Below are 112,941 nucleotides of genomic sequence, written 5' to 3' on the forward strand. Positions count from 1 at the left end.
AATGACGTTCTGCTGCTCAGCCTGCACCTGATCGATAATCTCACGGCCATGCCACTCTACGCGCTCGCGAATACGGGCCGGATCGCGCAGCACTAACTCGGTCATCATTGCCATCGCCTGCGGTGCCGTGGCGAACATCTCGTCAACCAGCGCGGCACGCTGGGTCTCACTCAGTTCCGGCAGGCAATAGTAGAGATTGATCAGGGCACGACGACGTGCGCCTTTCGCCAGCTTGCCGGCAAAGCGGCCTAAACGACCCAGCAGCGGATCGCGCACTTTGGGCGGTAACATCGCCATACCGGCCAGTCCAGCAATCGCCAGCCAGCTTCCCCAGTATTTAGGTTTGAGAAATGAACGTTCAAAAACAGGAATAAATTCAGCGTTATTTTTTTTTCGGGTTTCCATGCACTCGCCTCAAGCAATGACCGGCTAATGATAGTGACGACGGGCAAATTTGCAATCATCGTGCGCCAGATAGAAAAAAACCGACGGGATTGCCGTCGGTTTCTGCGCGATTTGGCGAAATTCGCTTATTTCAGCCCCAGCTGCGGCAGCCAGGATTTCACCTGCGCCATATACTGGCTGCGATCTTTGCCGGTCAGGCCTTCCATCCGCGGCAGCTTCGCCGTTAACGGGTTGACTGCCTGGTTGTTAATCCAGATTTCAAAGTGCAGATGCGGCCCGGTTGAGCGGCCGGTGTTGCCTGACAGCCCGATGCGATCGCCGCGCTTCACTTTTTGTCCCGGCTTCACCAGCACTTTCTTCATGTGCATGTAACGCGTCATATACTGACGACCGTGACGGATCGCCACGTAGTTACCGGCGGCCCCGCCGTTCTTCGCCACTACGATCTCCCCGTCGCCCACTGCCAGCACCGGCGTGCCGATCGGCAGCGCAAAGTCGACGCCTTTATGCGGCGCGATGCGTCCGGTCACCGGGTTGAGACGGCGCGGGTTGAAGTTAGAGGAGACGCGATACTGCTTCACGGTCGGGAAGCGCATGAAGCCGCGCGCCAGGCCGGAGCCGTTGCGATCGTAGAATTTGCCATCTTCAGCACGGAAGGCGTAGTAATCTTTACCTCCGCTGCGCAGGCGTACGCCCAGCAGCTGGCTCTGGGCGCTTTTGCCGTCGAGCATTTCACGTGACATTAACACGCTGAACTGATCGCCGGCCCGCAGCTTGCGGAAATCCATCTGCCATTGCATCGCTTTAATCACGCCGCTGGCTTCGGCACGGCTTAACCCGGCGCGCTGGGCACTGGCGGCAAAACTGCCGCGCACTTCGCCCTGCAGCACGCTGTTGCGCCACTCGCCCTTCTGCAATTCCGCGTCCATTTTAAAGCCACCTTTTGGGGTGCGCTCATAGGTACGGGTTTCGCGGCGGGAGATCTCCCAGCTCAGGGTTTTCAGGCTGCCATCGTCGGCCAGGGTCCAGCTCAGCTGCTGCCCGACCTGCAGGTTGCGTAAATCACGGTCGCTGACCACCAGCGAATTGATGTCGCCAATGTCGATGCCATACTGATTCAGCGCACTGCTCAGCGTATCGCCGGAGGAGACCGTGTATTCATGAACGCCTGGGGTGTCAGGCACGCCGGTATCGACGTCGTCTGCAGGCAGCTCTTCGTCCGGCTCCGGTGTGCTTTGATCAATCGGCTCACTGGCTTCCGGCAGCAGCGTACGAAGTTCGTTTTTATCCAGCTCGATGGTTTTGACGATAGGCGTCACATCATCGGTGGGGTGATAGACGTAAGGCCGCCAGACGGCGACGGCCAGTGTCACAACAGTTAAAGAACCCAGCATAACGCGGTGGGGGCGCGGCAAATTATTAAATGCGAGGGCGACAGAGCGGGCTATCTGCTGCACTTTTACCTATTCCTCATGCTCCATTCAGGCAGCTTGCATACTGGCTCGACAGCTGTGAGAGGAATTTCACGTAGCTATCTTTAGCTAAGCTGATGTCTGTTCCCAGCGGATCGAGCGTACCTTTACGCACCTGCGTTCCGCGGGCGACAGCATCGATGACTGCTGGCCTGAATTGTGGCTCAGCAAAGACGCAGACCGCCTTTTGCTCAACCAACTGTGTTCGTATCTGGTGTAAACGCTGAGCGCCCGGTTGAATCTCAGGATTGACGGTAAAATGCCCGGTGGGCGAGAGACCGTAGTGTTTTTCAAAGTACGTGTAAGCGTCGTGAAAAACGAAATATCCTTTATTTCTGACCGGCGCGAGTTGTGCGTTAACGCGTTTGTCCGTGTCCGCCAAAGTTACCTCAAACTGCTGGAGGTTGGCGTCAAGTTTGGCTTTATCTTGCGGCATAAGTTCCAATAATTTTTCATGGATTGCAACCGCGGTTTTCCGCGCTATCTCCGGCGACAACCAGAGGTGCATATTAAACTCGCCGTGATGATGGTGATGGGCATCGGCCTCTGCGGCTTCGGATTTTTCCGCTGTGTGTTCATCTTCATCTTCACCACCGCTAATCAATAGCGGTTTCACCCCACTGATATCGGCCATCGACAGATTTTTTTTAGCCGGCAGTTCAGCCACAGACTTCGCCATAAAGGCTTCCATTTCCGGCCCGACCCAAACAACTAAGTCCGCGTTTTTTAAGCGTTTTGCATCAGATGGGCGCAGGGCATAATCGTGCTCCGAGGCCCCGTCCGGCAGCAGAACATCGACCGGGGTCACGCCATCAGCAATGGCCGCCGCGATAAATCCGACCGGTTTCAGTGAAGCCACAACATTGGCGTGAGCAGGAAAGGTAAAAGAAGCTGTTGCGGAGAAAGCAGTTAAGGCGAAAAGTGCACCTTTTTTAATATGTAACATTATGCGTCATTCCATCGTGACCGGGTGATGGGATGTGATATTATAACATTCGAAATTCTGTGCAACCTGTAAATACTATGACCTCACTTGTTAGCCTCGAAAACGTTTCGATCAAATTTGACCAGCGCACGGTGTTGTCTGGCGTCAGCCTGGCGCTGCAGCCGGGCCGTATTCTGACGTTGCTGGGTCCCAACGGCGCGGGAAAGTCGACACTGGTGCGCGTGGTGCTGGGATTATTAGCCCCGACCAGCGGTACGCTCCGGCGTGATGCTGGGCTGCGCATCGGTTATGTGCCGCAAAAACTGCACATCGATCCAACGCTGCCGGTGACGGTAGAACGCTTTATGCGTTTATCGCGCGGCAGTAAAAGCGCGGAGATTCTACCGGCGCTTAAACGCGTCCAGGCGGGTCATCTGCTCAATGCGCCTTTGCAAAAACTCTCCGGCGGTGAAACCCAGCGGGTATTGCTGGCGCGCGCCCTGCTCAACCAGCCGCAGCTGCTGGTGCTGGATGAGCCGACCCAGGGCGTGGATGTTAACGGTCAGGTGGCGCTGTACGATCTGATCGATCAGCTACGCCATGAACTGAACTGCGGCGTGCTGATGGTTTCTCACGATCTGCATCTGGTGATGGCCAAAACCGATGAGGTGCTGTGCCTTAATCACCACATCTGCTGTTCCGGTACGCCGGAAGCGGTGTCGCAACATCCCGAATTTATCGCCATGTTTGGTCCTCGCGGCGCGCAGCAGCTGGCGATTTACCGTCACCACCATAATCACCGTCACGACCTTCAGGGACGCATTGTTTTACGCAAAGGACAGGGTTCATCATGATTGAGTTGTTACTACCGGGCTGGATAGGCGGCGTGATGTTAGCGCTGGCTGCAGGCCCGCTGGGGTCGTTTGTAGTCTGGCGCAAAATGTCCTACTTCGGCGATACGCTGGCCCATGCCTCACTGCTCGGCGTCGCCTTTGGCCTGCTGTTCAACGTTAACCCCTATTACGCCGTGATCCTGGTGACGGTCTGTCTGGCGCTGGGCCTGGTCTGGCTGGAGCGACGTCCGCATCTGGCGATCGATACGCTGCTCGGCATCATGGCGCACAGCGCGCTGTCGCTGGGTCTGGTGGTGGTCAGCCTGATGAAGAACGTGCGGGTTGACCTGATGGCCTATCTGTTTGGCGATTTGCTGGCGGTCACGCCGGACGATCTCTGGATGATGGGTGGCGGCGTGGTGGTGGTGTTACTGGTGATGGCGTGGCAGTGGCGTTCGCTGCTGTCGATGACCATCAGCCCGGAGCTGGCACAGGTGGATGGCGTCAATATTCAGCGAACCCGGTTGATTCTGATGCTGGTCACCGCGCTGACGATTGGGGTGGCGATGAAGTTCGTGGGTGCGCTGATCATTACGTCACTGCTGATCATCCCGGCCGCCACCGCACGTCGTTTTGTCCGTTCCCCCGAAGGGATGGCTGGCGTGGCGGTGGTTATCGGCGTGCTCGCCGTTACCGGCGGCCTGACCTTCTCGGCCTTTTATGACACGCCCGCCGGTCCGTCGGTGGTGTTGTGCGCCGCCATCCTGTTTATCTTCAGCATGGTGCGTAAACCGGCGGTCTGATCAGACTTCGCGGGTGATACCGAAATGACGATACGCATGCTGCGTGGCCATCCGGCCGCGCGGTGTGCGCTGAATGAACCCCTGCTGGATCAAAAACGGCTCGATCACATCTTCAATGGTTTCACGCTCTTCGCCAATGGCCGCCGCCAGGTTATCCAGCCCGACCGGTCCGCCCATGAACTTATCAATAATCGCCAGCAGCAGCTTGCGGTCCATGTAATCGAACCCTTCACTGTCGACGTTCAGCATATCAAGGGCGCTGGAGGAAACCTCACCGCTCAGCTCACCGTTAGCGCGCACTTCGGCGAAGTCACGTACCCGACGCAGCAGACGGTTGGCGATACGCGGCGTTCCGCGGGCGCGACGGGCAATCTCTAACGCCCCTTCTTCACTCAGCGCCAGCCCCAGACAGGCGGCACTGCGGCCGACGATATGCTGCAGATCTTTCACCTGATAGAACTCCAGCCGCTGCACAATGCCAAAGCGATCGCGTAACGGGGAGGTGAGCGAACCGGCGCGAGTGGTGGCACCAATCAGGGTAAAGGGTGGCAGATCGAGCTTAATCGAGCGGGCCGCCGGGCCTTCACCAATCATGATGTCCAGCTGATAATCTTCCATCGCCGGATAGAGCACTTCCTCTACCACCGGTGACAGACGATGGATCTCATCAATAAACAGCACGTCGTGCGGTTCAAGGTTAGTCAGCATCGCCGCCAGGTCGCCCGCTTTCTCCAGCACCGGACCGGAGGTGGTGCGCAGGTTCACGCCCATCTCATTGGCGACGATGTTCGCCAGGGTGGTTTTCCCGAGCCCCGGCGGACCAAAGATCAGCAGATGATCCAGCGCATCGCCGCGCAGCTGGGCTGCCTTGATGAAAATCTCCATCTGCTCACGCACCTGCGGCTGACCCACATACTCGGTCAGCATCTTCGGGCGAATGGCGCGATCGAGACTCTCTTCTTCGTTAACGCTTACAGCAGAGACCAGGCGGTCGGCTTCTATCATGACTTACCTCAAATGGCGGCGCGTAGCGCTTCGCGGATCAGGGTTTCGCAATCCGCATCCGGTCGACCGACTTTACTGATCATACGACTGGCTTCCTGCGGTTTATAACCCAGCGACACCAGCGCTGCAACCGCTTCGGCTTCCGCATCATTGGTTTCCGGTTCCGCGTTCGGCGTGGTCAGCGTAAAGGCAGAATCACCGCCAAACAGATCGCCATGCATCCCTTTAAAGCGGTCCTTCATCTCAACCACCAGACGCTCAGCGGTCTTCTTGCCCACGCCCGGCAGTTTCACCAGCGAGGCGATCTCCTCTTTCTCGACCGCGGTGACAAACTGCTGCGCCGACATGCCGGAGAGGATCGCTAACGCCAGTTTCGGGCCGACGCCATTCACCTTAATCAACTCACGAAACAGCGCTCGCTCCTGTTTGCTGTTGAAGCCAAACAGCAGCTGCGCATCTTCGCGCACCACGAAGTGGGTAAAAATCACCGCTTCATGATTCAGTTCAGGTAACTCATAGAAACAGGTCATGGGCATATGGACTTCATAGCCTACGCCGTGCGCCTCAAGCAGCACCAGCGGCGGCTGCTTCTCCAGAATATTGCCCCGTAAACGACCTATCACCTGAATACTTCCTTAACTAACGAATGTGGCGGATTTTATAACATAAAAAAGGCTGGATGAATATCCAGCCTGCGGGGGAGCGCTGCGACAGTGCGCTTAACCCGATCGTAAACGCCCGCGGGTCAGCACCAGCTTGCTGTCGCTCATCCGCGCGGCATTCTGCGACACATGGCAATGGGTAATCGCGATGGCCAGCGCATCGGCGGCATCCGCCTGCGGGTTGGCCGGCAGTTTCAGCAGGGTTCGCACCATGTGCTGCACCTGGCTTTTCTCGGCGCTGCCGATGCCGACCACCGTCTGTTTCACCTGACGCGCGGCGTACTCGAATACCGGCAGATCGTGGTTGACCGCCGCGACAATAGCCGCGCCGCGCGCCTGTCCCAGTTTCAGCGCGGAATCCGCATTCTTCGCCATAAACACCTGTTCGATGGCGAAGTAATCGGGCGAAAACTGGGTGATGATTTCACAGACGCCCGCATAAATCAGCTTCAGGCGGGCGGGCAGCTCTGTGGTGTTGGTGCGGATACAGCCGCTGCCCAGGTAGGTGAGCTGGCGGCCAGTCTGACGAATGACACCATAACCGGTGATGCGCGAACCGGGATCGATACCCAGAATAATCGACATTACGCCTCTCCGGTTAAGGGATTGCGGCTCAGCGCCATTACAGCGTTTCCGCCACCTCGTCGGAGATCTCACCGTTGTGATAGACCTCCTGCACATCGTCGCAATCTTCCAGCATGTCGATCAGACGCAGCAGTTTGGGAGCGGTTTCCGCATCCATTTCGGCTTTGGTGGTCGGGATCATCGCCACTTCTGCGGTATCCGCTTTCAGGCCGTGTGCTTCCAGTGCATCACGCACCGTGCCCATCTCTTCCCAGGCAGTGAAGACATCAATTGCGCCGTCGTCATAGGTGACCACGTCTTCTGCACCCGCTTCCAGTGCCGCTTCCATTACCGCATCTTCATCCTGACCTGGCGCATAGGAGATCACGCCTTTCTTGTTAAACAGGTAAGCCACGGAGCCGTCGGTGCCAAGATTGCCGCCGGTTTTGGTGAAGGCATGACGCACTTCGCCAACGGTACGGTTACGGTTGTCGCTCAGGCATTCGATCATGATGGCGGAGCCGCCTGGACCGTAACCTTCATAAATGATGGTTTCCATGTTGGCGTTGTCATCGCCACCCACACCGCGCGCAATGGCGCGATCCATGGTGTCGCGGGTCATGTTGTTCGCCAGCGCTTTATCCATTGCTGCACGCAGACGCGGGTTTGAACCCGGATCGCCGCCGCCCAGCTTGGCCGCTGTCACCAGTTCACGAATGATCTTGGTGAAGATTTTACCGCGCTTAGCATCCTGCGCCGCCTTACGGTGTTTGGTGTTTGCCCACTTACTGTGTCCTGCCATTTTAAATTTTCTCCGATCTTTTACAGGGTGCAGGCTATCCTGGCTACGAGCTTGTTCGCTGCCCTTCTCGCAACGCCGATACCAGAGTATGCGGGTCAGGTTGCGCTGGCGGTGAACAACCTTGCGGCGCCGATTACGCCTGACTGTTCAATAGGTTGGTGTAGTCCTGTTAAAACTCACCAGATTCATAAAATTTAATCGATTCGCCGCCGGAAAAATGCGCGGCAGCAGCAATTCAGGTAAATTCTTCAATCGCCTGGCGATTACTCCAGGACTTGGTGAGTGCCGCAGCCTCCGCCGGTCGCAGCCAGCGAAATGCCAGATGCTCGGTCAGCGTGATATCACGCTCTGCTGGCAATCGCAGCCGGAACCAGTGCTCGTGATTATGGGTGACGCCGGGTGCATAACGATGGCGATAGTGCGGAAAGATTTCAAAGTCGATCTGACGCTGACAATCTTCCATTTCCAGCCGCTCGGCCAGCACGTCGATGCCCAACTCTTCGCCCACTTCACGCACCGCGGCCGTCAGCGGCGACTCACCGGCTTCAAGGCTGCCGGTGACCGACTGCCAGAAGGCCGGATCGTCCTGCCGCTGCAGCATTAACACCCGGCCTGTGTCGCGCGCCATTATGACCACCAGCACCGAAACCGGGTGTTTATAGCCCATTATTTATTCTCAGGCTTTTCTTTTTTGACTACCTGAATGCCCAGCTCCAGCAGCGAGGCGGGATTCGCTTCGCTTGGGGCTTCGGTCATCAGGCAGGCTGCGGCGGTGGTTTTCGGGAACGCAATCACGTCACGAATATTATCGGTACCGGTCAGCAGCATGGTCAGGCGATCCAGACCAAACGCCAGGCCAGCGTGTGGCGGCGTACCGAACTTCAGCGCATCCAGCAGGAAGCCAAACTTCTCACGCTGCTCATGCTCTTCAATACCCAGAATGCTGAACACCGTCTGCTGCATTTTGCCGTTGTGGATACGTACGGAACCGCCACCCACTTCATAACCGTTGATCACCATGTCATAGGCATTCGCCACGGCACGGGTCGGATCGGCAGCCAGTTCCTCTGCGCTCATCTCTTTCGGCGCAGTGAACGGATGGTGCATCGCCGCCAGGCCGCCCTCTTCGTCCTCTTCGAACATCGGGAAGTCGATGACCCACAGCGGTGCCCAGGCTTTCTCATCGGTGATGCTGAGATCGCGGCCCACTTTCAGACGCAGCGCGCCCAGCGCGTCAGCCACCACTTTGGCGCGATCGGCACCAAAGAAGATGATGTCGCCATCCTGAGCGCCAGTGCGGCTCAGAATGCCTTCCACGATCTCCGCATTCAGGAACTTAGCTACCGGGCTCTGCACGCCTTCCAGACCGTCGGCGCGCACGTTAACTTTCATCCATGCCAGACCTTTGGCACCGTAAATTTCGACGAACTTGCCATATTCATCAATCTGCTTACGGCTCAGTTGCGCACCGGTCGGCACGCGCAAGGCGGCCACACGGCCTTTTGCATCGTTGGCCGGGCCAGAGAAGACCTGGAATTCGACGTTTTTCAGCAGATCGCCGACGTCCACCAGCTCCATCGGGTTGCGCAGATCTGGCTTATCGGAACCGTAGCGATGCATCGCTTCAGCGAAGGTCATCTGCGGGAACTCACCGAGATCCACACCCTGCACGTCCAGCCACAGATTGCGGATTAAACGCTCCATCACTTCACGCACCTGTGGCGCGGTCATGAAGGAGGTTTCGACGTCGATCTGAGTAAATTCTGGCTGACGGTCAGCACGCAAATCTTCGTCACGGAAACATTTAACGATCTGGTAGTAGCGATCGAAGCCCGACATCATCAGCAGCTGTTTGAACAGCTGTGGCGATTGCGGCAGCGCATAGAACTTGCCTTTATGCACCCGGCTCGGCACCAGATAGTCGCGTGCGCCTTCCGGCGTCGCTTTGGTCAGCATCGGGGTTTCAATATCGAGGAAACCTTCATCATCCATAAAACGACGCACGAAACTGGTGATTTTCGCGCGGGTTTTCAGACGGGTCACCATCTCCGGGCGACGCAGGTCCAGATAGCGGTATTTGAGGCGCGCTTCTTCACTGTTGGTCTGGTTTGCATCCAGCGGCAGCGGCTCAGAACGGTTGATGATGTTCAACGCATGGGCAAACACTTCGACTTCCCCGGTCGCCATCTCGCTGTTTTTATTCTTATCGTCACGGGCACGCACGGTACCGGTGATCTGGATACAAAATTCGTTACGCAGTTCAGAAGCCAGCTTAAACGCGTCCTGACGATCGGGATCAAAGAACACCTGCACGATGCCTTCACGGTCGCGCATATCGATAAAAATCAGGCTTCCCAGATCGCGACGGCGGTTTACCCAGCCGCAAAGAGTGACTTGCTGACCCACATGAGACAGATTGAGCTGTCCGCAATATTCTGTACGCATAACGCTATCCTTTTAACTTCGCCGCTGCAGCTGACAGCATCCGGCCGCGTAACCTGATGCGATGCTGTCGCAAAAATGGCGGTCATTATAATGGAAAAAGGCAACCAGGATAAGTAGAGCCGCGCCAAAGCGGCGATTTCATCGGCAGTTGACCTGTTTGCACCGGGGCGTGACCTTAGAGGATAATCGTAAATCTTCATTCTGAGCCAGGAGAGAGGGCGTGACGCTTCGTATTGGCCTGCCACAGTGGCAGCATTCACACTGGAAACGCTGGGGCATTGAGAATCTGGCTGACTACGCCCGCTATTTTCACTGTGTTGAAGGTAACACCACGCTGTATGCGCTGCCCGCGCCCGACACCGTACTGCGCTGGCGTGAGATGACGCATGATGCCTTTCGCTTCTGCTTTAAATTTCCCAGTACCATCAGCCATCAGGCGGCGCTGCAGCACAGCGATGACCTGCTGACCGATTTTCTGCGGCTGATGGAGCCGCTGGCCGATCGCATCGGTCAATACTGGCTGCAGCTACCCGCCACTTTTTCTCCGGCGCAGCTGAACGATCTCTGGCGCTTTCTCGACAGCCTGCCCGCGCGTTTCGAATACGGTGTCGAAGTGCGTCATGCGGCGTTTTTCGCCAAAGGTGAAGCCGAGCGGGCGCTGAATCGCGGCTTGCTGGCGCGCGGCGTTAACCGGGTGATGCTGGACAGCCGTCCGGTCCACGCCTCAGCATCGCAAAGCCCGGCGGCGCTGGCGGCACGCAACCAGAAGCCGCGCGTGCCGCCGCATGCCCTGCGCACCGGCGCGCAGCCGATGGTGCGCTTTATCGGCAGCGACAGCGTGGAGGAGAGCGTGCCGCTGTTTCAGATCTGGCGGGCAAAGTTAGCGGAATGGCAGCAACAGGGCGACGCGATGCTGTTTCTGCATACCCCGGATATGGGCCAGGTATTTCCACTGGTGCAGGCGCTGTGGCCCGAACTGCAACAGATTGACCCGCAGATTGGCAGCGGTCCCGACTGGCCACAACAGGAATCACTGTTTTAATCACTGGACAGGACAGCGCCCTCCGCGCTGGTTAGAATAGCCGCCTTACTGATGCTGATGGAGTCACAATGGTTAGCGCGTTATACGTGGTGTGGGGTGCGTTGCTGGTCATGAAGTTTACGCTGGACGTGGTGCGTTACCGCCGCTTCTATCGGGTGGCGTATGGCGACGGCGGCTACCATGACTTAAAGATGGCGATTCGCATTCACGGCAACGCTATCGAAACCATCCCGCTGGCGCTGCTGTTGCTGGTGATGATGGAGATGAACGGTGCCGACATCTGGATGGTGCACCTGACCGCCCTGCTGTTCTTTATCAGCCGCCTGCTGCACGCCTGGGGTCTGCGTCACAGCGCCATGCCGGGCCGGAAATATGGCATGCTGCTGACGCTGTTTTCGTTGTGCGGCATGGTGATTTTCAACCTGATCTATCTGCCCTGGGAGCTGGTGCTGACGCTACACTGAGTGTTGCCGGGTTAAGGGGTGCAGCCCGCCCCACTTTCTGCCAGAATAGCGCCCTTTCCGTCGTCTCTTCGGATTTTCGATATGTCTGACCGCGATCAACTCTTCTCAGCGCCCATTGCAAAACTGGGTGACTGGACTTTTGACGAGCGCGTTGCTGAAGTCTTTCCCGACATGATTCAGCGCTCGGTGCCAGGCTATTCCAACATCATCTCGATGATTGGCATGCTGGCAGAACGTTTTGTGACCCCCGACAGCCAGGTCTATGACCTCGGCTGCTCGCTCGGCGCGGCGACCCTGTCGGTACGCCGCAACATTCAGGTGCCCGGCTGCCAGATCATTGCGGTGGATAACTCCCCGGCGATGGTCGAGCGCTGCCGTCGCCACATCGATGCCTTTCGCGCTGACACGCCGGTGACGGTGCTGGAAGCGGATATCCGCGATATTGCGATTGAGAACGCCTCGCTGGTGGTGCTCAACTTCACGCTGCAGTTTCTTGAACCACCGGCGCGGCTGGCGCTGCTGGAGAAAATCTGGCACGGGCTGAAGCCTGGCGGTGCGCTGGTGCTGTCGGAAAAATTCAGCTTTGAAGACGCCGAAGTGGGTGAACTGCTGTTTAACATGCATCACGACTTCAAGCGTGCCAACGGCTACAGCGAACTGGAGATCAGCCAGAAGCGCAGCATGCTGGAAAATGTGATGCTGACCGACAGCGTGGAAGCGCACAAAGCCCGCCTGAAACAGGCCGGTTTCTCGCACGCCGAACTCTGGTTCCAGTGCTTTAACTTTGGATCACTGGTGGCATTGAAATGATCGATTTTGGCCGTTTTTATCAGCAAATCGCCGTGGGTCCGCTGGCGAAGTGGCTGGAAGTGTTGCCGGCGCAAATCAGCGAATGGCAGCGGGAAAACCTGCATGGACACTTCCGCGACTGGTATAAGTCGCTGGAGTATCTGCCGCTGCTGGAGCCGCAAAAACTTGACCTGCTGCACAGCGTCAGCGCTGACCGCGACGACATCAGCGATCGTCATCGTCAGGGCATTGAGAAACTGCTGCGTAACCTGATGCCGTGGCGCAAAGGGCCTTACTCGCTCTACGGCACCGACATCAACACCGAGTGGCGCTCCGACTGGAAATGGGATCGCGTTCTGCCGCATATCTCGTCGCTGGCGGGCCGGACGGTGCTGGATGTTGGCTGCGGCAGCGGCTATCACATGTGGCGGATGATCGGTGCGGGCGCGCATCTGGTGGTCGGTATCGATCCGATGCAGCTGTTCCTGGTGCAGTTCGAAGCGGTACGTAAGCTGCTGAATGACGATCGTCGCGCCCACCTGTTGCCGCTGGGGATTGAGCAACTGCCGGCGCTGCAGGCGTTCGATACCGTTTTTTCGATGGGCGTGCTCTATCACCGCCGTTCCCCGCTGGATCACCTGCTGCAGTTAAAGAATCAGCTGGTGAGCGGCGGCGAACTGGTGCTGGAAACCTTAGTGATTGAGGGTGACGTTAATCAGGTGCTGGTGCCGGGCGAACGCTACGCGCAGATGCGCAATGTGTTCTTTATTCCCTCTGCCGAGGCGCTGAAAAGCTGGCTGGAGAAGAGCGGTTTTGTCGATGTCCGCATCGTCGACTTCGCTCGCACCACCACTGAAGAGCAGCGTCGCACCGACTGGATGACCAGCGAATCGCTGGCCGAGTTCCTCGATCCTGACGACGCCAGCAAAACCGTTGAGGGTTATCCCGCGCCGCTGCGTGCGGTGCTGGTCGCCACCAAACCCTGAGTTTTAGCGGCGAGACAACGCCAGTTTCGCCGCAAAACCGATAAAGACACAGCCGGTCAGACGATCCATCACCTTCAGCACCCGTGGCTGACGCAGATGACCGGCGAAATAGTGGCTGCCGCCAATCAATACCGCATTCCACACCAGCCCCAGAACCATATGTGCCAGCGCCATCAGGCTACACCACAGCGCGACCGATGCCCCGGCCGGAATAAACTGCGGCAAAAAACTCACATAGAAGATGCCCACTTTGGGGTTCAGCAGATTGCCCAGCAGACCGCGGCTGAAGCAGGTTAGATAGCCCTGTTGCAGCGCCGGTTGTTGCGTGTCGATGGCTCCCTGGCGGGGCTTCAGCAACAACTTCAGCCCCAGCCAGAGTAACCAGCCGGCACCCAGCCACTTCAGCAGGTTATAGGCCATTTCGGAGGCCAGCAGCAGCGCGCCTAATCCGAATCCCACCGCGACACCCCAGACCAGACAACCGAGCGTGATCCCCAGTGCCGTCACGCTGGCGCGCTTTGCGCCCTGAGCGACTGCTGAGCGCAGCACCAGCGCGGTATCAAAACCTGGCGTCAGCGTCAGTATGGTGATGGCAAACAGAAATGAAAACAGCGTGGTGGTCATGGCATTCTCCCTGGAGGTAACAGCCGGTCAGCAGCGTCTGGGTGTCCTGCTAGCGTAACAGGCCCGTCGAATTATCTCACCCTGCTTACTCTCCCTGTTCGTCAGCGTGTGCCAGGCTAAGGGCGGTTTAACTTCATATTAAGGAGCTGTGATTATGAGTAAATTTATCTTCTCTTCACCCCGTAAATATGTACAGGGCGCGGGCGTGCTGGATGAGCTGGGACCTTATGTGGCCGAACTGGGTGATAACGCTTTCCTGGTCGCAGATGACGTCGTCTGGAAATTGATCGGCGAACGCGCGCAGCAGGCGCTGCAACAGGCGGGCGTGACCTTCAACTGGCAGCAGTTCAACGGCGAGGCGTCGAGCAATGAGATCACCCGCCTGAGCCAGCTGGCAAAAAGTCAGGGCTGCAATGTGGTGGTTGGGTTGGGCGGCGGCAAAACGCTGGATACCGTTAAAGCGGTGGCGGATGAGCTGAAGCAGCCGGTAGCGATCGTGCCGACCATCGCCTCAACCGATGCGCCCTGCAGCGCCCTCTCCGTGATCTACTCGGACAGCGGCGTGTTTGAAAGTTACCGTTTCTACAGCAAGAACCCCGATCTGGTGCTGGTGGATACCGCAGTCTGTGCCAGCGCGCCGGCGCGGCTGTTCGCCTCTGGCATCGCCGATGGCCTGGCGACCTGGGTCGAAGCGCAGGCGGTGGCGCGCTCGCACGCCAAATCAATGGTTAATGGCGATCCCACGCTCGCCGGGCTGGCCATCGCCCGTGCCTGTGAAGAGACGCTGCTGACCTGGGGCTACAGCGCTTACGTGGCGGTGAGTGAAAAACGGGTAACGCCAGCGGTCGAGGCGGTGGTCGAAGCGAATACGCTGCTCTCCGGGCTGGGCTTCGAAAATGGCGGTCTGGCCGCGGCTCACGCCATCCACAACGGCTTTACCGCAATTGATGGCGATATCCATCACCTGACGCACGGTGAAAAAGTTGCTTACGGCACGCTGACGCAGATGGTGCTGGAGCAGCGGCCGGATGAGGAGATTGCGCGTTATATCCGTTTCTATCGCGCAATTAAGATGCCGACCACCCTGAAAGAGCTGCATCTGGAGAATGAGAGCTGGGAAAATCTGGTCAAAATCGGTGCGCTGGCGAACAGCGAGGGCGACACGCTGAAGAATCTGAATCCTAACCTGTCGCCGGAAGATATTGCCAACGCCCTGCTGGCGCTGGATGCGTTCAGTAAAACGGTGGCGTAAACCGCTGCGGGCGATTGCCGAGTCGCCCGCTACTCTTCAGCGGCGGGCTGATCCCAGTACTCATATTTGTAGGCGGAGCTGAGATGGCGTTCGATGGTGCCGCGGGTAAACATCTCGGTTTCATGCAGATAGCTTAGAGTGCAGTTACCCGCCTGGTCCCACGACTGGCATTCATCGACGGTGCGGATGGTGCTCAGCGGCGTGGTGGCGGTGCCATTCAGACGCAGCTCGCGCCACTGGTTATCGTAGCTGTAGCTGTCGGTGCTGCGGGCTGAACTGGTACGGGTTACCAGACCCTGCTGATTCCAGCGATAGAGATATTCCCCGTTGGTCAGTTGATCGCTGCCGCGCGCCACGCTCTTTTGCAGCCGGAACTGGGGATCGTAACGATAGGTGGTGTCGGTAAATCCGCTGCTGCCCATGCTGGTAAATTTGTCCGACGCGCTGATGATGTTACCGTGCTGGCCCTTGTGCCAGTTAATCGTCCCCTGCCGGTTATCCACCACCACCTCTTTCCCCTCTTTCAGCACTTTCACCAGGTAAGCATATTCCGCCACCCAGCCGCCCTGCACTCTGGCGATGTGCTGCTCCATACTGAGGATCACGTTGCGCTCGTTCTTGTCATAGCTGACGTCAGCCACCAGCAAATCGCCACAGGCGTCAAACTGCCCCAGCACCCGCTTTTGAGAATTGACATCTTTGCCAAACTCACCGGCGATCACCTGCTTAACCGCGCCTTTTGCGCTTCCGCCCAGCAGGATCCAGTTATTACTGCTGGCAATAGCCCCGCTGTGCGGACCGCACTGGCTGGCCGCAAACAGCGGAGGACTCAACGCAGCCAGTAACAGGCTTGCGGCAACAATCGGTTCGCATTTCATAGGGTAAGTTCCAGACAACGTTGCGTTAAGTGTAAACGCTGCAGCGACGAATGGCGGTGTAGCGCAAAAATATCCGTTGTCAGATAGCGTCAATTATTTCATCGCCCGCAACCTAAAATCGCGCGCACTTTGTTCCGGTTTTATAACGTTTTTTAGCCTCTAAGCCAGACGGCACAAGGGTTAAGCGCGTTTCAGGCCGGGCGGAAAAATGAAATTCTGCCGATATACTTTTCACTCTGGCGTGAGTTAACCGGAGAAAAGATGAGTCATGAAGCAGGATGAAATCGCTTTGTCAGATATTGCGCGTCTGGTTTTTGGCCAGAATCCGCCAACGTTTCTGCTGGAGGTGATGGGACGGGCAGTGATCTGCTTTGTCCTGATAATTATCACATTACGTCTGCTGGGGCGTCGCGTGGCCTCACAATATACGTTGTTCGAACTCTCTGCGGTGGTGACACTGGCGGGTACGATGGGCGTTCCGTTGCTGGATGACAAACGCGGGCTGTTGCCGCCGCTGGTGATTATTGTCAGCCTGCTGGCGTTACAGCATCTGGCAGGCCATCTCAGCCTGGGTTCACGCCGCTTCGATCGGCTGCTGGCGGGTGGCGAACGGGTGCTACTGGATGAAGGTCGCCTGAAGCTGGAAACGCTGCGCGCCACCGTACTGTCACGCGAGAAACTGTTTTCGCTGCTGCGCGGTCGTGGCGTTCAGCATCTGGGCCAGCTCAGCCGCATCTACATCGAGCCTTCCGGTGCGTTGACGCTGATCTGGAGTGATACGCCGCGGCCCGGCCTGGCGATTGTGCCTCGCGGCGATCACGCCCTGATCGCCGCAATGGAGACCGGCGAGCATCAGGTCTGCGCCTCCTGCGGAAACCTGGCTGACCGCACCACGCCTGCTGACAGTGCCTGCCACGGTTGCCACGCGCACCAATGGCTGCCTGCGTCTGCGTCGCTGGAGGAGTGATCATGGGTGATCTTCTGCACCGCTGGCTGATAGGTGAAGCGCCCTGGTCCTTTGCGGCGGAAGTCCTGCTGCGCTTTCTGTGTATCTATCTGGTTTTACTGCTGGTGCTGCGGCTGATGGGCCGACGCTTCGCCGGTCAGTTAAGCATTATCGACCTGGCGATCATGATTATGCTGGGTGCTGCAATTGGTGCACCGTTACAGACGCCTGAAAAAGGGATACTGACCACTATCGTGTTGCTGATCACCCTGCTTGGCTGTTTTCGCCTGCTCTCCTGGTCCACGTTTTTTTCGCATCGGCTGGAAGTGCTGACCCAGGGTGACGCCACGATGCTGGTGATGGATGGGCGGCTGGCGCTGGAGCATCTGCACCATGCGGAGTTCTCCCGCGAACGTACCTTTTCCGAACTGCGCTCAATGGGGATTCAGCATCTGGGAGAGGTGCGGCGCGCCTGGCTGGAACCTTCCGGCCGGGTCAGCCTGTTGTGCTACCGGCAACCTCGTGCCGGATTATGGTTATTACCTGAACAGAACCAGCAGTTTAACCAGCATATTGCGGTTGATGACCGCTTCGCCTGCGGTCATTGCGGTTATGTAGTGCAGAGTAAAGCGCAGCCGGAACAGCGGTGTGATTATTGCGAACAGCAGGCATGGCGGCCGGCGGTGAAGCGACTGGGAACGGAAAAAATTTATGATCCGCATCAGAAAGAGCATCCGCGCGAGGCGGGCGAATAACAGAGCGCAGTTAAGTACGTGAGGGTTCAGTTAAGCTGGGTAAAGCATGACTTCTCACCCGGTTGAAGGGGAATAGCGCAACGTGAACCAATCGAAACGCTATGCGTTGAGCAACCCTGGAACCGCCCGAAAACAGGTTGCGCCTCGCGAGCGCTGAATCACGATCGGTTAAGATTAAAAAGTAAAAAAGGCTCTCTATGAGAGCCTTTCAACATCGTCTGTTACGCGGTGATTAGTTCAGGCGCTCAGCATCGTCCTGAGCTTCTTTCAGGTCAATTTTAGCGGATTCAAGCTTGAGTTTTTTCTCTTCAACTTTATGTGTTTTCTGAGAGATTCTGTCGAGCCGACCCTCTTCTTTCGCTTCCGCCAGTTCCTGCTGCGCCTGCTGCAGTTCAAGCTCTGCTTTTTTAACCTTTAACTCTTTCTTACTGACGTTATGGGTCGCCTGGCGTGCCTGACGGTCGTCTGAGCAGTAGGTTTGCACCTTATTACGTGCAATTTCCAGCCTGGAGACCTCCGCGCTATTTCCGCTATTTCTGGCCATTTCGCTTTTAGCGCTAATATCAGCAAGCTGTTCGCTGCATGACTGTGTAGCAGCAAGCGTTACCGCTGGCGACGAAAGTAATAGTATCGTTAAGAAAGTCTTTTTCATTAAATTTCACTCCTTGTTAAAAACCAGGTCTTACCTGGAAAACATCCACGGCGGTATATCAGCGAAAATCGACGTAATAAGAATCTACCTTTCCTTTCATTCAAGTCAAATAAAATAATAGCCAGGCCTGAGGAAATATTTTATTGCACTCTATGCATTCCATAATGACAATAATAAAGACGCGCGGTGATCTTTACTTTTTTATTTACGCCCAATGACAGATGGCGACACCCATGCAGATCTCTTTACAATGCCGGACTTTACGCTAATTGCTTTCTGTATTTCAGGCGTCACTTCTTTACTGACAGTTAGCGCAAAAAATAAAGCAGTGAGATGAAATTCCAGCGTTTCCCTGCAGGGGATTAAGAAAAGTCGGCGCAGCGTTCAACGTTTCGCAGTCGTTGCGGACTGGAAAGAAAGCATTGGAATAAGTTACGGAATAATACTACCAAAAATGATAACGTAACCGGCGTAGATTGTGGATCGCTGAATATAAAACCAGCGCACAACGATAAAAAACATTATATCGAAAAGTCAGCTTACCGGACGGAAAAATAATCAGAAAAATCGCGAGTGGTTATATTCAGTAGTCCGATGTTTAGCGTGAAGGTGCGACGGATTAAGCTATAAAGCCTTGCCGAAGACGACATGGATGATTTCAGCTCACAGATTACGTCCGACGCGCAGCGCCTTCTGTCCGCACGGCATCAGACCAGAATGCTGCACTATGCTGCACTATGCCGCAGCGCCGCGGCCGCGTGGTTCGGCTAAAGATTTTGTTGCGGGCAAAAAGAACCCCAGCAAGCATACTGGGGTTTGGTACTTGCAAACACCACGTCAATGATCGGCGTGCTGCGCGGCAAAATCGGTCATGATTCAGGCCACCCGAACGGTGCTCATCTGCATCACGCTTTTCATCGCTTCCACCACATCGCCATCCACACAATAGCGGCTGAACTCGTCGGTTTCGGCTTCAGAACACATGGACACACCCGCTTTACGGTAGCGCATCGGCGAAGCGACTAACCGGCTTGCCGAGCTGTGAACTTCACGTATACCCATGTCGAGGAACTTTTGCAGGTTACTGAGACGAACACCGGCACCTGCCATAATGATAGGACCTGTACTCGCCTCATTAAGTTCCTTGAGTAATGCAATTCCGTTCTCCGCGCTCTGCTGCTGGCCGGAAGTGAGAATGCGCGCCACGCCGAGATCGGTCAGCTCTTCCAGCGTCCGCTTCGGACTGTGGCACAGGTCGAAAGCGCGGTGAAAGGTCACCGCCAGTCCGTCGCACAGCGCCATAATCTGCCGCATCTGACCCCGATGGATATGCGCATCCTCATTCAGCATGCCGATGACCAGCCCGGGAAAACCGAGCTCACGGATCAATGCAACGTCAGATTTCATCGCCTCAAATTCGCGTGCGGTGTAGCAAAAATCTCCGCCGCGTGGCCGGACAATGGGATGAACCGGAATTGAAACCTCACGTCGGGCCGCATGAAGCATGCCTGCCGACGGGGTTAATCCCCCTTCTCGCGGTGCGGCACAGAGTTCAACCCGATCGGCGCCGGCCTGCTGCGCGGTCACTGCGCAATCCACGCCATAGCAGCAAATTTCCAGTGTGGTCATTCTCTTCTCCTTTACATGACTCTGGTTCAAGGCAGATTCATCAGTTAGTCTGGCTGCTGGAATGAGTTTACCGGGAAAGTTAACTATGGCATTCAATTTCGACCAACGGATAGACCGTCGTCACAGCGATAGCCTTAAATGGAACAAATATGCGGACCAGGACATTCTGCCGTTATGGGTGGCGGATACGGATTTTCGATCCCCTGAGGCTGTGATCGAAGCGATACAGGCCCGCGCCGAACATGGCATTTTTGGTTATGGCGATAAGCCTGTCGGTTTCATTGACAGCGCGATTGCGTGGCTGGCCTCGCGCTATCACTGGCACGTTAATCCCGAATGGATTGTGGTGCTGCCTGGCGTGGTGACCGGGTTAAATCTTGCGGTGCGTGCCTTTACTGCTCCGGATGAACGCAGCATTGCACCGACGCCCATCTATCCGCCGTTTCGCGGTGCAGCAAAACTGGCGGAGCGAGGTCAGCTGAACCTGCCGCTGATTCTGCAACAGGGACGCTGGCTGCTGGATCTGGCAGCGGCAGACGGGCAGATGACGGGCAAAGAGCGGTTGCTGATGTTGTGCAATCCCCAGAATCCGGGAGGCACGGTCTATCGGCGTGATGAACTGCAGGCGCAACTGGCGTTTGCTCAGCAGCATGATCTGATCGTCTGTTCCGACGAGATCCACTGTGATCTGGTGCTGGAACCCGGCGTGCAGCATATTCCGTTTGCCACCCTGAGCGAAGACGCGGCACTGCGCTCGATTACGCTGCTGTCACCGTCCAAAAGTTTCAATATTGCCGGACTGGGTGCGTCCATCGCCATCATCCCCAATCCTGAACTCCGCGCACGCTTTGATCGTGTCCGGCGTGGCATCGTGCCGGATGTTGATATTCTGGCGCTGACGGCCGCAGAAGCGGCGTGGCGCGAAGGCAGTGACTGGCTCAGCGCACAGAATGACTACCTGCGCAGCAACCGTGACTGGCTGGTGTCGCAGGTGAATAAGCTCAGCGGGCTGTCGCTTTCAGCGCCTGAGGCGAGTTATCTGGCCTGGATCGATGCGCGCGGTCTGGGTGTGGCCAGCCCGGCGCTCTACTTTGAAAAACATGGGCTGGGGCTGTCAGCCGGACGCGAGTTTGGTGACGACCAGTTTGTCCGTCTCAACTTTGGCTGTACCCGCGCCCTGCTCGATGAGGCGGTTGCTCGTCTGCAGCGCGCCGTTGCTGCCCGGCCTTAGCCTTGCTCGCTGGCGACGATCTCCTCCAGTCGCCACGGATGAAATTTAATGGTTGTCTGCCCATCTGTGACCGCCAGGGTCGGATTCGGCAGACGCTCATTTTCGCCCTGCGGCGAGCTGGTTTTGAACGAAATACCGGGCTGAGTCAGGGCGTCATCGGATAACAGCGCCATAGCCCGCACGCCCAGCGTCTGATGATCGCCGCGCAGCACCACTTCGATATGCTCCCATCCTTCATGACGGTAACGTTTCTCGCCGGGCCACGGCAACTCAACCACATCCACCGGCCAGCCTGCTACCTGCAGTGGCTGATGCAATTTAAACAGGCAGATTGGCCGGCCATTAATCATGGCCTGGGAAAACTGACTGCCGATCTGTTGCAGCCCTTGCTGCCAGCGTATTGCCGTCGCTTCCTGATGACAACGCACCGCAATGTGATCGATTTCAAGATCGTTAAGTTGTAAACCCAGCCTCTGTGCAAAACTTTGCAACGATTCTTCAAAACGTTGCAAATCTGTCTTTAAATCATCCAATTCAGCGGGAAAAGATCGGTTCAAAACGGGAAATCCTCTCGGTTTGTTTAAACTTTATTATCAATCGAACCCCTGGCCTGCGCGGCCTTGCGCATGACAAAATGGTAAGATTCATCCTATTTAACCCATTATTTCCTGCAAAAGCGTATAAGAACAGCTTTCAATTCGGATTAATCCCCTCTTTAGGTCCATGAGTTAATTGATGAAAGTGACTTAAATTCATGATTTATATCACCTTCTTTAATACAATAAGATAAGTCTTATTTGGCACTCAAACAATTGCAGCCACCTCCTCTTTCTTATAAATTTGACCCAACACAACCAAAAGGAATGGCTATATGTCTATGCTCATCGTTGTCGCAGTCCTGATCGCACTGATGGGATTTGCAATTTCCCGCCATTGGAAGGTGCGTGAAGATAAAAGCGTCAAGAACCCTCGCCGTCATCCACGACGTCGTTAAAGCCCCTGGGAAACATCTTCGGCTCTGTTTCCCCGCTTCATCCAAATACTGACGCCCACCGACATTTCACGTATACTTTTCCCCTCATTTTTTTCCATTTTGTCTGTTCCATCCGTTTCTGTCACTCCGTTGCGCGATGCTGCCAGGCAAGATGATGACGGCTCGACTCAACAGGTTCGGGCGTTGTTCAGCACATGAAGGTAACTCGGTGAATATTCAGGCTCTTCTTTCCGCAAAAGTCAGTCAGGCAATGGTTTTAGCCGGCGCTCCCGCCGATTGCGAACCGCAGGTTCGTCAGTCCGCCAGGGTCCAGTTTGGTGATTATCAGGCCAACGGTATTATGGCCGTGGCGAAAAAGCTGGGACAGGCACCGCGACAATTAGCGGAAGCAGTGATCCAGCATCTCGACCTGACCGGCATCGCCAGTAAAGTTGAAATTGCCGGACCGGGCTTCATCAACATCTTCCTCGACCACCACTGGCTGGCGACCCACGCCCGCGAAGCACTGACTCTGCCGCGCCTCGGCGTGCAACTGGCCGAGCCGCAGACCATCGTGGTGGATTACTCTGCGCCGAACGTGGCCAAAGAGATGCATGTCGGCCATGTGCGCTCCACCATCATTGGTGATGCGGCGGTCCGCACGCTGGAGTTTCTCGGCCATCGGGTGATTCGCGCCAACCACGTCGGTGACTGGGGTACCCAGTTCGGTATGCTGATTGCCTTCCTCGAAAAACAGCAAAACGAGCATCACGCCGAGATGGCGCTGGCCGATCTGGAAGCGTTCTACCGTGAAGCCAAGCGGACTTACGACGAAGATCCAGAATTTGCCGAGCGGGCACGTAGCTATGTGGTCAAACTGCAGGGCGGCGACGACTATTGCCGCCAGATGTGGAAAAAACTGGTCGACATCACCATGAGTCAGAACCAGAAAATTTATGACCGCATGAATGTCACCCTGACGCGCAAAGATGTGATGGGTGAGAGCCTCTACAACGATATGCTGCCCGGCATCGTCGCTGACCTGAAACAGAAAGGGTTAGCGGTGGAAAGTGAAGGCGCGACCGTGGTGTTCCTGGATGAGTTCCAGAACAAAGAAGGCGAACCGATGGGCGTCATCATCCAGAAAAAGGATGGCGGCTACCTCTACACCACCACCGATATCGCCTGCGCCAAATATCGTTATGAAACCCTGAAGGCCGATCGGGTGCTCTACTACATCGACTCGCGTCAGCATCAGCATCTGGTGCAGGCCTGGACTATCGTGCGTAAAGCGGGCTATGTGCCGGAGTCGGTACCGCTGGAACACCACGCGTTCGGCATGATGCTGGGCAAAGATGGTCGTCCGTTCAAGACCCGTAGCGGCGGCACCATCAAGCTGGCCGATCTGCTCGATGAAGCCTATCAGCGTGCCTATACCCTGGTGCGTGAGAAGAACCCGGAGATGAGCGAAGCGGAAGTGAAAACGCTGGCGGAAGTGGTGGGCATCAGCGCGGTGAAATACGCTGACCTGTCGAAAAGCCGCACCACCGACTACATCTTTGACTGGGATAACATGCTGGCGTTTGAAGGCAACACCGCGCCTTACATGCAGTACGCTTATACCCGCGTGCTGTCGGTATTCCGTAAAGCCGGTATTGACGCTGATGCACTGGATGCAGAGATTGTGATCAGCGAAGAACGTGAAGCGCAGCTGGCCACCCGTCTGTTGCAGTTCGAAGAGGTGATCACTCAGGTGGCGCGCGACGGTACGCCGCACGTGATGTGTGCCTATCTCTACGATCTGGCCGGTCTGTTCTCCGGCTTCTACGAGCACTGCCCGATCCTCAGCGCGGAATCAGAAGAAACCCGCCTGAGCCGGCTACAGCTGGCCGCGCTGACCGCGAAAACGCTGAAGCAGGGTCTGGATACGCTGGGTATCGACACCGTCGAGCGCATGTAATCTCAGAAACGGAGAGGTTTTCCCTCTCCGTTTCTGATCTCAGTATCCTCTCTGAACTTCCCCCCAATCTCCGCAGCAGGAGCGTGTTATGTCTGTCGCCGCGCACCTCATCAGCAGCCACCTTCCCACCATTAAACAGTTGCAGTGCTTTCTGGCTGTCGCGCACGAGCTTAATTTTCGCCGGGCCGCAGAGCGACTCAGCATGACGCAGCCTCCGCTTACCCGCCAGATTCAAAGCCTGGAAGATCTGCTCGGTCAGTTGCTGTTCAGTCGCACAACCCATGAGGTAACGCTCACCGAAGCGGGCCGTGCGCTGGTGGCGAAAGCAGAAGCGATCCTCAGTGCGCTGAGTGCCTTAAAGCAGGAAGCGCAGCCTGCCGCACGGCTGCGCATCGGGCTGACCCGCACGCTAAACTTTGAACTGATCGCGCCGCTCAATAAGCAACTCGCCGCTTTTCATGCCCGTGTTGAGATGGAAATGCCCAGCCTGACTTCCGCTCAGCTGTTGCAAAGCCTCGCAAAAAACAGCCTGGATTTGATCCTCACCGGCGAAAAAGGTCCGGAAGCGGAAAAAGCTGTCCAGTACGCCTGGGTTCACCGCGAGCCGCTTCTGGTCGCGATGCCGTCGGCCCATCCGGCCAGTCTGGCGGCAAAAGTCTCACCGGAGGCGCTGGCTGACCTGCCGCTGTTCTGGTTCGCGCGCAGTGCCAATCCGCAGTTTTACGATAAATGCGAGCGCTACTTCGCCATGCTCAGCGTCACGCTGAAGCGAGTGAGAGAGCCGGAAGATTCCCTGCTGATGCTGTCGCACATCGCCAGAGGTAAAGGCTGCGCGCTGATGCCGCAGTCAAAATGTACCTTTAATCAGGCAGGACTCTGTTACCGCCCGCTGACGGAAGGCGCGGCGCAACAGCTGGCGATTGATGTTTATGCGGCCATTCGCGCTGATGAAAACAATGAGGCGGTTCTCGATGCGCTGAGAACACTCTCGCAGTCCGCTGAACGCTGAGCCCCGCGCGTCTGCGCGGCTGAGTCGCGGTTTCCCTTCTTCCGCGCGGCCTGTCGCCCGTCCTGATGTTGTCCCCTCTCGTCCCTGATACCTTTTTTGCATGACGGAAAGAGCAATTCATTGCTGTCGCACGGAGTGAAACAATCGCGTCTCACTTACGAGGAGAGACAATGAAAAAGCGAACGTTAACTCAGGGTCTGGATGTCAGCGCCATCGGCTACGGCGCGATGGGGCTAAGCGAATTTTATGGTCAGATCGATGATCGTCACTCCCTGCAACTGCTCAGCCAGCTGCGCGAGCTGGATATCACTTTTATTGATACCGCCGATCTCTACGGACGTGGCCACAACGAGCAGCTGATCGGAGAGTTTCTTGCCGGGCTGAGCAAGTCTGAACGGCTGAAATTCACCGTCGCCACCAAATGTGGCATTGAGCGTCCGGCGGATGCGGCCTATGCCCGCACCATTAATAATCAGCCAGACTACATTACCCGCAGCTGCCATGCCTCCCTGAAACGGCTGGGCGTCGAGCGTATCGATCTCTTTTATCTGCATCGCATCAGTCCGGCGACCCCGATTGAGGAGAGCATGCAGTGTCTCAGCCGCCTGGTGCAGGAAGGTAAAATCGCCCGGATTGGATTGTGTGAAGCCTCTGCCGCAACGCTGAACCGGGCGCAGGCGATCCACCCGCTGGCCGCGCTGCAGACGGAATATTCACTCTGGACGCGAGACATCGAAGAGGAAATTCTGCCAGCGGTGAAAAAGCTCGGTATCGGCCTGGTGCCCTATTCGCCGCTGGGCAGAGGTTTCCTGACCGGTAAATACCGTAAAAACAGCGATTTTGCTGAAGGTGATTTCCGCAAAAATAATGACCGTTTCCAGCAGGAAAATATCGATCACAATCTCCAGCTTCTTAACGCGGTAACGCCGCTGGCGGAGAAGTATCACGCCACTACCGGGCAGATTGCGCTGGCCTGGCTACTGGCACAGTATGAAAAAATTGTGCCGATTCCAGGCACCAAACAGATCGCTTATCTCACTGAAAACGCGGAAGCCGCAGCTATCGAGCTGGAAGAGGAAGATATCGGGTTGCTGGATGCTGTTCATCAACAGGTTGAAGTTAAAGGCGGCCGCTACTCTGAGGAGGGAATGAAGGGGGTTAACGCCTGAACACAAACTATGCACTTGCGCACTGTGCCCAGGTGCGCCAGTCAATTCAGCAACGATATCCTTACTCGTAATTGACCATAACTTCACTGCTCACCACCCTTAAACCGGGTGGCAGAGCCCCGCTTCCGGCAAAACCAAACACCATGTGCAAAGTCTCACCGGCGCTCAGATGTGCCAACCCGCGTGTGGTGCCGCTGGCCCCCTCCAGGGAAGTGCAGCGCTGTTCGCCGCACAGCCGCACCTGCAGGCCGGACGGGGCCGGTCTGCTCAGCTGATAACGCCAGTTAACGACGCTGACCTCCCCGCTAATGTCGGCGGGCGGCGTCAGCGGCTGCGCCCGTTGCCAGCTGCCGCGGTTAGCCAGCAGCGGCCCATTGGCCGAAGCACTCCAGGCACCACCGGCCGCCTGCGCCATCAGTGGCAGCATCACGAATGCCATCACCAGCCAGCGCATTATTTGCCTCCGATGGTGGCGGTCATCCGAATCTGGCGGTTATCGCTCAGCTCCAGATTCGACAGCACCACCAGCTGCGGCAGGTTGCGTCGCAGGAAGCGCGCCAGTAACGCCCGCAGCGGATGGTTCACCAGCAGCACCGGCGGTGCGCCGAGCATCTCCTGACGCTGCAGCGCCGCCTGCGCCTGGCTCAGCAGCCGATCAGCCAGGCCCGGTTCCAGTCCGCCGCCGCCCTGCAACGCCTGTAATAACAAGCGTTCCAGCGTGGAATCCAGTCCGATCACCTGCACTTCATCGTTGCCCGGGAACCACTGCTGAGTAATGGCGCGGCCCAGCGCCACGCGCACCACGCTGGTCAGCTCCTGAGGATCGCTCTGCACTGGCGCATGTTCAGCCAGCGTTTCGATGATGGTGCGCATATCACGAATGGATACCCGCTCCACCAGCAGGTTTTGCAGCACCTTGTGCAGCGTGGTCAGCGAAATCACGCCCGGCACCAGGTCTTCCGTCAGCTTCGGCATCTCCTGAGTGACGCGATCCAGCAGTTGCTGCGCTTCCTGACGGCCAAACAGCTCGCTGGCAAATTGCCCAATCAGATGGTTAAGGTGGGTGGCCACCACGGTGCTCGCTTCCACTACGGTAAAGCCCTGGATCTGCGCCTGCTCTTTCAGCGCACTGTCAATCCAGACCGCTGCCAGCCCAAACGCCGGATCGACGGTGGCTTCACCCGGCAGACTGCCTGCCGCGGTGCCTGGGTTGATCGCCATCCAGCGGCCAGGATAGGCATCGCCGCTGCCGATTTCGACCCCTTTCATCAGAATACGGTAGCGCGCCGGTGGCAGTTCCATGTTGTCACGAATGTGGACCACCGGCGGCAGGAAGCCCACGTCCTGCGCCACTTTTTTACGGATACTGCGGATGCGGCCCAGCAGTTCGCCATTTTGCAGATGATCGACCATCGGAATCAGCCGGTAGCCCACTTCCATTCCCAGCGTGTCTTCCAGCTGGACATCGGTCCACGACGCTTCGGCGGTGGCGGGCGTGTCCGGCGCTTTGGTGATGCTGCCCGGCGTTGCTTCCGACTTTTTGTTCGGCTGCATTTCACGTCCGCGCAGCCACCAGGCCAGACCGAGTAAGGCCGCGGTAAACAGCAGGAACACGAAGTTTGGCATACCCGGCACCAGCCCCAGCAGGCCGATGACGCCGGCGCTCAGCATCAGCACCCGCGGATCTTTGAACAGCTGGGTCACCATCTGCTCGCCAACGTCCTGATCGGTCGCCACGCGGGTTACGATAACGCCCGCCGCGGTAGAGATCACCAGCGCCGGGATCTGCGCGACCAGGCCGTCACCGATGGTCAGCAGGGTATAGGTTTCCGCCGCGTGCCCCACGTCCATGCCGTGTTGCACCACGCCGACCAGCAGGCCGCCGATAACGTTGATCACCATGATCATGATACCGGCAATGGCATCGCCGCGAACGAACTTACTGGCACCGTCCATCGAACCGTAGAAGTCCGCTTCCTGGGTCACTTCAGAACGGCGGCGTTTAGCTTCATCTTCGCCAATCAGACCGGCGTTGAGGTCGGCGTCGATCGCCATCTGCTTACCGGGCATCCCGTCAAGCACAAAGCGCGCGCCCACTTCTGCGATACGGCCCGCACCCTTGGTGATGACCATAAAGTTGATGATCACCAGGATGATAAACACCACGATACCGATGGCGAAGTTGCCGCCGACCAGGAAGTGACCAAAGGCCTCAACCACCTGACCCGCCGCTGCCGCACCGGTATGCCCTTCCATCAGAATGATACGGGTTGAGGCGACGTTCAGCGCCAGACGCAGCAAGGTGGAGAACAGCAGAATGGTCGGGAATGCCGCAAATTCCAGCGTACGCTGGGTGAACATCGCCACCAGCAGGACCATGATCGACAGCGCAATGTTAAAGGTGAACAGCAGATCGAGGATGAACGGCGGTAACGGCAGCACCATCATCGACAGGATCATCAGGATCAGTACCGGACCCGCCAGTACCTGCCACTGCATATCTTTAAAGTTGCCCGGTAAACGTAGTTTTGCGGCCAGGTTATTAGCCATCGTTTTTGCTCTCTCCTGCAAAGTCCATCTCTGCCGGGACCGGCAGGTTTTTCGGTTTGGTCGGGATCAGGCCGCCTTCGCGCTTCCAGCGGCGTGACTGCCAGACCCATGCCAGCACTTCCGCCACCGCCGCATAGAGCGCGCCGGGGATGTGCTGTCCAATTTCAGTGTGTCGGTATAACGCACGCGCCAGCGGCGGTGCTTCCAGAACCGGTATGCGGTGTTCCGCACCCAGTTCACGAATACGCAGGGCAATCTCGCCCGCGCCTTTGGCAATCACCTTCGGCGCACTCATCTTCTTCTCGTTGTACTGCAGCGCCACCGAATAGTGGGTCGGGTTAGTGACGATGACGTCAGCCTTCGGCACATCGGCCATCATGCGGCGGCGGGCGGCGGCGCGCATCTGCTGGCGAATACGCCCTTTAACGTGCGGATCGCCCTCCTGCTGCTTGTGCTCATCGCGGATTTCCTGACGCGACATGCGCAGCTTTTTGTAATAGCTGTAGAGCTGCCAGAAAACGTCGTAACCCACCATCGGCACCAGCCCCAGCATCACCAGGGTGCAGCAGATGGCGATCATATCCATGCCGTGTATCAGGGCGGTGATCGGGGATTCGCTGATCAGACGCAGCATCTCCGGCCAGTGAGCGTAGATGTACCAGCAGCCAACGGCGCCCACCAGCACGGTCTTGAGAATGCCTTTAAACAGTTCGGTCCAGGCCTGTGCGGCAAACATGCGCTTGAAACCGGCCATCGGACTGAGCTTGGTGAAGTCGACCTTGATCGACTTGCCGCTGATCACAATGCCGCCCAGCAGCATCGGCGCAGCAATCGCGACCAGCACCAGTCCGCCCATCAGCGGCAGCAGCGCCATCAGCGCCTGACCAATCAGGCTGCCGATGTGGCTGATGATAATTTTATCGTCGGTCACCATGCCGTGATCGAAACGCAAACCGGTGGCGACCATGCTGGCCAGCCGGTGCGCCATCATGGTGCCGCCCATCCACAGAATCATGATGCCGGCCAGCAGCATCAGTAATGAGGTCAGCTCGCGCGATCGCGGGATCTGCCCATCCTCACGCGCTTTTTCAAGTCGGTGCGCGGTGGGCGATTCTGTTTTGTCCTCGTCGCTCTCTTCAGCCACGACAAACCTCGGTTGGCAGGAATTCTGAGCATAGAATGCCAAATTTGAGTGGGGTTAAAGCGCAGATAAAACGGGAAAAAGGGGCGTTCTTTGACGGATGAGTCGGGCAAAGCAGAGCGGGCCCACCGTCTGGTGGACCCGTAACAGAGAGGTGCAGCCGTGTCGCCAGCCCGCAGGCTGGCTTCAGCCGATTAAAATCCTAAGCTGTCCAGCAGGTCATCAACCTGATCCTGGTTCGCCACCACGCCAGGTGCATCGGCGTGAATCTGCGGACCGTTCAGCAGGCTGGTGCCTTCCTGACGCTTCTCGGCACTGACTTCCGGCATGTTCTCCAGCAGCACCATTAACAGCTGGCGCTCAATCTCCTGGATCACATCCATCATGCGCTTGATGACCTGACCGGTCAGGTCCTGGAAATCCTGCGCCATCATGATTTCAAGCAGCTGCTTGTTGGTAAAGGACGTATGATCCGGCACGGCAGCAAGGAATTCGCGAGTATCCGTTACCAACTCACGCGCATCGGCCAGTTCAATTGGGTTTTCAAACCATTGGTCCCAACGCCCTTTCAGCTGGGTTGCCCCGGCTTCCATCTTATCCTGATGCGGTTGTGCCGCCTCAACGCAGTTCAACGCACGGTCGGCGGCCTGCGCCGTCATCTGCACCACATAATCCAGACGATCGCGGGCATCGGGAATGGCTTCAGCCGCATCGGCAATCGCCTGATCCAGCCCCAGCTCGCGCAGGCTGTCGCGCAGCATACGCGTCAGAGAGCCGATGCGGGTAATGATGTCGTGTGCCGAGGCATCCTCAGTTGGTTTCGGAAGGTCGCTCATCACATCTCCTTACATGCCCAGTTTTTCGAAAATTTTGCCCAGCTTTTCTTCCAGCGTCGCCGCCGTGAACGGTTTCACGACGTATCCGCTGGCGCCAGCCTGAGCGGCAGCGATAATGTTCTCTTTCTTCGCTTCTGCGGTGACCATCAGTACCGGCATGCTGCTCATCGCGGCATCGGCACGGATGGTTTGCAGCAGCTGCAGGCCATCCATGTTCGGCATGTTCCAGTCGGAAATGACGAAGTCAAAACCACCCGCTTTCAGCTTTGAGAGCGCATCCACGCCATCTTCTGCTTCTTCAACGTTGTTGAAGCCCAGCTCTTTCAGCAGGTTACGCACAATACGACGCATCGTATTGAAGTCGTCTACCACCAAAAAGCGCATGTTTTTATCAGCCATATCTACTCCTGTGTTATCTCGCCCGGCAGGACGGGCCTGTTAAATACGCAATGCCTGTCCGGCGCTAATTTTCGCCAGCATGTGCTGGCTGATGTTGCTTAAATCCACGACTTCACTCACGCCGCCCGTGGCTATCGCCTCACGCGGCATGCCAAATACCACACAGCTGGCTTCGTTCTGGGCAATGGTCCAGGCACCAGCCCGATGCATTTCCAGCATCCCGGCGGCCCCGTCGTTGCCCATGCCAGTGAGGATCACCCCGACCGCATTGCGTCCGGCGTTGATCGCCACCGATTTAAACAGCACATCCACAGAGGGTTTGTGCCGGTTGACCGGTGGCCCTTCGTTCAGTTTCACCACGTAGTTGGCACCGCTGCGGCCCAGCTCCATGTGCATCGCACCCGGCGCGATGTAGGCGTGTCCCGGCAGAATACGCTCGCCGTCTTCGGCCTCTTTCACCGTGATCTGACACAGCTTGTTCAGCCGCTCAGCAAAAGAGCGGGTAAAGCCTGGCGGCATATGCTGAGTAATCAGCAGCGCCGGGCTGGTGGCTGGCAGCGGCTGCAGCACATGGCGAATCGCCTCGGTACCGCCGGTTGACGAACCAATCGCAATCAGCTTCTCGCTGCTCAGCAACGGACCCGCTTTCAGCGTCGCCGGCACCGGCATCGCCGCCCGGTTATGCAGACGGGCGCGGGCGGCAGCACGAATTTTGTCGCCAATCATCTGGCTGTAAGCCAGCATCCCTTCACGAATCCCGAGTTGCGGTTTGGTGACGAAGTCCACCGCACCCAGCTCCAGCGCCCGCAGGGTAATTTCCGAGCCTTTTCCGGTCAGCGATGAGACCATCACCACCGGCATTGGCCGTAAACGCATCAGTTTTTCGAGGAAGTCGAGGCCATCCATGCGCGGCATTTCCACATCCAGCGTCAGCACCTGCGGATTAAACTGCTTAATCAGATCGCGGGCGACTAACGGATCGGGCGCAGTCGCGACCATCTCCATATCCGGATGGCTATTGATGATTTCCGTCATCAGTTGCCGCATCAGCGCAGAGTCATCTACGCACATCACGGTGATTTTGCTCATCATCTTTCCTTCGTCAGTCCATAGACGGTTTGCCCACGCAGCCAGAACTCTTTACTGATCTGACTAAAGTTCTCTGAGTGACCGGCAAACAGAATGCCGCCGGGCTTCAGCAAGGGAACAAACCGACGCAGAATTTTCTCCTGCGTCTCTTTATCGAAATAGATCATCACATTGCGGCAGAAAATGGCGTCGAACTGGCCTGGCAGCGCCCAGTCATTCGCCAGCAAATTGAGCTGTGCGTAGCTGACCATGCTGGCCAGTTCAGAACGTACCCGCACCATGCCAGCATGTGGACCGGTACCGCGCAGGAAGAAGCGTTGCAGTTGCGCCGGTGACAGCGTACGCAGCTCCTCCTGGCGATAGACGCCCGCCACCGCTTTTTCCAGCACCTGGGTGTCGATATCGCTGGCGTGAACCTGGAACTTACCCGGTCCGGTCCCCAGCGTTTCGGCCAGCGTCATGGCAATCGAGTAAGGCTCTTCACCGGTCGACGCGGCGGTACTCCAGACGCTGAAATTACCCTGACGCTTACGCGCATGGTCCGCGAGGATCGGAAAGTGATGCGCCTCGCGGAAAAACGCGGTCAGGTTGGTGGTCAGCGCATTGATAAACGCCTGCCATTCCGCACTGTTCGGATCGTGTTCCAGCAGCGCCAGGTAACGACCAAAATCATCGATATTCAGCGTGCGCAGACGACGTACCAGACGGTTGTAAACCATTTCGCGCTTGTGATCGGCCAGCACGATACCGGCACGCTGATAGATCAGCTGGCTGATACGACGGAAATGCGTATCTGACAGCGGTAAGCGCTGCACCATTTGCGACAGCAGCGTCGTCGTCTCATTTTGCTCGAATGTCGATTTTTTCATTTCTGCACCTGGCCTGAACTAAAACACATTAACTTTCTGCTGCGATGCCCGACCGCCAGACAGCGGTCGGGCCTTCCAGGCGATTAAAAGGTTTCCCAGTTGTCGTCGCTGCGTGACGCAGACTGACGGGCAACGGTTAACGGCGCATCCAACTGAAGGCTTTTTGTCGCCGTTGTCTTGTTAACGGCCTGGGCGACAAATTCTTTACCAATATTGAACACTGAGACCGCTTGTTTTAAGTGGCTGGCCTGATCTTCCAGCGCCGCTGCGGCAGCAGCCGACTCTTCCACCAGCGAGGCGTTCTGTTGGGTCACGCGATCCATCTCGGTGACCGCCAGCCCCACCTGATCAATGCCACGGCTCTGCTCATCCGACGCGGAGGCGATTTCGCCCATAATGTCGGTGACGCGGGTCACCGCACTGACGATGTTGCTCATGGTGTCGCCTGCGCTCTCCACCAGCACCGAGCCGGTATTGACGCGGCTGACTGAGTCTTCAATCAGACCTTTGATCTCTTTGGCCGCCTGCGCGCTGCGCTGTGCCAGGCTGCGGACTTCACCCGCTACCACCGCAAAACCACGACCCTGTTCACCGGCACGGGCGGCTTCCACCGCGGCGTTCAGCGCCAGGATATTGGTCTGGAAGGCGATGCCATCAATCACGCTGGTGATATCGGCAATCTTTTTCGAGCTGCCGGCAATCTCTTTCATGGTGGTGACCACGCCATCCACCACTTTGCCGCCCTGCTGCGCGGTTTCAGAGGCGTTAAGCGCCAGCTTCGAGGCCTGACGGGCGTTCTCGGCGTTCTGCTTCACGGTGGCGGTCAGCTGCTCCATGCTGGCAGCGGTCTGCTCCAGTGAGGCGGCCTGCTGTTCGGTGCGTGAGGAGAGATCGTTGTTACCGATGGCGATTTCGCTGGCACCGGTATAAATCGCGTCCGATCCATCGCGTACGCTACGAACGGTGCGCGCCAGCTCCTGCTGCATGTTCTGCAAGGAAGCCAGCAACTCGCCGATTTCGTTACGCACCGAGAGATCGATGGGCTGGGTCAGGTCGCCGCGCGCAATATGCTGAATATGCTCGATGCTCTGACGCAGCGGGCGGATTAGCACGCGGCGCATCACGTTCCACACCAGAATAATCATCAGCAGCGTGACAGCCAGCGTCGCAACCACGATGGTGATGGAGCGGCTATAGGCCTGCTCATTGGCATCCACGCCCTGCTTCGCCAGCACCTGGTTGTATTCCAGCCAGGCGTTGTAATCTTTCTGAAACTTGTCCTGATAACTCTGAGTAGGCTGGTCAACAAAGCCCTTAAAGTTGCCGCTGTTGAAGAACACCATCAGTTCGGCCAGCGCGTCGTGATAAGCCTGATAATTTGCCTGCAGCGTTTTGACGTTGTCGGCGTTTTTGCCTTTTTCTGACAGGTTAGCGTTGAAGGTTTGATAGCCCAGCTCAGCCTGTTTCAGCTCTTCACCCGCCAGTGCCACCAGATCTTTCACCGTGGCGCCCGATCCGGACATCTGCGCATCCTGCAGAAAACGAATACCGGCGCGGTTAAGGGTGTTGCGCGCCTGAACCAGCGAAACCCATGAGGTGCCCATCGCCTGTTGCAGCGTATTCAGCCGCTGGTTATAGGCAAAATTCTCTTTATCTGAACTGACGGTTTTGAAAAACATTCCGCCGGAAAACAGCTGCAGCAGCGCAAACAGCGCCAGCACGCACAGCAGACCGGTAACAACACGTACACGACTAAACATACACACCTCATTGGTTGGCGATTCGCTTCTGTTTATCGGCGCATCTGAAGGGAACTTTATGCATGGCGGCGGCTTTACCGCTGCCGCCATGAGGAGAGGAGAGAAAATCAGACGCGGGAAACTTTGAAAACGGAGACGGCCTGGGTCAGAACGCTGGCCTGCTGCTCCAGGGCGGCGGCCGCGGCGGCGGATTGCTCCACCAGCGAGGCGTTCTGCTGGGTGACGCGATCCATCTCGGTCACCGCCTGACCGACCTGCTCGATGCCACGGCTCTGTTCATCGGATGCCGAGGCGATCTCGCCCATGATGTCGGTCACGCGGGTGACCGCGCCGACGATGTCGTTCATGGTGCTGCCCGCGCTTTCGACCTGCAGCGAACCGCTGTTGACGCGTGCCACTGAATCTTCGATCAACCCTTTGATCTCCTTCGCCGCCTGGGCGCTGCGCTGCGCCAGATTACGCACTTCACCAGCCACCACCGCAAAACCGCGGCCCTGTTCACCGGCCCGCGCCGCTTCCACCGCGGCGTTAAGCGCCAGGATGTTGGTCTGGAAAGCAATGCCGTCAATCACGCTGATAATATCGGCAATCTTCTTCGAACTGCCGGCTATCTCTTTCATGGTGCTGACCACACCGTCCACCACTTTGCCGCCCTGCTGCGCGGTTTCTGAGGCGGTCAGCGCCAGCTGCGACGCCTGACGCGCATTGTCTGCGTTCTGCTTCACCGTGGCGGTCAGCTGCTCCATGCTGGCGGCGGTCTGCTCCAGCGAGGCGGCCTGTTCTTCGGTACGCGCTGACAGATCGTTATTACCGGCAGCAATCTCACTGGCACCGGTAAAGATGGCGTCAGAGCCGTCACGCACGTTGCTGACGGTCATCACCAGCGACTGCTGCATTTCCTGAATGCCGGCCGCCAGCTGGCTCATCTCGTTACGCCCCTCGACCTGGATCGGCTGGGTCAGATCGCCGGAGGCGATAGATCGGATATGCGCCAGCAGCTGTTGCAGCGGCTGAATTAACACCTGCCGCAGGCCAAACCAGCAGGCGACAATCACCACCAGTACCGACACGGCAATCACACCCAACAGCCACATCATCTGGGTAAAGGCCTGCTGGTTTTGAGCAATGCCCTGTTCAGACAGCGCGGTCTGACGGGCGCGCCACTCACCATAGCTGCCCTGCATCGCCACCTGTTTCTGTTCGATATTCTGTTTAAACATCCCTTCCAGATCGCGCGCCTGCAGACTTTTCACCATCGCTTTCAGGCCGTTGTCGTAACTGGCGTAATCCGCTTCCAGCCGGTCGCGCAGCGCCACCGCAAGGCCAGCGGTCGCAGGCAGGTTGTAGTAGATCTGGAAGTGACGATCGGCCTCGGCCAATTGCGCGTTAGCTTTGTTCATCAGATCGTCGAGCTGACCGCCGTTCATCTGCGAGGCCATGCTGGTCTGTAACCGCAGCATGGCGCGGTTCAGGGTGGTGCGGCTGTTGTTCAGCGAAATATAGGCGTCGGTCATCGCCGTGACGTTGCGATTGGAGACTTGCGACAGGGCAAAAGCCGCTTTGTCTTTATTCAGCGCCGACCAGAACAGGCTGCCGGAGAGCAGCTGAAGCGCGCCAAAGATCACCAGTACCGCGATTAAACTGGTGACCACTTTTATTCTTTTTAACATCTTGTTCCCCTGCAGGTTGATTAAGGTGCAGCGGCTTTATCGGCGCTCTGACGCGATGTGTTAGCGGTTTTCGCCGCTTTTCAGCGACAATCGGCTTTTGTAATTAATGATATTGCTACCGGGCGGCGGGTTTGGCTTTAGTCAGGCTGGCGGGATGAGGCGCAGGTGCACGCCCCGGCTGGAGGCAGACGGGGCGTGCGGTCGATCAGAAGGTTTCCCAGTGAGTGTCGCTGACCGGTGCGGTCAGCGCTTTACGCGGTGCCAGAGCGGTCACCGGCGCGGCAATCGGCAGATGCTTCGTCAGCGTCTGCCCGCCAGACGCGCGCTGGATCTTAAACACCGCCACTGACTGGCTGAGACGGCTGGCCTGCTCTTCCAGCGAGGCCGCCGCCGCCGCTGACTCTTCGACCAGCGAGGCGTTCTGCTGGGTGACCCGATCCATCTCGGTAACCGCCTGACCCACCTGATCGATACCGCGACTCTGCTCATCGGACGCCGAGGCGATCTCGCCCATGATGTCGGTGACGCGGGTCACTGCACTGACGATATCGCTCATGGTTTCACCGGCGGTTCCCACCAGCTGGGAGCCAGCATTGACCCGGTTAACCGAGTCTTCAATCAGTCCTTTGATCTCTTTGGCGGCCTGGGCGCTGCGCTGGGCCAGATTGCGCACTTCACCCGCTACCACCGCAAAACCGCGACCCTGTTCTCCGGCCCGCGCCGCTTCCACCGCGGCGTTGAGCGCCAGGATGTTGGTCTGAAAGGCGATGCCGTCAATCACGCTGGTGATATCAGCAATTTTCTTCGAGCTGCCCGCGATGTCGCGCATGGTTTTCACCACACCATCCACCACATTGCCGCCCTTCTGCGCGGTTTCTGAGGCGGTCTGCGCCAGCTGCGACGCCTGACGCGCATTGTCTGCGTTCTGCTTCACCGTGGCGGTCAGCTGCTCCATGCTGGCGGCGGTCTGCTCCAGAGAGGCAGCCTGCTGTTCAGTACGGGCAGAGAGATCATTATTGCCGGCAGAAATTTCGCTGGCACCGGTAAAAATGGCATCAGACCCTTCGCGCACGTTGCTCACCGTGCGCACCAGTGACTGCTGCATATCATGCAGGCTGGCCGCCAGCTGGCTCATCTCGTTACGCCCTTCAACCGCGATCGGCTGGGTCAGATCGCCCTGCGCGATGTGCTGAATATGGGTGATGTTCGTGTTCAGTGGAGTAATTAATACCTTGCGCAGACCGAACCAGCACAGGACGATCACACCTGCTACTATCGCCATGATGGTGCCCAGTATCCACAGCATCCGGCTGTAAGCAGAACTGTTCTCTTCAACGCCGAGCGTGGTCAGTCGGTTCTGATCGGCGCGCCAGTCGGTATAGAGCTTCAGAAACGCACTCTGGCCCGGTGCCACCGGCGCTTTGCCAGCCGCCACCAGATCGTTCGCCTGCAGTGCGGTCTGCAGATCGTTTAATGCCGTAGCATAGGCGCTGTAGCGCTGATCCAGCTGGTCATTGAGTTGCAGATTTTGCCCTGGGGTATCGGGCGTCTCCTTAAAGACTTTGTAATAGCCCGCGGCCGCCTGCTGAAAGGCTTTGCTGTCGTCAAACAGTCCGGCAACGTCGGCGTCTTTTCCTTCCAGTTTACTGGTGGCAAAGCGCAGCTGAATGCGGGTGAGTAAGACCCGGCTCTGGTTAAGACTCATATAGGCATCGTTGAGAGCCTGAGTGTTCTGCATCGCCAGCTGCGACACGGCAAAACTACGCTTGTCATGGCTGAGTGCCGAATAAAAAACGGAGCCGGAAAAGGCCTGTAACAGCCCAAACATCAGCAATACCAGCAACAGGCTGGTGACAACGCGAATTTTCGTTAACATGATTAACCCTGGAAAATGTAAGTGATAAAGCAGCAACGTGATTATCGGCAGGTGCGTGCGGGAAATTAGAGAAGAAAGTGAGTTTATTATTTGAAAAATAAGAAATTATTCAGCAGTAAAACTGTCACAGGCCGGACATAACCGGCCTGTGACGTGACGCTTAGGCGCTACGCAGGTTATCCACCAGAGCCATCTCGTCGCTGCTCAGCAGCTTCTCAATGTCAACCAGAATCAACATGCGATCGCCCAGCGCGCCGAGACCGGTCAGGTACTCGGTTGACATGGTGACGGCGAACTCCGGTGAAGGGCGGATCTGATCCTGGGTCAGTGACAGCACGTCAGAAACGCCATCCACCACGATCCCGACCACGCGATTCTCCAGATTCAGCACGATCACCACGGTGTTATCGTTGTATTCGACATCGGGCTGGGAGAACTTCACCCGCAGGTCGATAATCGGCACGATCACGCCACGCAGGTTGGTGACGCCGCGAATAAATTCAGGGGTATTTGCGATACGCGTTACCTGATCGTAACCGCGAATTTCCTGAACTTTCAGGATATCGATGCCGTACTCTTCATCGCCCAGCGTGAAGACCAGAAACTCCTGGCCGACAGTTTCGCCAGCGATTTTTGTCACGGTTGCCATTCCATTCATGTTATTTACCCTTTCGTTATCAATCAGGCGGCAGCGCCAGCCACACGTTTTTCACGGTTCAGTGATTGCAGTGCTGAAACATCGACAATCAGCGCCACGCTACCATCGCCAAGAATGGTGGCGGCGGAGATGCCCGGCACTTTGCGATAGTTACTTTCCAGGTTCTTCACCACCACCTGATGCTGACCAATCAGCTGATCGACCAGCAGCGCGTAACGCTTGCCCGCGCTTTGCAGAATGACGACGATGCCCTGGGTGGCCTCGGTTTTCGCCCCCTGCACCTCAAACACGTTCCACAGTTCGACCAGCGGCAGATACTCACCGCGCACTTCCAGTACGCACTCGCCACCGGCCAGCGGTTTCAGCTCTTCAGCACGCGGCTGCAGCGATTCCATCACCGCATTGAGCGGCAGAATAAAGACTTCATCCGCCACGCGAACCGACATGCCGTCGAGGATCGCCAGCGTCAGTGGCAGCAGGATACGGATGGTGGTGCCTTTGCCCTGCTTCGAGGCGATTTCGACGTGACCGCCCATCTCCTGGATGTTTCGTTTCACCACATCCATGCCGACGCCGCGGCCTGATACGTCGGTGACCTGCTCGGCCGTTGAGAAGCCAGGCGCGAAGATCAGCATCCCGACCTCTTCGTCGCTCATGCTTTCGCTGACCGGCAAGCCGGATGAGAGCGCTTTCGCCAGAATACGTTCACGGTTCAGACCGGCACCGTCATCAGAGACTTCGATACAGATGTTGCCGCCCTGATGTTCCGCCGACAGCGTCAGGTTACCGGTTGCCACTTTGCCGGCCGCCAGACGTTTATCCGGCGATTCGATACCGTGGTCGAGGCTGTTACGCACCAGGTGCGTTAACGGATCGATGATGCGTTCAATCAGGCTCTTATCGAGTTCGGTTGAGCTGCCGAGCAGCGTCAGCTCCACTTCTTTGCCGAGCTTGCTCGCCAGGTCACGCACCAGACGCGGGAAGCGGCTGAAGACATATTCCATTGGCATCATACGAATCGACATCACCGATTCCTGCAGATCGCGGGCATTACGCTCCAGCTGACCCATGCTGTTCAGCAGGTCACCGTGCGCCACCGGATCGAGTTCACCGGAACGCTGCGCCAGCATCGACTGGGTAATCACCAGTTCGCCGACCAGGTTAATCAGCTGATCGACCTTCTCAACCGCCACGCGGATGCTGGTGGATTCGCTTGATTTGGCCGGTGCCGCAGCGCGTTTGCTTTCGCGTTTCACCGCGGCCACTGGCAGTTCGGTGACGCTGGCGGTCTGCACTTCAGCCACCACCGGCGCAACAGGCGCTGGCGCTGACACCGGTGCCGGCTCTTCCGCCTGCGGGAAGCGAATCTGCGCTTCATCAATCACAAAGCAGAGCACCGCCACGATGTCATCTTTGCCGACGCCATCAATGCAGACATCCAGCGTGTTGCTGCCCTTCTGGACGTTGGTCAGGGTGCCGAGATTGCTCATCTCTTCCAGCATCAGATCGACTTCTTTCTCTTTCAGATCGATCAGCTGCACGCGCAGCGCACTGCTGGCCGGTGCTGCGCTGGCAACGGCGGCCACGCTGACCGGTGCTTCAACCGGCAGACCTTTGGCCTCCAGCGCCAGCTGGCGCAGCGCTTCACAGATATATTTGAAGCTCTCCGCGTTCGGCTCTTGCGCGGTTTTATAAGCATCGAGCTGTTCCTGCATAATATCTTTGGTTTCCAAAAACAGGTTGATGATGTCGGTGCTGAGCTGCATCTCGCCGCGACGAGCACCATCCAGAATGTTTTCCAGGATGTGAGTAGTTTCCTGTAATACCGTAAAACCAAAGGTTCCGGCGCCACCCTTAATCGAGTGGGCGGCGCGGAAGATGGCGTTAAGCTGTTCAGAATCTGGTTCCTGCGGGTCGAGACCCAACAGGTGTTGTTCCATATCCGCTAACAGCTCATCGGCTTCATCAAAAAACGTCTGGTAAAAATCGCTGATGTCCATACTCACGGGGATCACCTCGGCTGTGAGGGGGCTGCTGTATTCACCGCGCTGCCCTGGGGAGCTGACGGTGCGGTAATTTGTTCAATGGCCGCCGGATCGCTGATCTGGACGGCATCACTTTCTGCGTTCTCTTTTTCTATTGCCGCTTCGGTGTCGTGGTTCAACACCAGCAGGCTGATGCGACGGTTAACCGCATCATTCCCGCCACGATTTTTCAGGCGCATGGTGTCGGCCATGCCTAACACGCGCAAAATTTTGCCGCTGTCTAACCCGCCAATCACCAGTTCACGCCGCGAGGCGTTGGCACGATCGGCTGAGAGTTCCCAGTTGCTGTACCCTTTATCACCGCTGGCATACTGAAAATCATCGGTATGGCCGGCCAGACTGATACGGTTGGGAATGCCGTTGAGGATCGGCGCAATGGCGCGCAGAATATCGCGCATATAGGGCTCCACCTCGGCTCTGCCGGTCTTAAACATCGGGCGGTTCTGGCTGTCGATAATCTGAATGCGCAGCCCCTCTTCCACCATGTTGATGATCAGATGCGGACGTAACGCTTTCAGACGCGGATCGGCTTCAATCAGCTGATCGAGCTTTTCCCGCAGCCGGTTAAGGCGAATATCGTCCAGCTTGCGTTTCTGCTCATCCATATCGACCACTTTCTTCACTTCACCGATCTTTTTCGTCGGATCGTCGCCGCCGCCAGGAATCGGACTGTCGCTGTCGCTGCTGCGCTGGCCACCGGTTATCGCCACTTTCAGCGGCGTTTTAAAGTAGTCAGCGATCTGCACCAGCTCCTGCGGGTTGGCGATGGAAAGCAGCCACATCACCATAAAAAATGCCATCATCGCCGTCATAAAGTCGGCGTAGGCAATTTTCCACGACCCGTGGCTGCCTTCATGTCCTTTATGTTTGCGCTTTTTGATCAGCACAATTGGGCGATTGCCATGCTTCATGAGGTCTGATCCGAAGTCTGTTTAGCCGGGTTCTTCGCGTTACGTACGTGCTCTTCCAGTTCGCTGAATGAGGGACGTTCAGCGGAATAGAGCGTTTTACGACCAAACTCCACCGCAATCTGAGGCGCGTAGCCATTCAGGCTGGAGAGCAGCGTCACTTTGATGCACTGCATCATCTTGGTGGTTTCAGCACATTTCTGGCGCAGTACCGACGCCAGCGGCGAAATGAAGCCATACGCCAGCAGAATGCCGAGGAATGTTCCGACCATCGCATGAGCCACCAGCGCACCCAGTTCCGCCGCCGGACGATCGGCGGAAGCCAGGGCATGTACCACGCCCATTACCGCCGCCACGATACCGAATGCCGGCAGACCATCGCCGACCGCCGCTATACTTTGCGCCGGTACGTCACACTCGTGTTCGTAGGTCTCAATCTCTTCATCCATCAGCGCCTCAATCTCAAAGGCGTTCATGTTGCCGCTGACCATCAGACGCAAATAATCGGTAATAAAATCCACTAACTGTTTATCGGCAAGAATACGCGGATAATTAGCGAAAATTTCGCTCTGGCTGGGATCTTCAATATCCCGTTCCAGCGACAACATCCCCTGCTGACGGGACTTGGCCATCAGGCGATAGAGCAGCGCCATCAGGTCCATGTAAACCGCTTTGTTATATTTTGACCCGCGAAATAACAAAGGTAACGCTTTCAGGGTTTTTTTAATCGACTTGCCGTTGTTGCCCACTAAAAAAGCACCGGCCCCGGCGCCACCGATCATTAATAATTCAGCCGGCTGATAAAGTGCGCCAAGATGGCCACCCACCAGCGCATATCCGCCCAACACGGAGCCTAAAACAATCAAATAACCTAAAATTATCAGCACAAGAAATCCTTACGTCCGTAACGTGTTGGTGGAAGTTAAGCCAGAGAGCCGCAGGTGTTATTCGTAAAACGGAAGCAAAAAAAAAGCAGCGGTATTAACCGCTGCTGGATGGCTTCCACAGTGCGAACAAACTTAAACGGCGCGTTTAACCTGTTCATCCAGCAGTTGTGGAAACATATCGGCAGAATCTGCAGAAAGTTTACGTCTTTTTACGGCACGTGATGGCGGCTGGCACAGGCTGCAGACAAAACTGCCAACCGGCTGATGGGCGTGATTAATAAAGCTGCCATTACAGCTTTTGCAATCGGCCAGTTCCAGCATGCCACTTTCAACGAATCGCACCAGGGTCCATGCACGCGTTAGCGCCAACAGCGGGCCCTCGTCCGATTGCGGACACTGTTCGAGATATAACCGGTAGGCTTTAATCACGGCGTTGACGCCGTTGCACAGTCCGGTTTTCAGTAAAAACTTCCAGGCGTTACAGAACATGGAAGCGTGAATATTCTGCTCCCAGGTCATAAACCAGTCGGTAGAGAAAGGCAGCATGCCTTTCGGTGGCGGACTACCGCGCAGCTCTTTATAGAGCTTAATCAGACGACCACGACTCAGTTGGGTTTCGCTTTCTAACATCTGTAAACGCGCGCCCAGGGTAATCAGCTCCATCGCGAGCTGAATATCACGCGCTTCCTGAACAATACTTTTCTCAGTCATCACATCGCCCTCTTTTTAGCAGGCACGTCATCTTTAGACGCGTTACGCAGTAAACGGCTCGATAATAAAATACCGGTGTGGATTTGCTGTAAATCATCCACGCGTGATTCCTGCGTCAGGCGATTAATTGTGCTGCTATCGGTAAAACGGAACTGGCAAACCAATTGATTGGTTTCCGCCATTTTTACCATTTCAGGCAGTGTTAATTCAGATAATGCGTCCGCCATTTTCTCATCGATACCGAGGCGAAACATTGCCGAAGCTTTTTCCTGGTTAATTAATCGCTGCGCAAGCAGTAAATATGACAAGTTGAGATCGTAAATATGTTTTAGTAATTCAGATGTACCCATTTTTCCATCCTGAGAGACGCGACGTAACTTCACCACAGATTATTATCTGCGTATTGAGCTGCTGTTTGGTAAATCTAAAGATGGCAAAAAAAATGTCATGTGAAGCCAATGTCACTGCTTTTCGCCTTCATCTTATGTGTGGGTTCATGACCCACCGAAAGTCAAAAATCCAGGCCATTTTATTTTCGAGTTCTGACCATCTTCCGTGACGTCTTCTTACATTTTTTAAGACTATTCCGAAAACAAGGCAAATCTATATCGTCTGATTTCGACATACAACGACAGTACTGTGAAATTTTAGATAAAGTGTGACGCAGATCACACTTTTAAGGCAAATTTCTTCAGCAACCCTTTACGATCCTTTGTCTGTTGTTCAATTTTTGATCGAAAAAAGCCGATTTTAAGTCGAATTGGTCCTGAGAAAGGTTTAATAGGGGGTAAAAGCAGCTCTATTCGAGGCTTTGAGACGGCGTCGATCTATTGTCAGTGTTAATCGATTTAACACCCTATTTAGAACCATTTAAAACGACTAAGTCAGCATATTATGCTGAACGAAGCGGCAGAGAATCACTTTGTAATTAGTCACTTAGGGTGAGTATCGCAGAGGGTGAGTAATGAAAGCGTTAAGGTTTATACGGCAGTACTGACTTCAACTGGCAACCAAGCGTTAACAGTTACCGCTGGATGTTTAGTATACGACACCAGATGTAACAATGAGTTACATAAGCAGGATGAATGAATCGGGGAAGGGTTTAATCAGGCTTAGTCAGTATCGGCAGCGGGAAGAAAAACTTGAGTTTAAAAATTAAAGAAAGCCGCCTGATACGCTTATCAGTGGTTTTTTTGACCGTTTGCTTTTTTTTGAGCCCTGTGCCGGGTGAAGCGGCGTAAAGCGAACGCCAGCCAGGGTAAAGATTGTGGCAGGGAGCATGACGGAATGTAACCGGCGAGCACAGCCGGTGCTGGCTGTAAAAAAGGGCAACGACACCCAAAGATGTCGTTGCCCGTCAGAACGGCTTCAGGCCGTTTAATCAGGCCAGTTTAGGAAAGGTTGCGACCTTGTTCGCCGTACCATGGTCGGCACTGCGAGGGGCGATGCGATAGAGGTCTTTGAGGAAGTTTTCACGCCAGGCGGTAATGTCATTTTTACGCAGCACCGTCATCATGTCGTTATAACGTGAAATCCTTTCAGTGCGCGGCATAGTAATCGCTTTGTCGAGCGCCGCCGCCACTTCATCGCGGTCATAAGGATTGACGATCAGCGCAGAGGTCAGCTCATTGGCGGCACCGGCGAAGCGCGACAGCACCAGCACACCCGGATCGTCCGGGTCCTGCGCCGCCACATACTCTTTCGCAACCAGGTTCATCCCGTCACGCAGCGGCGTTACCAGACCGACATCGGTCAGGCGGAAGATTTTCATCAACAGCCGGCGATCAAAGTGCTGGTTGAGATAGTAGAGCGGCGTCCAGCCCAGCGTGCCGTATTTACCGTTGATGCGCCCTGCTTCGGTTTCCAGCTGATGACGAATATCCTGATAGGCCTGCACATCACTGCGTGAGGTCGGCGCAATCTGTGAGTAGCGAATTTTACCGCGGTGCTGGGGGTAGTTCTCCAGCAGCGCTTCATACGCCAGGAAACGCTCAGGCAGACCTTTGGAATAGTCGAGGCGCTCACAGGCAATAATGTTGCGCGCGTCGCCCAGCTCTTTCTTCATCGCCGCCATTTTCGGTGGCAACGGCCCTTCAGCCATCTCTTTAATACTGTCGGGTTCAATCCCAATCGGATAAACCTCGGTCATAAAGGTATTGCCGAAGGCGCGATGCTTCTTATCCCCTTTATTCTGCAACTGTGTCAGCTGGCTGACGCTGTCGAGGAAAGCAACCCGATCTGATTCGGTCTGGAAACCCAGCAGATCATACTCGCACAGCATTTCCAGCAGTTCCTTGTGCGGTGGCAGCGCATTGAATATCTCAGGCGTCGGGAAAGGAATATGCAGGAAGAAACCGATGCGGTTATTAATACCGGCACGACGCAGCGCTGCGGCAAACGGCAGGAAGTGATAATCGTGGATCCACAGAATATCATCCGGTTCAATCAACGGTTTTAACCGCTGGGCCACCGCATCATTCACTTCGCAATAGCCGTCCCAGGCTTCGCGCTGGAACTGCACCAGATCAAGACGATAATGGAAGGCGGGCCAGATTACGGTATTGGAAAACTGGCAATAGTAGAGATCGTATTCGTTCTGGCTTAACGGGAAGGAGGCATACTCAATGCCTTCATGCTGCTGGACGGTAACATCGTCCTCTTCTTCGCCTGAGAACTCGCTGATTTCACCGTTCCAGCCAAACCACAGTCCGCCTGTGCTTTTCAACGCGTCCAGAATCCCGACGGCCAGGCCGCCTGCGCTGGTTTTAGCCCCATTTGGAATGGCAATACGGTTAGATACAACCACTAAACGACTCATAACCTAAACTCCTTACCGACGTTGTCTTGCTTTAATCGTAATAATGTTCGTTCCAGCCAGCCATATACCGCCTCGACATTGTTTAATCGATAGCGGGCCTGAGTGGAACCTTCGCCGACCTTAATAGAGATGCCCTGCATGGCGTTAACCGCGAGAAAGCCTTTCTCATCTGTCAGGTCGTCTCCAATAAATACCGGAATGCGTCCGGCAAAAGGCACCTGTTGCATAAAATCGCCAATGGCAGCGCCCTTATCAATCCCTAAAGGTTTAATTTCAACGACACATTTCCCCGGCTGAAGCGCCAGTCCTGGAAAACGTTTTACAGATTGCTCAGCCAGTCGCATCACATCCTGTTCATGCTGCATCGCCTGGCGATAGTGGAGTGCAAAGGCCATGCCTTTGATTTCCAGCTGGGTGCCAGGCCATAACGCCATCGCGTTTTGCAGTTCCGTCCGGAGTTCCTGTTCAACCTCAACCGGCAGGCTGATGCGCTGCATCTCGCCGTCGGCGTCACGGCGCTCGGCACCGTGTACGCCAGCGGCAGGACCGCGCCACGGCGCGGCCAGAGCATCGAGTTGTTCAATCGGCCGGCCAGAGACCAGCGCCAGCGCACCCTGACTGAGTGCGGAGAGTTGTTGTAACTGGTCAACGACCTGTTCAGGAATAAACACCGCTTCGGGACGGGACTGTATCGCTGCCAGCGTGCCATCGACATCAAAAAAGAAGGCATAAAGCCCGCCATCGAGTGTCGGGAACGCGTCAGAGGTATCTACCGCTTGGGTCACGTCACTTCTCCTGAATTTGGAAATTTGAGTTCAAATCAAGGATGTCCTGACGCAGTAGGGTCAGCAAGAGGGAAATTCTGATAACGTGGCGATTGAGGGATAAAGCCGGGCGATTCGATAGGTCACTCTCCTCAAACTTGCAAGCTCATTACTGACAATACTGGCTGACTGAGAACATCACCCGATTAAGTGTAGACAGTAATAGTGGCTTTGCCAGAAAGATGCAGGTTTCATGCCAGCCGCTGCGGTTAAGTCAGCCAGCCTTGCCGACGCTGAATAGCGGGTTATTTTCTCTTCATTCCTTTTTTTGCAGCCGATGGATGGGGAATAGCCCTTGTGTACCGCGGCTGAACCACCGGAGCCGGGCCAACCTTAAGCGTCTTAAGGTATTCCTAATATTGAAAGTGCACTCTCAGCACACAATTGATATTCGGATATTTCTCAACATGGCATTTACACTGAACCGGCCGGTTATCAGCCGCCTCACTTTGCTGATCCTTGCGGCTTGTTATATCTCGGTTTTCCTTAATCTGGCCTATTACCGTCAGGTGCTGGCTCTGATGCCACTGACCAGCCTGCACGCCTCGCTGGTCTTTTTCTCTATGCCGCTGGTGGCGTTTAGCGTGATCAACATTGTGATCACCCTCGCCTCGTTTCTCTGGCTGGACCGACTGCTGATTGCGCTGTTTATCCTGCTCTCCGCCAGCGCACAGTTTTTTATCCAGACCTATAACATCGTGGTCGATCGCTCGATGATCACCAATATGATGGATACCACCGCGTCGGAATCTTTTGCGCTCATCACCCCACAACTGCTGTTTACCCTGCTGACATCGGGCCTGTTGATGGCGCTGCTGGTGTTCTGGCCGCGGCTGAAGAAACAGCACTGGCGTGGCGTGTTGCAGCGACTGCTCAGCATCGTGATCTCCGTGGCGGTGATCCTGCTGGTTGCGCTGCTGTTCTATAAAGATTACGCCTCGCTGTTTCGCAATAACCGCGAACTGGTGAAGGCGCTTAGCCCGTCAAACAGCATCGCCGCCAGCCTCTCCTGGTATAAGCATCAGCAACTGGAGAACCTGCCGCTGGTGCGCATTGGCGAAGATGCCCATCAACAGCCCGATCGGCTCAGCGGCGGTAAACAGAATCTGACCATTTTGATCGTTGGGGAAACCTCACGGGCGCAGAACTTCTCGCTGGGCGGCTACGCCCGTCAGACCAACCCGCTGCTGGCAAAAGATAATGTGATCTATTTTCCGCACACTACCTCATGCGGCACGGCCACTGCCGTTTCGGTGCCCTGCATGTTCTCTAATATGCCGCGCGCACATTATGATGATGTACTGGCGGCGCATCAGGAAGGGTTACTGGATATCATCCAGCGGGCGGGCATCAGCGTGTTATGGAATGAGAATGATGGCGGCTGTAAAGGCGCCTGCGACCGGGTGCCGCATCAGGATATGACCAGCCTGAATCTGCCTGGCATGTGTATTAACGGTGAATGTTACGACGACGTACTGTTTCATGGCCTGGATGACTACATTAACCAGATTAAGGGCAATGCGGTGATTGTGCTGCACACCATTGGTAGCCACGGCCCGACCTACAGCCACCGCTATCCGCCGGAATTGCGTCAGTTCGTCCCGACCTGTGATACCAATCAGATTCAGGATTGTTCGCAGCAACAGCTGGTCAATACCTATGACAATACGCTGCTGAATGTGGATCACATTGTGGATAAGGCGATTAACCTGCTGCGTGCCCATCAGGATCGCTTTACCACCAGCCTGGTCTATCTTTCCGATCACGGTGAATCGCTGGGCGAAAATGGCGAATACCTGCATGGCCTGCCCTACGCGATTGCCCCGGAGACGCAAAAACATGTGCCGATGTTGATCTGGCTGTCAGAGGATTATCAGCAGCGCTATGCGATTAATCGTGGCTGCCTGACCAGACTGGCGGCGACAGACGATTTTTCACAGGATAATCTGTTCTCAACCATGCTGGGATTAACCGGCACCGCGACCCACGAATATGTACCCGCGGATGACATTTTGACGATGTGTCGGAGCCGACCACAATGAAGATTCTGATCGTAGAAGATGATGCTCTGCTGTTGCAGGGATTGATCCTGGCGCTGGAGGGCGAAGGTTACGTCTGTGATGGCGTCACCACGGTGCGGGATGCTGAAGCGCATTTTGCCAGCGGCCTTTACAGTCTGGTGGTGCTGGATCTCGGTTTACCGGATGAAGACGGACTGCATTTTCTGCTGCGTCTGCGCCGGCAGAAGAAGATGACGCCGGTACTGATTCTCACCGCGCGTGACACCATCAGTGAACGTATTGCCGGGCTGGATGCCGGTGCCGATGATTACCTGATTAAGCCGTTCTCGCTGGAGGAGCTGCTGGCACGCATTCGTGCCCTGATCCGCCGCCATGTCAATCAGGGCGACAGTCATCTGATGGTCGGCGCGCTGGCGCTGGATATGACGCATCGCCAGATCTCACTCGCCGGAACGCTGCTGGATCTGACGCCCAAAGAGTATGCCATCCTCTCCCGCCTGATGCTGAAGGCGGGTAACCCGGTGCACCGCGAAATCCTCTATCAGGATATCTATAACTGGGAAACCGAGCCGTCTACCAATACGCTGGAAGTTCACATTCATAATCTGCGTGACAAAATCGGCAAAAGTGCGATCCGCACGGTGCGCGGTTTCGGCTATGCGCTGGTAACGACTGACGTGATGCGCGAGGCACCATGAAATCCCGGATCGATCATCGCAGTATGCGTTTTCGCCTGATCCTGACCATAGGCCTGATTCTGCTGGTGTTCCAGGTGATCAGCGTCGTCTGGCTGTGGCATGAGAGTAAAGAACAGATTCAGTTTCTGGTCGAAGCGCAGTTGCAGAAGCGCAATATGGATCGCCACGTCGAAAGAGAGGTGCATGAAGCGGTTGCCAGCCTGGCGGTGCCGAGTCTGGTGATGATTACGCTGACGCTGCTGCTCTGCTATCAGGCGGTGAAATGGATCACCCGGCCGCTGTATCAACTGCAGCGTGAACTGGAGAACCGCAGCGAAGAGAATCTGGACCCAATCGCCTGCCATAGTTCGGTGCATGAGATCGATGCCGTGACCCAGGCGATCAACCAGCTGGTGGCGCGGCTGAATAACAGCCTGGAGCGCGAGCGGCTGTTTACCGCCGATGTGGCGCACGAGCTGCGCACCCCGCTGGCGGGATTACGACTGCATCTGGAACTGATTGAACGCAACGGCGAGGCCCATGTTCAGCCGTTACTCCAGCGGCTCGATCAGATGACGCACAGCGTGTCGCAGCTGTTGCAGCTGGCGCGTGCCGGGCAGTCTTTTACCTCCGGCACCTATCAGAATGTGGCGCTGATTGAAGATGTGATATTGCCAATGGAGGCGGAGCTAAGCACCATGCTGGATACGCACCAGCAGACGCTGACGCTCGATCTGCCAGAGGAGCTGTTTGTGCGCGGGGACGCGACGTTGCTGAAAATGTTGCTGCGTAATCTGGTCGAGAATGCCCATCGTTACAGCCCCAAAGAGAGTGCGATTACTCTGCGGCTGGCGTCGGGCGCACAGCCGACCCTGACGGTGGAAGACGAAGGTCCGGGTATTGATGAAAGTAAAAGCGGTGAGCTGAGTAAAGCCTTTATCCGGATGGACAGTCGTTACGGCGGGATTGGACTGGGGTTAAGCATCGTCAGCCGCATTGTGCAGCTGCATCGCTTTCAGTTCTTTTTGGAAAACCGCCGCGACCGCAGCGGCTGTCGGGCGGTGATTAAATTCTGATGGCAGACAACTCAGGCGCTGAACCATGCCGCCAGAAACAGGATCACGGTTGCGGCGGCGATCAGCACGGCCGCATATTCACTGACAGGTCGGGCAGGTGCAGCAATTACCGCAGTAGACGCAGATTTCATGGCATTCTCCTCATGTTGTCCCTGGAGTATCCTCGCGCCAGATTAAGGAAACCTTAAGCTCGCCGGGATCAGGTTAAAAATCGCCCTTTCCCCACGACTAATGAGCACAGTTCATAAACTCATCTCTGTTCAGGGATCTAATCAGCGCGCGCGATGTGCTCTATTCTCAGGCGATTCCCGCAACACTTCCGAGGAGAGCAACAATGCAAACACGCAGATTAGGTCAGTCCGGCCTGGAGGTCTCCAGCCTGGGGCTCGGCTGCATGGGGCTGAGTCACGGTTATGGTCCGGCAACTGACAAACAGCAGGCCATTTCCCTGATCCGCGCCGCCGTCGATCAGGGCGTCACTTTTTTCGATACCGCTGAAGTTTACGGCCCGTGGCTGAATGAAGAGGTAGTGGGCGAAGCGCTGGCACCGGTTCGCGATCGGGTGGTGATCGCCACTAAGTTTGGCTTCACTTTTGGCGAGGATAACAAACAGCAGATTCTTAACAGCCGGCCAGAACAGATTCGCCGGGCAATTGAAGGTTCGCTGCGTCGGCTGAGAACGGAAGTGATTGACCTCTATTATCAGCATCGGGTCGATCCTGAGGTGCCGATTGAGGATGTCGCCGGAACGATTAAAGATTTAATCGCCGAAGGTAAGGTGAAACATTTTGGCTTATCCGAAGCTGGCGTACAGACCGTGCGCCGTGCCCACGCGGTTCAGCCGGTGACGGCGTTGCAGAGTGAATATTCGATGTGGTGGCGTGAACCGGAGGCGGAGATGCTGCCGACGCTGGAGGCGCTGGGCATCGGTTTTGTGCCGTTCAGTCCACTGGGTAAAGGCTATCTGACCGGCGCCATTCAGCCGGACACGACCTTTGGCAGCGACGATTTCCGCAGCCAGGTGCCGCGCTTTTCGCCTGAAGCGCTGGCCGCTAATCAGGCGCTGATCGATCTGCTCGGCACTCTCGCACAGGATAACGCTGCCACACCGGCACAGATTGCCCTCGCCTGGCTGCTGGCACAAAGACCGTGGATTGTCCCGATCCCTGGCACCACGAAACTGCACCGTCTGAGCGAAAACCTGCAGGCGGCAGCGTTGCAGCTCACGGCAGAAGAGTTACAGCGCATCAATCAGGCACTGGACGCGGTCCAGATACAAGGTGACCGCTACCCTGCCACCTTGCAGGCGCGGGTTGGCCGTTAAGCCCAAACGCTGACGCGCGCTGAACCGCGCCGCGGCAGCGCTTTTTTCCATTCTGCGGGTTGGCTCCACCGCTGCGTCGGCGTGGTGCTCTACACTTAGTGGCACCATTCCGTTCAGGGAGTTCCGCCATGAGTCAACGCATGCACAAATATGCTTTTCCGGTCAGCAAAGCGCGTAAATATCTTGAGCCGGGTCCGGTCCTGCTGCTCAGCTCGCAGTTTGAGGATCGGCACGACATCATGACCCTCGGCTGGCACACCGTGCTTGAATTTTCCCCGTCACTGGTCGGCTGCATGATTGCCGGCATGAACTACAGTCATGAGCTGATCCGTAACAGCGGTCAGTGCGTGCTCAACGTGCCTTCGGCCTCGCTGATTGATCAGGTGGTGGCGATCGGTAACAGCCACGGTGACCAGCTGGATAAGTTCGACGCCTTTGGCCTGACGGCTGAGCCCGCGCAGGTAGTTCGCGCGCCGATGATTGCCGAATGCTTTGCCAGCTTCGAATGCCAGCTGTATGACGATTCGATGGTCGATAACTACAACCTGTTTATTTTTGAGATTGTTAAAGCGCACGTTGCCGAACATCCCGACTATCCCACCACCCTGCACTACACCGGTGAAGGCCGCTTCAGCGTGATGAGCGATAAGCTGCTGGATAAGAGCAAAGATTTTAAACCGGAAATGCTGATTTAGTTGAAAGCGGGCGCTCTCGTCCCCATTCTCCTCTTTCGACCTGACAGGAGTAATTCATTATGGCAATCGAATATGCAGTGATCGCGGGTGGCTGTTTCTGGTGCACCGAAGCGGTATTTAAGGATGTGATCGGCGTGGAGTCGGTAGAGAGCGGTTACACCGGCGGTGCCCGGCCAAATCCGACCTATGAGCAGGTCTGCAGCGGTGCCACCGGTCACGCTGAAGCGATCCGCATCGGCTTTGATCCGGAAAAAGTCAGCTACGGTGATTTACTGGATATCAGCTTTGTGACCCACGATCCGACCCAGCTTAATCGTCAGGGCAATGATATCGGTACCCAGTATCGCTCAGCGATTTTCCCGGCCAATGCAGAGCAGGAAGCGGAAGCCCGTGCCGCGATTGAACGCGCGCAGGCCGATCACGATGTGCCGGTGGTAACCACCATCGAGCCGCTGAAAGAGTGGTATCCGGCTGAAGCCTATCACCAGGATTACTGGGACGGTGCTGGTCAGCGTAACGGTTACTGCCTGGCGGTGATCCCACCGAAATTGCAGAAACTGCGTAAGAGCTTTGCCAATAAGGTGAAGAGCTAGTTTTTTCAGCTGCGGGGTGGTTTCCACCACCCCGACCCGGTTTTACTGACCGGGCAGCTTCAGCCCCATCGCATTCCCCAGGGTAAAGAACAGATCGGTTTGATCGGTCAGTCCCACCACGTTACCGGCATGTGGCCCATACGCCGCAATACGCAATTGTGAACCGGTATGTTCCTGCGAATCCTCTTCTGAATTGCCATAGCTGATGGTCATCACCGCGCCGTCTTTGGTGTTCAGCGCCTGCGTCAGGCCCGGCGCTTTGGTGCCGTTCTCGACGATCTGACTGCTGTGAGCATGATCGGCCGTCACCACCACCAGGGTATTCCCCTCTTCACGCGCAAATGCCAGCGCCTGCTGGACCGCTTCATCCAGATCCACCGTCTCGCCAATTTGTCCGCACGGATTGGCGGCGTGATCCTGCTTATCTATTGAGGCGCCTTCCACCTGCAGGAAGAAACCATCGGGATTGTGACGCAGCAGGTCGATCGCTTTAGCGGTCATCTGTGCCAGCGTAGGCGTCGACAGCGGGCGATCTTTATTCACTTCGCAGGTTACCACCGGCTTATCGATATTGCCGTGATAGCTGGCTTTGGGTCCCTGCCAGCGCACCGGCATGTTGCCAGGCGAGAACAGGCCCAGCAGCGGTTTCTTCTGGTCGGCCTGGGTTACGGCATTGAGTCCCTGCCAGTCACTGACCAGCTGATAGCCCAGCGCCTGCGCCTGCTCGTTCAGGGTTTTACCCTGATACTCGCCCGCTTTCGCCACCTCAGCAAAGGACTTCGCGCCACCGCCCAGGGTCACGTCCGGGCGGGTTTTCAGTAATTGCTCGCTGATCGACCCTTTACCACCCTGCTCTAAAGCGTTGGTTGGACAGAGTTCGCTGGTCTTTTCTGGTCCGTAGCATTTACGTGAGGTGACGTGTGAGAACAGCACGGCGGGCGTCGCATCCTGTAATTCAGCTGTCGAAACGTCACCGGTGGCTTTGCCCGCCGCTTTCGCCAGTTCCAGCAACGTCATTTGATCCTGACCATTTACGTCAACGCTGATCGCACCGTTATAGCTTTTGGTGCCGGTCGCCCAGGCGGTGGCTGACGCGGCAGAGTCAGTGACGTAATTGGGCTTATGGGTTTTCTTGTCTAACGAATAGTGGGTGTACTGGCCGGTCAGCGGCAGCGCATCGATGCCTTTAAAGAAGCCGCCCGCCCCTTCTGCCAGGTTACGCGCCGCAGTAATTTCAGAGTCGCCCATCCCGTCGCCAATCAGCAGGATGACGTTTTTTGCGGTGCTATTGCGTAACGAGGCTTTTAACGCCTCAGTCTGATCACCGGTCAGCCTACGCGCCCCGCCGTGCTGGCTGATATCACCCTGCGCCGCGCGGGAAGCAAGGTCGGTATCTGCCAGGGTCGGCGTGGCGATCACGGAGGCGAGCAGAGAAAGGGTAAACAGAGGAAGCTTTTTCATTAATCGATCCTTGTAAGCAAAAAATACCAATGATTTCAGTCGGTAATTTTGCGACGATCGGGTGATCTTTTTGTGTCATCCGGGTTTCAGTTTGATGACAAAACCGGCGTAGCGAACAAGGCTAAATCGATTCGTTCAGAGGTTAAGCGAATAGAACAAAAGAGAAAAATAGTGCTTGACCCTTTTCAGCCGACTCCCTATAGTAGCGCCCCGTTGACCCGGCGCGGTCAATGGAAAAAATGTGGTGAGGTGTCCGAGTGGCTGAAGGAGCACGCCTGGAAAGTGTGTATACGGCAACGTATCGGGGGTTCGAATCCCCCTCTCACCGCCACATTCAAAGAAGAGCCTGAACGAAAGTTCAGGCTTTTTTTTATGCACAATTCAGAGAGGGGGGTGAGAAGCCCCGCCGGGGTTCGACAACGGGCGCAGCCCGTTGAACAGCGGAGCCTGCGACGCTGCCCGCAGGGCGAGCGCTACAAGGTGCGAAGCTATCCTGCCCTGGCGATCCGTTATCAGCACTCTCCAGTTCCGCAGCCCCCTTATATAAGCCAATCCTTTGTTCATTATTGTTATTTGAGACTGTTAATTAAACTTCCAATATCGTTAATTCGAATGACTTTTATTTAACTCTGTTTTAAGGTAAATGACCTGGCGCAAAAAGTGTTTACTGAAGCCTGCTAATATACGCGGTTAATTATTTGAAAGTCGCAGATAAAAACATGAAAAAAGATGAATTAAAAAAACACCTGCATGAATGCTTACGCCGCGAAGTTATGATAAGTGATAAACCCTTTAGCTGGGTACGTACGTTCCACAAGGCGTTTAAGTGTCCGGACAGGCGGTTTAACTTCTGGTGGCGAATTGTTTCCTTTTTATACAATTCCGACAGCAGGTTATTAAAAAAGATGGCGCATAGAATTAATAGAAAATTAATTCAGAAATACAACACTGAGATTCAGCCAGGTACCCAAATAGGACCAGGTTTAAAAGTCAGTCACTTTTTATCGGTAGTGATCAATGGATGCACCGTTATCGGCTGCAATTTTAAGATCCGCCAAAACTCAACCATCGGCATCTCCGGTCGCTCAGATAACAGCATGCCAGTCCGCATTATCATTGGCGACAACGTTGAAGTCGGGGCCGGAAGTTGCATCATCGGCGACTCACTGATCATAGGAAACAACGTGACTATCGGAGCCATGTCATTTATCAATCAGAACATCCCCGACAATAGTGTTGTTTACACAGAAAAAATGCAGGTTATCAGGCCTGAATGATTTTCTGACGCTTCTTTAACCTTGCTAAAATGTCTGTTGAGTTTAATGATTACAGGTAAACCGCCCTAATCGCTATCCTGCAAAGAGTGACGGCAGCGACTAAAGCTGAATAGATCAGCGTTGCCAGAGCAAGCCTGCAATTCGCTGCCGTAAAGTGGTTAGCTGCTCTTAATCCATATTACCTGTTTAAATTAAGGTTCAGGCTGTGCCGTATTTAACAAGGTAACGTCATATGACCTGACCGGTAATATTATGTCGACACCTGACGCTCACTGCGGCGCGTTATCATTACCAATAAAGACAAAAAGAAAACCCGGCCGAAGCCGGGTTTGGGCGCTACACTTCTACTCAATCAAACGCTAGCTATACGCGTGCAGGGTGCGCTGACACAGCGCAGAACGCACACAATCCTCTTTGCCAAAACGTACGATGCCAACCATCTCGTCCTCTTCGAAACGCGCCAGCGCGTCTGCGAGACCGGAAGGCACCCCAGCGGGCAAGTCGCACTGGGTAATATCACCATTGACAATGACCGTGACGTTTTCGCCCAGTCGGGTCAGGAACATTTTCATCTGGGCGGCGGTGACGTTCTGCGCCTCATCCAGGATAACAACCGCATTTTCAAAGGTCCGGCCGCGCATATAGGCGAACGGAGCGATCTCGACCTTGGCAATTTCCGGGCGCAGACAATATTGCATAAAGGATGCGCCGAGCCGTTTAACCAGAATGTCGTACACCGGTCGGAAATAGGGCGCGAATTTCTCAGAGATATCGCCGGGAAGGAATCCCAGATCCTCATCGGCCTGTAATACCGGGCGCGTAACGATAATCCTGTCAATATCCTTATGAATCAGGGCCTCTGCCGCTTTCGCAGCGCTGATCCAGGTTTTGCCGCAACCGGCTTCACCGGTGGCAAAGATCAGCTGTTTCGTTTCTATGGCGTTGAGATAGTGCGCCTGAGCTTCATTACGGGCTTCAATCGGTCCCCGGTCACGCACATCGCGCGCCATACCAATCGAGTCCAGCCCACCCATTTGCACCAGCGAAGTGACCGATTCTTCTTCACGCTGACGATGACTCCGGGAGTCATTGCGAAGCACTCGTCTTGCTTCCCGACGCGCTTTGATCACTGCTTTCTGTCTTCCCATAGTGGCACCTTACAGTTGGTTTCATTTCCCGCGTCAGGCGAATTGCCCGTTGCGATTACGTGAACGCTTTAGAGGTTTCAGTTGGCTTCCTTTAGAGCCGTGACAGGCCATGAAATCAGGCATGCAGCAGCACCACAGCGTTGCTGTACACCGGTAAAAAAAGGATGCGAAATGACAAGAGAGAACGTTGAAGAGAGGAGGATATGACGAGGCAGAATAGCCCTCGCGGTTAAGCGTAATCTATTTACTGATACAGACTTTCCATAAAAGAATCGACCCATGCGCGAACTCCAGTGTGATACATCAACACGTCTGATTACGCTTACTGATTAAAGTGCACCATTTTATTGGCGCTTTGCAACAGTAATTTTACTTCATGGCAAAGTAATTGCGAATTGCGCAGGATAACTTTAGCCTCAACAAATAACAATATCCATAAAAATCATATAGTTGTTTTATTCTGTCACACTAAAGATCGCGTTAAAATTTCAGTAAAAGCTGAGCCAGGAACCGCCCCGGCTCGCTGTTACGCCAAAAAAAAGCGCTGTCCGGGGCCAGACAGCGCGATGTGGATGAAATTTAATCAGGCTTCCAGCAGCGGCTGGGCTAAATAATGATTCGCATCGGTGACGCCGGGCAGAACAAAAAAATAGCCGCCGCCAAACGGCCGGATATATTCTTCCAGCGCTTCGCCATTCAGACGCTTCTGGACCGTAATAAAACCCTTTTCCAGATCGTGCTGATAACAGACGAACAACAGCCCCATCTCCAGCTGACCGGAAGCGGAGATGCCGGCAGAATAGCTGTAGCCGCGACGCAGCATCAGGCTGCTGGCGGTTTCCGGCGTACGCGGATTTGCCAGCCGGATGTGCGCATCCAGCGCAATCACCTCGCCTTCCGGATCGCGCTGATAATCGGGGATATCGCGTTCATGCTGCATACCCAGCGGCGCCCCGCTCAGCTTATCGCGGCCAAAAATGGTCTGTTGCTCGCCCAGCGGCGTACGGTCCCACATCTCAACGTGAAAACGGATCAGGCGCACCGCCTGATAGCTGCCGTTACGCGCCCAGGCGGGTTCATCCTGATCGTCCGTCACCCACAACAGCTGATTCATCAGCGCCCGATTGTGAGTATCCGGATTGGCCGTCCCGTCTTTGAAGCCCAGCAGGTTGATGGGCGTCTCCTGCCCCTGGCTGCGCGCCGCGTGATCGGAGATAAAGCCTTCACGCCGCCAGCGTACGCCAAGCAGGTCAGGCGTATGCTTGATGATATCCCGCAGGGCATGAATCACCGTATCCTGAGTGTTGGCACAGAGCTGCAACAGCAGATCGCCATGACACTGACTGGCATCCAGCGAATCATTGGGAAAGCGAGTCATCGGCTGCAATTTTTTCGGCTTGTGCGGCGCCAGACCAAAGCGTTCATCAAACAGCGAATGGCCGACCGACACGGTAATGGTCAGGTTATCCGGCGCGATGGTCGCGCCCAGAATACCGGAATCCATCGGCGGCAGGCGGGGATTGGTCACCACAGGTGCCGGACCGCCCGCCGTGAGAAAAGCGATGCGCTGCGTCAACAGGCGAAACAGCCGTTCCAGCTCCGCTTTATCGCTGCTCAGCAGATCGAACGCCACCAGCATCATTGATGCCTGCTGTGGCGTCACGATGCCTGCCTGATGCGGACCGTAAAACGGCTGCGTCTGCTGCCGTGCCTGCGACGTTACCGTACCCGGTGAGAAGCTGTCGGCGGCGGCGTGAAACGGGCAACCGCCACCCAGTGCGGCCGCCCCGCCCAGCAGGCCCAGCCCTTTTAGTAAACGACGACGCGCGGGCTGCGCGTCATCTTCCTGACGACTCATGATTAATCCAGACCCAGGGTGCCACGCAGTAATGAAAGATCTTCCGCCAGCGCGGTAATCGGTCCTTTCAGCGCATTACGATCGGCGCTGGTCAGTTTCTCATAGGATTCGAAACCGGTTTTGGTGCGATATTTACTCAGAATCGCATCCACTTTTTTGAAGTTGCCGTCGATTTTCGCCAGTAACTGCGGGTTAGCCTGGCTGACCATCGGCCGCAGCAGCTCAACAATTTTCTGCGCACCGTCAACGTTGGCCTGGAAGTCCCACAGGTCAGTGCGGCTGTAGCGATCTTCTTCACCGGAAATTTTGCTGGAGGCGACCTCTTCAATCAGCCCAGCCGCGCCGCCAACCACTTTGGCTGGCGGGAAGGCCAGTTCGCTGATGCGGGTCTGCAAATCTTTAACGTCTTTATTCAGCTGATCCGCGTAGCCGGCCATCCCTTCGGTGCTGCGATCGGCGAACAGCGCTTTTTCCAGCCGGTGGAAGCCGGTAAATTTAGGATCTTCCGCTTTCTTCTCATAATCATCTTCACGGGCGTCAATGCTGCCGTCGAGATCGGAGAACAGCTCAGCAATTGGCTCAATGCGCTCATAATACTGACGCGTCGGAGCAAACAGCGCTTTGGCTTTTTCGACATCGCCAGCTTTGACCGCATCGGTAAAGGCCTGGGTATGGCTCACCAGCTGGCTCACCTGCTCAGTGACGTAGGCTTTGTAGGCGCTGATTGGGCCGACCAGTTGCATCCGCTCAGAAGGCGCACTTTTTGCCGCACCCTCACCTTCCACTACCAGCTTACCTTTCGGGTTGCTCAACAGGCCGCAGGTCATCTCATATTCGCCCGCCTGCAGGTTGGCAGTCAGTTTCTGGCTGAAGCCTGGCGCGATATTTTCGCGCTCTTCGACCACCATTACTCCTTTCAGGATCTCCCACTCCAGCGCTTTCTGGCTGTTGTTTTTAATCAGGAACTGGGTTTTACCGGCCTTGACGGTTAAGGTCATTGGCTCACACTGCTTGTCATTAACCGTTACGGTCACCTGTGGCACCGCCGCTGCCGCGGAGGCAGAGATCGCCAGCAGAGGAAGCAGCAGTGCCTTGCGGCGAAAACGCATTGTCATATCTCTTTCCCTATCACGTTAATGAGCGCGGCTGGCGCGCCCGATAAATGGCTTAGCGCACCGTCGCCGACGCAGCAGGCCGCGCGGGCATAAAAAACAGAATCAGGGCCGGGATCAGATAGAGGCACCACACCGCCACTTCGCTGACGCTGGGAGCTTCCTGATAACCCAGCACGCCTTCCAGCAGCGTGCCGAACAGCGAGTGGGTCGATAAGGTGTTGCTGAGATCGAACGCCACATCCTGAAAGCAATTCCACAAACCGGCTTCGTGAAAAGCGCGAATCGCCCCGGCGGCCAGTCCCGCCGCAACAAACAGGATGAAGATGCTGGTCCAGCGGAAGAAATGGGCCATGTTGAGGCGAATCCCGCCCCAGTAAAGCAGCATTCCCAGCACCACAGCGGTCGCCAGCCCGAGCACTGCGCCAATCGGCGGCGCGTAGCCGACATCCTGAGTAAAAGCCGCCAGCAGAAAGAACACTGACTCCAGCCCTTCACGCGCGACCGCCAGGAAGACCATCAGCACCAGCGCCAGGCCGCCGCGTCCTGAGCGCTGTAGCGCCTGGTCCACCGCCTGCTCCAGTTCGACCTTAATGTTGCGCGCCACTTTGCGCATCCAGAACACCATTGAGGTCAGGATCACCACCGCCACCAGCGCCACCAGCCCTTCAAACAGCTCCTGCTGTTTCTGCGGAAATTCGCCGGTTGTCGCGTTGATGAACAGGCCCAGCCCCAGGCAGAGCGCTGCGGCGATAAACACCCCGGCCCACATGGCGGGGAACCACTGAGTGCGCTGGGTGCGCTTCAGATAGCTGGCGATCAGGCTGACAATCAGTGCGGCTTCTAACCCTTCGCGCAGCATGATGAGAAACGGAACAAACATCGCCAACCTCTTGAATGTTAAGCAGCGTCAATGAAAGTAAAATCAGGTAAAGTGTAAACGATACCGATTATCATTATCGCCACGAAAAAAACAAGTTGCCGGATGAGATAATTTCGCATTTGAGTGGTTTATCTTTGTAACAAAAAAAAGCCCGCCGGGATCACCGGGCGGGCTTTTTCAGACCGTGCGGAGTTTATTTCGTCTGGAACTCCGCTTCTGCCGCGTCAAAGCGCTGTTGCGCTTCGGCTGAAGGTTCACGACCCAGCAGGCTGAACACGACAATGGCGATGCTGGCGAACAGGAAGCCTGGGATGATTTCATACAGTCCCAGCCAGCCATACTGTTTCCACACCAGCACGGTTAATGCGCCGACGATCATGCCAGCCAGTGCACCGTTGCGGTTCATCCGCTTCCAGCAGACACCAAACAGCACCACTGGCCCAAAGGCTGCACCGAAACCTGCCCAGGCGTAGCTGACCAGGCCCAGCACCCGGTTTTCCGGATTCGACGCCAGCGCGATCGCAATCAGCGCCACCAGCAGCACCATCAGACGTCCGACCCACACCAGTTCCTTCTGGCTGGCGTTCTTACGCAGAAAACCTTTATAGAGATCTTCCGTCAGGGCGCTGGAGCAGACCAGCAGCTGACAGCTCAGGGTCGACATCACCGCGGCCAGAATGGCTGACAGCAGAATACCGGCCACCCACGGGTTGAACAGGATACGTGCCAGCTCAATAAAGACCCGCTCGGCGTTATCGTTGACGCCGGAAGCCAGCGTCGGGTTGTTCTGGAAGTAAGCGATACCGAAGAAGCCTACGCCAACCGCACCAATCAGACAAAGGATCATCCAGGCCATGCCGATACGGCGCGCGGTACGGATTGAACGGTGCGAGTCTGCCGCCATAAAGCGCGCCAGAATGTGCGGCTGACCAAAATAACCCAGCCCCCAGCCAAGCAGCGAAATCACCGCCACAACGTTAAGCCCTTTCAGCATGTCGAGGTTTTCGAGGCTTTTCGCTTCGATCACCGCCAGCGAGTCAGACCAGCCGCCCACCGCGATAATCACAAACACCGGCGTCAGGATCAGCGCGAAAATCATCAGGCTGGCCTGCACCGTGTCCGTCCAGCTCACCGCGAGAAAACCGCCGACCAGCGTATAGAGAATGGTGGCGGCAGCACCGGCCCACAGCGCCGTCTGATAACTCATGCCGAAGGTGCTTTCAAACAGACGCGCGCCCGCCACCACGCCCGAAGCGCAATAGATAGTGAAGAACACCAGAATGACGATTGCCGAGATGACGCGCAGGATTTTGCTGTGATCTTCAAAACGGCTGGTAAAGAAGTCCGGTAGCGTCAGGGCGTTGTTGTGATGCTCGGTCTGCACCCGCAGACGACCGGCAACGATTTTCCAGTTCAGCCAGGCGCCAATGGTCAGGCCAATCGCAATCCAGCTTTCCGAAATGCCGGAGATGAAAATGGCTCCCGGTAATCCCATCAGTAGCCAGCCGCTCATGTCTGATGCCCCAGCCGAGAGTGCCGTCACCACGCTGCCGAGACTGCGACCGCCAAGGATGTAGTCATCGAAGTTTTTGGTTGAGCGGTACGCCACAAAACCGATTAGCACCATCCCAAGAATATAAACCACAAAGGTCACCAGCATCGGTGTACTTAGACTCATCTGTCTCTCCACTTATTATTTGATATCCCAGAGAAATCGCCAGCTGCCTGCTTGCCGGAACGGGGCAAAACGGACCGATTATCCTCGTCAGGGCGTTCGCCGTTTCCCTGCGGCGCGGTATCCTGCCGGAAAGGCGTTCCGCGCACAATGGATTTAACACAGGCGTTACAGCGATTTCACTAACCGATTGCGAAAATGTGCTCAGAGGTTGCACTCGCTCACAGATCTCAAGTTGCACCCTGGCACAACCTCACAGAAAGCGCGGTTTACCGGGCCTGCCAGATTGGCGAGGATCTTGCAGCAATATCCGTGCCGGTCTGCAAAAGTTAACAATCGGCGGCATTAAAAGGGTGTTAACTGGCTCACATTTAACACGGTTGCACAAAGTTGCAACTTCAGTGATAGTGCAGCCACGCCGTATCGAACCACTATAAGGAGCACTGGATTCATGGGTACAACCACCATGGGTGTAAAACTGGATGACGCGACTCGCGAGCGCATCAAACTGGCTGCCCAGCGTATTGATCGCACGCCACACTGGCTGATTAAGCAGGCGATCTTCAACTACCTCGGCCAGCTTGAGTCGGGCGATTCACTGCCTGAAATCCCGTTATCCGGACAGGCAACCGTGGAGGCGGATGAGGTGCTGACCGAGGAAGCGCATCAGCCGTTCCTGGACTTCGCAGAGCAGATTCTGCCGCAGTCGGTGACCCGTTCCAGCGTGACCGCCGCCTGGCGTCGCCCGGAGACCGATGCGGTGCCGATGCTGCTGGAGCAGGCGCGCCTGCCCGCGGCGCTGGCCGAAAAAACGCATCAGCTGGCTTATCAGTTAGCCGATAAGCTGCGGCACCAGAAAGGGGCAACCGGACGCGCTGGTATGGTGCAAAGCCTGCTGCAGGAGTTCTCTTTATCCTCGCAGGAAGGCGTCGCGCTGATGTGCCTCGCCGAAGCGCTATTACGCATTCCGGACAAGCCCACCCGAGATGCGCTGATCCGCGATAAGATCAGCAACGGCAACTGGCAGTCGCATCTTGGACGCAGCCCGTCACTGTTCGTGAATGCCGCCACCTGGGGACTGCTGTTTACCGGTCGCCTGGTCTCTACGCATAATGAAGCCAACCTGTCGCGCTCGCTGAACCGCATCATTGGCAAGAGTGGCGAACCGCTGATCCGCAAAGGCGTCGATATGGCGATGCGTCTGATGGGTGAGCAGTTCGTCACGGGCGAAACCATTGCTGAAGCGCTGGCTAACGCCCGTAAGCTGGAAGAGAAAGGTTTCCGTTACTCCTATGACATGCTGGGTGAAGCGGCGCTGACCGCCAGCGATGCTAAAGCCTATCTGATCTCCTATCAGCAGGCGATTCACGCCATCGGTAAAGCGTCGAATGGTCGTGGCATTTATGAAGGCCCGGGCATCTCGATTAAGCTGTCGGCGCTGCATCCGCGCTATAGCCGCGCCCAGTATGAGCGGGTGATGGAGGAGCTCTACCCTATTCTGAAATCGCTGACGCTGCTGGCTCGTTCCTATGACATCGGCATCAACATCGATGCGGAAGAAGCTGACCGGCTGGAGCTGTCACTCGACCTGCTGGAAAAACTCTGTTTCGAGCCGGAACTGGAAGGCTGGAACGGCATCGGCTTTGTCATCCAGGCCTATATGAAGCGCTGTCCGTTTGTGATTGACGAGCTGATCGATCTGGCGCAGCGCAGCCGTCGCCGCCTGATGATCCGTCTGGTCAAAGGGGCCTACTGGGACAGCGAAATCAAACGCGCCCAGATGGAAGGGCTGGAGGGCTATCCGGTGTATACCCGTAAGGTCTACACCGATATCTCTTATCTGGCCTGCGCCCGTAAACTGCTGGCGGTGCCTAACCTGATCTACCCACAGTTTGCCACCCACAACGCCCATACGCTGGCGGCGATTTATCAGTTGGCCGGTAACAACTACTATCCCGGTCAGTATGAGTTCCAGTGCCTGCACGGCATGGGCGAACCGCTGTATGAGCAGGTGGTCGGTAAAGTGGCGGACGGCAAACTGAATCGTCCCTGCCGCATTTATGCCCCGGTCGGCACGCACGAAACGCTGCTGGCTTACCTGGTGCGTCGCCTGCTGGAAAACGGTGCCAACACCTCCTTCGTTAACCGTATTGCGGATACCTCGCTGCCGATTGATGAGCTGGTTGCCGATCCGGTCAGCGCGGTGGAGAAGCTCGGGGCCAGCGAAGGCGCCATTGGCCTGCCGCATCCGAAGATCCCCCTGCCGCGCGATTTGTACGGTGCTGAACGCGTCAATTCAGCCGGTCTGGATATGGCCAACGAACATCGTCTGGCCTCACTCTCCAGCGCCCTGCTGAGCAGTGCCGCGCAGCCGTGGCTGGCGCAGCCGATGATTGAAGGTGAACCGGGCGACGGGGAAACCCGCACTATCATTAACCCGGCGGCGCCAAACGATGTTGTCGGCCAGGTGCGTGAAGCGACAGAGCAGGAAGTCTCGCAGGCGCTGGACGCTGCGGTCAACAGCGGACCGATCTGGTTCGCCACGCCGCCGCAGGAGCGTGCCGCGATCCTGGAACGCGCCGCGCAAATCATGGAAGGCCAGCTGCAGCAGCTGATTGGCATTCTGGTGCGTGAAGCGGGCAAAACTTACAACAACGCCATTGCCGAAGTCCGTGAAGCGGTCGACTTCCTCTATTACTACGCCGGTATGGTGCGGGAAGATTTCGATAACGAAACCCACCGTCCACTGGGTCCGGTGGTCTGTATCAGCCCGTGGAACTTCCCGCTGGCGATCTTTACCGGACAGATTGCCGCAGCGCTGGCAGCGGGCAACAGCGTGCTGGCCAAACCGGCGGAGCAGACACCGCTGATTGCGGCGCAGGCGGTACAGATTCTGCTGGATGCGGGCGTGCCGGCGGGCGTGCTGCAACTGCTGCCTGGCCTGGGTGAGACGGTCGGCGCGCAACTGACCGGTGACGATCGGGTTCGCGGCGTGATGTTCACCGGTTCAACCGCGGTCGCCACGCTGCTGCAACGTAATCTGGCGGGTCGTCTCGACCCACAAGGTCGTCCGACGCCGCTGATTGCCGAAACCGGCGGGATGAATGCGATGATCGTCGACTCCTCCGCGCTGACTGAGCAGGTGGTGATTGATATCGTCGCTTCGGCCTTCGATAGCGCCGGTCAGCGCTGCTCGGCCCTGCGTCTGCTCTGCATCCAGGAAGATGTGGCTGACCATACCCTGAAGATGCTGCGCGGCGCGATGGCGGAATGCCGGATGGGCAATCCGGAGCGTCTGTCGACCGATATTGGTCCGGTGATTGATGCCGAAGCCAAAACCAATATTGAGCGTCACATTCAGGCGATGCGCAATAAAGGCTTCACGGTCTATCAGGCGGTGCAGGAGAACCCGCAGGATAGCAAAGAGTGGAGCAGCGGCACCTTTATCAGGCCGACCCTGATTGAGCTGGATAAGGTGACCGATCTGGATAAAGAGGTGTTTGGTCCGGTGCTGCATGTGGTGCGCTTCACCCGTAATGCACTGCCGCAGATTGTGGATCAGATCAACGCCTCGGGTTACGGCCTGACGCTGGGCGTGCATACCCGCATCGATGAGACCATTGCCCAGGTGACGGCGAACGCCCGGGTCGGCAATCTCTACGTTAACCGCAACATGGTCGGTGCCGTAGTGGGCGTGCAGCCGTTTGGCGGCGAGGGCTTATCCGGCACCGGCCCGAAAGCGGGCGGTCCACTCTACCTCTATCGTCTGCTGGCGCATCGTCCGGATGGCGCGCTGCGGCTGACTTTCGATCGTCAGGATGCTATATGCCCTGCCGACACGACGCTGCGTCAGGCGCTGCTGGCACCGCATCAGGCGCTGGCAGGCTGGGCGAAAGAGAAGCCTGAGCTGGCGGCGTTGTGTCAGCACTATGCCGATCTGGCGCAGGCAGGCGTAGTGCGGTTGCTGCCAGGCCCGACGGGCGAGCGCAATACCTTCTCGCTGCTGCCTCGTGATCAGGTGCTCTGTCTGGCCGACAATGAGCAGGATGCTTTAGTGCAACTGGCGGCGGTGACCAGCGTCGGCAGCAAGGCGCTGTGGCAGGATGATGAGTTGCATCGTCGCCTGCTGGCAAGCCTGCCAGACGCAGTGAAAGCCCGTATCACCCTGGCGCACGATCCGTTAAGCGCTGAGTTTGATGCGGTGATCTATCACGGTGATGCCGATCAGCTGCGGACCCTGTGCGAGCAGATTGCGGCGCGTGAAGGCGCGATTGTGTCGGTGCAGGGCTTCGCCCGCGGTGAGACTAATCTGCTGCTGGAGCGGTTGCTGATTGAGCGTTCGCTCAGTGTGAATACCGCCGCGGCTGGCGGCAATGCCAGTCTGATGACCATAGGGTAAGGGGCGCCCGCTGGGGCTGATTGGGTTCGCTGCGCGAACGGGCTGAAAGCGGGTTTCGAGCCGCCGACCGGCTGGTGGGGTTCGCTGCGCGAACGGGCTGGGAGCGGGTTTCGTTCCGCCGGCTGGCTGGTGGGGTTCGCTGCGCGAACGGGCTATGAGAGGTTTCGTTCGCCGGATGGCTGGATGGGGGTCGCTGCGCGAACGGGCTGGGAGAAGGTTTCGTTCGCCGGCTGGCTGTGGCAGTTTCAGCTTCGCCGCTGCCGGCGACCGACAAGGGGGCGCCAGTCGCCGCGCCCCCTTGACCCCGGGCTCCGGCCTGCTTCACCGCCGCTTCGCGGTCCCTTCGCTTCTTCCGGATTTCTTACGGACCGGCCGGGACGCGCCATCCCTGGCGCGGCCCCGCCTCTTCGCGACATCCCTGTCGCTCGTCCTGAAATCCCTCATCCGCTCAGCGCTTCAGACGGCCTCCCCACCCCTCGCTGTTATTTTTGTGTTTCTTTTCAGATTCTCCGTTGCTGTAGGGACTAGCTTCCGCTGCTGTCAGTTTTTTAGTTTGCCAGCGACCACACCGGGCAGAGCCGGATAACCATTCAGGAATTACGTACCGGAGTTTGCCAGACACATCCGTATTCGTGAGCCGCCAGACAATGCCGGGCCACATAACATTTAAGAATTTACAGGCGGGGGGTTGTGAGAGGCGTCCGCAGCGCTGAGGAGTAAGCGAAGGCCAGGAAGAGCCGACAGGACGTCGGCGAAAGGACGGCCTCGCCAGGGACGGCGAGTCCGGACGGTCCGTCGGCCGCAGTGAGTGACGAAGGTACCGCGCGCAGCGTGGCGCGAAGGCAGCCGGACGCCGGGATTGTTAAGGGGCGGGCGGCCGCCCCTTGACGCGTCCGCCCGCTCGGGCAAACTGAAACTCCCCAGCGCCTGGCGGGCGAAACCTCACTCAGTGCCAGACCGCAGCCATGCGTAACCAGCCCCAGCCCGCTGCCAGGCGAAACCCGCTCAGTGCCAGCCCGCCGCTAGCGTAACCTGACCCCAGCCCGCCGCCAGGCGTAATCACCCACTCATCAGCCAGCTCCGAACCGCATGAAAAATGTAAGAAATCACAGACGGGGGTTTGTCAGAGGCGTCCGCAGCGCTGAGGAGTGAGCGAAGGACAGGAAGAGCCGACAGGACGTCGGCGAAAGGACGGCCTCGCCAGGGACGGCGAGTCCGGACGGTCCGTCGGCCGCAGTGAAAGACGAAGGCACCGCGCGCAGCGTGGCGCTAAGGCAGCCGGACGCCGGGATTGTTAAGGGGCGGGCGGCCGCCCCTTGACGCGTCCGCCCGCTCGGGCAAACTGAAACTCCCCAGCGCCTGGCGGGCGAAACCTTACTCAATGCCAGCCCGCTGCCGTGCGAAACCCGCTCAGTGTCAGACCGCAGCCATACGTAACCAGCCCCAGCCCGCCGCCAGGCGTAATCACCCCGTCATCAGCCAGCTCCGGACAGCATGAAAAATGTAAGAAATCACAGGCGGGGGGTTGCCAGAGGCGTCCGCAGCGCTGAGGAGTGAGCGGAGGCCAGGAAGAGCCGACAGGACGTCGGCGAAAGGACGGCCTCGCCAGGGACGGCGAGTCCGGACGGTCCGTCGGCCGCAGGGAATGACGAAGGCACCGCGCGCAGCGTGGCGCTAAGGCAGCCGGACGCCGGGATTGTTAAGGGGCGGGCGTCCGCCCCTTGACGCGTCCGCCCGCTCCGGCAAACTGAAACTCCCCAGCGCCTGGCGGGCGAAACCTTACTCAATGCCAGCCCGCTGCCGTGCGAAACCCGCTCAGTGCCAGCCCGCAGCTATGCGTAACCTGACCCCAGCCCCAGCCCGCCGCCAGGCGAAACCGGCCCCAGCCCGCGGCTAAACGTAACTTACCCACTGCTCGCGCCGCCAGGCGCCCTTTTCATCAGTGTTGGAAACACAAACAGTGACTGCCCCAGTCCACGGTTGGTCAGCGACCAGATCGCCACCGAACAGAGCGAACAGAGGCCCACAATCGCCAGCGGATAGAAACAGGCCCAGAGGAATGAAAACCACGCCTGCTCAAACAGATGGTGGCGCTGTGCAAACAGGATCGCTGACATACCGAAAAACTCGATAAAAATACGGTGTATGACATAGATCTGCAGCGTATTCCGGCCAATCCAGTTTATATAACGCATGCTGAAATGCTGATTCAGCCAGCGGCAGGCGGCAATACTGAACAGCACCGCCAGGATGCACATGAACAGACTCTTATCCAGACCGAATATCGCGTGAATACCCGCCAGCGCGGCCAGGATGGCCCAGGGTGTGTAGTTTTCACGACGCCACTCGCTCAGGCGCAGCATCGTCTGGCTCCAGAACGCGCCCAGCAGGAAGAAAAGGAAATATTGCGCCAGACTCTGTGGGCCCCAGTAGGGAATAATCTTTTCAACTGCCAGGTAGTTCAGCAGAATTGCCGCTGCCATCAGCACCAGTTTATATTGCCGAAACAGTTTGGCGCAGAGGAAATAGAGTCCAAGCCCATATAAGTACCATGACGTACTCATGGCCATAAATGTCAGCTTCAGAAACTCAATCAGCGATCCGGCGTAGGCCGCATTCAGATTCTGTGAAATGCGCTGGCCGGTAATTTCAGTGGAGATACCTAAAATCGACCACCACTGGATGAAGCCCCATAAAATATAGAGATAAAAAAGATTGGTGATGCGGCTGGTAAATACCTGTTTCCAGGGCCGGTTAATAATACCGTTAGTCGCCAGCAGACCCGAAACAAAAAAGAAAGCGGGCATACGTAGCGGCGACAGGACCGTATTAAACTGCACCCATATTTCGGCGGGGATCCATCCGGCAGAGAGATATTTAACTGTTCCTTCAAATCCAGGTAACACCGTGTGGTACAGGACCACCAGTAATATACAGGCCCCTTTCAGGGTGTTTATCCAGGCTATATGTTCGGTTCTGGTATGTTCGATTCTGGTGTCGTTCATTCAATGACTCCGGCTGTGTAGGTCAGAACGCTGAAAAGTAAAAGCGAGGAAATCAGTCGTGCTTTTATGGTTATCCAGCGATTATTCGTCATTGAATCGGTGGTGAATGTAGCGAAAGTCTTAAAAAATCCCGCATGGTCCTGTTGCTACAGTTATTTACGCAGTGGAACCTTTCCTTACACTTATCGTTAAAGCACACGCTGACGCGATTAATTACGCCAGAACAGAGATAAAGGATAATGTTTTCTGATAATCCCGAAAAAATAAATAAGAGGAAGTGGCAATAATAAAAACCACTCTATATCCGATGAAAGGAAAAGATTTGTCAGATGTGCCAAAAGGTTTAACGATGGCTTATTGAACTGTGATAATGCTGAATATCGGCGGCAATAACCGCTACGCTATTCAGCCAAAATCGTGATTTTTAAACAGATTAACGCAGCCCTCCCTGGGGAAGGCTGCGGCATTACTGACTGAGAAATTTATCGAGGAACTGACGGGTTCGCGGCTGCTGTGGATTGCTGAACAGCGCTTTTGCTTCGCCCTGCTCGACGATACGCCCCTGATCCATAAAAATGGCGCGGTCGGCCACGTCACGGGCAAAGCTCATCTCATGCGTCACGATCACCAGCGTGCGTTTCTCCTCGGCCAGCGCGCGGATGGTGTTGAGCACCTCCCCAACCAGCTCCGGATCCAGCGCCGAGGTCGGCTCATCAAACAGAATCACCTCAGGTCGCATCGCCAGCGCACGGGCTATGGCTACGCGCTGCTGCTGACCACCAGAAAGACGGCGCGGATAACTCTCCTCTTTGCCGTGCAGTCCGACTTTTTCCAGCAGTTCACGGGCGCGTGCCACCGCTTCCGATCTGGCTTCGCGTTTAACGATGACCGGGCCTTCAATAATGTTCTCCATCACCGAACGGTGCGGGAACAGATTGAAGTTCTGGAAGACAAAGCCCACCTGCTGACGCAGACGACGCACCTGCTCTTTTTGCTTACTCTGCGCCAGTGCCGCATCAACGGTGATATCGCCCACTTTGATGGTACCGCTGTCCGGCACTTCCAGCAGGTTAATGCTGCGCAGCAGCGTGGTTTTACCCGAGCCGCTGGGACCGATGATCGCCACCACTTCGCCTGCCGCGACATCGAGATCGATGCCGTGCAGCACCGTCTGGCCATTGAAGGATTTCACCAGCTTTCTGACTTCGATGGCACTCATTTCGACTCCTGATCCTGACGATTAACGTGCTGCTCCAGCCGGTTCTGCAGGGCGGACAGCACCGTCGCCATCACCCAGTAAATCAGCGAGGCAGCCAGATACATGGTAAAGACTTCCAGCGTACGCGAGGTAATCAGCTGCGCCTGACGGAACAGCTCCGGCACCTGAATGGTCGCCGCCAGTGAGGTATCTTTAACCAGGCTGATAAAGCTGTTACCCAGCGGCGGCAACGCGGTGCGGGCTGCCTGCGGCAGAATCACCCGGCGCAGGGTTTGCCAGCGCGTCATACCAATACTCGCTGCCGCTTCCCACTGACCACGCTCAATCGCGGAAATCGCGCCACGCAGTGACTCTGAGGCATAGGCCGCCGTATTCAGCGACAGGCCAATCATCGCCGACGGAATCGGGTCCAGTTCAATGCCAAACTGCGGTAAGCCGTAGTAGATCATAAACAGCTGAGCGATCAGCGGCGTACCGCGGAAGATAGAGACGTAGATGCGCGACAGCCAGCTGATCGGCCAGAAGCGTGACAGACGCATCAGCGCCAGAATGAATCCCAGCACCAGGCCGAAGAACATCCCGCCGATGCTGAGTTGCAGCGTAAACAGCGCACCCTTTAATAAAAAAGGTGCTGAATCCAGCACCAGTTGAAGACTTTCCTGCATTATTTCGTCACGTCCGCGCCAAACCATTTCTGAGACAGCTTGCTCAGCGAGCCATCTTTCTGCATTTCAGCGATAGCCTGGTCGATCGCTTTCAGCAGGTCGTCGTTGCCTTTACGAACCGCAACGCCCGATTCCTGACGAGAGAACGCATCACCCGCAACGGCCATGGTATCGCCGGTTTTCTTCACCAGATCCAGCGCGGCCAGGCGGTCAACCAGAATGGCGTTCAGGCGGCCTGAGCGCAGATCCTGATATTTCGTCGGGTCATCATCATAGGTACGCACATCCACGCCTTTCACGTTTTCACGCAGCCACTGTTCGTAGTTGGTGCCCAGACCGACGCCCACCTTTTTACCGGCCAGGTCAGCAGGTTTGGTGATGGTGCCCGCGTTGGCTTTCATGGTCAGCGCCTGAATGCCGGAGATGGTGTATGGCGTAGAGAAGTCATACTTCTTCTTACGCTCATCAGAGATGGTGACCTGGTTAATCACCACATCAATGCGCTTCGCATCCAGCGAGGCCAGCATACCGTCCCATTTGGTCGGTTTCAGACTGGCCTTAACGCCCATATGCTGCGCCAGTTGTTGCGCGAACTCCGCTTCAAAACCGGTCAGCTTGCCCTTTTCATCCTGGAAGCTGAACGGCGGATAAGTGCCTTCCAGACCCACCAGCAGCGTGCCGCGCTCTTTAATTTTATTCAGCAGGTTTTCCGCTGCGAAAGTTTTAACGTTGACGCCCGCGACCAGCGCCACGGCCATGACGCCCATCACCAACTGGCGACGTACAAGAGAAAAGGTCATATTCACCCCATTATTGATTGTGTTGTGTGTAGTTTATAACGGCAACGCTGCGATCCCGCTGCCGGTCTGTCGTGATAACGGCAAGATTATAAACTGTTTTTTTTGCTTGTCTCAGACCGAAGGATGATAAGCAAATAACGCCGGCGCACCGCCAGTATGAATAAACAGCAGTGGCCCTTCACGACGGAAACGGTTCTGACTGATGCCGTCCAGCAGGCCCGCCATCGCTTTACCGGTGTAGACCGGGTCCAGCAGAATACCTTCCAGCCGTGCCAGCAGTTTCACCGCCGCCATGCCTTCGTCGTTTGGCTCGCCGTAGCGCGGCGCAAAGTAGTCATCCCACAGGGTAATCGGTGCCTTAGCCTGCACTTCCAGCGTCTCCGCCAGCGACTGACGCAGCCGCTCAACCAGCGGTAACTGCGCCTCAGTCTGGCGTGAAACGGTGACACCCACCAGCTCGGTCTCCGGCAACAGATGCTCCAGACCCACCGCCAGACCGGCATGGGTGCCGGCACTGCCTGAAGCGACCACCACGGCGGCGAAATCAACCACGCCTTCGCTCTGATGGGCAATCTCCTGCGCGCACTCCACATAGCCTAGCGCACCCAGCGCATTGGAGCCGCCGACCGGCACGATGTAAGGGCGGAATCCCTGGGCTTCAAGCCGCGCAGCCTGCTCAGCCAGCTGTTCCGCAGGGTTGTGCAGCGCATCGACCATGATCACTTCCGCGTCCATCAGCTCCAGCAGCAGCCGGTTACCGTTGCTCAGGTAATTTTCAGCATGGGTACCAATCGGATTTTCCAGCAGCGCAACGCATTTCAGGCCAAGACGGGCTGCAACGGCAGCGGTCTGCCGCACATGGTTGGACTGAATCGCGCCAGCGGTTAGCAGCACATCCGCGCCTTCGCGCAGCGCATCGGCCGCCAGAAATTCCAGCTTACGCAGTTTGTTGCCGCCCATCGCCACGGGCGTGACATCGTCGCGCTTAATGAAAATATCGCGGCCCAGATAGTCGGAGAGTCGCGGCAGGTGCTCTAACGGCGTCGGTGCGCCCAGCAGCTCAAGCCGGGGAAACTGGTGTAACAGATGTAAAGACAATGCTGCCTCCATTCGGGCATTGGAAATTATCCTTACAGTGTTGCAGAAGATGCGAAAAGGATCACTCTGATTCAGGTGGCGTGAGATGCGGTGACAGGCGTGCTCCCCCGCCCCGCCATTTTTTTCAGATTAAAAATGGCAGGAACGCACCGGCGGTGCGCAGGGGGAGCAATGGGTGTGCAGCAGGGATCTAGCCCTGTTGCCACCCTAAAAACTGATCGTATTTGCGCAGAGCAATACGGTAATTGTTATTGCCCGCATCCGGCAGGTCGCTTTCCAGACATTGATGCCAGCTATTGCCCTGTAGCCGATCGGCCGGGAAATTTTTTGCCTTCAGCATGTCGTCAAGCCGACGCAGCCGCACCACGTATTCACGAATGGTGCTGGGGCTCATCTCTGTCTGTTCGAACAGGTACTGTTTGAACGCCATAATGTCGAAGTAATTAGGATGGGTATTGCAAAAAATATCGCTGCAAAAGCGACAGAGAGCAGTCAGTTCTGGCTGAAGTTTCAGCCACAGTGGCTCATCAATCATCTGGTCCATCCGAGCGATGGCCTCTTTATTGATGATCTGGCCGCGAAAAACGAGCGCCATACGATCTAATACCTTGCCACAGTGTGAACAGTTGCTCTGGCTGTGTTTATAGTCTTTAAGATAACGACTTAACGGTCTGGCCTTGGTCTTGGCTCCCATTGCTGAGTCCCCGGTTTCTTATATTTTTGAATCGCCAGGAACTGATACTGCTAGCGCGCTCCCGTAAGTCGGGCCCGCAGGCGTTTAATCGCCTGACTGTGCAGCTGGCTGACACGGGATTCCCCCACATCAAGTACCGCGCCAATCTCTTTCAGGTTCAGTTCTTCCTGGTAGTACAGTGTCAGCACCATCTTTTCACGATCGGGTAACGCTTCGATCGCTTCAATGACGCGCTCACGCAGACTCCCTTCCATCAACTGATGAAGCGGGTTGGCCTCTTCATGCCCTTCCGTCACCAGCTCCGCACTGTCGCCATGTTCTTCCCGATACTCATCGTAGGAGAAGAGCTGACTGTTGTTGGTGTCCAGCAGGATCTGCCGGTACTCCTCCATTGAAACATTCAACTGCTCAGCGACTTCCTGCTCGGAGGCAGCACGACCCAGCGCCTGTTCCACCTTATGCATTGCTCCGGCCACCTCGCGCGCGTTTCGACGCACGCTGCGTGGAGCCCAGTCCCGGCTGCGAAGCTCATCCAGCATTGCGCCACGGATACGCTGCACGGCATAGGTGGTAAAGGCCGTACCCTGTAGCGCGTCGTAGCGCTCCACGGCATTTAACAGGCCGATACCTCCCGCTTGCAGCAAATCGTCCAGCTCAACGCTGGCTGGCAGACGCACCTGCAGGCGCAGCGCTTCATGGCGCACCAGCGGGACGTAGCGCTGCCAGAGCGAATGCTTGTCCATCACGCCTTCGGCGGTATAGAGATCGTTCACGTTGACTACCCTGCGTTAATGAAGTTATCGGCATGATTATCCAATTCTGTAGGGTTATTGATTGGGGGAATAGGCGGGGTAAAACGAGGTTATTTCATTTTTGTTATCTGCAGGGGCAAATCCGTCTGCCCCTGATGTGGACTAGCGTCGCGCCCGCAGCCGCTGGCGGGTGGCGGGAGGAACTGCCGACCACAGGGTGCAGACGCGACCATCAAGTTCCTGATAATAAGGGCTGATGTTTTCCTGCGCCTCGTCACCCGGATGCACCTGAATCTGCCCCGATTCACCATCGATGCTGATCAGCCGATTGATAAACAGTCGTTGTAGATCGCTGCGCAAAAATAAACCGTTATCGATACTGTTATCCGCCAGCACCCCTTCGTCATTCTCCTGCGTGTCGATGTGACACGCTTCCACCCACGGCCAGTTGTGCCGTTCGGTGAGTCGGGTTCCGGTCATCACACAGCCACCGTAACGCGCTTTTACCCCCGCGCTGAACTCCGCCTGACTGGCGCGCTGCAGCACCCGCGCTTTCACCCGGCGCCCCACTTCTGTCCCCGGCATCACCGCCGCCGGGACTTTATGCTGGGGCGTGCTTAACACCACGATGAACTGGATGCGCCGCGACTGCGGAAAGCAGGGATTCGCCTGCGGGTTAAATAGCTGCCAGTAGGCCTCGTCTTCATCCTGATACATCAGCACCAGTTTGTAGCCACGACTGTTGATCAGGTTCTGGGCGGTAGCCGAATGGGGATCGATCATCGCGAACACCTGAGTGCTGCCCATCACTTTCCAAAGATTGTCGCGTTTCTCTTTCTCGCTGCGCCGGAAATAGAGAAAGGAGAGATTCTGCTTCAGGTAGTGCTCAAAGCGGCGCAGATAATTTTTACGTTCATTATCGTTGGCGATGAACAGCAGATCCTCCAGCGGACTGTTGCTCTCTTCCTGCGCAAACACCGCACGGATTTTCAGGGTGCGAAAGCTGGTTGACGGGCTGAGCAGCGCGCGCGCCGTCAACTCCTTCTCCTCAGGATATTGCTGGGCATAGCGCAGCGCGATCTCCTCAAAGGTCAGCCGCTCACCCGGTAACAAGTCATAATTGAAGCGCATAGACACTCCACAAAATAAGGAAAATGGATCAAAAGTGATGTTGTTCTGCAAGGAGTTATCGGCAGGCTGGAGGGGAACTGTAACCGGGTGGTCGATTACGGCGGCGCGGCGGCGGGACCGTCACGCTGCATCAGCCGGGGCATTCAGCGTACGCTGCCGCCCCACGCGTTGAGGATGGCGGGACAGCGCCCGCAGAGGAATCAGTGACTGGAACGGTTTAGTCTGCCTTTGACATCAACAATCGGATGTAAAAGCGGCACCACTGCCCGACGGTAACGATGACGCAATTTTGCTTTTACCGGACGCATCGTCATTAACCTGTCCCAGATCTGGCGTTTTTTTCTGTCGTGGTTTTCCACGTCATCAATCTGCTGGATCGTCGTTTGCTGCGCCACCTCGTGCAGCAATACCGGCGCTGGACAGACCGCCAGTAAACGGAATGCACCCAACTCCTCAAACAGGCACCATTTGTCCGCGGCCATCCAGACCGGATAAAGCAGCTTCAGCAGTCGTCTGGCGGCGTCGAGATTAATCACATAGGCATGAGACGTGGTCGCGCTGTGTACCGGATATAAACTGGCGGCTGGCGTAACCGGTGCAACAACCTTATTAACATATTTATTAACTTGCGATAACAGTACCAGCACAGGGCTATTTTCTGGCAACTGTAATGCGGGGCTGTTTAATATTTCCGGTAACTGTTCAGTTAGCAGCGCGTCATCTTCCAGAATCAAAGCCTGCGCAATGTTTTCATCAACCATTTTCCGGTAAATATTGATATGGCTCAATGCACAGCCTATTTCACCAGGTTTAAACGCATAGTTAACCGGCCGCGTATGCTGAGAAATTTCTTTCTCACTCAGTGCTTTACCGTTAACGGCATCAATAAACTCATAGGCTATTCCTGCCTTATGGCACTGTGCGGAAATCATGGCACGGCGTTCAGTGGATGAAGCGAGGTTGATAATGAAGGTCTTCATTGCGGAGTTATTTACGCCCTGGTAACTAAATGTGTCAGAAACGACAAGCATACCGTTCTCAGGCTTAATACTGAAGATTTAAAAATGCTAAGTCGCACTGAATGCAGAGAAATTAGCCTCATTTGCGAATTTTAAAATTAACCCCGCTAACGCGGGGTCGTATTTACTTCAATAATAACAGCAGTGACAGGTCATCGTTGACTTTGGTTTTATTGATTTCGGCGATGAAGGCAGCGGCAGATTGCGGATTGTGTTTGGTAATAGAATGATAGCTGTAAATGATATTAATCATATCATCTTCGTTCATCTCTCCGACCAGCTCAACATTGGCGGCAATCAGTGATTTAAGTAAAAACCATTCTGCCGTCAGCAGATAGAGGCTGAGTAAGTGGCTACGGCCTTCGTCATTGGGGAAAAAATCATCGTAAATGCGGTACTGAACATAGTTGTTCATTATCCACGGACGTTCGGCGAGCCACGGCATCACTTTATGCTGCCAGGCATGGTCCAGTCGTATCATCGACTGGTGAATGTCATCCGACTGCGCGCCTTCCGCCTGAATATAAATCAGCTTATTTACGTAGTGGTTCAGCGTTGGCCAGCCCCGCTTATCCGCCATGACCCCGAGATAGCTCTGAAGCCTTAACAACAGCGACCACTGCAAATTGTAATCTGGCTTCAACTGTGCAATTTGTTGCCTGATCTCGCCCTGCTCTAAACCCGCCAGCGTTTGAGAAAAATAGTGCTCCATCTGCGCAACCCGATCCTCACTTGCGTTCAGTTTCTCCACGCCCAGCAGGAAACTGGCCAGCGCGTACAGCGCCTCATCAAGCTGAACGCCGCTGAACTTAACAATGTTAAGGCACATCAAATTAAGCAGCTTTTTCTCATGATCGAGATCCTTCGCCTTAAAGCCTTCTGGCAGACGTCTGAGCGTTTCCCCGAACAGCATCGCATCGGGCGAGGCGAAGAGCTGTCGCGTGGCTTCCGGGCAGGATAACGCGAGGGTTCGTTGCTGCTCGGATTTAAAGGTATTCGCCGCTCTTGGGTAGGTGGCGCAGGTAGGACTTAATGCTGATTCACCTAACGTTGCGTGGACTTTACACAACCGGTTTTCATCCATAAAGGCACAGTTACCTGCAGCATTCAGCTTCATCACTCCCCAGCTGGCATGGCTTTTACGGGTCGTGATGATGTTTTCAGCCGCCAGCGTCTTAATTTCAATCCGGGAAGATTTCAGATAACGATTGACCGTCGACTTATCGAGAGTGATATCCCAGCCTTTACAACAGTGGTCGCGGCACGCGCTGCCAATACATTTAAAGGCACTGACAAACAGCGGTTCAACGACAGTGATATTTTTCATTATTTACCTGCTCAACAGAGGCGCTTAACAGAATGCGGCACAGTGTCAGGATAATAAGTCAGCGGGCAGCGATTGATGGGTGGAGAAGCCGCTAAAAAAGCGGCTAATCACAGGCATAAAAAAACCCCGCCGAAGCGGGGTTTGACGTTCAGAGTAGAGCCGATTAGCCCTGCAGCAGAGACAGAACCTGCTGTGGAACCTGGTTAGCTTTCGCCAACACTGAGTTACCCGCCTGCTGAATGATCTGCGCTTTAGACATGTTTGAAACTTCGGTCGCGTAGTCAGCATCCTGAATACGAGACTGTGCTTCAGACAGGTTAGTAGTGGTGTTGTTCAGGTTAGTTACCGCTGAATCCAGACGGTTCTGAATCGCACCCAGTGAAGAACGGAATTTATCAACGCTGGCAATCGCGTCATCCAGCTTGGCCAGTGGGTCAGCAGTTGCACCCGTGGTCAGCGTAGAGAGGCTCATGTTGGTTGTGTCCAGGGTAAACGCGGCGGTGTCACCACCTGCAGTGGTAGCGGCTGACTGCGCATCAACTGCAACGTAGAAGTCCTGGTTAGAACCGTTAGCGATGTCGAAACCGTTCGCTTTCAGGCTGTTAGTTTCGGCAGCGCTGGTTGAAGCAACGTTGACTTTAGCAAACAGGTTGCCGTTGTCATCTTTGTAAACTTTGTCTGCAGTAACGGTAACGTTAGCCGCTGCAACGCCCAGGCGAGTCGCCAGGTCATCAGTCGTTTTCTCAGCTACGGTCGCTTTAGAAACGTTACTGGTTGAACCGTAGACTGACTGGAAGTCAGCAGCAGTGGCGGCAGCCGGGGTACCCTGCGGGCCATTCACGTTAAAGGTGTTCAGTTTCAGCGTAGAAGAGTCAATTTTCTTCAGGTCGATAGTAATAGTTTCACCATCGTTCGCGCCAACCTGGATTTTCATGCTGCCATCTTTCGCCAGCACGTTCACGCCGTTGAACTGGGTCTGGCCAGATACGCGGTCAATCTCGTCCAGACGTGATTTGATTTCGTCCTGGATTGAAGATTTGTCAGAATCAGAGTTGGTGCCGTTCTGAGCCTGAACAGTCAGCTCACGGATACGCTGTAAGTTGTTGTTGATTTCTGACAGCGCGCCTTCAGTTGTCTGCGCAGCAGAGATACCGTCGTTGGCGTTACGCGCAGCCTGAGTCAGGCCCTTGATGTTAGAGGTGAAACGGTTGGCAATTGCCTGACCAGCAGCGTCATCTTTTGCGCTGTTGATACGTAAACCAGAAGACAGACGCTCGATAGAAGTAGACAGAGCTGACTGGTTCTTGTTGATGTTGTTCTGAGTGATCAGCGAGAGGCTGTTGGTATTAATGACTTGGGCCATGATAAATTTTCCTGTTAATCAAGTCTTTCGGTTAAGGTGTGGGCTTCAACCCGCCGGCTTCAGCGCCGTCAAAGTTGTTATCGTCTGCCGTTAAACAACCTTTAGAATTTTTTTAGTACCAGGCGAATTTTTTTGCTTCAACCTGTCACGCTTTTGGTTATCGCCACCCTGCCGCACTTCTTTAGACTTAATTGATTAATTTTCTAGTCGTTGAAATACCCTTCTCTATATGCCCTATTTACCTCATTACCCTAAGGCAAATAACCTTAAACTTTCGTTAATCAAGGCCGATAACTCAGGTATTCAAACTCCGTGTCGACCATATAAGGAAGCAACATGGCTACTATCTCCACCCTGGGTATCGGTTCAGGACTCGATTTAAGTACGATTCTGGATAATTTGCAGGCATCTGAAAAAGCGTCGCTGACACCGATCTCAACCCAGCAGAGCGCCTATACCGCTAAGCTCAGCGCTTACGGTACGCTCTCCAGCGCGCTGACGACCTTTCAGACCGCGAATACCGCGCTGAACAGCGCCGATCTGTTTAGCTCCACCACCGCCACCAGTACCGGCAGCGCCTTTAGCGCCACCACCGCGAGCGGCGCCGTAGCCGGCAGCTATACCATTAGCGTGTCGAAGCTGGCGCAGGCGCAAACCCTGACTTCCGGCGTGCAGAGCAGCAACACCGCCGTACTGGGCGACAGCTCAGCGGCCAGCCGTACGCTCTCTATCAAGCTGGCTGACGGCACCAGTAAAGATATTACACTGACCAGCGATCAGACCTCACTGAGCGGTATGCGTGACGCGATCAATAAAGCAGGTGCCGGCGTGAGCGCCAGCATCATTAAATCGGGTGACGGTGAATATCGGCTCTCATTAACGGCGGCGAAAACCGGTGAGAAATATGCGGTCTCCTCCGTGACCGTGACCGGCGACGATACGCTGCAAAGCGTTGTGGGTTTTGATGCCACTAAAACCGATGCAGACAATCCTATGGATCTGAGCGTGGCGGCACAGGATGCCCAACTAACGGTGAATAATGTTGCCATCACCAGCAGCAGCAACACCATCAGCGACGCCTTAGAGGGCATCACCCTTAATCTGAAAGACACCACCACCACCAGCCAGACCCTGAACGTCGCTAAAGACACCACCAAGGTGACGACGGCGCTCTCTACCTTTGTTGATGCGTACAATACCCTGCTCGATCAGTTCAACAGCCTGACCAAATATACCGCTGTTGATGTGGGTGCAACGGCGCAGGATACCAGCAACGGCGCGCTGGTGGGCGACAGTACGCTGCGCACTATACAGACGCAGTTAAAAGGTCTGCTGACTAATGCCGCGAGCTCATCCAGCTATAAAACCCTGTCGCAGATTGGTATCTCTTCAGACCCGACCACCGGTGCACTGAAGCTGGACTCGGCGGTACTGAAAACCGCCTTAGATAAAGATCCTGACGGCATTAAAGAGATGATGATCGGCGACGGCAAAACCACCGGCATCACCACCAAAATCGCCACTAACCTGACCGGCTGGCTCTCATCAACCGGCATCATTCAGGCGGCGAAGGATGGCGTGAGCAAGACGCTCAACAACCTGACCGATCAGTACAACAAAATGAGCACTCGCATCGACAACCTGATTGCCCGCTATAAGGCGCAATTTACCCAGCTCGATGTGACGATGAGTTCACTCAACAGCACCAGTAGCTACCTGACTCAGCAGTTTGACAACATGACGTCAAGCAGTTCCAAATCGTAAGGAGTGACCATGTACAGCGCTACAGGCACCAAAGCCTATGCAAAAATTGGCGTGGAAAGCGCCGTGATGAGCGCCAGCCAGCACCAGCTGGTGGTTATGCTGTTTGATGGCGCGCTCAGCGCGCTGATTCGCGCTCGCCTGTTTATGCAGGATGGCAATATTGAAGGCAAAGGTAATTCCCTTTCCAAAGCTATCAATATTATTGAAGGAGGCCTCAAACAGGGCCTCAGTGAAAACAGTGGTGATGAGCTGGCAGACAACCTGCTGGGTCTTTACAACTACATGACGCGTCGTCTGTTGCAGGCCAACCTGCACAATGATGCAGAAGCTATCGAAGAAGTCGAAGGCTTACTGCGCAACATCGCCGACGCGTGGAAAGAAGTGGTTCAACCTAACCTGATTCAGGACGCCGTTTAATGACTATTGCACCGCATCTGATTGCCGTTTACCAACAGTTACTCGATCTCAGCCAGGGAATGCTGCGTCACGCCGCACAGGGCGAATGGGATGAATTGATCAGCAGGGAGATGGACTATGTCAGCGCGGTGCAATCGTTAGCACAATCGACAGAAGCTGCCGCTCCTTCCGTTCAGGTTCAGGAGCAGCTGCGTCCGGTATTGCGTCATATTCTGGATAATGAGAGTGAAGTGAAACGCCTGCTGCAGGCGCGGATGGATGAGCTGGCCTCGCTGGTCGGCCAGAATGCGCGCCAGAAATCGGTGCTTTCTGCCTACGGTAAGCAAGGCGGTGTTGTGATGGTACCGCGCGAAACCCTCTCCTGATTGCTGCTCTCTCCCGCCGCCAGATTTATTTCTCTGCGCGGCGCCTCTTTTCTGCCGCTTACTCCATACTTGATTCTCATCATCCCCTGGAGTGCAGTAGATGCAAAACCCGACGTTATTACAGTTTTTCCATTGGTATTACCCGGATGGCGGCAAACTGTGGCCGGAAATCGCCGATCGCGCGGCCTGGCTCAGCGAAATCGGCATCACCATGGCCTGGCTGCCGCCGAGCTATAAAGGGGAATCGGGTGGCTATTCGGTCGGTTACGACAGCTATGACCTGTTTGACCTCGGTGAATTTGATCAGAAAGGCAGCGTTGCCACCAAATATGGCGATAAACAGCAGTTACTGGCGGCAGCAGATGCCTTGCGCAGCCACAACGTCGGCGTGCTGCTGGATGTGGTACTCAACCATAAAATGGGTGCCGATGAAAAAGAGCAGATCCGCATCAACCGCGTCAATCCGGACAACCGTGATGAAATTTACGACGAGGTGGTGGAGTGCGAAGCCTGGACGAAGTTCACCTTCCCGGTGCGCGCCGGTGAATATTCTAAATTCGTCTGGGATCATAAATGCTTTAGCGGCGTCGACCATATCGAAAATCCGGATGAAAACGGCGTCTTTAAAATCATTAATGATTACACCGCCGAAGGCTGGAACGATCAGGTGGATAATGAGCTGGGTAACTTCGACTATCTGATGGGCGCGAACATCGATTTCCGCAATAAAGCGGTGAGCGAAGAGCTGAAATACTGGGCGCGCTGGGTGATGGAACAGGTGCCGTGTACCGGCTTTCGTCTGGATGCGGTGAAACATATCCCGGCCTGGTTCTATAAAGCCTGGATCGACCACATTCAGGAAGTGGCCGAAGAGCCGATGTTCATCGTCGCGGAATACTGGTCGTTTGAAACCGACAAGTTGCAGGAATATGTGCATCAGGTGGAAGGCAAAACCATGCTGTTTGATGCGCCACTGCACATGAACTTCCACCAGGCGTCAACCGCAGGCAGCGCTTACGATCTGAGTCAGATCTTTGCTAATTCGCTGGTGGTGGCCGATCCCTGGCATGCGGTGACGATCGTCGCCAACCACGATACCCAGCCGCTACAGTCGCTGGAAGCGCCGGTGGAAGCCTGGTTTAAACCGCTGGCTTACGCGCTGATCCTGCTGCGAGAACAAGGGGTACCGACCATTTTCTATCCCGATCTGTTCGGCGCCAGTTACGAAGATACCGGTGGCGACGGTGAGAAGCATAAGATTGAGATGCCGGTGATCCCGGAGCTGGAAGGGTTAATCCGGGCGCGCCAGCAGTATGGCTGGGGCGTACAGACCGACTATTTCGATCATCCTAACTGCGTTGCCTTTAGCCGCAGCGGAACCGAAACGCAGCCGGGCTGTGTGGTAATCATGTCGAATGGCGAGGCGGGCGAAAAAGCCGTGGCGATGGGTGAAGGCTATGCCGGCAAGGTATGGCGCGATCATCTGGCAAACCGTGAAGAAACCATTACCGCCGATGGTCAGGGTAATGCAGTGTTTGTCTGTAACGGCGGCAGCGTCAGCGTCTGGGTCGTCGCAGAGTAGTGCCTCTTCTGGCAGGGCCGCGGCCCTGCCAGATCACGTTATTGCGATAAGGCCGCCGCATTGTTATCGGTAATGTGGGTCCGCAGCAGCTGCGGTTCAATATTCTGAATGATGGCGGCTTTTGGCTGCTTCGCCACCTCCTCCAGCGCCTGCTGGCACTCAAGGGTCGGACGATCCACTTTGCGCAGCGTCAGCCCGTCATAGCTCAGTTCACCATTATCCACCACCAGCGGCATCACCCGAACCTGACGCGTTACGTTAACGTAATCACCGCTCAGCAACGTCAGTTTGCCGGGTTTGGCAATCACTCGCTGCCACTGACGGCAATCCAGCGTACTGCCATCCGCATTGACAATAAGCGAGCCCATTGCCTGATCGCTAATCAGCTTTCCCTGAGGCCCGACGGTTTGCCAGTTACCCTGAAGATTCGCCGGCGCCGGCGTTTGCACCGCACTGTCATAATCGTTGATTTGCGCACAACCGCCCAGTGCCAGCGTGGCAATCAGCATCCACTTTTTCATGTTTAATCCCTAAGATCGCGTCAATGGCGGCTACGTTATAATTTTTCCACGCCAGTGCGCAAGGTATCCGGCTGATCCAGCCGCGCCCGGCGCGTTTTTTTTCATTGTCTTGTATAAAGTCGGCGTCAGTACCCTTGTTCTGCCACGCCGTAGCATCGCTTCCTGACAAGGCTGGCGCAACCCGCTACACTGGCGGGCTGCAACAGATATTCAGGAACCCGGCTATGAAAACCCCAGAAGCGTATTACGCGCAGGCGCGCGACATGTTCTTTACCGCTCATCCCGATTTCCAGGCAGCGCTGGATGAGCTGACCGAAAGCGACGCCCGCGCGGCCAATCTTTCCCTGCGTCAGTTGCGTGAATGGCACGCTGAACGCATCTATGCGGCTTTTTTACGTCAGAAAAATCTGGATGGGATGATCTTTTCGATACAGTTGGCTGAGCCAGACAAAGCGGTGGCGGCTGAGGCGATTGAGACCTATCTCAAATCACATGCTGAATCGCTGGGGATGAGCTGGGAAGAGTTTTGCATCAAAAACGAGCTCTGATCGGCCAGTCTTGTAAGGTGTATTCTTTATACACCTCCAACCAGTGATATAACCGCCGATAAAGTTGTACAAGGACGAGGAAAGTGTATAACTTCATCCTACGACTTCGGTCGTGATTGTCCTTGAACGAATAGTGCTTTTGCACTGCCTCTGGAGGTGTTGCTGGATTTCACCTCCAGAGGCGAATTTTTTTCTCCGGCTACTCCTCTTCTGCCATCTTTCCTTTTACTTCCACATATTGTGCCACTGCCAGCAGACGATTAATGTGCGTCAGCAGCAGGTCTACGTCAGACTGCAAAAAGTCGGTCGACGAACGTGACGCCGTGACAATAGCATCCTGAACCGTCTCGCTAATCGTCAGCGTGTTGTCCTGTTTGGCCTGCACCAGTAACGCAGCAACGAGCAGCGATTGCGCTTCAAGCTGGGCGGTCAGCTCTTTCGCGTCGACGTCCATCTTTGCCAGTTTAAGCAGAATATCAATGACCAGTTGTCGCATCGCACTTCTCCAGATGTTTGAGCTGCCATTATGTCGTGATGATGCAGTAATAAGCCAGATCAAGATGCAGTCCGGCATGACATAAAAATATTTCCCGTAATCGGGCGCGCCGCCTTGCCACTGTTTTTATTTACAGTATTATATCCCAGCGATTTTGCCCTGAATGGATTGCCATCATGTTTGTTGAGTTGATTTATGACAAGCGTAACGTAGCCGGTTTACCGGGTGCGCGCGAGATGATTCTCGAAGAGCTGGAAAAGCGGGTGCATCGGGTGTTTCCTGACATTGAAGTTAAGGTCAAACCGATGGAACGTAACGCTATTGATACGGATTTGAGTAAGAACGATAAAGCGACGATTGCGCGGATAGTTGAAGAGATGTTCGACGAAGCGGAAATGTGGCTGGTGGCCGATTAATCCCTTAATGGCCACCGCATCAGTTAGCGGGAGATCACTTAACTCTCCTGCTCGCTGTGATTAATTTCGATCTCAATGTCCTGAATGGCCGCATCCAGATCTTCCAGCATCTTACCCTGCTTGTTGAGTAGCGCATCGATGCGATCGGCGTTAACTTTGTCTTTGTATTCGCCCGCGTCGAAGGCTAACCAATGTGCTGACAGCGTCTCGGTGTTGGTTTGCGCATAGTGGCGCATCTCTTTCAGCTGAGAGGTGACATCACGCAGGTAATCATTTTTGCTCTTGGTTTCTGTTGAATCGCTCATGCTAAATGTCCTTCTGGTTAGTTATCCAAAGTGATTTGGCGTAGCGGTTCATCAACCGGCCAATCTGCGGGCCTTTTCTTCGCACAATACAGCGAAAGAAAATGTCGCCCGGAGATTTAAAACTAGTCGATAATAGCGAAGCCGCACTAAGAATAATCGGAAGTTATGGCCTGGGTTGCGAATGCATCGGTGACACTTCTTTTTCAATCACTACCTCTTTGACTTTATCCACCGTTTTGATCGCCGTGCGGTCCGGTAACGCATCAAGTTTGTGTTGTAACGTCGTCACCTGATTAGTCAGCAAATCGACCCGGGCATCACGTTTTGCCGCGATATTGCGATACTCCTGCCGAATCTCTGCTACTCGCCGGTTGGCCGTATTGCTGACATAAAGAAACAGAATCGTCATCAGCACGCAGATCATCGAGCAGCCCAGCATTACGCCGCCGAGGATAATTTTTCGCTTGTTTAACAGGGTTGTAGCAGGACTATTTATCGTCACCATCGCTGCGATCCTCCAGAGTTGAGATAAGGCGATCGACCTCGTTGCGAAACTTATCGCTGTGATCGGCCTCTGTCATTGCCAGCAGTATCCCTAACGCATTCTTGATAAGCCGAAGATCGGTTTCGAGCATGGAGATACGCCGCAAATTTTTATCGTGCCGTTCTCGTAGCTCGTCGTTCTCTTCTCGTATCAGCAGGTTGCTCTCCTTCAGCAACACCACCTGTTCTTTATAACTGGTTATAATTTCGCCGCCGGCCCGATTACTGGTCACGATTGACGCGATACCCGCCAATAACGGTTTCCAGAACAGTGCCGCCGCGCCCCCACCCAAAACCAACGCACCCATACTGGTAATTAAACTACTTTCCATGCCGCACCCCTCTACCCGGTAAGGTCACTGGAACACCACGGCGTGCAACAACAGGCACGTCCCCTGCCTGAAATTTAAGATTGCTTAAATGCCAGGGTTAAGTATACTTAAATCATTCTTAACCTGAATGTCAAGCAGATGAAAAACGAAACGCTGGGCGACCGTATTCGCCACCGACGAAAAAACCTGGGATTAACGCAGAAGCAATTGGCGGAACAGGTAAAAGTGTCCCATGTGGCGATCTCACAATGGGAAAAAGAGGAGACGTTACCGCGTGGTGAAAACCTGCTGCGGCTGTCGGAATCGCTGGGATGCGCGCCTGCCTATCTGATAGATGGCGATGGTCCTGTTTTCAGCGAAAGTGGATTTGCCGGGCTGCATCAGATTCCCTTACTGAATCAGCGCGACGTGGTGCCGTGGCTGAATGACGCCACTTCGGTGAAGTGTGATTTGCTGATGCATAACGACATGGCGCTCTCTCAGCAGAGCTTTGCCCTGCGGGTTGAGGAACAGGCCATGACGCCTGCTATCAGGCGCAATGATGTGGTGATCATCGATCCGGCCGTCTCACCGCTGCCCGGCGACAGCGTGCTGGCGCTGCAGCAGAACAGCGCACTGCTGCGTACATACCGGCAACGCAGCAGTGAGAGCGGTGTTGTGCAGTTTGAGCTGGCACCGGAGAACATCGACTTTCCACTGCTGCATTCCCGTCGTGATGGCATAAAGCTGGCCGGCACGCTGGTAGAACTACGCCGCTATCGTTAGCGGACATAAAAAAACCCGCTACGCTGCGGGTTAATTCCAACAAAGTTCACATTTTACTACGGCAAAAGTCGGACAACTTATAACGCGTCAGTCAGCTTATCCACCACCACATTGCCATGCAGATCGGTTTGCGTGATGCGATAGCCGACACACCATGAACGGCGGGTGCTCAGTTTATCAAACAGGGTCACGCCGCCTTTTTTGACGCCGTGCGGGCTGACGATGGTCCACTCAGTGACCTCTTCCTGACCGCGATTGTTCAGGCTCAGGGTACGGTTTTTAATCAGCTGATCGTCAGCTTCAATCTTTAAATAGTCTCGTAACATAATTTCTATCTCCTGGTAACGCAGGTCACTATATGCCTTTTATTAATCCGTTCAATCGAATTTATTAATCGATTAATTTGTGACCTGCCGCACGCCAGATAACAGATTTGTCCATTCCCGCGCCGGTTCTACCCCGTTAGCATGATCCCGCTACACACTGACACGCAACGAATAAAGCCGTGCAGCACACGAGAGAAAACTCCGATTCAGCCCGCTTCGTGCGGGCTTTTTTTTATCTGAACGTGGACCCGCCTGCCAGCTTCTGTTGGCTGGTCTAGACTTAACGGACAGAAAAAAAAGGAGTGAAGTATGTTTAAACATAAAACCAATGAAGAACGTAAACACGAAGGTGAAGTCAGTAAAAGCCTGCCGGAAGCGGCGCCACACGTCGGCAATGCCTATGAAGAGGACGATCATCCCGCTACTGATGCGCCAAAAGATCATGGCGAAGTGCCGCGTAAGAACGATGATAGTCAGGATGATAAAAAAGATCCCTACAAAGCGCAGTAGTGAAGAGATCGCGCCCCACGCAGGGGCGCATTGTGGTTTAGCGGAAGGCTACAGCGTATCGAGGTAATGATCCGGAAAAGGCACGCCCGATTTTTCCAGACGGGACAATTTCTGGGTGATGTCGTTTCTTATCGTTTCATCGCCCTCCTGCCAGTAAGATTTCACCACCGCTAATACCTGCTCTGCAGTCTGCGACGTAAACCCTGACGCTTCATCGGCCTGCAGCACCTGATGAATTTTCTCATTCATCTCTCGAAGATTGATCATCTCATCCTCCTCGTTGAAAAAAGGTAAGTATAGTTCAGGCTATTCTGTGCCGTGTCCGGCGCTGATTCAGGGCTGACGGAATGGACTAAAAAAATGCTGCAGCGTGATGAGGTTTGAGTTGATGAAGAAAACAGTTTTAGTACTCGCTTTAATGATGGTGGCCGGCTGTGTGGATACCGGTCGGGTTGGATTACATCCGCAAGTTAAAACCGCCTATTTTAATGCGCATCCTGATCAGGTGCAGTCCTGTCTCTACTCAGCTGCCATCAGCCGGCACCTTTATCTGGATCAGGACGATCCGCTACCTGGCGGTACGCAACGCTATAACCTTGAACAAGGTGACGGAACCGTTATCGCCTGGGTCGAAATAGCCAAATTTAGCCACAGCGAAACCAGCACTGAATTTTTTTATGACCCGCACGCCGCCGACATCAGCGCATCGGTAGCGGCCCTGATCGATGAGTGTAAAAAAGCGGAGTGAACGCATTCATCGGGCTGCCTGAAACCTGAGCGCATCACATCTGGGGCCAGAGGGCCTTAACCGGGTTTCACTCGTTATTGCCTGAAAAGGCGCGCATCGATATTTGAGCTAAGGCTGTTTTCAACGCGGTAGTTGATACGACTGTTTGCTTTCCGTCTGCTCAAGGTGCAGGAACTCGCGGTTACTTTATTTTTTCACAGTCGTAGCTGCCGCGAATTTTTATCTGACTCGGGCTGGTACGGACGATTTCAGCCTCTAACTCCGATTTACCCTCACGAGTCACCAGATCCATATCGATCATGCCTGGCGCTTTGGTGTTTTTGACCCGCCAGTGAAGCCTGACGTTATCGTCATCGTTTTTTGCTTTGAGAAAGGTGGTGCTCTTTATCTTCGCGCTGGCACCATTAACCGTGACTGCGCCCTTTTCATCAGACTCGATTTTGAAAGGTCCGCATTGCAGCGGCGTGCCAGCAGTAGCATACAGAGATGTCAGTAACAGTAATCCGGCGATCGTTTTTATCATTGTTGCGGTGTCCTGCTGATGGCTGAGAAGGTCTGTGTGGCAGGCAATTGCTGCCCACTATAGGTGGCATAATTTTCGCTCACTATCGGTGAAATGACCAAACGTCTTGATCCCTGATGCGGCGCATAAAGACCATTACTTAATGAGCAAAATGGGTCAGGAGCATTCACCCCACTGTCAGCATGCTTTCCACTTATGCTAATGATATTTAAGCATTATTTATGAAAATAAGATAATGGCATCTTTTTATAAAAAAACGTAAAGACAAAATCGCAGAGTTTAAATAGCCTAAAGAGCAGCTTTTAGTTCAATCATCTCACCATTGAATGTGCAAGCTTAGCCCTACACTTCACTTTGTCAGACAACTGCCCTTGGTTGCTTAGCACAAGTCTCTTTAACCTTTGACTGAACCTTTTTACGCCAAAATTAAGACAAGTCTCACAATTTACTTGATCTTTACCCTTTTTTAACAGAAATTTAATTACTGGTTTTTATCTGAAGAGGTCTTGCATGTCGCAAGCATCACCTGAACTCAATGGCGCAGGCATTGCCCAGACGTATCCTACATCGATATCTTCGTCTCGCGTTATTTTTGCAGGACAACTTAGAGCTATTGCCTTTTTATGCGTAGTCATTGTTCACTGGTTAGGAATTTACTCTTTAGATCATGAGTTCATTAGTAAAGTGACTGGAGCTTCAGGCAACAATATTGGTAACCCCAGTTACTATCTATCATTGGTTCCACCACTCCCCTATTTTAATTACGGCCCATTCGGCGTTTCGGTGTTCTTTCTGATTAGCGGATTTGTTATTTCCTATTCTTTAAGAAAAAAAAGCAGAAGCGGATACTTAAAATCACGAGCCTTAAGAATTTATCCTACATATATAGCTTGCTCTGTTATCATGATGGCTGTATATGCTTCCAGCCATGCGTACTGGGGAAGTGAAGCTCAGATAGGATTAAGCCGTTTCATTCTTAATATCTCTCTGTTAGGCTCTTTATTCAATTATGAAAGCATCGATTACGTAAACTGGACGCTTTCTATTGAGATAAAATTTTATTTATGCTGCGCCATAATATATAGCGCGTTAAAAAACGCCGCTCTGATAAAAGTTATTGCAATGCCATTTTTATTCATGGCTGTGACAGTTATAACCAGCCATTTTCAGATAGGATCATCTGAACAAGGGCATTTTTCCTTTGACGCGCTAAAAATTGAACTTATATATGTATCTTATATGATACTGGGTGTGCTGATAAACTTTTTTTATGAGAAAAAGATCACTTCTGGCAAGTTCATTGCTTCTACTATTATCGTTTCTCTCTGCATCGCCGCCTCATGGAGGATTGGCCCCCAGGCTAATCAATTTATAGGCACCGGCGTCAATTATATATATGGGTACATATTTTTCTTTGTAGCCTTCCTGCTAAATAAACACATTAAAGAAAACAGGGTTATTTCTTTCTTATCAGAAATAAGTTATTCGTTTTATGCGCTTCACTCAGTCATCGGCTATTGCATAATACGGTGGATGGAAAGCATGGGTTTCCATTACCTCTATTCGTTAACTGTTGCTTTTGCTTCGGTATTAGTAATTTCTTATATTATGTACATAACCATTGAGAAAAAAAGCATTAAACTAAGCAAGAAAATAAATTAGTATACACGGCAGATGAAAATTAAGCCTTGCAATTAATATTTGCTTATTTATTTTTTGGTTGATCAGCCGAAAAAAAATAACAGATCTCATACTCTCGTTACTGACGTGATCTGTGATCCTGCATCATCTGAGTGATCACGGTTCGAAACCTCTAAAAAAATCAGGCAGCACGTAAATATGTTTTAGTTGAAGACTACATGATCCGTACATAGCCGTCCCCACAAGGGTGACTTGCTTCCCGATTATTAGTACACCTCGATGTCAGTGATGTTTTCATCAACAATACTCAAGATAACCGCATGAAGAAGCATTTCCAACGCATAAGACGTTTGGCGAGATGGAATACCGGAAATGAAGCCGCTTAAATTACTTAAAGAGTGATAACTTCCGCTTCATGAAGCTGCTTGCCGATGCCATGCCGGATCAAAAGGGGCTTAAGTTGGCCCGCGGCGAAAGTTCTGACGAAAGACCAAAAACGGTAAATTGTGGCAGCAACGGGGCTGTCACAAGGTTATGCCTTCGGCTGGCAGGTTTGGCTCTTTCAACCTGTCACGCTTCGACCAGTGATTTAATGCCGTTGTCGCGGATTACCTTGCGGCGCAGGCGCACAGTAATGTCGTACCGGCGCCCCCATTGGTTGTTGATGAGCTCGGGGAAGCCTTCAATTAGCTGTATTCAGCGAGTGAAAGCTCTTTTTGTTTGAGTGTCTCATTGTTCTGCTCGATCTTCAGGCCGTCGCGAAACAGGTTTGCGATGGACTGACTTTGAGGGCCATAGAAGGATACGAGCGTTTCGATAACTTCGTGACGCCAGAGTTGATCGCTTTCTTCAGTCTGATTAGTGAATGCGGGGCTTTGTCGGAGGTGAAGCCGATAATGCCGAATCCGCACAAGTTTTTATCGGCTGCCAGCAGCGCGGCCTAAGTTGCGTCCAGCTTGGTCGCACCATGCCCGATGGATAGCCTTGAAGTTTGATCTATGAAGCCGGATGTCGTCTTTTGGTATCTCCATAGCAATACTGTTATCATTGGTAAATGTGGAATTTAAGGTTCTTAATGGTTTCCAGTCGTTGCGTTTTAGAACTAATAACTTTATAAGAACTATTTATAAAATACATTTCAGGAGTTCCAATGTCAGCATCAAAAGATTTTCTGATGTCAGTTTATGAAAGATGTAATGATCATATAAAAGAGCAGTCTTCTAAAAGAGATCAAACCATTGCTTTCTATCTGGTTATCTTGTCGTTTTACATTGGTTCATATACAGCCTTCAGCAAAATGATATCCAGCCAATATTCAGCTATATTTTTAAATTTAGTTATATGTATGATCGGAGGAATGGTAATAAGAACCCTCTCTGGCTTGCGCTCTTGGCAAATGCAATATACTGACTCGGCCCTGGCACTTAATAAAATACTTTCAAGGAATGAATTTGATTTCAGTGATGTCAACGAAAGCATTAAGCATTTCTTCCAAAAGCAGAACCAAAAATATAGCAATATGGATTTTAGAGGGATGTTAAAAGGTATTGAGAACAGAGTTATATTTTGCATGATCCTAATATCTGGATTTCCGACTGCTATATTGGTCAAAGAAATATTCTTGCTATTGAAGGTCAACAATGATTTATTGACCGCAACCGTTAAAGTGTTGGTCTATTTCACGTATGTCTTATATTACCTCTATAATACAAGAAAGATTATACGCCGTTCTGCTAACCAACCAACATGGATCGTCAATTTTGAATAAGGTTATTTTCGAAAACAACATGCTATCTGTCTCAGTTGATAAAATGAGACATCTTAAGTTGCATCAAAAAAATGGTGGTGTTGTAATAATAGCCGCCCACGAAAATAAATATGCAATCATTCAACACATCAGGAATAGTGAGGTTTTATACGAATTTCCTCGCGGATTCCTTGAGGCTGGAGAAAGCCATTTAATTGGCGGCGAAAGAGAACTGAAAGAAGAACTGAATTTAGAATCATCTAATAGTCATTTACTTGGACAACTATTAACTGACTCAGGATTAATCTCAGATAATATCCAGGTGATTCTTTGCGAAGTTGATGATATAGATCAACTCTCCCCTCAAAAAAATGAAGGCATCATGTGCTGTAAATTCTACTCACGCGAAGAGATCTTTGACATGATCAAACAAGGTTTAATAAAAGATAACTTCACTTTATCATCCATTATTTTATTGATTACTAAAAATTCAAGTTAAGACCCCTTGCTGAAATTGTACAAAAAAGCCGCCTGCTCTTTGCAAACCGAATTAGTAAAGCGCAGTCATGAGGATATATTAAACTTTTTTGTTAATTACTCATACAGCCTTCCGGTATTTAGCCCAACTGCTGCTCAAACTCAGCATCCAAAATTGTGTCATGTATCTCTTCGATTGCGTGCAGCCGGTACCGGAACTGCTCCCCGTTGATTAATACACCGCGATGTTAGTAATGTCTTCATAAGCCACGTGAGGACATCCCCATGAAGAAGCGTTTTTCCGACGAACAGATCATCAGTATCCTCCGCTAGGCTGAAGCCGGGATTTCTGCCCGTGAGCTCTGCCGTAAGCACGCCATTTCCGACGCCACCTTTTACACCTAGCGTAAGAAGTATGGCGGTATGGAGGTGCCCGAGGTTAAGCGCCTGAAGTCGCTTGAGGAAGAAAACACCAGGCTCAAGAAGCTGCTTGCCGAAGCCATGCTGGATAAGGAGGCGCTTCAGGTGGTTCTTGGGCGAAAGTACTGACGACAGCCAGAAGCGGGAAGCCGTGGTGTTGATGTGTGATGCGACCGGTCTGTCGCAACGTCGTGCCTGTAGGCTTACAGGTTTGTCCCTGTCGACCTGCCGTTATAACGCTCAGCGTCTGGCTGCTGATGCACATTTATCAGGGCGTATTACTGAGCTGCCGCTTGAACGCAGACGTTTTGGTTATCGGCGCATCTGGCAGTTGCTGCGTAGGGAGGGCCTTCACGTCAATCACAAGCGGGTATACCGAATTGACTACCTAATAGACTCAGCGTAAAACGCAGACGACGCCGTAAAGGGTTGGCGACCGAACGGTTTCCGCTTCTGCGCCCGGATGCACCGAACCTTACATGGTCGATGGATTTCGTTATGGACGCACTGGCCAACGGTCGCAGGATCAAGTGCCTGACCTGTGTGGATGATTTCACGAAGGAGTGTCTTACGATCACCGCTGCTTTCGGTATTTCAGGCGTTCAGGTCACGCGTATTCTGGACAGCATTGCGCTGTTTCGCGGCTATCCGGCTACGATAAGAACCGATCAGGGCCCGGAGTTTACCTGCCGCGCGCTCGATCAGTGGGCCTTTGAGCATGGAGTGGAGCTGCGACTTATCCAGCCCGGCAAGCCGACACAGAACGGATTTATTGAGAGTTTTAACGGACGCTTTCGCGATGAATGCCTGAATGAACACTGGTTCAGCGACGTCAGTCATGCCAGGAAAACCATCAGCGAATGGCGTCAGGATTATAACGAATGTCGTCCGCACTCCACGCTGAATTATCAGACGCCGTCTGAATTTGCAGCGAGCTGGAGAAAGGGAAATTCTGAGAGTGAAGGATCCGACATTACTAACTGAGTTTTGTATTTAATCCTGGGGGTAGGTCATCGATGTTGTTTAGCACCGAGTAATAGCCGCCGGCAAAGACTTTCGAAGCGATACGAGCTTTAGGCACCAGCTCACTATTGCCATTGAAGGCGCTGATTATTGATCCCTAAGCTTACGTTACGATGTCTGATGGCAGTGAAGATGGGCTTTCCAGCTCAACCCGGAAGTAGGTTTTGGTTTGCGTCGGCGTGTTCCAGGTGCTGGCAGTTACGTAACCTGTGGTCGCTGGCCGTCTACACCGGTAGAGGCATGGCGAAATCTGCGCACTGGCATGGGAAGATATCGACCTGATAAAAGGCACTATCACAGTGAAGCGTAACCTGACAATCCTCGGTGACTTTACCCCAACTAAAACTGCGTCAGGTCTGCGCACTATTTATCTGGTAGATGCAGCTGTCACGACTCTCAAAGATCAGCAGGAGCTGACCAGACTGAAGGGATCGTCCGTCATTACAGTGCATTCCCGGGAATATGGCAAAAAGAGCGAAGAGGAACTCACCTTCGTCTTCAACCCGACAGTGAATGCGGTCAACAATAAAAGTGAAAACTATTATGCGGTGTCATCTCTGCCACAGACATGGAGAGCTGCAATAAGGAAGGCCGGGCTGACTTATCGTAAGCCATACCAGTCCCGGCAAACTTATGCATGCCGGTCACTTTCTGCCGGCGCAAATCCAAACTTCATAGCCAGTCAGATGGGCCATGCAAATGCTCAGATGGTTTATCAGGTATACGGATCCTGGATGAAGGAAAACGACGAGGCACAAAGGAGTCTTCTGAACGAAAAACTCAACGAATTTGTCCCACAGGTGTCCCGCACCAAGGCGATCTGAACGATATACCCATATTATTCAATAAGTTAGATTCCCTAAACCTGCATATTCATAATATCGCTGTACGCCGATACCAGCTTGTTCCTGACCTGAATCCCCATCTGCATCGAGATAGATGATTTCTGCAGATCGACCATCACATCATTTAACGCGATGCCCGGTTTCCCCATCTCAAAATCCTGCGCCTGTGTGCGGGCAGTGGTTTGCGTCTCGCTGATCTTATCCAGCGCGGCTTTCATGGTTGCGCCGAAATCGATCTGGTTGGGCGCTTCGCTGCTGCGGTTGCTCGCCTGCAGCGAGGTGACCTGAAGCTGCTGAAGTACCCCGTCGATTGCCTGAATGGACATTAACGTTACCTTGTAAAAGTGGTGAAGTTTTTCTGTGTTCAAAAATCTAGCACGTTGTCAATGAGACAAAGGCGCTAAATGACAGCAAAAACCCCGGCTTATCCAGCCATCAAATTTTCGGTTTCAACAAATAATGCCTGGCATTGAAGTGGAATTTTTATTTACGCAGGTCAGGGAGTCTGTTTTGCCATCTCAACTAACCCGGTCAATTACGTCAGGCAGGAATCGGTCATGAATGCGAGTGCAGCCGCCACACAAGATCAAGAAAAGAAAGGCTTCGGTGACCTTCTCGCTCGCCTGCGCGCAAATCCGCGTATTCCTTTAGTCGTCGCCGCCGCCGCTGTTATCGCCATTGTGATTGCAATGGTGCTGTGGGCTAAAGCCCCCAGCTACAGCGTGCTCTACAACAACCTGTCAGATGAAGATGGCGGTGCTATCGTCACGCAGCTGACACAGATGAACATTCCCTATCGTTTCGCCGAAAATGGCGGCGCACTGATGGTGCCGGAAGAGAATGTCCATGAGCTGCGTCTGCGTCTGGCACAACAGGGCCTGCCGAAAGGTGGCTCGGTCGGCTTCGAACTGCTGGATAAAGAGAAATTCGGTATCAGCCAGTTCAGCGAGCAGGTCAACTACCAGCGTGCGCTGGAAGGCGAACTGGCTCGCACCATCGAATCGCTGGGTCCGGTCAAAACTGCCCGCGTCCATCTGGCGATGCCAAAACCCACCTTATTTGTGCGTGAGCAGAAAGCGCCTTCAGCCTCGGTCACATTAACCCTGCAGCCGGGTCGTGCGCTGGATGAAGGTCAGATTCAGGCCATCGCCCACATGGTTTCCAGCAGCGTGGCGGGTTTGCCGCCAGGCAACGTCACGGTGGTCGATCAGACCGGTCGCCTGCTGACCCGCTCTGATAGCGTTGGCCGCGATCTGAATGATGCACAACTGAAGTACGCCTCAGATGTTGAAACCCGCTATCAGCAACGTATCGAAGCGATCCTGAATCCGATTCTCGGCCAGGGCAACGTGCATGCGCAGGTGACGGCACAGATCAACTTCGACACCAGCGAGCAGACCGACGAGAAATATCAGCCTAACGCGAACCCGTCTAACGCGGCGATTCGCTCGCGTCAGACCAGCACCAGCGATCAGTCAGGCAGCCCGTATCCGGGCGGCGTGCCGGGCGCGCTCTCTAATCAGCCCGCGCCAGCCAATACCGCGCCGGTGAATACACCAGCCGCCAATGGCCAGAACGCCAACGGACAGAACGCGAATGGTCAGAATGCCAACGGCCAGAACAACGCGGCACAGACCACCAGTACCGCAGCGGCCAGCAGCACGCCGACCAACTCACGTCGCGACGACACGGTCAACTATGAGCTGGACCGCACCATTCGCCATACCAAACTCAACGTTGGCGACGTGCAGCGTCTGTCGGTGGCGGTCGTCGTCAACTATCGCGAAGACGATAAAGGTAAAGCGGTTGCGCTGAATGAGCAGCAGCTGAAGCAGATTGAAGATCTGACCCGCGAAGCGATGGGCTATTCCCAGACCCGTGGTGACAGCATCAACGTGGTGAACTCGCAGTTCAATACGACCGAGCCGACCACGGGCGACCTGCCCTTCTGGCAGCAGCAAGCGTTCTTTGATCAGCTGATGAATGCCGGTAAATGGCTGTTGGTGGCGCTGGTGGCCTTCATTCTCTACCGCAAACTGGTTCGTCCGCATCTGGTTCGTAAGAAGGCGGAAGAGAAAGCCGCTGCTGAAGCCGCCGCCGCGCGCGCCGCCGAACCGGCAGAAGAAGAAGCCTATAACGTACAGCTCAGCAAAGATGAGCTGGATCAGGAACGTAAGTCCAGTAACCGCATGAGCGCAGAAGTGATGAGTCAACGCATCCGCGACATGTCTGAAAACGATCCGCGCGTTGTTGCGCTGGTGATTCGCGAATGGATGAGTAAAGAGCTATGAGTCTGACCGGAACCGAAAAAAGCGCCATCCTGATGATGACCATCGGCGAAGAGCGCGCAGCGGAAGTTTTCAAACACCTGAACCAGCGTGAAGTGCAACACCTGAGCGCCGCGATGGCCAGTATGCGCCAGGTGTCGCACAAGCAGCTGACCGAAGTGCTACGTGAGTTTGAGACCGATGCCGAGCAGTTTGCGGCGCTGAGCCTCAACTCCAATGAATACCTGCGTTCAGTGCTGATTAAAGCGCTGGGTGAAGAGCGTGCCTCCAGCCTGCTGGAGGATATCCTCGAAACCCGCGAAACCACCAGCGGCATGGAAACGCTCAACTTTATGGAGCCACAGGCGGCTGCCGATCTGATCCGCGACGAGCATCCACAGATCATCGCCACCATCCTGGTCCACCTCAAACGCGGTCAGGCGGCGGATATCCTGGCGCTGTTCGACGAGCGTCTGCGCCACGACGTGATGCTGCGTATCGCCACCTTCGGCGGTGTCCAGCCAGCGGCGCTGGCCGAACTGACCGAAGTGCTCAACGGCCTGCTGGATGGAACCAACCTCAAGCGCGCGAAGATGGGCGGCGTGAGAACCGCAGCCGAGATCATCAACCTGATGAAAACGCAGCAGGAAGAAGCGGTTATCGAAGCGGTACGCGACTTCGACGGCGAGCTGGCGCAGAAAATTATCGACGAGATGTTCCTGTTCGAAAACCTGGTGGAAGTCGACGACCGCAGCATCCAGCGTCTGTTGCAGGAAGTGGAATCCGAGCAGTTGCTGGTGGCACTGAAAGGTGCCGAGCAGCCGCTGCGCGAGAAATTCCTCAAAAACATGTCAGCCCGTGCGGCCGATATCCTGCGCGACGATCTGGCCAACCGTGGACCAGTTCGTATGTCGGCAGTGGAAAACGAGCAGAAAGCGATCCTGCTGGTGGTACGCCGCTTAGCCGAATCGGGCGAGATGGTGATTGGCGGTGGCGAGGAAACCTATGTCTGATGCATTTTCTGCCCGCCCGTGGCAGCTGTGGCAGCCAACCGATTTAGGCCGTTTCGATCAGCCTGAACCGGAGCCACAGCCGGAGATCACCGAATTTACCGCCGAAGTGGATGAGCAGCAGCAGCAACTGGAACGTCTGCAACAGCAGATGCGTAAAGAAGCGCAGGGCCAGGGCTACAACGAAGGTCATCAGCAGGGGTTTGCCGAAGGTCAGAAAGCGGGCTACGACGCCGGTTTTCAGCAGGGCCTGGCCGATGCGCAGCAGCAGCAGGCGCCGTTACAGGCGCGGATGCAGCAACTGGTGACGGAATTTCAGAACACGCTGGAATCGCTGGATAGCGTTATTGCTGCCCGGTTGATGCAGCTGGCGCTGGAAGCCGCCCGCTCGGTGATTGGCCAGGCGACCACGGTCGATGGCAGCGCCCTGCTGCGTCAGATTCAGGGATTACTGCAGCAGGAACCGATGTTCAGTGGTAAACCGCAACTGCGGGTGCATCCGGACGATCTGCAACGTATCGAGCAGACGCTGGGCCCGACGCTGGATCTGCACGGCTGGCGTCTGCTGGCGGACAACACGCTGCATCCTGGCGGCTGTAAACTCAGCGCCGAAGATGGCGACCTCGATGCCAGCGTGGCGACGCGCTGGCAGGAACTGTGCCGTCTTGCCGCGCCGGGAGAAGTGTAATGACCACCCGCCTCAATCGCTGGCTGGGCGCGCTCGACGCGTTCGAAAAACGTATCGCCCAGGTTCAGCCAGTGCGCCGCTATGGTCGCCTGACCCGCGCCACCGGTCTGGTGCTGGAAGCGACCGGCCTGCAGTTGCCGCTCGGTGCGACCTGCATTATTGAACGTAACAATGGCAACTCCATCAGCGAAATCGAAAGCGAAGTGGTGGGATTCAACGGACAAAAACTGTTGATGATGCCGCTGGAAGAGGTGGATGGCATTTTGCCTGGCGCACGCGTCTACGCGCTGCAGAACGGTGAAAATCCACAGGCGGGTAAGCAACTGCTGTTAGGCCCGCAACTGCTGGGCCGGGTGCTGGACGGTAGCGGTCGTCCGCTGGATGGCCTGCCATCACCGGATACCGGCTATCGTGCGCCGCTGATCACCCCGCCGTTCAACCCGTTACAGCGAACGCCGATCACCGATGTGCTGGATACCGGCGTGCGTGCGATTAACTCGCTGCTGACGGTAGGACGCGGCCAGCGTATGGGCCTGTTTGCCGGTTCCGGCGTCGGTAAGAGCGTGCTGCTCGGCATGATGGCGCGCTATACCGAAGCTGACGTGATTGTGGTCGGGCTGATTGGCGAACGTGGCCGCGAAGTTAAAGACTTTATCGAGAACATTCTGGGTGCCGAAGGTCGTGCCCGTTCGGTGGTGATCGCCGCGCCCGCTGACGTCTCGCCGCTGCTGCGTATGCAGGGTGCCGCTTACGCCACCCGTATCGCCGAAGATTTCCGCGATCGCGGCAAACATGTGCTGCTGATTATGGACTCCCTCACCCGCTACGCGATGGCGCAGCGTGAGATCGCGCTGGCGATCGGTGAGCCGCCTGCCACCAAAGGCTATCCACCGTCGGTGTTCGCCAAACTGCCGGCGCTGGTCGAACGTGCCGGTAACGGCATTGATGGCGGCGGATCGATTACCGCCTTCTATACCGTGCTGACCGAAGGTGATGACCAGCAGGACCCGATCGCTGACTCCGCGCGCGCCATCCTCGATGGTCACATTGTGCTGTCGCGTCGGCTGGCGGAAGCGGGTCACTATCCGGCGATCGATATTGAAGCCTCAATCAGCCGTGCGATGACCTCGCTGATTGATGAGAACCATTACGCACGCGTGCGTCAGTTTAAGCAGTTGCTCTCCAGCTACCAGCGCAACCGCGATCTGGTCAGCGTGGGCGCCTACGCCGCCGGCAGCGATCCGATGCTGGATAAAGCCATCAAGCTCTATCCACAAATGGAAGCGTTCCTGCAACAGGGCATTTTCGAACGCAGCGATTATGACGACGCCTGCCTGCATCTGCATGCACTGTTCGGCTAATCGACGCGATTAACGCAAGGTAACGGCCATGAAAACTGCAAATGCCATCGACACGCTTCGCGATTTAGCGGAGCAGGATCTGGAGCGCGCCGCGATCTATCTGGGCGATATGCGTCGCGGTCAGCAGGCGGCTAATGAACAGCTGACCATGCTGCTCGACTATCAGGACGAATATCGCAACAAGCTCAACGACGATATGTCGAGCGGCATCGCCAGCACCCGCTGGACCAACTATCACCAGTTTATTCAGACGCTGGAAAAAGCGATCGATCAGCATCGCAATCAGCTCAACAACTGGAACCAGCGTTTAGAGCAGGCGCTGATCAACTGGCGTGAGAAACAGCAGCGACTGAACGCGTATCAGACCCTGATCACCCGGGCAGCAGAAAATGCATTACGACAGGAAAACCGTCTCGACCAGAAACGGATGGATGAATTTGCCCAACGGGCCGCATTGAGGAGAGGCGAATGATTACGCTGCCACACATTTCCACCAAAGCGGCGGTAAAAACCGACGCGGAACCATCAGTTTCCACTGACTTTGCGGCAGGCACCGATGCCCTGCCGCACGACTTTCTGACCACGCTGGGAAACCAGTTGCTTAACCTGGTAAAGCAGCAGGGAAAAGCTGCGCAATCGGCTGATGCCAAAACAGAAAGTGAGACTGACGCCCAGCCTGCCGCGCCGCTGAATGCGCTGATCGCGGCACTGGATAATCCGGCTGCGCTGAGCGCACTGTTTAAACCGGAAAATATTAAAGCCGGCACCAAATCAGCCGATGATAAAGACAAGCCGGAAGCCGCACCGTTAAGTGCCAGCGATATGCAAAATGTTCAGGCGCTGTTCGCCATGTTACCGACCGCACCAGCGGCGGCGAGCGCCAGCACCAGCCCGGTCAGCGAACTGCCGGGTGAGCTGGGGATTCAGAGCGACAGCACGCGCAAAAGCCTGACCTCACTGGCCCAGATGCTGACCGGCAGCGGTCAGGAGAATAAAGAATCCGGCGCGGATCAGCCGCCTGGCGTGAAAAACGCAGCGCTGAATGCGCCCGCGGTGAGCAGCGCCGCCAGCCCGGTCAGTACGGCTGCGGTAAACAGCAACAGCGCCAGCAGCACTCTGACGCTGGACAGCAGTTTTCAGCAGGCGCTGAGCCAACTCACCCGGCAGGACGATCAGGCCGCGATGAAAGCCAGCGCCAGCGATAGTTCGCTGATCGCCAGCACGCCGATCTCCAGTGCCAGCAGCCTGGCACCGCCGATGATGGCGTCGTCGACCACCAGCACGCCTTCCACGCCGATGCTGAATGCCCAGCTGGGCAGTGATGAGTGGCAGCAGGCGTTAAGCCAGCAGATTGTGATGTTCAGCCGCAACGGTCAGCAGAATGCCGAGCTGCGGTTACATCCGGCAGACCTGGGCGCTATCCAGATCAGCCTGAAACTGGATAACGACCAGGCACAAATTAATCTGGTTTCCGGCCATAGCCACGTCAGAGCGGCGCTGGAAGCCGCGATTCCGCAGCTGCGCAGCGCGCTGGCAGAGAGCGGAATCAACCTGGGTGAGAGTCAGGTCAGCAGTGACAGTTCCGCGCAAGGCCAGAGCTTCCAGCAACAGCAGGAGACGCGCCGCGACGGACAGCATGGCCGCTTCTCTCTCGCTCAGGAGAGTGATACCGACATCACGCCGATTGCCGTTCCCGCTGCCCTTCAGGCGCGCGTAAACGGTAATGGCGCGGTCGACACTTTTGCCTGATAGCGACAAACGCTGAAGGTAAGCGTAAAACCCGCGTCTTTTCTTCCCATTGTTTGACTTAAGACGCGGGATAATCTGTCCAGGTGAGCCGAGAGGCTTGCCCATAATTCACAGGAAGTAACTGCAAACATGTCTGATAACGCGAAAGCTAAAGGCCGCAAACGTAAACTCTTAATTCCGGTGTTGCTCATTGTGACGCTGGCCGCTTGCAGCGTGGCAGGCTATGCAGTCTGGCGAATGATGAATAAACATGAGGGCGATAAGCCGGAGGTGGCGAAAGTCGAACCGCCTCCCGCCCCGGTCTTTTTTGCACTTGATACATTTACGGTTAACCTGGTCAATCCCGACAACGATCCTGACCGCGTGCTGTACGTAGGCTTTACCCTGCGTCTGGCCGATGAGGATACCCGACGTCGGTTAAATGACTATCTGCCTGAGGTGCGCAGTCGTCTGCTGCTGCTGCTCTCGCGTCAGAGCGCTGCGGCGCTGGCGACAGAGCAAGGAAAGCAAGCGCTTGTTGAACAAATCAAACAGGTGCTGGCACCACCACTGGTAAAAGGTCAACCTCCGCAGGCCGTGAACGATGTGCTGTTTACTGCCTTCATTTTGAGGTGAATCAATGGGCGATAGCATTCTCTCCCAGGCTGAAATTGACGCCCTATTAAACGGCGACAGTGGCAGCGCGGAAGAAGAAAAGAAACAAAACGGGCCGGAAGGCGATATTCGTCCTTACGACCCGAACACCCAGCGTCGCGTGGTGCGCGAGCGTCTGCAGGCGCTGGAGATTATTAACGAGCGTTTTGCCCGTAGTTTCCGTATGGCGCTGTTTAACCTGCTGCGCCGCAGCCCGGATATCAGCGTGGGTGCGATCAAGATTCAGCCGTATCACGAGTTTGCCCGCAATCTGCCGGTGCCAACCAACCTGAACCTGATCCACCTGAAGCCGCTGCGCGGTACGGCACTGGTGGTGTTTTCACCGAGCCTGGTCTTTATCGCAGTGGACAACCTGTTCGGTGGTGATGGCCGCTTCCCGACCAAAGTAGAAGGTCGCGAGTTTACCCATACCGAACAGCGCGTGATCCGTCGCATGCTGAAGCTGGCGCTGGATGGTTACAGCGATGCATGGAAAGCCATTTATCCGCTGGACGTCGAGTATGTACGTTCAGAGATGCAGGTGAAGTTCACCAACATCACCACCTCACCGAACGATATCGTGGTTAACACGCCGTTCCAGGTGGAGATTGGTAACCTGGTGGGTGAATTTAACATCTGCATCCCGTTTTCAATGATTGAGCCGCTGCGCGAGCTGCTGGTGAATCCACCGCTCGAGAACTCCCGCCAGGAAGATAACCACTGGCGTGACAACCTGGTAAAACAGGTGCAGCACTCCGAGCTGGAACTGATTGCGCACTTTGCCGAAACCTCGCTGCGCCTGTCGCGAATTTTGCAGCTGAAACCCGGCGACGTGCTGCCGATTGAGAAACCGGAACGCATTATCGCCCATGTGGATGGCGTACCGGTCTTAACCAGCCAATATGGCACGATGAATGGCCAGTACGCGCTTCGTGTCGAACACCTGATTAACCCGATTTTGAATTCGCTGAACGAGGAACAGCCCCATGAGTGACAGTAATAAGCCGTCTGATGATATCTCTGCGGACGATCTGTGGGCTGAAGCAATGAATGAGCAGGTCGGCAGCAGCAGCGCGCCGCAAACCGATGACGTGTTTAAGTCATTCGACAGCGGCAACGTCTCCGGCTCCCTGCAGGATATCGATCTGATCATGGATATCCCGGTCAAACTGACCGTGGAACTGGGCCGCACCAAGATGACCATCAAAGAGCTGCTGCGTCTGACGCAGGGTTCGGTGGTGTCACTGGACGGTCTGGCCGGCGAACCGCTGGATATTCTGATCAACGGTTACCTGATTGCCCAGGGTGAAGTGGTGGTGGTGAACGATAAATATGGCGTGCGCATCACTGACATTATTACCCCGTCCGAACGTATGCGTCGTCTGAGTCGCTGAGAATGAATAGCCAGAATCAAAGTCTGCAACCTGCTGCGCCGCACGCGCAGCCGATTTCAACCGGCTCCATGGTGGTGCAGGTCAGCAGCATGTTAGCCGTGATTATTTTGTTGATTCTGGCCTGCGCCTGGCTGGCGCGCCGTTTCGGCTTCGCGCCGAAGAAGGTAAGCAGCCAGGAGCTGAAACTGACCGCCAGCGTGCAGGTGGGTCAGCGTGAGCGGGTGGTGATTGTCGATACCGCCGATGCCCGGCTGGTGCTCGGCGTCACCGCACAGCAGATTACCCATCTGCATACCCTGCCGCCGGGTGCGCCGCTGGCAACTACGCCAGTCAGTGCTGCACCTCAGGATTTTCGTCAGCTGTTACAGAATCTGGTTAAACGTCCCGGAAAACCTCAATGATGCGTCGACTGCTTCCTTTATTGCCGCTGCTGTTGCTGGCACCGGTTGCCCATGCCCAGCTTCCGGGCCTGGTGAGTCATTCGCTGCCGAACGGCGGCCAGAGCTGGTCACTGCCGGTGCAGACGCTGGTGTTTATCACCGCGCTGACCTTTCTTCCGGCCGTGCTGCTGATGATGACCAGTTTTACCCGCATCATCATCGTATTTGGTTTGCTGCGTAACGCGCTGGGTACGCCCTCCGCGCCGCCGAACCAGGTGCTGCTGGGGCTGTCGCTGTTTCTGACCTTCTTTATTATGGCGCCGACCTTCGACAAGATTTACCAGGACGCCTATCTGCCGTTCAGCCAGGACAAAATCAGCATGGATGTGGCGATTGAGAAAGGGGCTCAGCCGCTGCGTGAGTTTATGCTGCGTCAGACCCGTGAAGCCGATCTGGCGCTGTTCGCCCGGCTGGCGAACAGCGCGCCTATTGCCGGTCCGGAAGCGGTACCGATGCGCATTCTGCTGCCCGCCTACGTGACCAGCGAACTGAAGACCGCTTTCCAGATTGGCTTTACCGTGTTTATCCCGTTTCTGATTATTGACCTGGTGGTCGCCAGCGTGCTGATGGCGCTGGGAATGATGATGGTGCCACCGGCGACGATCTCACTGCCATTTAAGCTGATGCTGTTTGTTCTGGTCGATGGCTGGCAACTGCTGGTCGGCTCACTGGCGCAAAGTTTCTACTCCTGATCCCACCCTTTTCCCGGAGCACAACATGACACCCGAATCAGTAATGGTAATGGGCCAGGAGGCGATGCGCGTCGCCCTGATGCTGGCCGCCCCGATGCTGCTGGCTGCGCTGGTCAGCGGCCTGCTGATCAGCCTGTTGCAGGCGGCGACGCAGGTCAATGAGCAGACCCTGTCGTTTATCCCGAAAATCCTGGCGGTGGCCACCACCGGCATTATCGCTGGCCCGTGGATGCTGAATCTGCTGCTCGACTATATCCGCACCGTCTTTTCCAACCTGCCTTACATCATCGGCTGATGATTACTCTCGACAGCAGCCAGCTGGTGCACTGGGTAAGTCAGTTTTTCTGGCCGCTGGTGCGTATTCTGGCGTTGCTGGCCTCTGCGCCACTGCTTAATGAACGATCTATCAGTCATCGGGTCAAAATTGGTCTGGCGGTGATGATCACCTGGCTGTTAATGCCGCTGCTGCCTCCGGTTGACGTAACGCTATTTTCGCCCGCCGGCTTCTGGCTGCTGATCCAGCAGATGCTGATTGGTATTGCGCTCGGTTTCACCATGCAGTTTGCGTTTGCCGCGGTGCGTACCGCCGGGGAAGTGATTGGGCTGCAGATGGGCCTGTCGTTCGCCACCTTTTTCGATCCCGGCAGCCGCCTTAACATGCCGGTACTGGCGCGTTTTTTAGACATGCTGGCGATGTTACTGTTCCTGACCTTCAACGGACACCTGTGGCTGATCTCGTTGCTGGCGGACAGTTTTCATACGTTGCCCATCGGCGGACATCCGCTAAATGCCAATGCGTTTATGGCGCTGGTGAAATCGGGCGGATTAATTTTCCTTAATGGCATGATGTTAGCGCTACCGTTAATCGTTTTGCTCCTCATGCTAAATCTGGTACTAGGTTTGTTAAACCGTGTTTCACCACAGTTATCAATCTTCGCAATTGGCTTCCCTGTCACCTTATCAGTGGGCATTTTGACTATCAGTATGCTGATGCCACTGCTCGCCCCATTCTGTGAGCATTTGTTCGGTGAAGTGTTTGATTTACTCGCCCTGTTCCTCACAGAACTATCCCGTCCCTGAACATTAAGTTTCTAACTATCTTCATGAAGTGATACTTAAGTAACGCAAAACCATCCGTGCATTTTGCAAACCATATTTTCCAGAAAGCAACTAAGGAAAATCTGATAAATGTGCTGAGAGTCTGAAAATAATTCTTATTAAACCGGGCTTCGCGTATTTTAGTTGGGCGGTTCACAGTAGCGGTTAGACTGTGATTTTGTTGACAAAATCGGCAATACATTGAATTTGAACAAAAAAAATTCTTTAGTGATTTTTCTTGTTAAAAAATGTTTTTTCCGGCATTGTCAACACACGCTGAGACATCACACTTTCGTAAAACAAATGTTTTTAAGATTTGTCCTATCAGAAAACTCCGGGTTTTCAGCGATAGTGACAGCGCTCCCAAAAACAGAGTCTTACTTAACCTCCGGTATTTCACTGGCATTCCCCGCCATTGCCGGAGAATGCGTGACGTCAAAGCAGCACAAACTTTTTTGCAGAACGGGTCAGGGATGAAGACTTTTACGGGCGGTTGCCTGTTACCACACTGCACGAGCAGAATAAAAAAGTGCCTTAGAAATCTCTCTCGTACCGCAACGCGTAATTCATCGTTGATTTAAACGGATAACAAATTGGTGAGGGTCGCTATTATGCCAACGATTATTATGGATTCCTGCAACTACACACGCCTGGGATTATCGGACTACATGTCTTTTAAAGGAGTTAAGAAGAAAAATATCACTTCTGCCTCCGATATTGAGCAACTACAGCAAAAATGTGAACAATTAAAACCTGGTGTCGTCTTTATTAATGAAGACTGCTTCATTCATGAACCTGACTCCAGCGAACGTATCCGCAGCATTATTATGCAGCACCCTGATACGCTGTTTTTTATATTCATGGCGATTAGCAATATCCATTTTGAGGAATACCTCTACGTTCGTAAGAACCTGATTATTACATCAAAATCGATAAAGACCTCGACACTGGATTCCTTGCTGAGCACCTATTTGCAGAAAAAACTCAATCAGTCTGCGCGTATCTCTTCCGGCATGGATGTTCATCCATTGACGTTGAGCCAGACCGAGTCAAATATGCTGAAGATGTGGATGTCAGGTCACGACACCATTCAGATCTCAGATAAGATGCAAATTAAGGCGAAAACCGTTTCGTCACACAAAGGTAATATTAAACGCAAAATCAAAACCCATAATAAGCAGGTTATTTATCATGTGGTGCGTTTAACAGATAATGTCACGTCGGGTATTTACGTCAACGTACGATAATCTCCCGCAATGAAAACCGGCCGCTCTGGCCGGTTTTTTTTTGCTCTGAACTGAGATCCAGATCTCACTCCTGCCGCTAAGCCTTTCCGCCCTCTTGCCGATGTTAACCCTTATAACAACAGCCTCAAGAGAGCAAGGATATGAACACTGCATTGGTTAATGATGGACAGAATACCTCAGGCATATGGCAGAACCTGCGCCTGGTTCCGCTGTTTAGCCTGATCTTCGGCGGCATTCTGCTGCTGTTTGCACTCTGTATTGGTGTCGCCAGCTACTTTCTTATTTCAGGGAATCACTCGCTCAGCGATGCCACCGACGAAATTCAGGTGCGCATGGGGATCTCGAATAGCTCAAACCATTTACGCACCGCCCGTCTGACCATTATTCAGGCCGGAGCCGCCGCGCGTATTGGTGAGATGGATGAGTTCCGCGCCAACGTAGCGGCGGCGGAGAAACGCATTCAGCAGGCCAAAGACGGGTTTAAAGTCTATGCCGACCGTAAGGTGAAATTGCCTGAGGATGTCGCGCTGGATGACCAGCTCAAGGCGCGCTTTAACGACTACATTGAAAAAGGCCTGATACCGATGATTAACGCCGGTAAACAGGGCAGTTTCGAAGGCATCATCGCTCAGGAAACTGACGTCACCCGTAAGCTGGATGCGGATTACAATGCCGTGCTGCTGAAGGCGATCAAAATCCGTACCGATCGCGCCAATGCCATCACCGCAGAAGCGAATCAGCAGTCGCGTATTGGCTTTATTGCTATGGCGGTGGCTTTTGGCGCTGCGCTGGTGCTGGTGGTGCTGACCTTTGTGTTCCTGCGTCGGGTGGTGATTAATCCGCTGCGTCAGTCGGTGTCGCGCATAGAGCGGATTGCGCAGGGCGATCTCACCGCACCTCCGCTGCCGCACGGTCGCAGTGAAATCGGCACGCTGATTCATAATCTGCAATTGATGCAGCAGTCGCTGGTGAAAACCGTTGGCACGGTACGTGAAGGCGCGGTCGCCATTTATCAGGGCTCCAGTGAAATCTCTGCCGGGAATACCGATCTCTCTTCGCGGACCGAGCAGCAGGCTGCAGCCCTGGAGCAGACCGCTGCCAGCATGGAACAGCTTACCGCAACGGTGAAACAGAACGCCGAAAACGCCCATCACGCCAGCCAGCTGGCCGCCGATGCCTCAGGCAAAGCGCGCAGCGGGGGCGATCTGGTGAGCAACGTGGTAAAAACCATGAACAATATTTCCGGCAGCTCGAAGAAAATTGCCGAGATCACTAACGTCATTAACAGCATCGCTTTCCAGACCAACATCCTGGCCCTGAACGCGGCGGTAGAAGCGGCGCGCGCCGGTGAGCAGGGTCGCGGCTTTGCTGTAGTCGCCAGTGAGGTGCGTAATCTGGCTCAGCGCAGTGCGCAGGCGGCAAAAGAGATTGAGTCGCTGATTGGCGAGTCGGTAACGCTGATTAAGGATGGTTCGCAGCAGGTCGGTGATGCCGGTAGCACCATGGGCGAGATTGTCGAAGCGGTACGTCGGGTGACCGATATCATGGCAGAGATTGCCGCCGCCTCCGATGAACAGAGTCGCGGTATTCAGCAGGTCAGCCAGGCGGTCACCGAGATGGATAACGTCACCCAGCAGAACGCCTCGCTGGTGGAAGAAGCCTCGGCCGCTGCGGCCTCGCTGGAAGATCAGGCTGGTAAGCTGACTCAGGCGGTATCGGCGTTCCGCCTGCAGGATACGCCGGCCACTGCCGGGATGGCGCCCCGCGCGTCAGCACCGGTGAAAACCCCTGCCCTTGCAGCCCGTCCGGCGCTGGCAAGCGGTAATGAAAACTGGGAAACCTTCTGAGTGCAGTCACGCAGGCTGGTTAATGCGGCGTGACTAAAATCAGTTGTCCCCTCCTCCCTGTGACGGGGAGGAGGATCGCGTCACCGTTTGTGCTGCCTTACCGCACTACTCTGCACTGTTACTCTGCACTGTACGGCTCGACAAAAATCCCATCCTGGTGATCGCTTTCGTTAAAAAACCAGATGCCTAACGGGTAGTCCTCCAGCGCCACCAGAAACATGGTGCCCTCATTAAATGGCTCCATGGCCAGAATGGTACCGATGCGGCGCGGGCCACCATCGGTTTTAACGCTGACGCGGTCATTCACCTTCATTTCGGTTCTCCTGATGATTTCCTGTTGCACAGTCTAAACGAAGAACCGCAGAGATGCCGAGCGTTAGCGACGGGCAATCACCCAGACGGCGTGCACAATCCCGGGAATGTAGCCGCACAATGTCAGCAGGATGTTCAGCCAGAAGGCACCACCGAAACCGACCTGCATAAAGACGCCCAGCGGCGGCAGCAGGATAGCGATAATAATTCTCAAGATGTCCATAACCATTCCTTTAGGTATTGATAAAAATCAGCTTTGCCAGCAACTATAGCTGATTCTGCTGTTAATGAGCGAAAAGTCAGGTAAATCTGAGTAAGCGTGCGTTTTTTCAATTCCTTAACATTTCACCGCAAGACTTCTGACGCGCCTCCCCTTTACACTTCTCCTCACTGCTCCAACCCCATAGGCGCAGTCAACCTAAAAGTAACAAGGATTTTGCCCGCGCAGCGCGGGCTTTTTTTTGCTGCGATCGCCTCACGCCCCTTTCTCCGCCAGCCACTATACTTACTACTCTGCCCGCTGCCTGGAGTCAGAAAATGAGCGATGAAAAACAGATTATCGGGACGCAGCATTCCGCCATGACACTGGATGTGGACCGTTTACTGGAGGCGATTCAGGCCGGGAACGCGGGCGAAATGCAGGAATCGATGGCGCACGGGCCTCAGCCCGAACTGAAGGTGGAACCGCGGCTGTTGCATCGGGGTACCGAACTGGCGGATACCTTTGAAATGGAGATCGGCGACTGCCGCTCCTGTGAAGTCCATCGCTGAAATCGATTTCAAAAAAAATACCCGGCGGGATAGCCGGGTAAAAATTTCAATTCGTTACACCAGGGAATTCTTAACACCTCTGCAGACTACGCCTTCCCTTCGTTAAGACAACTATCTGATATGCACATTTCTGCAACCTGGCGGCCAGAATCAGCGTGCATGTTACCGAAAACACCGCAGCAGACAGCGACTTAGCGCCTGCACACTTCACGCATCGCCAGCATCCGTAACGTTTCGATTTAAGATTTATCCTGGATTTTCACGGCGTGCGCTGCAAAAAAAAGTGTGAGCCATATTCAACTATAATATTGAAAAATCGCCGCTTTAGCCGTGCTGACAGGAGCTGACAGATGCCCGATCTTCAACAGCCGTTAATGATAATTACCGATCTCGATGGATCGCTGCTCGACCACCACAGCTATCGCTGGGACGCCGCCACCGATTGGCTGACTACCCTGAAACAGCGGGCGATCCCGCTGGTGATCTGCTCCAGCAAAACAGCAGCCGAAATTATCCCGTTGCAGAAACGG

114 protein-coding genes, 1 tRNA gene and 1 pseudogene (2 of these 116 cut by a window edge) are annotated in these 112,941 nt (G+C 55.0%); 54 read left to right on the forward strand and 62 right to left on the reverse strand.

Going from position 1 to position 112,941, the window contains the following annotated elements:
- The 3 genes from lpxM to znuA form a co-directional block, all read right to left on the reverse strand.
- Positions 1 to 405, reverse strand: partial view of a lauroyl-Kdo(2)-lipid IV(A) myristoyltransferase gene (lpxM, locus tag WFK59_RS07115; RefSeq protein ID WP_336755435.1) — the 5' end (the start) only. The gene continues 570 nt to the left of window position 1, outside the view; the window shows 405 of its 975 coding nt (coding positions 1-405); the start codon lies at positions 403 to 405; its stop codon lies off the left edge, out of view.
- A 125-nt stretch (positions 406 to 530) separates the two neighbouring features.
- The gene (gene mepM, locus WFK59_RS07120) at positions 531 to 1,862 is read right to left on the reverse strand and encodes a murein DD-endopeptidase MepM (RefSeq protein WP_233987941.1); all 1,332 of its coding nucleotides are present in this window, start codon (positions 1,860 to 1,862) and stop codon (positions 531 to 533) included.
- A gap of 13 nt (positions 1,863 to 1,875) precedes the next feature.
- Positions 1,876 to 2,823 carry a zinc ABC transporter substrate-binding protein ZnuA gene (gene znuA, locus WFK59_RS07125; protein WP_336755437.1) on the reverse strand — a complete coding sequence of 316 codons (948 nt, stop codon included), beginning with the start codon at positions 2,821 to 2,823 and terminating at the stop codon, positions 1,876 to 1,878.
- 77 nt (positions 2,824 to 2,900) lie between these two features.
- On the opposite strand from znuA, the gene znuC reads away from it, so the two are divergent.
- Positions 2,901 to 3,656, forward strand: coding sequence for a zinc ABC transporter ATP-binding protein ZnuC (gene znuC / locus WFK59_RS07130; protein WP_336755439.1), 756 nt, complete (start codon positions 2,901 to 2,903; stop codon positions 3,654 to 3,656).
- Positions 3,653 to 4,438 carry a zinc ABC transporter permease subunit ZnuB gene (gene znuB, locus WFK59_RS07135; protein WP_336755441.1) on the forward strand — a complete coding sequence of 262 codons (786 nt, stop codon included), beginning with the start codon at positions 3,653 to 3,655 and terminating at the stop codon, positions 4,436 to 4,438. The genes znuC and znuB overlap by 4 nt, the downstream gene beginning before the upstream one ends.
- On the opposite strand, the gene ruvB is transcribed toward znuB, so the two are convergent.
- The 6 genes from ruvB to aspS form a co-directional block, all read right to left on the reverse strand.
- The gene (gene ruvB / locus WFK59_RS07140; protein WP_233987937.1) at positions 4,439 to 5,443 is read right to left on the reverse strand and encodes a Holliday junction branch migration DNA helicase RuvB; all 1,005 of its coding nucleotides are present in this window, start codon (positions 5,441 to 5,443) and stop codon (positions 4,439 to 4,441) included. It lies immediately after the preceding gene.
- 8 nt (positions 5,444 to 5,451) lie between these two features.
- Positions 5,452 to 6,066 (reverse strand): Holliday junction branch migration protein RuvA, encoded by a 615-nt coding sequence (gene ruvA / locus WFK59_RS07145; RefSeq protein WP_031377445.1) that lies wholly within the window; start codon positions 6,064 to 6,066, stop codon positions 5,452 to 5,454.
- A 96-nt stretch (positions 6,067 to 6,162) separates the two neighbouring features.
- Positions 6,163 to 6,690, reverse strand: coding sequence for a crossover junction endodeoxyribonuclease RuvC (gene ruvC / locus WFK59_RS07150; RefSeq protein ID WP_031377446.1), 528 nt, complete (start codon positions 6,688 to 6,690; stop codon positions 6,163 to 6,165).
- A 37-nt stretch (positions 6,691 to 6,727) separates the two neighbouring features.
- Positions 6,728 to 7,471 (reverse strand): YebC/PmpR family DNA-binding transcriptional regulator, encoded by a 744-nt coding sequence (locus WFK59_RS07155; RefSeq protein ID WP_233987936.1) that lies wholly within the window; start codon positions 7,469 to 7,471, stop codon positions 6,728 to 6,730.
- Between the two features lie 235 nt (positions 7,472 to 7,706).
- On the reverse strand, positions 7,707 to 8,138 hold the full coding sequence (gene nudB / locus WFK59_RS07160) for a dihydroneopterin triphosphate diphosphatase (protein ID WP_233987935.1): 432 nt from the start codon (positions 8,136 to 8,138) through the stop codon (positions 7,707 to 7,709).
- A complete protein-coding gene (gene aspS / locus WFK59_RS07165) occupies positions 8,138 to 9,916 on the reverse strand; it encodes an aspartate--tRNA ligase (protein ID WP_336755445.1) in 1,779 nt (592 codons plus the stop codon). Before aspS ends, nudB begins: the two co-directional genes overlap by 1 nt.
- A 220-nt stretch (positions 9,917 to 10,136) precedes the next feature.
- On the opposite strand from aspS, the gene WFK59_RS07170 reads away from it, so the two are divergent.
- The 4 genes from WFK59_RS07170 to cmoB all read left to right on the forward strand — a co-directional run bounded on the left by WFK59_RS07170 (position 10,137) and on the right by cmoB (position 13,197).
- Positions 10,137 to 10,958 (forward strand): DUF72 domain-containing protein, encoded by an 822-nt coding sequence (locus WFK59_RS07170; RefSeq protein WP_233987933.1) that lies wholly within the window; start codon positions 10,137 to 10,139, stop codon positions 10,956 to 10,958.
- Positions 10,959 to 11,026: 68 nt separating this feature from the next.
- Positions 11,027 to 11,422 (forward strand): MAPEG family protein, encoded by a 396-nt coding sequence (locus tag WFK59_RS07175; protein ID WP_094120003.1) that lies wholly within the window; start codon positions 11,027 to 11,029, stop codon positions 11,420 to 11,422.
- A gap of 81 nt (positions 11,423 to 11,503) precedes the next feature.
- Positions 11,504 to 12,232, forward strand: a complete 729-nt coding sequence (gene cmoA, locus WFK59_RS07180; protein ID WP_031376660.1) for a carboxy-S-adenosyl-L-methionine synthase CmoA — start codon at positions 11,504 to 11,506, stop codon at positions 12,230 to 12,232.
- Complete coding sequence (gene cmoB / locus WFK59_RS07185; RefSeq protein WP_233987932.1) at positions 12,229 to 13,197, forward strand: tRNA 5-methoxyuridine(34)/uridine 5-oxyacetic acid(34) synthase CmoB; 969 nt, start codon at positions 12,229 to 12,231, stop codon at positions 13,195 to 13,197. The genes cmoA and cmoB overlap by 4 nt, the downstream gene beginning before the upstream one ends.
- Before the next feature lie 3 nt (positions 13,198 to 13,200).
- On the opposite strand, the gene WFK59_RS07190 is transcribed toward cmoB, so the two are convergent.
- Positions 13,201 to 13,821: a LysE family translocator gene (locus tag WFK59_RS07190; protein ID WP_336755448.1), complete on the reverse strand. Its 621-nt coding sequence runs from the start codon at positions 13,819 to 13,821 to the stop codon at positions 13,201 to 13,203.
- Between the two features lie 154 nt (positions 13,822 to 13,975).
- Between WFK59_RS07190 and WFK59_RS07195 the strand changes: the two genes are divergently transcribed.
- Positions 13,976 to 15,073: a glycerol dehydrogenase gene (locus WFK59_RS07195; RefSeq protein ID WP_233987930.1), complete on the forward strand. Its 1,098-nt coding sequence runs from the start codon at positions 13,976 to 13,978 to the stop codon at positions 15,071 to 15,073.
- A 29-nt stretch (positions 15,074 to 15,102) separates the two neighbouring features.
- Here WFK59_RS07195 and WFK59_RS07200 read toward each other — a convergent pair whose 3' ends face one another.
- A complete protein-coding gene (locus WFK59_RS07200; RefSeq protein WP_233987929.1) occupies positions 15,103 to 15,951 on the reverse strand; it encodes a hypothetical protein in 849 nt (282 codons plus the stop codon).
- A gap of 268 nt (positions 15,952 to 16,219) precedes the next feature.
- Here WFK59_RS07200 and WFK59_RS07205 point away from each other — a divergent pair, with 268 nt between their 5' ends.
- Positions 16,220 to 16,918, forward strand: coding sequence for a DUF421 domain-containing protein (locus tag WFK59_RS07205; RefSeq protein WP_233987928.1), 699 nt, complete (start codon positions 16,220 to 16,222; stop codon positions 16,916 to 16,918).
- A gap of 2 nt (positions 16,919 to 16,920) precedes the next feature.
- Entirely contained in the window at positions 16,921 to 17,652 is a 732-nt protein-coding gene (locus tag WFK59_RS07210) for a DUF421 domain-containing protein (RefSeq protein ID WP_336755451.1), read from the forward strand.
- Positions 17,653 to 17,884: 232 nt separating this feature from the next.
- On the opposite strand, the gene WFK59_RS07215 is transcribed toward WFK59_RS07210, so the two are convergent.
- Positions 17,885 to 18,304: a DUF1090 family protein gene (locus tag WFK59_RS07215; protein WP_336755453.1), complete on the reverse strand. Its 420-nt coding sequence runs from the start codon at positions 18,302 to 18,304 to the stop codon at positions 17,885 to 17,887.
- An 876-nt stretch (positions 18,305 to 19,180) separates the two neighbouring features.
- Entirely contained in the window at positions 19,181 to 19,933 is a 753-nt protein-coding gene (gene cutC, locus WFK59_RS07220; protein ID WP_233987874.1) for a copper homeostasis protein CutC, read from the reverse strand.
- A gap of 85 nt (positions 19,934 to 20,018) precedes the next feature.
- On the opposite strand from cutC, the gene WFK59_RS07225 reads away from it, so the two are divergent.
- Entirely contained in the window at positions 20,019 to 21,164 is a 1,146-nt protein-coding gene (locus WFK59_RS07225; protein ID WP_336755456.1) for a MalY/PatB family protein, read from the forward strand.
- On the opposite strand, the gene WFK59_RS07230 is transcribed toward WFK59_RS07225, so the two are convergent.
- Positions 21,161 to 21,721, reverse strand: coding sequence for a VOC family protein (locus tag WFK59_RS07230; RefSeq protein WP_233987872.1), 561 nt, complete (start codon positions 21,719 to 21,721; stop codon positions 21,161 to 21,163). The two genes, WFK59_RS07225 and WFK59_RS07230, sit on opposite strands and share 4 nt — an antisense overlap.
- A gap of 314 nt (positions 21,722 to 22,035) precedes the next feature.
- On the opposite strand from WFK59_RS07230, the gene WFK59_RS07235 reads away from it, so the two are divergent.
- The 4 genes from WFK59_RS07235 to WFK59_RS07250 all read left to right on the forward strand — a co-directional run bounded on the left by WFK59_RS07235 (position 22,036) and on the right by WFK59_RS07250 (position 26,275).
- Positions 22,036 to 22,158, forward strand: a complete 123-nt coding sequence (locus WFK59_RS07235; protein ID WP_007889544.1) for a hypothetical protein — start codon at positions 22,036 to 22,038, stop codon at positions 22,156 to 22,158.
- Between the two features lie 208 nt (positions 22,159 to 22,366).
- Positions 22,367 to 24,097: an arginine--tRNA ligase gene (argS, locus tag WFK59_RS07240; protein WP_336755459.1), complete on the forward strand. Its 1,731-nt coding sequence runs from the start codon at positions 22,367 to 22,369 to the stop codon at positions 24,095 to 24,097.
- A gap of 88 nt (positions 24,098 to 24,185) precedes the next feature.
- Positions 24,186 to 25,106 (forward strand): LysR substrate-binding domain-containing protein, encoded by a 921-nt coding sequence (locus WFK59_RS07245; protein ID WP_336755461.1) that lies wholly within the window; start codon positions 24,186 to 24,188, stop codon positions 25,104 to 25,106.
- 170 nt (positions 25,107 to 25,276) lie between these two features.
- The gene (locus WFK59_RS07250) at positions 25,277 to 26,275 is read left to right on the forward strand and encodes an aldo/keto reductase (RefSeq protein WP_336755463.1); all 999 of its coding nucleotides are present in this window, start codon (positions 25,277 to 25,279) and stop codon (positions 26,273 to 26,275) included.
- A gap of 61 nt (positions 26,276 to 26,336) precedes the next feature.
- On the opposite strand, the gene flhE is transcribed toward WFK59_RS07250, so the two are convergent.
- The 18 genes from flhE to otsB all read right to left on the reverse strand — a co-directional run bounded on the left by flhE (position 26,337) and on the right by otsB (position 47,277).
- Positions 26,337 to 26,729: a flagellar protein FlhE gene (flhE, locus tag WFK59_RS07255; protein ID WP_083067821.1), complete on the reverse strand. Its 393-nt coding sequence runs from the start codon at positions 26,727 to 26,729 to the stop codon at positions 26,337 to 26,339.
- The gene (flhA, locus tag WFK59_RS07260) at positions 26,729 to 28,825 is read right to left on the reverse strand and encodes a flagellar biosynthesis protein FlhA (RefSeq protein WP_233987868.1); all 2,097 of its coding nucleotides are present in this window, start codon (positions 28,823 to 28,825) and stop codon (positions 26,729 to 26,731) included. Before flhA ends, flhE begins: the two co-directional genes overlap by 1 nt.
- Complete coding sequence (gene flhB, locus WFK59_RS07265) at positions 28,818 to 29,969, reverse strand: flagellar biosynthesis protein FlhB (protein WP_094121242.1); 1,152 nt, start codon at positions 29,967 to 29,969, stop codon at positions 28,818 to 28,820. Before flhB ends, flhA begins: the two co-directional genes overlap by 8 nt.
- Positions 29,970 to 30,160: 191 nt before the next feature.
- Positions 30,161 to 30,802, reverse strand: a complete 642-nt coding sequence (gene cheZ, locus WFK59_RS07270) for a protein phosphatase CheZ (RefSeq protein WP_094121241.1) — start codon at positions 30,800 to 30,802, stop codon at positions 30,161 to 30,163.
- A gap of 9 nt (positions 30,803 to 30,811) precedes the next feature.
- The gene (gene cheY, locus WFK59_RS07275; RefSeq protein WP_094121240.1) at positions 30,812 to 31,201 is read right to left on the reverse strand and encodes a chemotaxis response regulator CheY; all 390 of its coding nucleotides are present in this window, start codon (positions 31,199 to 31,201) and stop codon (positions 30,812 to 30,814) included.
- 39 nt (positions 31,202 to 31,240) lie between these two features.
- Entirely contained in the window at positions 31,241 to 32,290 is a 1,050-nt protein-coding gene (locus WFK59_RS07280; RefSeq protein ID WP_233988161.1) for a protein-glutamate methylesterase/protein-glutamine glutaminase, read from the reverse strand.
- Entirely contained in the window at positions 32,290 to 33,159 is an 870-nt protein-coding gene (cheR, locus tag WFK59_RS07285; RefSeq protein WP_233987867.1) for a protein-glutamate O-methyltransferase CheR, read from the reverse strand. Before cheR ends, WFK59_RS07280 begins: the two co-directional genes overlap by 1 nt.
- Before the next feature lie 83 nt (positions 33,160 to 33,242).
- Entirely contained in the window at positions 33,243 to 34,919 is a 1,677-nt protein-coding gene (locus WFK59_RS07290) for a methyl-accepting chemotaxis protein (protein ID WP_233987866.1), read from the reverse strand.
- Between the two features lie 107 nt (positions 34,920 to 35,026).
- Entirely contained in the window at positions 35,027 to 36,589 is a 1,563-nt protein-coding gene (locus tag WFK59_RS07295) for a methyl-accepting chemotaxis protein (protein ID WP_233987865.1), read from the reverse strand.
- A gap of 205 nt (positions 36,590 to 36,794) precedes the next feature.
- Entirely contained in the window at positions 36,795 to 38,465 is a 1,671-nt protein-coding gene (locus WFK59_RS07300; protein ID WP_336755470.1) for a methyl-accepting chemotaxis protein, read from the reverse strand.
- A gap of 160 nt (positions 38,466 to 38,625) precedes the next feature.
- Entirely contained in the window at positions 38,626 to 39,123 is a 498-nt protein-coding gene (cheW, locus tag WFK59_RS07305) for a chemotaxis protein CheW (protein WP_233987863.1), read from the reverse strand.
- A 23-nt stretch (positions 39,124 to 39,146) separates the two neighbouring features.
- Positions 39,147 to 41,123, reverse strand: a complete 1,977-nt coding sequence (gene cheA, locus WFK59_RS07310; protein ID WP_233988160.1) for a chemotaxis protein CheA — start codon at positions 41,121 to 41,123, stop codon at positions 39,147 to 39,149.
- A gap of 11 nt (positions 41,124 to 41,134) precedes the next feature.
- Positions 41,135 to 42,079 (reverse strand): flagellar motor protein MotB, encoded by a 945-nt coding sequence (gene motB, locus WFK59_RS07315; RefSeq protein ID WP_233987862.1) that lies wholly within the window; start codon positions 42,077 to 42,079, stop codon positions 41,135 to 41,137.
- Positions 42,076 to 42,963, reverse strand: a complete 888-nt coding sequence (motA, locus tag WFK59_RS07320; protein WP_094121232.1) for a flagellar motor stator protein MotA — start codon at positions 42,961 to 42,963, stop codon at positions 42,076 to 42,078. Before motA ends, motB begins: the two co-directional genes overlap by 4 nt.
- 132 nt (positions 42,964 to 43,095) lie before the next feature.
- On the reverse strand, positions 43,096 to 43,674 hold the full coding sequence (gene flhC / locus WFK59_RS07325) for a flagellar transcriptional regulator FlhC (protein WP_233987861.1): 579 nt from the start codon (positions 43,672 to 43,674) through the stop codon (positions 43,096 to 43,098).
- The gene (gene flhD / locus WFK59_RS07330) at positions 43,674 to 44,024 is read right to left on the reverse strand and encodes a flagellar transcriptional regulator FlhD (RefSeq protein WP_233987860.1); all 351 of its coding nucleotides are present in this window, start codon (positions 44,022 to 44,024) and stop codon (positions 43,674 to 43,676) included. Before flhD ends, flhC begins: the two co-directional genes overlap by 1 nt.
- A 1,031-nt stretch (positions 44,025 to 45,055) precedes the next feature.
- A complete protein-coding gene (gene otsA, locus WFK59_RS07335; protein ID WP_336755473.1) occupies positions 45,056 to 46,492 on the reverse strand; it encodes an alpha,alpha-trehalose-phosphate synthase in 1,437 nt (478 codons plus the stop codon).
- On the reverse strand, positions 46,489 to 47,277 hold the full coding sequence (gene otsB, locus WFK59_RS07340) for a trehalose-phosphatase (RefSeq protein ID WP_336755475.1): 789 nt from the start codon (positions 47,275 to 47,277) through the stop codon (positions 46,489 to 46,491). The genes otsA and otsB overlap by 4 nt, the downstream gene beginning before the upstream one ends.
- A 446-nt stretch (positions 47,278 to 47,723) precedes the next feature.
- Here otsB and eptA point away from each other — a divergent pair, with 446 nt between their 5' ends.
- The 6 genes from eptA (at position 47,724) to msrA (ending at position 53,702) form a co-directional block, all read left to right on the forward strand.
- The gene (gene eptA, locus WFK59_RS07345) at positions 47,724 to 49,358 is read left to right on the forward strand and encodes a phosphoethanolamine transferase EptA (RefSeq protein ID WP_336755477.1); all 1,635 of its coding nucleotides are present in this window, start codon (positions 47,724 to 47,726) and stop codon (positions 49,356 to 49,358) included.
- Entirely contained in the window at positions 49,355 to 50,035 is a 681-nt protein-coding gene (gene pmrA / locus WFK59_RS07350; RefSeq protein ID WP_233987856.1) for a two-component system response regulator PmrA, read from the forward strand. Before eptA ends, pmrA begins: the two co-directional genes overlap by 4 nt.
- Entirely contained in the window at positions 50,032 to 51,090 is a 1,059-nt protein-coding gene (gene pmrB, locus WFK59_RS07355) for a two-component system sensor histidine kinase PmrB (protein ID WP_336755479.1), read from the forward strand. Before pmrA ends, pmrB begins: the two co-directional genes overlap by 4 nt.
- Positions 51,091 to 51,424: 334 nt before the next feature.
- A complete protein-coding gene (locus tag WFK59_RS07360) occupies positions 51,425 to 52,414 on the forward strand; it encodes an aldo/keto reductase (RefSeq protein ID WP_336755480.1) in 990 nt (329 codons plus the stop codon).
- A gap of 128 nt (positions 52,415 to 52,542) precedes the next feature.
- Positions 52,543 to 53,109: a flavin reductase family protein gene (locus tag WFK59_RS07365; RefSeq protein ID WP_233987853.1), complete on the forward strand. Its 567-nt coding sequence runs from the start codon at positions 52,543 to 52,545 to the stop codon at positions 53,107 to 53,109.
- Positions 53,110 to 53,168: 59 nt separating this feature from the next.
- Positions 53,169 to 53,702, forward strand: coding sequence for a peptide-methionine (S)-S-oxide reductase MsrA (gene msrA / locus WFK59_RS07370; protein ID WP_031376424.1), 534 nt, complete (start codon positions 53,169 to 53,171; stop codon positions 53,700 to 53,702).
- A gap of 42 nt (positions 53,703 to 53,744) precedes the next feature.
- On the opposite strand, the gene phoA is transcribed toward msrA, so the two are convergent.
- On the reverse strand, positions 53,745 to 55,163 hold the full coding sequence (phoA, locus tag WFK59_RS07375; protein WP_262287631.1) for an alkaline phosphatase: 1,419 nt from the start codon (positions 55,161 to 55,163) through the stop codon (positions 53,745 to 53,747).
- Positions 55,164 to 55,406: 243 nt separating this feature from the next.
- On the opposite strand from phoA, the gene WFK59_RS07380 reads away from it, so the two are divergent.
- Positions 55,407 to 55,494 (forward strand) — tRNA-Ser (locus tag WFK59_RS07380).
- A 388-nt stretch (positions 55,495 to 55,882) separates the two neighbouring features.
- Entirely contained in the window at positions 55,883 to 56,440 is a 558-nt protein-coding gene (locus tag WFK59_RS07385) for a serine acetyltransferase (RefSeq protein WP_336755483.1), read from the forward strand.
- Positions 56,441 to 56,799: 359 nt separating this feature from the next.
- On the opposite strand, the gene phoH is transcribed toward WFK59_RS07385, so the two are convergent.
- The 5 genes from phoH to putP all read right to left on the reverse strand — a co-directional run bounded on the left by phoH (position 56,800) and on the right by putP (position 63,119).
- Complete coding sequence (gene phoH / locus WFK59_RS07390; protein ID WP_031376423.1) at positions 56,800 to 57,588, reverse strand: phosphate starvation-inducible protein PhoH; 789 nt, start codon at positions 57,586 to 57,588, stop codon at positions 56,800 to 56,802.
- Between the two features lie 583 nt (positions 57,589 to 58,171).
- Entirely contained in the window at positions 58,172 to 59,446 is a 1,275-nt protein-coding gene (gene efeB / locus WFK59_RS07395) for an iron uptake transporter deferrochelatase/peroxidase subunit (RefSeq protein WP_336755486.1), read from the reverse strand.
- A gap of 2 nt (positions 59,447 to 59,448) precedes the next feature.
- On the reverse strand, positions 59,449 to 60,561 hold the full coding sequence (gene efeO, locus WFK59_RS07400; protein WP_233987849.1) for an iron uptake system protein EfeO: 1,113 nt from the start codon (positions 60,559 to 60,561) through the stop codon (positions 59,449 to 59,451).
- Between the two features lie 52 nt (positions 60,562 to 60,613).
- Positions 60,614 to 61,441 carry an iron uptake transporter permease EfeU gene (gene efeU, locus WFK59_RS07405; protein WP_336755489.1) on the reverse strand — a complete coding sequence of 276 codons (828 nt, stop codon included), beginning with the start codon at positions 61,439 to 61,441 and terminating at the stop codon, positions 60,614 to 60,616.
- A gap of 193 nt (positions 61,442 to 61,634) precedes the next feature.
- Positions 61,635 to 63,119 (reverse strand): sodium/proline symporter PutP, encoded by a 1,485-nt coding sequence (gene putP, locus WFK59_RS07410; protein ID WP_233987847.1) that lies wholly within the window; start codon positions 63,117 to 63,119, stop codon positions 61,635 to 61,637.
- A 448-nt stretch (positions 63,120 to 63,567) separates the two neighbouring features.
- Between putP and putA the strand changes: the two genes are divergently transcribed.
- Positions 63,568 to 67,515: a trifunctional transcriptional regulator/proline dehydrogenase/L-glutamate gamma-semialdehyde dehydrogenase gene (gene putA / locus WFK59_RS07415; protein ID WP_336755491.1), complete on the forward strand. Its 3,948-nt coding sequence runs from the start codon at positions 63,568 to 63,570 to the stop codon at positions 67,513 to 67,515.
- Between the two features lie 1,783 nt (positions 67,516 to 69,298).
- Here the strand turns inward: putA and WFK59_RS07420 are convergent.
- The 12 genes from WFK59_RS07420 to WFK59_RS07475 form a co-directional block, all read right to left on the reverse strand.
- A complete protein-coding gene (locus WFK59_RS07420; RefSeq protein ID WP_336755492.1) occupies positions 69,299 to 69,427 on the reverse strand; it encodes a hypothetical protein in 129 nt (42 codons plus the stop codon).
- The gene (locus WFK59_RS07425; protein ID WP_442956300.1) at positions 69,420 to 70,520 is read right to left on the reverse strand and encodes an acyltransferase family protein; all 1,101 of its coding nucleotides are present in this window, start codon (positions 70,518 to 70,520) and stop codon (positions 69,420 to 69,422) included. The genes WFK59_RS07420 and WFK59_RS07425 overlap by 8 nt, the downstream gene beginning before the upstream one ends.
- 466 nt (positions 70,521 to 70,986) lie before the next feature.
- Complete coding sequence (gene tcyN / locus WFK59_RS07430) at positions 70,987 to 71,739, reverse strand: L-cystine ABC transporter ATP-binding protein TcyN (RefSeq protein WP_233987844.1); 753 nt, start codon at positions 71,737 to 71,739, stop codon at positions 70,987 to 70,989.
- Positions 71,736 to 72,404 (reverse strand): cystine ABC transporter permease, encoded by a 669-nt coding sequence (gene tcyL, locus WFK59_RS07435; protein WP_094121744.1) that lies wholly within the window; start codon positions 72,402 to 72,404, stop codon positions 71,736 to 71,738. The genes tcyN and tcyL overlap by 4 nt, the downstream gene beginning before the upstream one ends.
- Positions 72,404 to 73,204 (reverse strand): cystine ABC transporter substrate-binding protein, encoded by an 801-nt coding sequence (tcyJ, locus tag WFK59_RS07440; RefSeq protein ID WP_233987843.1) that lies wholly within the window; start codon positions 73,202 to 73,204, stop codon positions 72,404 to 72,406. The genes tcyL and tcyJ overlap by 1 nt, the downstream gene beginning before the upstream one ends.
- 111 nt (positions 73,205 to 73,315) lie before the next feature.
- Positions 73,316 to 74,302: a D-cysteine desulfhydrase gene (locus tag WFK59_RS07445; RefSeq protein WP_233987842.1), complete on the reverse strand. Its 987-nt coding sequence runs from the start codon at positions 74,300 to 74,302 to the stop codon at positions 73,316 to 73,318.
- Between the two features lie 190 nt (positions 74,303 to 74,492).
- A complete protein-coding gene (gene fliZ, locus WFK59_RS07450; RefSeq protein ID WP_233987841.1) occupies positions 74,493 to 74,996 on the reverse strand; it encodes a flagella biosynthesis regulatory protein FliZ in 504 nt (167 codons plus the stop codon).
- 50 nt (positions 74,997 to 75,046) lie between these two features.
- Positions 75,047 to 75,769 carry an RNA polymerase sigma factor FliA gene (locus tag WFK59_RS07455; protein WP_233987840.1) on the reverse strand — a complete coding sequence of 241 codons (723 nt, stop codon included), beginning with the start codon at positions 75,767 to 75,769 and terminating at the stop codon, positions 75,047 to 75,049.
- Positions 75,770 to 75,910: 141 nt separating this feature from the next.
- Positions 75,911 to 76,879 (reverse strand): HNH endonuclease signature motif containing protein, encoded by a 969-nt coding sequence (locus WFK59_RS07460; protein ID WP_233987839.1) that lies wholly within the window; start codon positions 76,877 to 76,879, stop codon positions 75,911 to 75,913.
- A 200-nt stretch (positions 76,880 to 77,079) separates the two neighbouring features.
- The gene (locus WFK59_RS07465) at positions 77,080 to 77,910 is read right to left on the reverse strand and encodes a glycosyltransferase family 25 protein (RefSeq protein ID WP_336755493.1); all 831 of its coding nucleotides are present in this window, start codon (positions 77,908 to 77,910) and stop codon (positions 77,080 to 77,082) included.
- A gap of 112 nt (positions 77,911 to 78,022) precedes the next feature.
- Positions 78,023 to 79,225 carry a flagellin lysine-N-methylase gene (gene fliB / locus WFK59_RS07470; RefSeq protein WP_336755494.1) on the reverse strand — a complete coding sequence of 401 codons (1,203 nt, stop codon included), beginning with the start codon at positions 79,223 to 79,225 and terminating at the stop codon, positions 78,023 to 78,025.
- A 163-nt stretch (positions 79,226 to 79,388) separates the two neighbouring features.
- Positions 79,389 to 80,588, reverse strand: a complete 1,200-nt coding sequence (locus tag WFK59_RS07475; RefSeq protein WP_336755495.1) for a FliC/FljB family flagellin — start codon at positions 80,586 to 80,588, stop codon at positions 79,389 to 79,391.
- Between the two features lie 336 nt (positions 80,589 to 80,924).
- Here WFK59_RS07475 and fliD point away from each other — a divergent pair, with 336 nt between their 5' ends.
- The 4 genes from fliD (at position 80,925) to amyA (ending at position 84,716) form a co-directional block, all read left to right on the forward strand.
- A complete protein-coding gene (gene fliD, locus WFK59_RS07480) occupies positions 80,925 to 82,352 on the forward strand; it encodes a flagellar filament capping protein FliD (RefSeq protein ID WP_336755496.1) in 1,428 nt (475 codons plus the stop codon).
- Positions 82,353 to 82,361: 9 nt separating this feature from the next.
- Positions 82,362 to 82,769 (forward strand): flagellar export chaperone FliS, encoded by a 408-nt coding sequence (gene fliS, locus WFK59_RS07485; protein ID WP_233987835.1) that lies wholly within the window; start codon positions 82,362 to 82,364, stop codon positions 82,767 to 82,769.
- On the forward strand, positions 82,769 to 83,134 hold the full coding sequence (fliT, locus tag WFK59_RS07490) for a flagella biosynthesis regulatory protein FliT (RefSeq protein WP_233987834.1): 366 nt from the start codon (positions 82,769 to 82,771) through the stop codon (positions 83,132 to 83,134). The genes fliS and fliT overlap by 1 nt, the downstream gene beginning before the upstream one ends.
- Positions 83,135 to 83,234: 100 nt before the next feature.
- Complete coding sequence (gene amyA, locus WFK59_RS07495; RefSeq protein ID WP_336755497.1) at positions 83,235 to 84,716, forward strand: alpha-amylase; 1,482 nt, start codon at positions 83,235 to 83,237, stop codon at positions 84,714 to 84,716.
- A 38-nt stretch (positions 84,717 to 84,754) separates the two neighbouring features.
- Here amyA and yedD read toward each other — a convergent pair whose 3' ends face one another.
- Complete coding sequence (gene yedD, locus WFK59_RS07500; RefSeq protein WP_233987832.1) at positions 84,755 to 85,237, reverse strand: lipoprotein YedD; 483 nt, start codon at positions 85,235 to 85,237, stop codon at positions 84,755 to 84,757.
- A gap of 224 nt (positions 85,238 to 85,461) precedes the next feature.
- On the opposite strand from yedD, the gene WFK59_RS07505 reads away from it, so the two are divergent.
- A complete protein-coding gene (locus WFK59_RS07505; protein WP_094121754.1) occupies positions 85,462 to 85,785 on the forward strand; it encodes a DUF6388 family protein in 324 nt (107 codons plus the stop codon).
- A gap of 199 nt (positions 85,786 to 85,984) precedes the next feature.
- Here WFK59_RS07505 and iraP read toward each other — a convergent pair whose 3' ends face one another.
- Positions 85,985 to 86,281, reverse strand: a complete 297-nt coding sequence (gene iraP / locus WFK59_RS07510; RefSeq protein WP_233987831.1) for an anti-adapter protein IraP — start codon at positions 86,279 to 86,281, stop codon at positions 85,985 to 85,987.
- Positions 86,282 to 86,457: 176 nt separating this feature from the next.
- Between iraP and WFK59_RS07515 the strand changes: the two genes are divergently transcribed.
- Positions 86,458 to 86,697 carry a DinI-like family protein gene (locus tag WFK59_RS07515; RefSeq protein ID WP_031375086.1) on the forward strand — a complete coding sequence of 80 codons (240 nt, stop codon included), beginning with the start codon at positions 86,458 to 86,460 and terminating at the stop codon, positions 86,695 to 86,697.
- A gap of 38 nt (positions 86,698 to 86,735) precedes the next feature.
- On the opposite strand, the gene WFK59_RS07520 is transcribed toward WFK59_RS07515, so the two are convergent.
- The 3 genes from WFK59_RS07520 to WFK59_RS07530 all read right to left on the reverse strand — a co-directional run bounded on the left by WFK59_RS07520 (position 86,736) and on the right by WFK59_RS07530 (position 87,877).
- Positions 86,736 to 87,002 carry a hypothetical protein gene (locus WFK59_RS07520; RefSeq protein ID WP_094121756.1) on the reverse strand — a complete coding sequence of 89 codons (267 nt, stop codon included), beginning with the start codon at positions 87,000 to 87,002 and terminating at the stop codon, positions 86,736 to 86,738.
- Between the two features lie 163 nt (positions 87,003 to 87,165).
- On the reverse strand, positions 87,166 to 87,507 hold the full coding sequence (locus WFK59_RS07525; RefSeq protein WP_233987830.1) for a hypothetical protein: 342 nt from the start codon (positions 87,505 to 87,507) through the stop codon (positions 87,166 to 87,168).
- Positions 87,491 to 87,877 carry a hypothetical protein gene (locus WFK59_RS07530; protein ID WP_233987829.1) on the reverse strand — a complete coding sequence of 129 codons (387 nt, stop codon included), beginning with the start codon at positions 87,875 to 87,877 and terminating at the stop codon, positions 87,491 to 87,493. Before WFK59_RS07530 ends, WFK59_RS07525 begins: the two co-directional genes overlap by 17 nt.
- Before the next feature lie 138 nt (positions 87,878 to 88,015).
- Here WFK59_RS07530 and WFK59_RS07535 point away from each other — a divergent pair, with 138 nt between their 5' ends.
- Positions 88,016 to 88,642 (forward strand): helix-turn-helix domain-containing protein, encoded by a 627-nt coding sequence (locus tag WFK59_RS07535; RefSeq protein WP_336755498.1) that lies wholly within the window; start codon positions 88,016 to 88,018, stop codon positions 88,640 to 88,642.
- 77 nt (positions 88,643 to 88,719) lie between these two features.
- Here the strand turns inward: WFK59_RS07535 and WFK59_RS07540 are convergent, their stop codons facing one another.
- Positions 88,720 to 88,968, reverse strand: a complete 249-nt coding sequence (locus WFK59_RS07540) for a hypothetical protein (RefSeq protein ID WP_233987827.1) — start codon at positions 88,966 to 88,968, stop codon at positions 88,720 to 88,722.
- A 309-nt stretch (positions 88,969 to 89,277) separates the two neighbouring features.
- On the opposite strand from WFK59_RS07540, the gene WFK59_RS07545 reads away from it, so the two are divergent.
- On the forward strand, positions 89,278 to 89,478 hold the full coding sequence (locus tag WFK59_RS07545) for a hypothetical protein (protein WP_094121761.1): 201 nt from the start codon (positions 89,278 to 89,280) through the stop codon (positions 89,476 to 89,478).
- A 48-nt stretch (positions 89,479 to 89,526) separates the two neighbouring features.
- Here the strand turns inward: WFK59_RS07545 and WFK59_RS07550 are convergent, their stop codons facing one another.
- Positions 89,527 to 89,745: a hypothetical protein gene (locus WFK59_RS07550; protein WP_336755499.1), complete on the reverse strand. Its 219-nt coding sequence runs from the start codon at positions 89,743 to 89,745 to the stop codon at positions 89,527 to 89,529.
- A 121-nt stretch (positions 89,746 to 89,866) separates the two neighbouring features.
- Here WFK59_RS07550 and WFK59_RS07555 point away from each other — a divergent pair, with 121 nt between their 5' ends.
- The gene (locus tag WFK59_RS07555) at positions 89,867 to 90,226 is read left to right on the forward strand and encodes a hypothetical protein (RefSeq protein WP_336755500.1); all 360 of its coding nucleotides are present in this window, start codon (positions 89,867 to 89,869) and stop codon (positions 90,224 to 90,226) included.
- A gap of 181 nt (positions 90,227 to 90,407) precedes the next feature.
- Here WFK59_RS07555 and WFK59_RS07560 read toward each other — a convergent pair whose 3' ends face one another.
- Positions 90,408 to 90,749: a hypothetical protein gene (locus WFK59_RS07560; protein WP_336755501.1), complete on the reverse strand. Its 342-nt coding sequence runs from the start codon at positions 90,747 to 90,749 to the stop codon at positions 90,408 to 90,410.
- 510 nt (positions 90,750 to 91,259) lie between these two features.
- Between WFK59_RS07560 and WFK59_RS07565 the strand changes: the two genes are divergently transcribed.
- Complete coding sequence (locus WFK59_RS07565; RefSeq protein ID WP_336755502.1) at positions 91,260 to 92,411, forward strand: acyltransferase family protein; 1,152 nt, start codon at positions 91,260 to 91,262, stop codon at positions 92,409 to 92,411.
- A 665-nt stretch (positions 92,412 to 93,076) separates the two neighbouring features.
- Here WFK59_RS07565 and WFK59_RS22075 read toward each other — a convergent pair.
- The gene (locus WFK59_RS22075) at positions 93,077 to 93,301 is read right to left on the reverse strand and encodes a phage neck terminator protein (protein WP_442956301.1); all 225 of its coding nucleotides are present in this window, start codon (positions 93,299 to 93,301) and stop codon (positions 93,077 to 93,079) included.
- A gap of 239 nt (positions 93,302 to 93,540) precedes the next feature.
- Here WFK59_RS22075 and WFK59_RS07570 point away from each other — a divergent pair, with 239 nt between their 5' ends.
- The 4 genes and pseudogenes from WFK59_RS07570 (at position 93,541) to WFK59_RS07585 (ending at position 96,881) form a co-directional block, all read left to right on the forward strand.
- Positions 93,541 to 94,158, forward strand: a complete 618-nt coding sequence (locus WFK59_RS07570; protein ID WP_262287628.1) for a hypothetical protein — start codon at positions 93,541 to 93,543, stop codon at positions 94,156 to 94,158.
- On the forward strand, positions 94,151 to 94,636 hold the full coding sequence (locus tag WFK59_RS07575; RefSeq protein WP_262287627.1) for an NUDIX hydrolase: 486 nt from the start codon (positions 94,151 to 94,153) through the stop codon (positions 94,634 to 94,636). The genes WFK59_RS07570 and WFK59_RS07575 overlap by 8 nt, the downstream gene beginning before the upstream one ends.
- A 323-nt stretch (positions 94,637 to 94,959) precedes the next feature.
- Positions 94,960 to 96,018 (forward strand): annotated as a pseudogene (locus WFK59_RS07580) (IS3 family transposase).
- Positions 96,019 to 96,305: 287 nt separating this feature from the next.
- On the forward strand, positions 96,306 to 96,881 hold the full coding sequence (locus tag WFK59_RS07585; RefSeq protein WP_442956302.1) for a site-specific integrase: 576 nt from the start codon (positions 96,306 to 96,308) through the stop codon (positions 96,879 to 96,881).
- Positions 96,882 to 96,916: 35 nt separating this feature from the next.
- Here WFK59_RS07585 and fliE read toward each other — a convergent pair whose 3' ends face one another.
- Complete coding sequence (gene fliE, locus WFK59_RS07590; protein ID WP_233987820.1) at positions 96,917 to 97,228, reverse strand: flagellar hook-basal body complex protein FliE; 312 nt, start codon at positions 97,226 to 97,228, stop codon at positions 96,917 to 96,919.
- A 231-nt stretch (positions 97,229 to 97,459) separates the two neighbouring features.
- Here fliE and fliF point away from each other — a divergent pair, with 231 nt between their 5' ends.
- The 15 genes from fliF to WFK59_RS07665 all read left to right on the forward strand — a co-directional run bounded on the left by fliF (position 97,460) and on the right by WFK59_RS07665 (position 111,328).
- Positions 97,460 to 99,193 (forward strand): flagellar basal-body MS-ring/collar protein FliF, encoded by a 1,734-nt coding sequence (gene fliF, locus WFK59_RS07595; RefSeq protein WP_336755503.1) that lies wholly within the window; start codon positions 97,460 to 97,462, stop codon positions 99,191 to 99,193.
- The gene (gene fliG / locus WFK59_RS07600; RefSeq protein WP_094121972.1) at positions 99,190 to 100,182 is read left to right on the forward strand and encodes a flagellar motor switch protein FliG; all 993 of its coding nucleotides are present in this window, start codon (positions 99,190 to 99,192) and stop codon (positions 100,180 to 100,182) included. Before fliF ends, fliG begins: the two co-directional genes overlap by 4 nt.
- Positions 100,175 to 100,867: a flagellar assembly protein FliH gene (fliH, locus tag WFK59_RS07605; RefSeq protein ID WP_233987818.1), complete on the forward strand. Its 693-nt coding sequence runs from the start codon at positions 100,175 to 100,177 to the stop codon at positions 100,865 to 100,867. The genes fliG and fliH overlap by 8 nt, the downstream gene beginning before the upstream one ends.
- Positions 100,867 to 102,228 (forward strand): flagellar protein export ATPase FliI, encoded by a 1,362-nt coding sequence (gene fliI / locus WFK59_RS07610; RefSeq protein WP_094121974.1) that lies wholly within the window; start codon positions 100,867 to 100,869, stop codon positions 102,226 to 102,228. The genes fliH and fliI overlap by 1 nt, the downstream gene beginning before the upstream one ends.
- A 28-nt stretch (positions 102,229 to 102,256) precedes the next feature.
- Positions 102,257 to 102,700, forward strand: coding sequence for a flagellar export protein FliJ (gene fliJ, locus WFK59_RS07615; protein WP_233987817.1), 444 nt, complete (start codon positions 102,257 to 102,259; stop codon positions 102,698 to 102,700).
- Entirely contained in the window at positions 102,697 to 103,977 is a 1,281-nt protein-coding gene (locus WFK59_RS07620; RefSeq protein WP_336755504.1) for a flagellar hook-length control protein FliK, read from the forward strand. The genes fliJ and WFK59_RS07620 overlap by 4 nt, the downstream gene beginning before the upstream one ends.
- 129 nt (positions 103,978 to 104,106) lie before the next feature.
- Positions 104,107 to 104,592 carry a flagellar basal body-associated protein FliL gene (gene fliL / locus WFK59_RS07625; protein WP_336755505.1) on the forward strand — a complete coding sequence of 162 codons (486 nt, stop codon included), beginning with the start codon at positions 104,107 to 104,109 and terminating at the stop codon, positions 104,590 to 104,592.
- A gap of 4 nt (positions 104,593 to 104,596) precedes the next feature.
- Entirely contained in the window at positions 104,597 to 105,604 is a 1,008-nt protein-coding gene (gene fliM / locus WFK59_RS07630; protein ID WP_031377092.1) for a flagellar motor switch protein FliM, read from the forward strand.
- Positions 105,597 to 106,004 carry a flagellar motor switch protein FliN gene (gene fliN, locus WFK59_RS07635; protein WP_094121979.1) on the forward strand — a complete coding sequence of 136 codons (408 nt, stop codon included), beginning with the start codon at positions 105,597 to 105,599 and terminating at the stop codon, positions 106,002 to 106,004. Before fliM ends, fliN begins: the two co-directional genes overlap by 8 nt.
- A gap of 2 nt (positions 106,005 to 106,006) precedes the next feature.
- A complete protein-coding gene (gene fliO, locus WFK59_RS07640) occupies positions 106,007 to 106,405 on the forward strand; it encodes a flagellar biosynthetic protein FliO (protein WP_233987814.1) in 399 nt (132 codons plus the stop codon).
- Complete coding sequence (gene fliP / locus WFK59_RS07645; protein WP_233988159.1) at positions 106,405 to 107,136, forward strand: flagellar type III secretion system pore protein FliP; 732 nt, start codon at positions 106,405 to 106,407, stop codon at positions 107,134 to 107,136. The genes fliO and fliP overlap by 1 nt, the downstream gene beginning before the upstream one ends.
- A gap of 25 nt (positions 107,137 to 107,161) precedes the next feature.
- The gene (gene fliQ / locus WFK59_RS07650; RefSeq protein WP_031377095.1) at positions 107,162 to 107,431 is read left to right on the forward strand and encodes a flagellar biosynthesis protein FliQ; all 270 of its coding nucleotides are present in this window, start codon (positions 107,162 to 107,164) and stop codon (positions 107,429 to 107,431) included.
- On the forward strand, positions 107,431 to 108,216 hold the full coding sequence (gene fliR, locus WFK59_RS07655; RefSeq protein WP_094121981.1) for a flagellar biosynthetic protein FliR: 786 nt from the start codon (positions 107,431 to 107,433) through the stop codon (positions 108,214 to 108,216). The genes fliQ and fliR overlap by 1 nt, the downstream gene beginning before the upstream one ends.
- A gap of 629 nt (positions 108,217 to 108,845) precedes the next feature.
- On the forward strand, positions 108,846 to 109,481 hold the full coding sequence (rcsA, locus tag WFK59_RS07660) for a transcriptional regulator RcsA (RefSeq protein ID WP_293002693.1): 636 nt from the start codon (positions 108,846 to 108,848) through the stop codon (positions 109,479 to 109,481).
- 140 nt (positions 109,482 to 109,621) lie between these two features.
- Entirely contained in the window at positions 109,622 to 111,328 is a 1,707-nt protein-coding gene (locus WFK59_RS07665) for a methyl-accepting chemotaxis protein (protein ID WP_293002696.1), read from the forward strand.
- 118 nt (positions 111,329 to 111,446) lie between these two features.
- Here WFK59_RS07665 and dsrB read toward each other — a convergent pair whose 3' ends face one another.
- Together dsrB and WFK59_RS07675 are read right to left on the reverse strand one after the other, a co-directional pair.
- Entirely contained in the window at positions 111,447 to 111,641 is a 195-nt protein-coding gene (gene dsrB / locus WFK59_RS07670; protein WP_233987811.1) for a protein DsrB, read from the reverse strand.
- Between the two features lie 63 nt (positions 111,642 to 111,704).
- Complete coding sequence (locus WFK59_RS07675) at positions 111,705 to 111,863, reverse strand: YqaE/Pmp3 family membrane protein (RefSeq protein WP_046288250.1); 159 nt, start codon at positions 111,861 to 111,863, stop codon at positions 111,705 to 111,707.
- Positions 111,864 to 112,177: 314 nt separating this feature from the next.
- Between WFK59_RS07675 and WFK59_RS07680 the strand changes: the two genes are divergently transcribed.
- Together WFK59_RS07680 and WFK59_RS07685 are read left to right on the forward strand one after the other, a co-directional pair.
- Positions 112,178 to 112,411, forward strand: coding sequence for a DUF2525 domain-containing protein (locus WFK59_RS07680; RefSeq protein WP_233987810.1), 234 nt, complete (start codon positions 112,178 to 112,180; stop codon positions 112,409 to 112,411).
- A gap of 350 nt (positions 112,412 to 112,761) precedes the next feature.
- Positions 112,762 to 112,941, forward strand: partial view of a mannosyl-3-phosphoglycerate phosphatase-related protein gene (locus WFK59_RS07685; protein WP_336755506.1) — the 5' end (the start) only. Its footprint extends 609 nt past the window's final position; only the first 180 of its 789 coding nucleotides appear in the window; it begins with the start codon at positions 112,762 to 112,764; its stop codon lies off the right edge, out of view.

Origin of the sequence: Pantoea sp. USHLN298 (assembly GCF_037149395.1) — a bacterium.
In the GTDB taxonomy this organism is placed as follows: domain Bacteria; phylum Pseudomonadota; class Gammaproteobacteria; order Enterobacterales; family Enterobacteriaceae; genus Pantoea; species Pantoea astica.

Excerpts from the sequence above, each read along its gene's own strand:
- znuA (WP_336755437.1), bottom strand. The coding sequence starts at position 2,823 with ATGTTACATATTAAAAAAGGTGCACTTTTCGCCTTAACTGCTTTCTCC.
- znuC (WP_336755439.1), top strand. The coding sequence starts at position 2,901 with ATGACCTCACTTGTTAGCCTCGAAAACGTTTCGATCAAATTTGACCAG.
- znuB (WP_336755441.1), top strand. The coding sequence starts at position 3,653 with ATGATTGAGTTGTTACTACCGGGCTGGATAGGCGGCGTGATGTTAGCG.
- ruvB (WP_233987937.1), bottom strand. The coding sequence starts at position 5,443 with ATGATAGAAGCCGACCGCCTGGTCTCTGCTGTAAGCGTTAACGAAGAA.
- ruvC (WP_031377446.1), bottom strand. The coding sequence starts at position 6,690 with ATGTCGATTATTCTGGGTATCGATCCCGGTTCGCGCATCACCGGTTAT.
- WFK59_RS07155 (WP_233987936.1), bottom strand. The coding sequence starts at position 7,471 with ATGGCAGGACACAGTAAGTGGGCAAACACCAAACACCGTAAGGCGGCG.
- nudB (WP_233987935.1), bottom strand. The coding sequence starts at position 8,138 with ATGGGCTATAAACACCCGGTTTCGGTGCTGGTGGTCATAATGGCGCGC.
- aspS (WP_336755445.1), bottom strand. The coding sequence starts at position 9,916 with ATGCGTACAGAATATTGCGGACAGCTCAATCTGTCTCATGTGGGTCAG.
- WFK59_RS07175 (WP_094120003.1), top strand. The coding sequence starts at position 11,027 with ATGGTTAGCGCGTTATACGTGGTGTGGGGTGCGTTGCTGGTCATGAAG.
- cmoA (WP_031376660.1), top strand. The coding sequence starts at position 11,504 with ATGTCTGACCGCGATCAACTCTTCTCAGCGCCCATTGCAAAACTGGGT.
- cmoB (WP_233987932.1), top strand. The coding sequence starts at position 12,229 with ATGATCGATTTTGGCCGTTTTTATCAGCAAATCGCCGTGGGTCCGCTG.
- WFK59_RS07190 (WP_336755448.1), bottom strand. The coding sequence starts at position 13,821 with ATGACCACCACGCTGTTTTCATTTCTGTTTGCCATCACCATACTGACG.
- WFK59_RS07195 (WP_233987930.1), top strand. The coding sequence starts at position 13,976 with ATGAGTAAATTTATCTTCTCTTCACCCCGTAAATATGTACAGGGCGCG.
- WFK59_RS07200 (WP_233987929.1), bottom strand. The coding sequence starts at position 15,951 with ATGAAATGCGAACCGATTGTTGCCGCAAGCCTGTTACTGGCTGCGTTG.
- WFK59_RS07205 (WP_233987928.1), top strand. The coding sequence starts at position 16,220 with ATGAAGCAGGATGAAATCGCTTTGTCAGATATTGCGCGTCTGGTTTTT.
- WFK59_RS07210 (WP_336755451.1), top strand. The coding sequence starts at position 16,921 with ATGGGTGATCTTCTGCACCGCTGGCTGATAGGTGAAGCGCCCTGGTCC.
- WFK59_RS07215 (WP_336755453.1), bottom strand. The coding sequence starts at position 18,304 with ATGAAAAAGACTTTCTTAACGATACTATTACTTTCGTCGCCAGCGGTA.
- cutC (WP_233987874.1), bottom strand. The coding sequence starts at position 19,933 with ATGACCACACTGGAAATTTGCTGCTATGGCGTGGATTGCGCAGTGACC.
- WFK59_RS07225 (WP_336755456.1), top strand. The coding sequence starts at position 20,019 with ATGGCATTCAATTTCGACCAACGGATAGACCGTCGTCACAGCGATAGC.
- WFK59_RS07235 (WP_007889544.1), top strand. The coding sequence starts at position 22,036 with ATGTCTATGCTCATCGTTGTCGCAGTCCTGATCGCACTGATGGGATTT.
- WFK59_RS07245 (WP_336755461.1), top strand. The coding sequence starts at position 24,186 with ATGTCTGTCGCCGCGCACCTCATCAGCAGCCACCTTCCCACCATTAAA.
- WFK59_RS07250 (WP_336755463.1), top strand. The coding sequence starts at position 25,277 with ATGAAAAAGCGAACGTTAACTCAGGGTCTGGATGTCAGCGCCATCGGC.
- flhE (WP_083067821.1), bottom strand. The coding sequence starts at position 26,729 with ATGCGCTGGCTGGTGATGGCATTCGTGATGCTGCCACTGATGGCGCAG.
- flhA (WP_233987868.1), bottom strand. The coding sequence starts at position 28,825 with ATGGCTAATAACCTGGCCGCAAAACTACGTTTACCGGGCAACTTTAAA.
- cheZ (WP_094121241.1), bottom strand. The coding sequence starts at position 30,802 with ATGAGCGACCTTCCGAAACCAACTGAGGATGCCTCGGCACACGACATC.
- cheY (WP_094121240.1), bottom strand. The coding sequence starts at position 31,201 with ATGGCTGATAAAAACATGCGCTTTTTGGTGGTAGACGACTTCAATACG.
- WFK59_RS07280 (WP_233988161.1), bottom strand. The coding sequence starts at position 32,290 with ATGAGCAAAATCACCGTGATGTGCGTAGATGACTCTGCGCTGATGCGG.
- cheR (WP_233987867.1), bottom strand. The coding sequence starts at position 33,159 with ATGAAAAAATCGACATTCGAGCAAAATGAGACGACGACGCTGCTGTCG.
- WFK59_RS07290 (WP_233987866.1), bottom strand. The coding sequence starts at position 34,919 with ATGTTTAGTCGTGTACGTGTTGTTACCGGTCTGCTGTGCGTGCTGGCG.
- WFK59_RS07295 (WP_233987865.1), bottom strand. The coding sequence starts at position 36,589 with ATGTTAAAAAGAATAAAAGTGGTCACCAGTTTAATCGCGGTACTGGTG.
- WFK59_RS07300 (WP_336755470.1), bottom strand. The coding sequence starts at position 38,465 with ATGTTAACGAAAATTCGCGTTGTCACCAGCCTGTTGCTGGTATTGCTG.
- cheW (WP_233987863.1), bottom strand. The coding sequence starts at position 39,123 with ATGAATGGAATGGCAACCGTGACAAAAATCGCTGGCGAAACTGTCGGC.
- cheA (WP_233988160.1), bottom strand. The coding sequence starts at position 41,123 with ATGGACATCAGCGATTTTTACCAGACGTTTTTTGATGAAGCCGATGAG.
- motB (WP_233987862.1), bottom strand. The coding sequence starts at position 42,079 with ATGAAGCATGGCAATCGCCCAATTGTGCTGATCAAAAAGCGCAAACAT.
- flhC (WP_233987861.1), bottom strand. The coding sequence starts at position 43,674 with ATGACTGAGAAAAGTATTGTTCAGGAAGCGCGTGATATTCAGCTCGCG.
- flhD (WP_233987860.1), bottom strand. The coding sequence starts at position 44,024 with ATGGGTACATCTGAATTACTAAAACATATTTACGATCTCAACTTGTCA.
- otsA (WP_336755473.1), bottom strand. The coding sequence starts at position 46,492 with ATGAGTCGTTTAGTGGTTGTATCTAACCGTATTGCCATTCCAAATGGG.
- eptA (WP_336755477.1), top strand. The coding sequence starts at position 47,724 with ATGGCATTTACACTGAACCGGCCGGTTATCAGCCGCCTCACTTTGCTG.
- pmrA (WP_233987856.1), top strand. The coding sequence starts at position 49,355 with ATGAAGATTCTGATCGTAGAAGATGATGCTCTGCTGTTGCAGGGATTG.
- pmrB (WP_336755479.1), top strand. The coding sequence starts at position 50,032 with ATGAAATCCCGGATCGATCATCGCAGTATGCGTTTTCGCCTGATCCTG.
- WFK59_RS07360 (WP_336755480.1), top strand. The coding sequence starts at position 51,425 with ATGCAAACACGCAGATTAGGTCAGTCCGGCCTGGAGGTCTCCAGCCTG.
- WFK59_RS07365 (WP_233987853.1), top strand. The coding sequence starts at position 52,543 with ATGAGTCAACGCATGCACAAATATGCTTTTCCGGTCAGCAAAGCGCGT.
- msrA (WP_031376424.1), top strand. The coding sequence starts at position 53,169 with ATGGCAATCGAATATGCAGTGATCGCGGGTGGCTGTTTCTGGTGCACC.
- phoA (WP_262287631.1), bottom strand. The coding sequence starts at position 55,163 with ATGAAAAAGCTTCCTCTGTTTACCCTTTCTCTGCTCGCCTCCGTGATC.
- WFK59_RS07385 (WP_336755483.1), top strand. The coding sequence starts at position 55,883 with ATGAAAAAAGATGAATTAAAAAAACACCTGCATGAATGCTTACGCCGC.
- phoH (WP_031376423.1), bottom strand. The coding sequence starts at position 57,588 with ATGGGAAGACAGAAAGCAGTGATCAAAGCGCGTCGGGAAGCAAGACGA.
- efeB (WP_336755486.1), bottom strand. The coding sequence starts at position 59,446 with ATGAGTCGTCAGGAAGATGACGCGCAGCCCGCGCGTCGTCGTTTACTA.
- efeO (WP_233987849.1), bottom strand. The coding sequence starts at position 60,561 with ATGACAATGCGTTTTCGCCGCAAGGCACTGCTGCTTCCTCTGCTGGCG.
- efeU (WP_336755489.1), bottom strand. The coding sequence starts at position 61,441 with ATGTTTGTTCCGTTTCTCATCATGCTGCGCGAAGGGTTAGAAGCCGCA.
- putP (WP_233987847.1), bottom strand. The coding sequence starts at position 63,119 with ATGAGTCTAAGTACACCGATGCTGGTGACCTTTGTGGTTTATATTCTT.
- putA (WP_336755491.1), top strand. The coding sequence starts at position 63,568 with ATGGGTACAACCACCATGGGTGTAAAACTGGATGACGCGACTCGCGAG.
- WFK59_RS07425 (WP_442956300.1), bottom strand. The coding sequence starts at position 70,520 with ATGAACGACACCAGAATCGAACATACCAGAACCGAACATATAGCCTGG.
- tcyN (WP_233987844.1), bottom strand. The coding sequence starts at position 71,739 with ATGAGTGCCATCGAAGTCAGAAAGCTGGTGAAATCCTTCAATGGCCAG.
- tcyL (WP_094121744.1), bottom strand. The coding sequence starts at position 72,404 with ATGCAGGAAAGTCTTCAACTGGTGCTGGATTCAGCACCTTTTTTATTA.
- tcyJ (WP_233987843.1), bottom strand. The coding sequence starts at position 73,204 with ATGACCTTTTCTCTTGTACGTCGCCAGTTGGTGATGGGCGTCATGGCC.
- fliZ (WP_233987841.1), bottom strand. The coding sequence starts at position 74,996 with ATGGGAGCCAAGACCAAGGCCAGACCGTTAAGTCGTTATCTTAAAGAC.
- WFK59_RS07460 (WP_233987839.1), bottom strand. The coding sequence starts at position 76,879 with ATGCGCTTCAATTATGACTTGTTACCGGGTGAGCGGCTGACCTTTGAG.
- WFK59_RS07465 (WP_336755493.1), bottom strand. The coding sequence starts at position 77,910 with ATGCTTGTCGTTTCTGACACATTTAGTTACCAGGGCGTAAATAACTCC.
- fliB (WP_336755494.1), bottom strand. The coding sequence starts at position 79,225 with ATGAAAAATATCACTGTCGTTGAACCGCTGTTTGTCAGTGCCTTTAAA.
- WFK59_RS07475 (WP_336755495.1), bottom strand. The coding sequence starts at position 80,588 with ATGGCCCAAGTCATTAATACCAACAGCCTCTCGCTGATCACTCAGAAC.
- fliD (WP_336755496.1), top strand. The coding sequence starts at position 80,925 with ATGGCTACTATCTCCACCCTGGGTATCGGTTCAGGACTCGATTTAAGT.
- fliS (WP_233987835.1), top strand. The coding sequence starts at position 82,362 with ATGTACAGCGCTACAGGCACCAAAGCCTATGCAAAAATTGGCGTGGAA.
- fliT (WP_233987834.1), top strand. The coding sequence starts at position 82,769 with ATGACTATTGCACCGCATCTGATTGCCGTTTACCAACAGTTACTCGAT.
- amyA (WP_336755497.1), top strand. The coding sequence starts at position 83,235 with ATGCAAAACCCGACGTTATTACAGTTTTTCCATTGGTATTACCCGGAT.
- yedD (WP_233987832.1), bottom strand. The coding sequence starts at position 85,237 with ATGAAAAAGTGGATGCTGATTGCCACGCTGGCACTGGGCGGTTGTGCG.
- WFK59_RS07505 (WP_094121754.1), top strand. The coding sequence starts at position 85,462 with ATGAAAACCCCAGAAGCGTATTACGCGCAGGCGCGCGACATGTTCTTT.
- iraP (WP_233987831.1), bottom strand. The coding sequence starts at position 86,281 with ATGCGACAACTGGTCATTGATATTCTGCTTAAACTGGCAAAGATGGAC.
- WFK59_RS07515 (WP_031375086.1), top strand. The coding sequence starts at position 86,458 with ATGTTTGTTGAGTTGATTTATGACAAGCGTAACGTAGCCGGTTTACCG.
- WFK59_RS07520 (WP_094121756.1), bottom strand. The coding sequence starts at position 87,002 with ATGAGCGATTCAACAGAAACCAAGAGCAAAAATGATTACCTGCGTGAT.
- WFK59_RS07525 (WP_233987830.1), bottom strand. The coding sequence starts at position 87,507 with ATGGTGACGATAAATAGTCCTGCTACAACCCTGTTAAACAAGCGAAAA.
- WFK59_RS07530 (WP_233987829.1), bottom strand. The coding sequence starts at position 87,877 with ATGGAAAGTAGTTTAATTACCAGTATGGGTGCGTTGGTTTTGGGTGGG.
- WFK59_RS07535 (WP_336755498.1), top strand. The coding sequence starts at position 88,016 with ATGAAAAACGAAACGCTGGGCGACCGTATTCGCCACCGACGAAAAAAC.
- WFK59_RS07540 (WP_233987827.1), bottom strand. The coding sequence starts at position 88,968 with ATGTTACGAGACTATTTAAAGATTGAAGCTGACGATCAGCTGATTAAA.
- WFK59_RS07545 (WP_094121761.1), top strand. The coding sequence starts at position 89,278 with ATGTTTAAACATAAAACCAATGAAGAACGTAAACACGAAGGTGAAGTC.
- WFK59_RS07550 (WP_336755499.1), bottom strand. The coding sequence starts at position 89,745 with ATGATCAATCTTCGAGAGATGAATGAGAAAATTCATCAGGTGCTGCAG.
- WFK59_RS07555 (WP_336755500.1), top strand. The coding sequence starts at position 89,867 with ATGAAGAAAACAGTTTTAGTACTCGCTTTAATGATGGTGGCCGGCTGT.
- WFK59_RS07560 (WP_336755501.1), bottom strand. The coding sequence starts at position 90,749 with ATGATAAAAACGATCGCCGGATTACTGTTACTGACATCTCTGTATGCT.
- WFK59_RS07565 (WP_336755502.1), top strand. The coding sequence starts at position 91,260 with ATGTCGCAAGCATCACCTGAACTCAATGGCGCAGGCATTGCCCAGACG.
- WFK59_RS07570 (WP_262287628.1), top strand. The coding sequence starts at position 93,541 with ATGTCAGCATCAAAAGATTTTCTGATGTCAGTTTATGAAAGATGTAAT.
- fliE (WP_233987820.1), bottom strand. The coding sequence starts at position 97,228 with ATGTCCATTCAGGCAATCGACGGGGTACTTCAGCAGCTTCAGGTCACC.
- fliF (WP_336755503.1), top strand. The coding sequence starts at position 97,460 with ATGAATGCGAGTGCAGCCGCCACACAAGATCAAGAAAAGAAAGGCTTC.
- fliG (WP_094121972.1), top strand. The coding sequence starts at position 99,190 with ATGAGTCTGACCGGAACCGAAAAAAGCGCCATCCTGATGATGACCATC.
- fliH (WP_233987818.1), top strand. The coding sequence starts at position 100,175 with ATGTCTGATGCATTTTCTGCCCGCCCGTGGCAGCTGTGGCAGCCAACC.
- fliI (WP_094121974.1), top strand. The coding sequence starts at position 100,867 with ATGACCACCCGCCTCAATCGCTGGCTGGGCGCGCTCGACGCGTTCGAA.
- fliJ (WP_233987817.1), top strand. The coding sequence starts at position 102,257 with ATGAAAACTGCAAATGCCATCGACACGCTTCGCGATTTAGCGGAGCAG.
- WFK59_RS07620 (WP_336755504.1), top strand. The coding sequence starts at position 102,697 with ATGATTACGCTGCCACACATTTCCACCAAAGCGGCGGTAAAAACCGAC.
- fliL (WP_336755505.1), top strand. The coding sequence starts at position 104,107 with ATGTCTGATAACGCGAAAGCTAAAGGCCGCAAACGTAAACTCTTAATT.
- fliM (WP_031377092.1), top strand. The coding sequence starts at position 104,597 with ATGGGCGATAGCATTCTCTCCCAGGCTGAAATTGACGCCCTATTAAAC.
- fliN (WP_094121979.1), top strand. The coding sequence starts at position 105,597 with ATGAGTGACAGTAATAAGCCGTCTGATGATATCTCTGCGGACGATCTG.
- fliO (WP_233987814.1), top strand. The coding sequence starts at position 106,007 with ATGAATAGCCAGAATCAAAGTCTGCAACCTGCTGCGCCGCACGCGCAG.
- fliP (WP_233988159.1), top strand. The coding sequence starts at position 106,405 with ATGCGTCGACTGCTTCCTTTATTGCCGCTGCTGTTGCTGGCACCGGTT.
- fliQ (WP_031377095.1), top strand. The coding sequence starts at position 107,162 with ATGACACCCGAATCAGTAATGGTAATGGGCCAGGAGGCGATGCGCGTC.
- fliR (WP_094121981.1), top strand. The coding sequence starts at position 107,431 with ATGATTACTCTCGACAGCAGCCAGCTGGTGCACTGGGTAAGTCAGTTT.
- rcsA (WP_293002693.1), top strand. The coding sequence starts at position 108,846 with ATGCCAACGATTATTATGGATTCCTGCAACTACACACGCCTGGGATTA.
- WFK59_RS07665 (WP_293002696.1), top strand. The coding sequence starts at position 109,622 with ATGAACACTGCATTGGTTAATGATGGACAGAATACCTCAGGCATATGG.
- dsrB (WP_233987811.1), bottom strand. The coding sequence starts at position 111,641 with ATGAAGGTGAATGACCGCGTCAGCGTTAAAACCGATGGTGGCCCGCGC.
- WFK59_RS07675 (WP_046288250.1), bottom strand. The coding sequence starts at position 111,863 with ATGGACATCTTGAGAATTATTATCGCTATCCTGCTGCCGCCGCTGGGC.
- WFK59_RS07680 (WP_233987810.1), top strand. The coding sequence starts at position 112,178 with ATGAGCGATGAAAAACAGATTATCGGGACGCAGCATTCCGCCATGACA.